The organism is Neomegalonema perideroedes DSM 15528, from assembly GCF_000374145.1.
Taxonomy (GTDB): domain Bacteria; phylum Pseudomonadota; class Alphaproteobacteria; order Rhodobacterales; family Rhodobacteraceae; genus Neomegalonema; species Neomegalonema perideroedes.
In genome coordinates, this window is record NZ_KB893663.1 from 1 (window position 1) to 110,368 (window position 110,368).

General features: G+C 67.3%; 108 protein-coding genes and 1 tRNA gene. 46 read left to right on the forward strand and 63 right to left on the reverse strand.

Annotated features, from left to right (window positions below; genetic code table 11):
- The first annotated feature begins 168 nt into the window (after positions 1-168).
- Entirely contained in the window at positions 169-435 is a 267-nt protein-coding gene (locus tag B161_RS0113680; RefSeq protein WP_018634007.1) for a hypothetical protein, read from the forward strand.
- 98 nt (positions 436-533) lie between these two features.
- Here the strand turns inward: B161_RS0113680 and B161_RS0113685 are convergent, their stop codons facing one another.
- Together B161_RS0113685 and B161_RS0113690 are read right to left on the reverse strand one after the other, a co-directional pair.
- The gene (locus tag B161_RS0113685; RefSeq protein ID WP_018634008.1) at positions 534-986 is read right to left on the reverse strand and encodes an NUDIX hydrolase; all 453 of its coding nucleotides are present in this window, start codon (positions 984-986) and stop codon (positions 534-536) included.
- Positions 983-1,876, reverse strand: a complete 894-nt coding sequence (locus B161_RS0113690; protein ID WP_018634009.1) for a 50S ribosomal protein L11 methyltransferase — start codon at positions 1,874-1,876, stop codon at positions 983-985. The genes B161_RS0113685 and B161_RS0113690 overlap by 4 nt, the downstream gene beginning before the upstream one ends.
- A gap of 205 nt (positions 1,877-2,081) precedes the next feature.
- Here B161_RS0113690 and B161_RS0113695 point away from each other — a divergent pair, with 205 nt between their 5' ends.
- From B161_RS0113695 to B161_RS19010, 4 genes are all read left to right on the forward strand, one after another.
- Complete coding sequence (locus B161_RS0113695) at positions 2,082-3,119, forward strand: ABC transporter substrate-binding protein (protein WP_018634010.1); 1,038 nt, start codon at positions 2,082-2,084, stop codon at positions 3,117-3,119.
- A 160-nt stretch (positions 3,120-3,279) separates the two neighbouring features.
- Positions 3,280-5,538, forward strand: coding sequence for an ABC transporter permease (locus tag B161_RS0113700; protein WP_018634011.1), 2,259 nt, complete (start codon positions 3,280-3,282; stop codon positions 5,536-5,538).
- Positions 5,535-6,626: an ABC transporter ATP-binding protein gene (locus B161_RS0113705; protein ID WP_018634012.1), complete on the forward strand. Its 1,092-nt coding sequence runs from the start codon at positions 5,535-5,537 to the stop codon at positions 6,624-6,626. The genes B161_RS0113700 and B161_RS0113705 overlap by 4 nt, the downstream gene beginning before the upstream one ends.
- A gap of 180 nt (positions 6,627-6,806) precedes the next feature.
- Entirely contained in the window at positions 6,807-7,445 is a 639-nt protein-coding gene (locus tag B161_RS19010) for a GNAT family N-acetyltransferase (RefSeq protein ID WP_018634013.1), read from the forward strand.
- Here the strand turns inward: B161_RS19010 and B161_RS19870 are convergent.
- Together B161_RS19870 and B161_RS19875 are read right to left on the reverse strand one after the other, a co-directional pair.
- Positions 7,429-7,968, reverse strand: coding sequence for an alkaline phosphatase family protein (locus B161_RS19870; protein WP_205619263.1), 540 nt, complete (start codon positions 7,966-7,968; stop codon positions 7,429-7,431). The two genes, B161_RS19010 and B161_RS19870, sit on opposite strands and share 17 nt — an antisense overlap.
- 6 nt (positions 7,969-7,974) lie before the next feature.
- Positions 7,975-8,265 (reverse strand): alkaline phosphatase family protein, encoded by a 291-nt coding sequence (locus B161_RS19875; protein WP_018634015.1) that lies wholly within the window; start codon positions 8,263-8,265, stop codon positions 7,975-7,977.
- Between the two features lie 201 nt (positions 8,266-8,466).
- Here B161_RS19875 and B161_RS0113720 point away from each other — a divergent pair, with 201 nt between their 5' ends.
- Together B161_RS0113720 and B161_RS0113725 are read left to right on the forward strand one after the other, a co-directional pair.
- Positions 8,467-9,150: a Fe2+-dependent dioxygenase gene (locus tag B161_RS0113720; protein WP_018634016.1), complete on the forward strand. Its 684-nt coding sequence runs from the start codon at positions 8,467-8,469 to the stop codon at positions 9,148-9,150.
- Positions 9,147-10,244 carry an alpha-hydroxy acid oxidase gene (locus tag B161_RS0113725; RefSeq protein ID WP_018634017.1) on the forward strand — a complete coding sequence of 366 codons (1,098 nt, stop codon included), beginning with the start codon at positions 9,147-9,149 and terminating at the stop codon, positions 10,242-10,244. Before B161_RS0113720 ends, B161_RS0113725 begins: the two co-directional genes overlap by 4 nt.
- Here B161_RS0113725 and B161_RS0113730 read toward each other — a convergent pair.
- Positions 10,241-10,714: a Fur family transcriptional regulator gene (locus tag B161_RS0113730; RefSeq protein WP_018634018.1), complete on the reverse strand. Its 474-nt coding sequence runs from the start codon at positions 10,712-10,714 to the stop codon at positions 10,241-10,243. The two genes, B161_RS0113725 and B161_RS0113730, sit on opposite strands and share 4 nt — an antisense overlap.
- A gap of 103 nt (positions 10,715-10,817) precedes the next feature.
- Here B161_RS0113730 and aztA point away from each other — a divergent pair, with 103 nt between their 5' ends.
- From aztA to B161_RS0113760, 6 genes are all read left to right on the forward strand, one after another.
- Positions 10,818-11,630, forward strand: a complete 813-nt coding sequence (gene aztA, locus B161_RS0113735; protein WP_018634019.1) for a zinc ABC transporter ATP-binding protein AztA — start codon at positions 10,818-10,820, stop codon at positions 11,628-11,630.
- Complete coding sequence (aztB, locus tag B161_RS0113740; RefSeq protein ID WP_018634020.1) at positions 11,627-12,505, forward strand: zinc ABC transporter permease AztB; 879 nt, start codon at positions 11,627-11,629, stop codon at positions 12,503-12,505. The genes aztA and aztB overlap by 4 nt, the downstream gene beginning before the upstream one ends.
- A gap of 27 nt (positions 12,506-12,532) precedes the next feature.
- A complete protein-coding gene (locus tag B161_RS0113745) occupies positions 12,533-13,486 on the forward strand; it encodes a metal ABC transporter solute-binding protein, Zn/Mn family (RefSeq protein WP_018634021.1) in 954 nt (317 codons plus the stop codon).
- Between the two features lie 83 nt (positions 13,487-13,569).
- Positions 13,570-14,397 carry a cyclase family protein gene (locus tag B161_RS0113750; RefSeq protein ID WP_018634022.1) on the forward strand — a complete coding sequence of 276 codons (828 nt, stop codon included), beginning with the start codon at positions 13,570-13,572 and terminating at the stop codon, positions 14,395-14,397.
- 9 nt (positions 14,398-14,406) lie between these two features.
- Positions 14,407-14,823, forward strand: coding sequence for a carboxymuconolactone decarboxylase family protein (locus B161_RS0113755; protein WP_018634023.1), 417 nt, complete (start codon positions 14,407-14,409; stop codon positions 14,821-14,823).
- On the forward strand, positions 14,816-15,802 hold the full coding sequence (locus B161_RS0113760; protein WP_018634024.1) for a quinone oxidoreductase family protein: 987 nt from the start codon (positions 14,816-14,818) through the stop codon (positions 15,800-15,802). Before B161_RS0113755 ends, B161_RS0113760 begins: the two co-directional genes overlap by 8 nt.
- Positions 15,803-16,014: 212 nt before the next feature.
- Here the strand turns inward: B161_RS0113760 and B161_RS19015 are convergent, their stop codons facing one another.
- Positions 16,015-16,683, reverse strand: coding sequence for a TetR/AcrR family transcriptional regulator (locus B161_RS19015; RefSeq protein WP_018634025.1), 669 nt, complete (start codon positions 16,681-16,683; stop codon positions 16,015-16,017).
- A 200-nt stretch (positions 16,684-16,883) separates the two neighbouring features.
- Positions 16,884-19,766 (reverse strand): excinuclease ABC subunit UvrA, encoded by a 2,883-nt coding sequence (gene uvrA, locus B161_RS0113770; RefSeq protein ID WP_018634026.1) that lies wholly within the window; start codon positions 19,764-19,766, stop codon positions 16,884-16,886.
- A gap of 193 nt (positions 19,767-19,959) precedes the next feature.
- Here uvrA and B161_RS19020 point away from each other — a divergent pair, with 193 nt between their 5' ends.
- Positions 19,960-20,901 (forward strand): CFI-box-CTERM domain-containing protein, encoded by a 942-nt coding sequence (locus tag B161_RS19020; protein WP_157755655.1) that lies wholly within the window; start codon positions 19,960-19,962, stop codon positions 20,899-20,901.
- Here the strand turns inward: B161_RS19020 and B161_RS0113780 are convergent.
- From B161_RS0113780 to B161_RS0113790, 3 genes are all read right to left on the reverse strand, one after another.
- A complete protein-coding gene (locus B161_RS0113780; protein WP_018634028.1) occupies positions 20,885-21,310 on the reverse strand; it encodes a hypothetical protein in 426 nt (141 codons plus the stop codon). The genes B161_RS19020 and B161_RS0113780 overlap by 17 nt on opposite strands.
- Positions 21,311-21,571: 261 nt before the next feature.
- A tRNA-Cys gene (locus B161_RS0113785) sits at positions 21,572-21,645 on the reverse strand.
- Between the two features lie 67 nt (positions 21,646-21,712).
- Positions 21,713-22,219 carry an anthrone oxygenase family protein gene (locus B161_RS0113790; protein WP_018634029.1) on the reverse strand — a complete coding sequence of 169 codons (507 nt, stop codon included), beginning with the start codon at positions 22,217-22,219 and terminating at the stop codon, positions 21,713-21,715.
- Between the two features lie 196 nt (positions 22,220-22,415).
- Here B161_RS0113790 and B161_RS0113795 point away from each other — a divergent pair, with 196 nt between their 5' ends.
- Positions 22,416-23,048, forward strand: coding sequence for a TetR/AcrR family transcriptional regulator (locus B161_RS0113795; RefSeq protein ID WP_018634030.1), 633 nt, complete (start codon positions 22,416-22,418; stop codon positions 23,046-23,048).
- 46 nt (positions 23,049-23,094) lie between these two features.
- On the opposite strand, the gene B161_RS0113800 is transcribed toward B161_RS0113795, so the two are convergent.
- The 4 genes from B161_RS0113800 to B161_RS0113815 all read right to left on the reverse strand — a co-directional run bounded on the left by B161_RS0113800 (position 23,095) and on the right by B161_RS0113815 (position 27,493).
- Complete coding sequence (locus B161_RS0113800) at positions 23,095-23,754, reverse strand: hypothetical protein (RefSeq protein WP_018634031.1); 660 nt, start codon at positions 23,752-23,754, stop codon at positions 23,095-23,097.
- Positions 23,755-23,964: 210 nt separating this feature from the next.
- The gene (locus B161_RS0113805; RefSeq protein ID WP_018634032.1) at positions 23,965-24,408 is read right to left on the reverse strand and encodes a hypothetical protein; all 444 of its coding nucleotides are present in this window, start codon (positions 24,406-24,408) and stop codon (positions 23,965-23,967) included.
- A 207-nt stretch (positions 24,409-24,615) separates the two neighbouring features.
- Positions 24,616-25,578 carry a hypothetical protein gene (locus B161_RS0113810; RefSeq protein WP_157755656.1) on the reverse strand — a complete coding sequence of 321 codons (963 nt, stop codon included), beginning with the start codon at positions 25,576-25,578 and terminating at the stop codon, positions 24,616-24,618.
- Positions 25,579-25,762: 184 nt separating this feature from the next.
- Positions 25,763-27,493: a hypothetical protein gene (locus B161_RS0113815; RefSeq protein ID WP_026310440.1), complete on the reverse strand. Its 1,731-nt coding sequence runs from the start codon at positions 27,491-27,493 to the stop codon at positions 25,763-25,765.
- A gap of 337 nt (positions 27,494-27,830) precedes the next feature.
- On the opposite strand from B161_RS0113815, the gene sdhC reads away from it, so the two are divergent.
- From sdhC to B161_RS0113835, 4 genes are read left to right on the forward strand one after another with little or no spacing between them, the layout of a single operon-like run.
- The gene (gene sdhC / locus B161_RS0113820) at positions 27,831-28,241 is read left to right on the forward strand and encodes a succinate dehydrogenase, cytochrome b556 subunit (RefSeq protein WP_018634033.1); all 411 of its coding nucleotides are present in this window, start codon (positions 27,831-27,833) and stop codon (positions 28,239-28,241) included.
- A gap of 10 nt (positions 28,242-28,251) precedes the next feature.
- The gene (sdhD, locus tag B161_RS0113825) at positions 28,252-28,629 is read left to right on the forward strand and encodes a succinate dehydrogenase, hydrophobic membrane anchor protein (protein ID WP_018634034.1); all 378 of its coding nucleotides are present in this window, start codon (positions 28,252-28,254) and stop codon (positions 28,627-28,629) included.
- 53 nt (positions 28,630-28,682) lie between these two features.
- Complete coding sequence (sdhA, locus tag B161_RS0113830; RefSeq protein ID WP_018634035.1) at positions 28,683-30,479, forward strand: succinate dehydrogenase flavoprotein subunit; 1,797 nt, start codon at positions 28,683-28,685, stop codon at positions 30,477-30,479.
- An 18-nt stretch (positions 30,480-30,497) separates the two neighbouring features.
- A complete protein-coding gene (locus B161_RS0113835) occupies positions 30,498-31,277 on the forward strand; it encodes a succinate dehydrogenase iron-sulfur subunit (protein WP_018634036.1) in 780 nt (259 codons plus the stop codon).
- Positions 31,278-31,354: 77 nt separating this feature from the next.
- Here the strand turns inward: B161_RS0113835 and B161_RS0113840 are convergent, their stop codons facing one another.
- The 10 genes from B161_RS0113840 to B161_RS0113885 form a co-directional block, all read right to left on the reverse strand.
- Positions 31,355-32,101, reverse strand: coding sequence for a YkgJ family cysteine cluster protein (locus B161_RS0113840; protein ID WP_018634037.1), 747 nt, complete (start codon positions 32,099-32,101; stop codon positions 31,355-31,357).
- 106 nt (positions 32,102-32,207) lie between these two features.
- Positions 32,208-33,239: a sn-glycerol-3-phosphate ABC transporter ATP-binding protein UgpC gene (gene ugpC, locus B161_RS0113845; RefSeq protein ID WP_018634038.1), complete on the reverse strand. Its 1,032-nt coding sequence runs from the start codon at positions 33,237-33,239 to the stop codon at positions 32,208-32,210.
- A 3-nt stretch (positions 33,240-33,242) separates the two neighbouring features.
- A complete protein-coding gene (ugpE, locus tag B161_RS0113850) occupies positions 33,243-34,091 on the reverse strand; it encodes a sn-glycerol-3-phosphate ABC transporter permease UgpE (RefSeq protein WP_018634039.1) in 849 nt (282 codons plus the stop codon).
- 9 nt (positions 34,092-34,100) lie between these two features.
- On the reverse strand, positions 34,101-34,985 hold the full coding sequence (gene ugpA / locus B161_RS0113855) for a sn-glycerol-3-phosphate ABC transporter permease UgpA (protein WP_018634040.1): 885 nt from the start codon (positions 34,983-34,985) through the stop codon (positions 34,101-34,103).
- An 87-nt stretch (positions 34,986-35,072) separates the two neighbouring features.
- The gene (gene ugpB / locus B161_RS0113860) at positions 35,073-36,383 is read right to left on the reverse strand and encodes a sn-glycerol-3-phosphate ABC transporter substrate-binding protein UgpB (protein ID WP_018634041.1); all 1,311 of its coding nucleotides are present in this window, start codon (positions 36,381-36,383) and stop codon (positions 35,073-35,075) included.
- 143 nt (positions 36,384-36,526) lie between these two features.
- Positions 36,527-38,143, reverse strand: a complete 1,617-nt coding sequence (locus tag B161_RS18130) for an ABC transporter ATP-binding protein (protein WP_018634042.1) — start codon at positions 38,141-38,143, stop codon at positions 36,527-36,529.
- A gap of 1 nt (position 38,144) precedes the next feature.
- Positions 38,145-39,317: an ABC transporter permease gene (locus tag B161_RS0113870; protein WP_018634043.1), complete on the reverse strand. Its 1,173-nt coding sequence runs from the start codon at positions 39,315-39,317 to the stop codon at positions 38,145-38,147.
- Positions 39,310-40,233, reverse strand: a complete 924-nt coding sequence (locus B161_RS0113875) for an ABC transporter permease subunit (RefSeq protein WP_018634044.1) — start codon at positions 40,231-40,233, stop codon at positions 39,310-39,312. Before B161_RS0113875 ends, B161_RS0113870 begins: the two co-directional genes overlap by 8 nt.
- Positions 40,234-40,591: 358 nt before the next feature.
- Positions 40,592-42,199, reverse strand: a complete 1,608-nt coding sequence (locus B161_RS0113880) for a peptide ABC transporter substrate-binding protein (protein ID WP_018634045.1) — start codon at positions 42,197-42,199, stop codon at positions 40,592-40,594.
- A 122-nt stretch (positions 42,200-42,321) separates the two neighbouring features.
- Positions 42,322-43,098, reverse strand: a complete 777-nt coding sequence (locus tag B161_RS0113885; RefSeq protein ID WP_018634046.1) for an SDR family NAD(P)-dependent oxidoreductase — start codon at positions 43,096-43,098, stop codon at positions 42,322-42,324.
- A 177-nt stretch (positions 43,099-43,275) separates the two neighbouring features.
- On the opposite strand from B161_RS0113885, the gene B161_RS0113890 reads away from it, so the two are divergent.
- A complete protein-coding gene (locus B161_RS0113890) occupies positions 43,276-43,899 on the forward strand; it encodes a rhomboid family intramembrane serine protease (protein ID WP_018634047.1) in 624 nt (207 codons plus the stop codon).
- 23 nt (positions 43,900-43,922) lie between these two features.
- Here the strand turns inward: B161_RS0113890 and B161_RS0113895 are convergent, their stop codons facing one another.
- The 7 genes from B161_RS0113895 to B161_RS0113925 all read right to left on the reverse strand — a co-directional run bounded on the left by B161_RS0113895 (position 43,923) and on the right by B161_RS0113925 (position 49,245).
- Positions 43,923-44,561: a trimeric intracellular cation channel family protein gene (locus B161_RS0113895; protein WP_018634048.1), complete on the reverse strand. Its 639-nt coding sequence runs from the start codon at positions 44,559-44,561 to the stop codon at positions 43,923-43,925.
- Positions 44,562-44,674: 113 nt separating this feature from the next.
- Positions 44,675-45,346: an NUDIX domain-containing protein gene (locus tag B161_RS18135; protein WP_018634049.1), complete on the reverse strand. Its 672-nt coding sequence runs from the start codon at positions 45,344-45,346 to the stop codon at positions 44,675-44,677.
- 135 nt (positions 45,347-45,481) lie between these two features.
- Positions 45,482-45,850, reverse strand: coding sequence for a tRNA-binding protein (locus B161_RS0113905; protein ID WP_018634050.1), 369 nt, complete (start codon positions 45,848-45,850; stop codon positions 45,482-45,484).
- 168 nt (positions 45,851-46,018) lie between these two features.
- Entirely contained in the window at positions 46,019-46,537 is a 519-nt protein-coding gene (gene phaP, locus B161_RS0113910) for a TIGR01841 family phasin (RefSeq protein WP_018634051.1), read from the reverse strand.
- A 143-nt stretch (positions 46,538-46,680) separates the two neighbouring features.
- The gene (proC, locus tag B161_RS0113915) at positions 46,681-47,523 is read right to left on the reverse strand and encodes a pyrroline-5-carboxylate reductase (protein ID WP_018634052.1); all 843 of its coding nucleotides are present in this window, start codon (positions 47,521-47,523) and stop codon (positions 46,681-46,683) included.
- Positions 47,524-47,648: 125 nt separating this feature from the next.
- Positions 47,649-48,458, reverse strand: coding sequence for a TerC family protein (locus tag B161_RS0113920; RefSeq protein ID WP_018634053.1), 810 nt, complete (start codon positions 48,456-48,458; stop codon positions 47,649-47,651).
- Positions 48,459-48,543: 85 nt separating this feature from the next.
- Positions 48,544-49,245: a DUF1013 domain-containing protein gene (locus B161_RS0113925; RefSeq protein WP_018634054.1), complete on the reverse strand. Its 702-nt coding sequence runs from the start codon at positions 49,243-49,245 to the stop codon at positions 48,544-48,546.
- Between the two features lie 147 nt (positions 49,246-49,392).
- Between B161_RS0113925 and B161_RS0113930 the strand changes: the two genes are divergently transcribed.
- Positions 49,393-50,175 carry a ribonuclease T2 family protein gene (locus tag B161_RS0113930; protein WP_018634055.1) on the forward strand — a complete coding sequence of 261 codons (783 nt, stop codon included), beginning with the start codon at positions 49,393-49,395 and terminating at the stop codon, positions 50,173-50,175.
- A gap of 264 nt (positions 50,176-50,439) precedes the next feature.
- Positions 50,440-51,015: a biotin transporter BioY gene (locus B161_RS0113940; protein WP_018634057.1), complete on the forward strand. Its 576-nt coding sequence runs from the start codon at positions 50,440-50,442 to the stop codon at positions 51,013-51,015.
- A 78-nt stretch (positions 51,016-51,093) separates the two neighbouring features.
- Here B161_RS0113940 and era read toward each other — a convergent pair whose 3' ends face one another.
- The 9 genes from era to rpoZ form a co-directional block, all read right to left on the reverse strand.
- Positions 51,094-52,017, reverse strand: a complete 924-nt coding sequence (era, locus tag B161_RS0113945) for a GTPase Era (RefSeq protein WP_018634058.1) — start codon at positions 52,015-52,017, stop codon at positions 51,094-51,096.
- Entirely contained in the window at positions 52,014-52,769 is a 756-nt protein-coding gene (gene rnc, locus B161_RS0113950; protein ID WP_018634059.1) for a ribonuclease III, read from the reverse strand. The genes era and rnc overlap by 4 nt, the downstream gene beginning before the upstream one ends.
- Before the next feature lie 13 nt (positions 52,770-52,782).
- Positions 52,783-53,619 carry a signal peptidase I gene (lepB, locus tag B161_RS18140; protein WP_018634060.1) on the reverse strand — a complete coding sequence of 279 codons (837 nt, stop codon included), beginning with the start codon at positions 53,617-53,619 and terminating at the stop codon, positions 52,783-52,785.
- A 59-nt stretch (positions 53,620-53,678) separates the two neighbouring features.
- On the reverse strand, positions 53,679-54,122 hold the full coding sequence (gene acpS / locus B161_RS0113960) for a holo-ACP synthase (RefSeq protein ID WP_018634061.1): 444 nt from the start codon (positions 54,120-54,122) through the stop codon (positions 53,679-53,681).
- A complete protein-coding gene (locus B161_RS0113965) occupies positions 54,119-54,880 on the reverse strand; it encodes a pyridoxine 5'-phosphate synthase (protein ID WP_018634062.1) in 762 nt (253 codons plus the stop codon). Before B161_RS0113965 ends, acpS begins: the two co-directional genes overlap by 4 nt.
- Positions 54,881-54,916: 36 nt before the next feature.
- Positions 54,917-55,747 carry a DUF2062 domain-containing protein gene (locus tag B161_RS18145; RefSeq protein ID WP_018634063.1) on the reverse strand — a complete coding sequence of 277 codons (831 nt, stop codon included), beginning with the start codon at positions 55,745-55,747 and terminating at the stop codon, positions 54,917-54,919.
- A 19-nt stretch (positions 55,748-55,766) separates the two neighbouring features.
- Positions 55,767-56,369, reverse strand: coding sequence for an orotate phosphoribosyltransferase (pyrE, locus tag B161_RS0113975; RefSeq protein WP_018634064.1), 603 nt, complete (start codon positions 56,367-56,369; stop codon positions 55,767-55,769).
- Between the two features lie 13 nt (positions 56,370-56,382).
- Entirely contained in the window at positions 56,383-58,728 is a 2,346-nt protein-coding gene (locus B161_RS18150; protein WP_018634065.1) for a RelA/SpoT family protein, read from the reverse strand.
- A gap of 61 nt (positions 58,729-58,789) precedes the next feature.
- The gene (gene rpoZ, locus B161_RS0113985) at positions 58,790-59,140 is read right to left on the reverse strand and encodes a DNA-directed RNA polymerase subunit omega (RefSeq protein WP_018634066.1); all 351 of its coding nucleotides are present in this window, start codon (positions 59,138-59,140) and stop codon (positions 58,790-58,792) included.
- A gap of 561 nt (positions 59,141-59,701) precedes the next feature.
- On the opposite strand from rpoZ, the gene B161_RS0113990 reads away from it, so the two are divergent.
- Positions 59,702-60,580: a hypothetical protein gene (locus tag B161_RS0113990; RefSeq protein WP_018634067.1), complete on the forward strand. Its 879-nt coding sequence runs from the start codon at positions 59,702-59,704 to the stop codon at positions 60,578-60,580.
- Positions 60,581-60,806: 226 nt separating this feature from the next.
- A complete protein-coding gene (hpt, locus tag B161_RS0113995) occupies positions 60,807-61,355 on the forward strand; it encodes a hypoxanthine phosphoribosyltransferase (protein ID WP_018634068.1) in 549 nt (182 codons plus the stop codon).
- A 184-nt stretch (positions 61,356-61,539) separates the two neighbouring features.
- Here hpt and ribD read toward each other — a convergent pair whose 3' ends face one another.
- From ribD to B161_RS18160, 7 genes are all read right to left on the reverse strand, one after another.
- Positions 61,540-62,652, reverse strand: a complete 1,113-nt coding sequence (ribD, locus tag B161_RS0114000) for a bifunctional diaminohydroxyphosphoribosylaminopyrimidine deaminase/5-amino-6-(5-phosphoribosylamino)uracil reductase RibD (RefSeq protein WP_026310448.1) — start codon at positions 62,650-62,652, stop codon at positions 61,540-61,542.
- Positions 62,649-63,134 (reverse strand): transcriptional regulator NrdR, encoded by a 486-nt coding sequence (gene nrdR, locus B161_RS0114005; RefSeq protein WP_018634070.1) that lies wholly within the window; start codon positions 63,132-63,134, stop codon positions 62,649-62,651. Before nrdR ends, ribD begins: the two co-directional genes overlap by 4 nt.
- Positions 63,135-63,146: 12 nt before the next feature.
- Positions 63,147-64,646 carry a sigma-54-dependent transcriptional regulator gene (locus B161_RS0114010; RefSeq protein ID WP_018634071.1) on the reverse strand — a complete coding sequence of 500 codons (1,500 nt, stop codon included), beginning with the start codon at positions 64,644-64,646 and terminating at the stop codon, positions 63,147-63,149.
- 62 nt (positions 64,647-64,708) lie between these two features.
- Positions 64,709-65,896: a sensor histidine kinase gene (locus B161_RS19025; RefSeq protein ID WP_157755657.1), complete on the reverse strand. Its 1,188-nt coding sequence runs from the start codon at positions 65,894-65,896 to the stop codon at positions 64,709-64,711.
- Positions 65,897-66,001: 105 nt separating this feature from the next.
- The gene (locus tag B161_RS0114020) at positions 66,002-66,523 is read right to left on the reverse strand and encodes a Rab family GTPase (RefSeq protein WP_018634073.1); all 522 of its coding nucleotides are present in this window, start codon (positions 66,521-66,523) and stop codon (positions 66,002-66,004) included.
- A gap of 249 nt (positions 66,524-66,772) precedes the next feature.
- Positions 66,773-67,534 carry an NAD kinase gene (locus B161_RS0114025; RefSeq protein WP_018634074.1) on the reverse strand — a complete coding sequence of 254 codons (762 nt, stop codon included), beginning with the start codon at positions 67,532-67,534 and terminating at the stop codon, positions 66,773-66,775.
- 155 nt (positions 67,535-67,689) lie between these two features.
- Positions 67,690-70,317 carry a peptidoglycan-binding domain-containing protein gene (locus tag B161_RS18160; RefSeq protein WP_018634075.1) on the reverse strand — a complete coding sequence of 876 codons (2,628 nt, stop codon included), beginning with the start codon at positions 70,315-70,317 and terminating at the stop codon, positions 67,690-67,692.
- A 457-nt stretch (positions 70,318-70,774) separates the two neighbouring features.
- Between B161_RS18160 and glyA the strand changes: the two genes are divergently transcribed.
- The 3 genes from glyA (at position 70,775) to B161_RS0114045 (ending at position 74,039) form a co-directional block, all read left to right on the forward strand.
- Positions 70,775-72,064 (forward strand): serine hydroxymethyltransferase, encoded by a 1,290-nt coding sequence (gene glyA, locus B161_RS0114035; protein ID WP_018634076.1) that lies wholly within the window; start codon positions 70,775-70,777, stop codon positions 72,062-72,064.
- A gap of 173 nt (positions 72,065-72,237) precedes the next feature.
- Positions 72,238-73,041 (forward strand): quinoprotein dehydrogenase-associated SoxYZ-like carrier, encoded by an 804-nt coding sequence (locus B161_RS18165; RefSeq protein WP_018634077.1) that lies wholly within the window; start codon positions 72,238-72,240, stop codon positions 73,039-73,041.
- Between the two features lie 14 nt (positions 73,042-73,055).
- Positions 73,056-74,039: a quinoprotein relay system zinc metallohydrolase 1 gene (locus tag B161_RS0114045; protein WP_240471628.1), complete on the forward strand. Its 984-nt coding sequence runs from the start codon at positions 73,056-73,058 to the stop codon at positions 74,037-74,039.
- Positions 74,040-74,094: 55 nt separating this feature from the next.
- Here the strand turns inward: B161_RS0114045 and B161_RS0114050 are convergent, their stop codons facing one another.
- Positions 74,095-74,289 carry a Flp family type IVb pilin gene (locus tag B161_RS0114050; protein WP_018634079.1) on the reverse strand — a complete coding sequence of 65 codons (195 nt, stop codon included), beginning with the start codon at positions 74,287-74,289 and terminating at the stop codon, positions 74,095-74,097.
- Between the two features lie 217 nt (positions 74,290-74,506).
- Between B161_RS0114050 and B161_RS0114055 the strand changes: the two genes are divergently transcribed.
- Complete coding sequence (locus B161_RS0114055; protein ID WP_018634080.1) at positions 74,507-75,433, forward strand: glycine--tRNA ligase subunit alpha; 927 nt, start codon at positions 74,507-74,509, stop codon at positions 75,431-75,433.
- Between the two features lie 40 nt (positions 75,434-75,473).
- On the forward strand, positions 75,474-77,714 hold the full coding sequence (gene glyS / locus B161_RS0114060; protein WP_018634081.1) for a glycine--tRNA ligase subunit beta: 2,241 nt from the start codon (positions 75,474-75,476) through the stop codon (positions 77,712-77,714).
- A 90-nt stretch (positions 77,715-77,804) separates the two neighbouring features.
- Here the strand turns inward: glyS and ychF are convergent, their stop codons facing one another.
- The 4 genes from ychF to B161_RS18175 all read right to left on the reverse strand — a co-directional run bounded on the left by ychF (position 77,805) and on the right by B161_RS18175 (position 81,635).
- Entirely contained in the window at positions 77,805-78,902 is a 1,098-nt protein-coding gene (ychF, locus tag B161_RS0114065) for a redox-regulated ATPase YchF (protein ID WP_018634082.1), read from the reverse strand.
- An 87-nt stretch (positions 78,903-78,989) separates the two neighbouring features.
- Positions 78,990-79,916, reverse strand: coding sequence for a DMT family transporter (locus B161_RS18170; protein ID WP_018634083.1), 927 nt, complete (start codon positions 79,914-79,916; stop codon positions 78,990-78,992).
- Between the two features lie 93 nt (positions 79,917-80,009).
- Positions 80,010-80,879, reverse strand: a complete 870-nt coding sequence (purU, locus tag B161_RS0114075; protein ID WP_018634084.1) for a formyltetrahydrofolate deformylase — start codon at positions 80,877-80,879, stop codon at positions 80,010-80,012.
- Positions 80,880-81,113: 234 nt separating this feature from the next.
- Positions 81,114-81,635, reverse strand: coding sequence for a CreA family protein (locus tag B161_RS18175; protein ID WP_018634085.1), 522 nt, complete (start codon positions 81,633-81,635; stop codon positions 81,114-81,116).
- A 222-nt stretch (positions 81,636-81,857) separates the two neighbouring features.
- On the opposite strand from B161_RS18175, the gene B161_RS0114085 reads away from it, so the two are divergent.
- Positions 81,858-82,445 carry an ATP-dependent Clp protease proteolytic subunit gene (locus tag B161_RS0114085; protein WP_018634086.1) on the forward strand — a complete coding sequence of 196 codons (588 nt, stop codon included), beginning with the start codon at positions 81,858-81,860 and terminating at the stop codon, positions 82,443-82,445.
- A 59-nt stretch (positions 82,446-82,504) separates the two neighbouring features.
- On the opposite strand, the gene ispH is transcribed toward B161_RS0114085, so the two are convergent.
- Positions 82,505-83,452 carry a 4-hydroxy-3-methylbut-2-enyl diphosphate reductase gene (gene ispH, locus B161_RS0114090; RefSeq protein WP_026310449.1) on the reverse strand — a complete coding sequence of 316 codons (948 nt, stop codon included), beginning with the start codon at positions 83,450-83,452 and terminating at the stop codon, positions 82,505-82,507.
- A gap of 126 nt (positions 83,453-83,578) precedes the next feature.
- Positions 83,579-83,803 carry a hypothetical protein gene (locus B161_RS0114095; protein ID WP_018634088.1) on the reverse strand — a complete coding sequence of 75 codons (225 nt, stop codon included), beginning with the start codon at positions 83,801-83,803 and terminating at the stop codon, positions 83,579-83,581.
- A gap of 99 nt (positions 83,804-83,902) precedes the next feature.
- On the opposite strand from B161_RS0114095, the gene B161_RS0114100 reads away from it, so the two are divergent.
- Positions 83,903-84,160, forward strand: coding sequence for a hypothetical protein (locus tag B161_RS0114100; RefSeq protein WP_018634089.1), 258 nt, complete (start codon positions 83,903-83,905; stop codon positions 84,158-84,160).
- A 54-nt stretch (positions 84,161-84,214) separates the two neighbouring features.
- On the opposite strand, the gene scpA is transcribed toward B161_RS0114100, so the two are convergent.
- A complete protein-coding gene (scpA, locus tag B161_RS0114105; RefSeq protein ID WP_018634090.1) occupies positions 84,215-86,380 on the reverse strand; it encodes a methylmalonyl-CoA mutase in 2,166 nt (721 codons plus the stop codon).
- Between the two features lie 197 nt (positions 86,381-86,577).
- On the opposite strand from scpA, the gene B161_RS19030 reads away from it, so the two are divergent.
- On the forward strand, positions 86,578-87,477 hold the full coding sequence (locus tag B161_RS19030; protein WP_018634091.1) for a ParA family protein: 900 nt from the start codon (positions 86,578-86,580) through the stop codon (positions 87,475-87,477).
- A gap of 195 nt (positions 87,478-87,672) precedes the next feature.
- Positions 87,673-88,554, forward strand: coding sequence for a ParA family protein (locus tag B161_RS0114115; protein WP_018634092.1), 882 nt, complete (start codon positions 87,673-87,675; stop codon positions 88,552-88,554).
- Positions 88,555-88,564: 10 nt separating this feature from the next.
- Here the strand turns inward: B161_RS0114115 and B161_RS0114120 are convergent, their stop codons facing one another.
- Positions 88,565-89,305, reverse strand: coding sequence for a GNAT family N-acetyltransferase (locus B161_RS0114120; protein ID WP_018634093.1), 741 nt, complete (start codon positions 89,303-89,305; stop codon positions 88,565-88,567).
- Positions 89,306-89,454: 149 nt separating this feature from the next.
- Here B161_RS0114120 and rpe point away from each other — a divergent pair, with 149 nt between their 5' ends.
- The 11 genes from rpe (at position 89,455) to B161_RS0114175 (ending at position 102,668) form a co-directional block, all read left to right on the forward strand.
- Positions 89,455-90,126 carry a ribulose-phosphate 3-epimerase gene (gene rpe / locus B161_RS0114125; RefSeq protein ID WP_018634094.1) on the forward strand — a complete coding sequence of 224 codons (672 nt, stop codon included), beginning with the start codon at positions 89,455-89,457 and terminating at the stop codon, positions 90,124-90,126.
- Positions 90,126-90,812: a phosphoglycolate phosphatase gene (gene gph, locus B161_RS18185; protein WP_018634095.1), complete on the forward strand. Its 687-nt coding sequence runs from the start codon at positions 90,126-90,128 to the stop codon at positions 90,810-90,812. The genes rpe and gph overlap by 1 nt, the downstream gene beginning before the upstream one ends.
- 107 nt (positions 90,813-90,919) lie before the next feature.
- Complete coding sequence (locus B161_RS0114135; protein ID WP_018634096.1) at positions 90,920-91,522, forward strand: 50S ribosomal protein L25/general stress protein Ctc; 603 nt, start codon at positions 90,920-90,922, stop codon at positions 91,520-91,522.
- An 84-nt stretch (positions 91,523-91,606) separates the two neighbouring features.
- The gene (pth, locus tag B161_RS0114140; protein WP_018634097.1) at positions 91,607-92,338 is read left to right on the forward strand and encodes an aminoacyl-tRNA hydrolase; all 732 of its coding nucleotides are present in this window, start codon (positions 91,607-91,609) and stop codon (positions 92,336-92,338) included.
- Complete coding sequence (locus B161_RS0114145) at positions 92,335-93,510, forward strand: pyridoxal phosphate-dependent aminotransferase (protein WP_018634098.1); 1,176 nt, start codon at positions 92,335-92,337, stop codon at positions 93,508-93,510. The genes pth and B161_RS0114145 overlap by 4 nt, the downstream gene beginning before the upstream one ends.
- Positions 93,511-93,935: 425 nt before the next feature.
- On the forward strand, positions 93,936-95,393 hold the full coding sequence (locus B161_RS0114150) for an NAD-dependent succinate-semialdehyde dehydrogenase (protein ID WP_018634099.1): 1,458 nt from the start codon (positions 93,936-93,938) through the stop codon (positions 95,391-95,393).
- A gap of 186 nt (positions 95,394-95,579) precedes the next feature.
- Entirely contained in the window at positions 95,580-96,887 is a 1,308-nt protein-coding gene (locus B161_RS18190; RefSeq protein WP_157755658.1) for a capsular polysaccharide export protein, LipB/KpsS family, read from the forward strand.
- 34 nt (positions 96,888-96,921) lie between these two features.
- A complete protein-coding gene (locus B161_RS0114160; RefSeq protein ID WP_018634101.1) occupies positions 96,922-98,130 on the forward strand; it encodes a polysaccharide biosynthesis/export family protein in 1,209 nt (402 codons plus the stop codon).
- A 70-nt stretch (positions 98,131-98,200) separates the two neighbouring features.
- Positions 98,201-100,207 (forward strand): capsular polysaccharide biosynthesis protein, encoded by a 2,007-nt coding sequence (locus tag B161_RS18195; RefSeq protein ID WP_018634102.1) that lies wholly within the window; start codon positions 98,201-98,203, stop codon positions 100,205-100,207.
- 213 nt (positions 100,208-100,420) lie between these two features.
- Positions 100,421-100,750, forward strand: a complete 330-nt coding sequence (locus B161_RS0114170; RefSeq protein ID WP_018634103.1) for a DUF485 domain-containing protein — start codon at positions 100,421-100,423, stop codon at positions 100,748-100,750.
- 10 nt (positions 100,751-100,760) lie between these two features.
- Positions 100,761-102,668: a solute symporter family protein gene (locus B161_RS0114175; protein WP_018634104.1), complete on the forward strand. Its 1,908-nt coding sequence runs from the start codon at positions 100,761-100,763 to the stop codon at positions 102,666-102,668.
- A 125-nt stretch (positions 102,669-102,793) separates the two neighbouring features.
- Here the strand turns inward: B161_RS0114175 and B161_RS0114180 are convergent, their stop codons facing one another.
- From B161_RS0114180 to B161_RS0114200, 5 genes are all read right to left on the reverse strand, one after another.
- A complete protein-coding gene (locus B161_RS0114180) occupies positions 102,794-102,991 on the reverse strand; it encodes a hypothetical protein (protein WP_018634105.1) in 198 nt (65 codons plus the stop codon).
- Between the two features lie 111 nt (positions 102,992-103,102).
- Complete coding sequence (locus tag B161_RS18200) at positions 103,103-103,912, reverse strand: ATP-binding cassette domain-containing protein (RefSeq protein ID WP_018634106.1); 810 nt, start codon at positions 103,910-103,912, stop codon at positions 103,103-103,105.
- Complete coding sequence (locus B161_RS0114190) at positions 103,905-104,969, reverse strand: FecCD family ABC transporter permease (protein WP_018634107.1); 1,065 nt, start codon at positions 104,967-104,969, stop codon at positions 103,905-103,907. Before B161_RS0114190 ends, B161_RS18200 begins: the two co-directional genes overlap by 8 nt.
- A 5-nt stretch (positions 104,970-104,974) precedes the next feature.
- Positions 104,975-105,868 (reverse strand): heme/hemin ABC transporter substrate-binding protein, encoded by an 894-nt coding sequence (locus B161_RS0114195; protein ID WP_018634108.1) that lies wholly within the window; start codon positions 105,866-105,868, stop codon positions 104,975-104,977.
- Positions 105,868-106,947, reverse strand: coding sequence for a hemin-degrading factor (locus B161_RS0114200; protein WP_018634109.1), 1,080 nt, complete (start codon positions 106,945-106,947; stop codon positions 105,868-105,870). The genes B161_RS0114195 and B161_RS0114200 overlap by 1 nt, the downstream gene beginning before the upstream one ends.
- A 345-nt stretch (positions 106,948-107,292) precedes the next feature.
- On the opposite strand from B161_RS0114200, the gene hemP reads away from it, so the two are divergent.
- Both hemP and B161_RS20220 read left to right on the forward strand, forming a co-directional pair.
- A complete protein-coding gene (gene hemP / locus B161_RS18205) occupies positions 107,293-107,490 on the forward strand; it encodes a hemin uptake protein HemP (RefSeq protein ID WP_018634110.1) in 198 nt (65 codons plus the stop codon).
- 90 nt (positions 107,491-107,580) lie between these two features.
- The gene (locus B161_RS20220) at positions 107,581-109,110 is read left to right on the forward strand and encodes an energy transducer TonB family protein (protein ID WP_026310452.1); all 1,530 of its coding nucleotides are present in this window, start codon (positions 107,581-107,583) and stop codon (positions 109,108-109,110) included.
- A gap of 78 nt (positions 109,111-109,188) precedes the next feature.
- On the opposite strand, the gene B161_RS0114215 is transcribed toward B161_RS20220, so the two are convergent.
- Together B161_RS0114215 and B161_RS18215 are read right to left on the reverse strand one after the other, a co-directional pair.
- Positions 109,189-109,605: a c-type cytochrome gene (locus tag B161_RS0114215; RefSeq protein ID WP_018634111.1), complete on the reverse strand. Its 417-nt coding sequence runs from the start codon at positions 109,603-109,605 to the stop codon at positions 109,189-109,191.
- Positions 109,606-109,772: 167 nt separating this feature from the next.
- Positions 109,773-110,339 (reverse strand): rhodanese-like domain-containing protein, encoded by a 567-nt coding sequence (locus B161_RS18215; RefSeq protein ID WP_018634112.1) that lies wholly within the window; start codon positions 110,337-110,339, stop codon positions 109,773-109,775.
- Between the last annotated feature and the right edge of the window lie 29 nt (positions 110,340-110,368).

Here is a 110,368-nt window from a genome sequence, read left to right on the forward strand (position 1 = left end):
GTTTCGAGTTGGTCGCGCGATCCGCCGAAAAGTCGTTCAAACTTTTCGGATCGCGCCGCAGGTTTCGAGTTGGTCGCGCGATCCGCCGAAAAGTCTTTCAAACTTTTCGGATCGCGCTCCGGGTCCGGTTTCGCGCCGCTTTCGCGGCCCTTCCGCAGGAGGCTTCTGATGGCTTCGCAACGCTCCCCTCTGCTTCTTCCCGTCGATTGGGCCGCGCGCATGGCCGAGGCTCAGGCTCTGGCCGCCACGGGCGGAGACCTCAGCCGCAAGATCGGCGTGGCGGCTCTGGCGGGCTTCGCGCGGGCGGCGGCGGCTTCGCCGGCGGTGGCGCCCATGGCGCGCCTCGCGCCGCGTCCGCCGCAAGAGCCCGAAGCTCCGCGCTTCTTCTCGCGCCGCATGGCGGAGCTGGCGCAAAGGCGCGTTCAGGCGGCCTAGAGCGCTTTCCAGCGAAACCGACCAGATTTCGCGTCGCGAAAGCGCGACAGAATAACGAATTAGAGAGTTTGAACGGCCCAATTTGGTCGGAAAACGCTCTAAGGAGCCGGAGGCCGCGCGGCCGCCTCCGCCCTTTCGCGGCGCAAAAGCGGCAGGATGCGGAGCTCCAGCAAAGGCGCCAGCGGAACCCCCGCCTGAGCCGAATCCTCAAGCCAAAGCGCCTCCTCGATCTCGGCGCAGGGCCGGACCTCGACCGCGCCGAGCTTCAGACGAAAAGACTCCGCCTCCAGCGTGAAGCCCGGCTCATTGGCGGCGGGCGCCTCGAAGCGGCCCATGAACTCCGGCGCTTCGGGCGGGATCTCCAGAGCCAATTCCTCCGCCAATTCGCGGATCAGAGCCGCGCGCGGCGTCTCGCCCGGCTCGATCTTCCCGCCCGCCTGCATGAAGATCGCGCTTCCCCTTTTGCGGACCAGCAGAAGCCGACCGTCCTCGCCCTCGATCAGGGCGACGGCGATGCGGAGGACGCGCTTCTTCTCTCGTCCGGGCTTCACAGATCCGCGCCGCGCCGCAGGGTCAGCGTCGTCCAGTCGCCGAGGACCAGCTTGAAGTCGCGGCGGAAGCCGTGGCGCTTATACACCGCCTCCACGCCGTCGGCCTGACGGTTGAGGATGCCCGACAGAATCGCCCGCCCGCCCGGCGCGATATGCGCCCGCATCTCAGGGGCGAGCTTCTTCAGCGGATTGGCCAGAATATTCGCCAGAGCCAGATCGAAAGGCCGCCGCTTGCGCGCCTGAGGATGGCTGAATCCGATGGCCGCCCCGGTGAAGATCCAAGGCTGAAGCCCGTTGGCGACGGCGTTTTCGCGGGCGGTGCGGGCGGCGATGGGGTCGATGTCGGTGGCGAGGGCGCGCTTGCGCCAGAGCTTCGTCGCGCCCATGGCCAGAACCCCCGTGCCCGCGCCGACGTCCACCACGTTGCGCGGCGTGAAGCCCCGCTTCGCCAGACGGCTCATCGCCAGAAGGCAGCCGCGCGTCGTGTCGTGATGCCCGGTGCCGAAGGCCATGGCCGCCTCGATGAGCAGGCCATAGGCGTTGCGCGGAACTTGATCGGCGTCATGGGCGCCGTAGAGGAAGAAGCGGCCCGCCTCCACCGGAGTCAATTCGCGGCGCACCTGCGCGACCCAATCGCGGTCGTCCATGCGCGAGACCACGAAAGGCCGCGCCCCATAGGCCGCCGCCAGAAGATCCAGAGCCACCCCGTCCGGCGCCGAGGTGAAGTAGACCGAAAGCTCCCAGAACTCCTTGGCCTCGTCGACCTCGAAGGTGCCGACGCCCTCCGGCGCGGGATCCAGCTCCTCCAGCGCCAGAGCCAGAGATTCCGCGGCGGCGTTCCCCGTCAGGGTCGTGAAGGCGACGTGGTTGGTCGGGACGGGCTTGAGCATGGCGAGCTTCTCCAGAGGCGGCGCGAGGCCGCCCTTGTGGCGCCGCCCCCTCCCCGGCGCAAGAGGCCGCGCGCGGACAAAGCCTTATCCGGCGTCTGTTCCGACTTCTGTGAATTTTGTTGACAGCCCGGCCCTGCTTCGCGGAGCCTTCATCAAATCGTCATAAAAGGCTCGGCGCGCGAACGTCGGGTTTTGGGAGGAACTTATGGTGTTCGGAATCCGGACCGCGTTTTGCGGCCTTCTTGGCGCGACGGCGCTCGTCGCGGCCTCTTCCTCGGCGCAGGCCGCGGGGAACCTCAACCTCATCTGCTCGGCGGACGTGGTCGTCTGCGAATTGCTGGAGAACGCCTTCGAGCAGGAGACCGGGGTCTCGGTGAACATGGTCCGGCTCTCCTCGGGCGAGACCTACGCCAAACTGCGCGCCGAAGCCCGCAATCCGCGCACCGACGTCTGGTGGGGCGGCACCGGCGACCCCCATTTGCAGGCCGCCGCCGATAATCTGACCCAGCAATATGAATCGCCCCGCCAGAGCGAATTGCGCGATTGGGCGATCCGCCAGTATGAGGCCTCGGGCGGCAAGACGGTCGGCGTCTACGCCGGCGCCCTCGGCTGGGGCTATAACCGCGACCTCCTCGCCGCCAAGGGTCTGGAGCCGCCGCTCTGCTGGGCGGATCTGCTCAAGCCGGGCTTCAAGGGCGAGATTCAGATCGCCAATCCGAATTCTTCGGGCACCGCCTACACCGCCCTCGCCTCGCTCGTGCAGATCATGGGCGAGGACGAAGCCTTCGCCTATCAGAAGGCGCTGAACGACAACGTCTCGCAATACACCAAATCCGGCTCGGCGCCGGTGAAGTCGGCGGGACGCGGCGAAACCATGGTCGGCGTGGTCTTCATGCATGACGCCGTGGCCGTGGCCGCCGAGGGATTCCCCATCGAGGCCGTCGCGCCCTGCGAGGGCACGGGCTATGAAGTGGGCTCGATGTCCATCGTGCGGGGGGCGCGCAATCTGGAGAACGCGAAGCTCTGGTACGACTGGGCTCTGCGCCCCGACGTGCAGTCGCGGCTGAAGGAGGCGAAATCCTTTCAGCTCCCCTCGAACAAGCTGGCCGAGCCCCCGCCCGAGGCCCCCGATTTCGACGCGATCAAGCTGATCGACTACGACTTCGAGAAATACGGCGCCACCGAGACCCGCCGCGCCCTTCTGGAGCGCTGGGACAAGGAGATCGGCGCCAGCGCCCAATAAGCGGCCGCGCCTCCGGCCCCGGAGCCCCCGCCCTGCGCGGAGGCTCCGGCAGCTGTTTCTCCGTTCCGCCGCCCCCTTCTTTCGCCGCAAGGCTTCGGCGCGGTCTCTCGCGCCCGCCTCTTGAGCCGTCGCGGCCCTTCCTCTCCGAGGAGGCCCTGCCATGACCCTCGCCCCCGCTTCGGGCTTCGCCGCTTCCGCGAATCCTCCGCCGCCCCGACGCCTCGACGCCGCCTTGCTCCTTGGGCTGCTCGCTTTTCTGATCCTGCCCTGGCATCGGATCGAGGGCGGCTTCTTCGGCTTTCGCTGGCTTGCGGGCTTTCCCTCCGATCCCGACACGGCGCCCGGCCTGCTCCAGATTCTGCTGCACGGGCGAATCTGGCTGCTGGCGCCTTTGCTGGCTCTGGCGGCGGCGGCTTGGGCGCGCTTCGCGCTCAAGGATCCCGACGCGCGCGGGCGGGCTTGGGTCAGGCTCGGAGCCCTCGGGCTGGCGCTGCTGACCATCCAAGGCTTCCTCATCGGCTTCATGGGCTGGAGCTGGCTCTGGCTGGACGGGCTCTTCGGCGAGCTGTCTCAGGGACAGCCCGCCATGGGCGCGGGCGCCGTGACGGCGGGCGCGGCCTTTCTGCTGATCTTCTCCTTCGGACTGGCGGATCGCGGCGTGCTGCGCGGCGACGCCTTCGTGATCTCCTCCATCGCCTTTCTGGCGGCTCTGGTGGCGATCTTCGTCTTCTACCCCGTGACGCGGATGCTGGTCGGCGCCTTTCAGGATTTCGACGGCTCCTTCACCACGGCGGGCTTCACGCGCAATATGGCCTCCTCCTCGATCTGGAGCCTCGGCTGCGTGATCGGCGAGACGCGCTGCGGCGTGGCCTGGCGCACGCTCTGGCTGGCGCTGATGACCGCGACCGGCGCCACGACCCTCGGCCTCTGCTTCGCCCTGCTCGCGACCCGCACGCGCTTTCCCTTTAAAAAGGGCCTGCGCCTGCTGACCATCCTGCCGATCATCACGCCGCCTTTCGTGGTGGGTCTGGCGCTGGTGCTGCTCTTCGGGCGCTCCGGCGTGATCACGCAGGGGCTCTCCAGCCTTTTCGGGGTGGAGCCGGGGCGCTGGCTCTATGGTCTGACGGGCGTCTGGATCGCGCAGGTGCTGTCCTTCACGCCGGTGGCCTTTCTGATCCTCATCGGGGTGGTGGAGGGCGTCAGCCCCTCCATGGAGGAGGCTTCGCAGACCCTCCGCGCCGACCGCTGGCGCACCTTCGCCCAAGTCTCCCTGCCCCTGATGAAGCCGGGTCTGGCGAACGCCTTCCTCATCAGCTTCATCGAGAGCATGGCCGATTTCGGCAATCCTCTGGTGCTGGGCGGCAGCCATGGGGTGCTCTCCACGGAGATCTTCTTCGCGGTGGTCGGCGCCTCGACGGATCCCTCAAGAGCGGCGGTTCTGGCGATCATCCTGCTCGGCTTCACGCTGACCGCCTTCATGGCGCAAAGGCTTTGGCTGGGGAAAAAGAACTTCGCCACCGTCTCGGGCAAAGGCGATCCCGGCCAGCACGCCGCCTTGCCCGAGGGCGTGCGGCGGCTGGTCTACGCCGTGACGATTCCCTGGCTGCTCTTCACCGTGACCGTCTACGCGATGATCTTCGCGGGCGGCTTCGTGAAGACCTGGGGCCTCGACCATAGCCTGACCTTCGGCCACTATCTGCGGGCTTTCGGAGTCTCCTGGGGCGATCAGGGGATTCTCTGGACCGGCGTGGCCTGGAACAGCTTCTGGACCACCATGAAGATCGCGCTGATCGCCGCGCCTCTGACCGCCGCCGTGGGCATGCTCACCGCCTGGCTGATCGTGCGTCAGAACTTCGTCGGGCGGGGCCTCTTCGAATTCGCCCTGATGATGAGCTTCGCCATTCCCGGCACGGTCATCGGCGTGAGCTACGTCATGGCCTTCAACATGCCGCCGCTGGAGATGACCGGCTCGGCGCTGATCCTGGTCATGTGCTTCGTCTTCCGCAACATGCCGGTGGGCGTGCGCGGCGGCGTGGCGGCCATGAGCCAGATCGACAAGAGCCTCGACGAAGCTTCGCTGACTCTGCGCGCCGACAGCGCCCGGACTCTGCGGCGGGTGGCTCTGCCGCTGCTGCGCCCGGCGATCACGGCGGCGCTGGTCTACGCCTTCGTGCGGGCGATCACTTCGATCAGCGCGGTGATCTTCCTCGTCAGCGCGCAATACAACATGGCCACCGCCTATATCGTCGGGCTGGTCGAGAACGGCGAATATGGCGTGGCCATCGCCTATTCCTCGGCGCTCATCGTGGTGATGGCGGCCATCATCTCCGGATTTCAGCTTTTGGTGGGCGAGCGGCGTCTGCGGCGCGAAAACCGCGTCGCGGCGACCTCCGCCGATGGAAAAGGAGCCGCGGCATGAACGCCGTCCCTCAGGAGAAGCGCGACGACAAACGCGGCTCGGTGAGCTTCGAGGAGGTGACGAAAAGCTTCGGCGCCTTCACCGCCATTCCCGGCCTCTCTCTGGAGATCGCGCCGGGAACGCTGGTCACGCTGCTCGGGCCTTCGGGCTGCGGCAAGACCACCACTTTGCGCATGCTCGCGGGGCTGGAGCATCCGACGAAGGGACGCATCCGCATCGGCGGCAAGGACGTCACCGCCCTGCCCGCCAACGCCCGCGACGTCTCCATGGTGTTTCAGTCCTATGCGCTGTTTCCGCATATGACCTCTCTGGAGAACGTGGCCTATGGGCTGCGCTCCTCGGGGATCAAGGCCAAAGAGGCGCGCGAACGGGCCGAAGAAGGCTTGAAGCTGGTGGGGCTCGGGGGCATGGGCGCGCGGCTTCCGGCCGAGCTCTCCGGCGGACAGCAGCAGCGCGTGGCGGTGGCGCGGGCTCTGGTGCTGGAGCCGCAGGTGCTGCTGCTCGACGAACCCCTCTCGAATCTCGACGCGCGGCTGCGGCGACGGGTGCGTACGGAGATTCGCGAGATTCAGCAAAGGCTCGGCTTCACCGCCGTCTACGTCACCCATGATCAGGACGAGGCCCTCGCGGTTTCGGATCAAATCATCGTGATGAAGGAGGGCCGGATCGCTCAGCAGGGAACGCCCCGCGAGCTTTACGAATCCCCCGCCTCAGCCTTCATCGCCGATTTCATGGGCGAGGCCAACGTCGTGCCCTGCGCGGTGGAGGAGATCGCGGGCGGAACCGCCCAGATGCGGATCGAGGGACTCGTCCGCCGCCTGCCCGCGCCCGCCGGACTCAAACCCGGCGCCGCGCAATTGGCCATTCGCCCCAACGCCATAGCCCTCAGCCCCTCGGCGCCTGAACACGCCGCCTTTCCGGGCCGAATCGAGAGCGCCGCCTATCTCGGCGATCATGTGGAGTATGAGGTGGCCACCTCGGCCGGACGGCTCTTCGCCGTGGATTCCCAAACGGATTCGCCCCTCGCGCCCGGCGAGGCCGTGGCGGTGGATCTGCGGCCGCGCGGGGTGGCGCTCATCCCCGGCTGAGCCGGAGAGGCGAAAGACGACGCGCGAGGCGATCCGTCGCGCGCGGGCTCAACTGATTCGAAACTCTGGCGTCTCTGAGACACGATTCGCCGGAAAGGTCGATCCGTCTTTAGTCGAAGGCTTGGGTTTTGCGCCCAAAGCGCTTATATCCCGCAATGCAACATTACGGGATCGAGGACCATGCTGGCCCATCATGCGCTCTCCGGAGCGGTGCGTCGCCTGCGCCCCTGGGAGGGGCGGCTCTACGCAGAGCATCTGGAGCGCCTGCCTCCGGACGCCCGGCGCCGCCGTTTTCACGGCGAGGTCAAATCCGAAGCCCTGCGCGCGCACGCCTCGCGCGTGGCTAAAGACCCTGACAGACGCGTCTTCGGCTGGTTCGACGAAGGAATCCTGCGCGGCGCCGCCGAGATCTCCCTGCCTCAGGGCGGATCGACGGCGGAATGCGCCTTCGCCGTGGAGCCTCAGGCCCAGAGGCGCGGCGTGGGCTCCGCCCTGATGGAGCGCGCCATCCTCTACGCCCGCAACCACGGCGCCACGCGCTTCATCGTGCTGACCTCCCGCGAGAATCAGCCGATGCTCAAGCTCGGGCGGAAATTCGGCTTCCACTTCGAATCCGACGGCGGCGAGATGGAGGGCGAGATCACGCCGGATCCTTTCAGCGCCTATTCGCTCTTTCTGGAGGCCGCCGAAGAGGAGACGGGGATGCTCGCCTGGCGCGGCGCCCGCAACGCCGCCTGGTGGCGCGAGGCCGGAGGCCGCTTCTGGAAGGCCTGGTCTCAGCAGACGCCGGGATCGGGGCGCTTCAAGCGCGGGGCGTGAGAATCCCCTGAGGCGCCGCAAAGCCGTGATCCCGCAAGCCGAGGATCTCGGCGAGCAGCCCGGCGATCTGAAGCTGAGTCGGCGAGCCATGAGGGTCGGGCAGGAAAAGCGCCTCGCCCGCGGGCCCCCCGACAGGCCCCAGCGTATAGAGCGGAACGCGGGTCTCCGCCGCCTCCGGGCCGGAATGCTCGCCTAAATCGCTCATGCCGTGATCCGCCGTCACGAGAAGCGCATAGCCCGCCGCCCGCCAGCGCGGCGCCCAGCGCGCCAGCAAATCCCCCTGCCTCCGCGCCTTGCGGTCATAGGCTCGCGAAACGCCTCCCGAGCGATGGCCTTCGTCGTCCACGTTCATCGGATGGAGCAGCAGCAGATCCGGCTCATGGCGGCGGATCAGATCCTCCGCATCGGCGAAGAGATGGGAATCGGGATAAGCGTCGTCCCAGTAGAAGACGCCATGCCGGATCCCGCCCGGATGATCCTCGATCCGCCGATCCTCCGGCGTGAAGGGCGCGCGGTTGAACAGCTCGAACTACCAGCTATAAGCCGCCGCCGCCGTGACCAATCCCGCCGCCCGCGCCGCCGCGAAGATGTTCGGATGCGGCGAAAGCCTCACGACCTCGTTGCAGGTCGTCCCATGGACCACAGGCGGCAGCCCCGTCGCGAGGGTCTCGTAGAGCGGCCGCGACAGGGCCGGAAGCGCGCAGCGCAATTCATGGACCTGCGCCTCGCCCGCCGCGACCATCCCCTCAAGCCAGCCGAGACAGCGCCGCGCCGCGTCATAGCGCAGCCCGTCCAGCACCACGAGAATCGCTTTAGCCATGGGCGCCTCCCTCTTCGCGCGGCCATCTTCTCCGAAGCCTGCGGGCGGGGCAATCCGGAGCGCCGAGGCGCGCGCCCGCAAATATCCGAGTGAAAGAATCGGAGTTTTCCCGCGCCCGCCTTTCGGCTAGGAGGAACGGGGCCCGCGCGACTCGCCTGAGATTCGGCGCAGACCGCCGCCCCTGCTCAGGAGACTCCGCCCATGCTCGTCGCCATTCCCGATCTGCTCACGCGCGAGGAGACCGCCTACATCCGCCAGACGCTCGAATCCACGCCTTGGGTCGACGGGCGCGCCACGGCGGGAGATCAGGCGGCGGGGGTGAAGAAGAATCTGCAAGTGCCGCTGGATTCCCCCATAGGTCAGGAATTGGGGCAGATCGTCTTGCGGGCTCTGGCGCGCAGTCCCGAATTCACCACGGCGGCTTTGCCCGCGCGGATTCTGCCGCCCATGTTCAACCGCTATGACGAAGGCATGGCCTTCGGCGCCCATGTCGACGGCTCGATCCGCGCCTTGCCCGGCACCGGCCAGCGCCTGCGCACGGACGTCTCCTCGACGCTCTTCCTCAGCGATCCCGAAGATTACGACGGCGGCGAATTGGTCGTGCACGACACCTACGGCGAGCATCGGGTGAAGCTTCCGGCGGGACATCTGGTGGTCTATCCGGCCACGAGCCTGCATTCCGTCACCCCCGTGACGCGAGGCGCCCGCTGGGCCTCCTTCTTCTGGACCCAATCCATGATCCGCGACGATTGGCGCCGACATATGCTTTACGATCTCGACCGGGCGATCATGCGGGTGCGCAGCCATATGCCGGATCAAGACCCCGCCGTCAGCGGACTGACCTCGCATTATCACAACCTCCTGCGCCAATGGGCCGAGGTGTGAGCGGCTTCCTCATTCCTCCGGACGCGGTTTCGGCGGAGGATTACCGCCGCCACGCCCAAGCGCGGCTTTCGCCCGAGATCTGGGCCTGGCTCGAAGGCGCGGGCGCCGACGGAATCACCCGCCGCTGGAACCGCGAGGCTTTCGAGGCTCAAGCCCTCGCGCCGCGCGTCCTCGCCGAGATGGCGGGCGCGAACACATGGTGCGATCTCTTCGGGCGCAGCCTGCCGCATCCTGTCCTCGTCGCGCCTATGGCGCATCAGAGGCTTCTCCATCCCGAAGGCGAGGCGGCCATGGCGCTCGGGGCGACGGCGGCGGGCGCGGCCATGGTCGTGAGCTGTCAGGCCAGCCGCAGCTTCGCCGAGATCGCTAAAGCGGCGCCGGGGGCGGATCTCTGGCTTCAATTGTATCTCCAGCCGGATCGGCTGGCTTCTCTGGATCTGGCGCGACGCGCGGCGGAGGCGGGATTTCGCGGCGTCCTGCTGACTGTCGACGCCCCCGTCAATGGATTGCGCAATGAAGAGGCCCGGGCGGGTTTCCGTCTCCCGCCAGAAGCCGCTTCGGCCAATCTCATCGGCCCCCTGCATACGCCTTCGCGGGCGGGACCGGGGGAAAGTCCGGTCTTCAAAGGGATGCTCGACGCCGCCCCGACCTGGCGCGACGTCGAGGCGCTGAAATCCCGGATCGGCCTGCCGCTGCTGGTGAAGGGGATCCTCCATCCCGCCGACGCGCGGCGCGCTCTGGAGGCGGGCGCGGACGGGCTCGTGGTCTCGAATCATGGCGGGCGGGTTCTCGACACCGCCCCGGCCAGCCTTGAGGCTCTGCCTTATGTGGCGGCGGAGGTGAAAGGCGCGGTCCCGATCCTGCTCGACGGCGGGATAAGGCGCGGAACCGACGCGCTCAAGGCTCTGGCTCTGGGGGCCACGGCGGTGATGGTCGGACGGCCCCTGCTCCATGCGCTGGCGGTGGGCGGAGCCTCGGGCGTCGCGCATCTGCTGACCATCCTGCGCGCCGAATTGGAGACCGCCATGACGCTCACCGGGCGCCGCAGCCTCGCGGAGATCGACGCCGGAGTCCTCTGGCCGCCGCGGGCTTAAGCTCCGGTCGTTTCGGCCTCGGGCCGGGCCGGGCAGCGCGCGCAGAGTCCGCGCAGCTCCAGCACCGTCTTGGCGGGGCGGAAGCCATGGCTTGAGGCCCAAGTCTTCAAGCCTTGCTCCACCGCCGCCTCGCAAAACTCCTCGACTCCGCCGCAGGATTCGCAGATCGCGAAGGCCATCAGCCGATGCGCCCCGTCATGGGGGCAGGCGTGGCCGCCATGGCCGCCGCGATGGGCGCAGGCCACAAAGGCGTTGAGGCTCTCCAGACGATGCGCCAGCCCGAGCGCCGTCAGCTTCTCCAAAGCCCGATAAATCTGCAAAGGCGCGCGCAGGCCCTCGGCGCGCAGCTGATCCAGCAGCGCATAGGCGCTGAGCGGCGCCTCCGCCTTCTCCAGAGCGCCCAGCACCAGAGCCTGATTTTTCGTCAGATCGGGGGCCCCATGGGCATGGGCGCGGGCGTGAGCGGCCAAGACTGATCCTCCTGATCTCATCCGAAAAGCGGATTTCGGGCTTGCGGCTTCATATGTAATAACATATCAAACTCCTTCAAGCCGATCCAGCCGAGCGCCTCATATGATCCAGACCGCCCCGACCTGCCTCAGCTTCAAGGATTTGACGCTCGGCTACAAGAGCCATCCGGCCGTCCATCATCTTTCGGGCGATCTGCGCAAGGGCTCCCTGACCGCCGTGGTGGGGGCCAACGGCTCGGGAAAATCCACTTTGCTTAAAGGGATCGTCGGGCTGCTCAAGCCGATCTCGGGGCGCGTGGCCCGCGCGCCGGGGCTCAAGATCGCCTATCTGCCGCAGCGCTCCGAGATCGATCCGACCTTTCCGGCGCAATTGCGCGATCTGGTGGGACTCGGGCTCTGGCCGAAGCGCGGATTGCTGGGGCGCCGGCGCCCTGAGGACGAAGCCGCTCTTTCGGAGGCTCTGCGGGCGGTGGGGCTGGCGGGCTTCGAGCGCCGCGCCCTCGACACGCTTTCGGGCGGACAATTGCAGCGCGCGCTCTTCGCCCGGACGATCCTTCAAGAGGCGGATCTGATCCTCCTCGACGAGCCTTTCAACGCCGTGGATTCGCGGACCATCTCGGATTTGATGGGCCAGATCCTCCGCTGGCGCGACGAAGGCCGCACGGTCATGGCGGTGATCCATGATCTGGAGCTGGTCCGGGCGCAATTCCCGGAGGCTCTGCTCATGGCGCGGCGCCCGGTGGCTTGGGGTCCGACGCGCGAGGTCCTGCGGGCGGAGAATCTGCTCAAGGCCCGCCGCTTCTCCGAGGCTTGGGACGACGCCGCGCCTTGGTGCGCCCCGGATTTCGACGCGGAGGCCGCCCATGGCCGCGACCACGACCACGCGCATGACCATGACCATCGGGGGGCGGCGTGATCGCTCTGCTCCATGAGATTCTGATCCAGCCTTTCGCCGAATTCGCCTTCATGCGGCGGGCTTTGCTCGGCTCCCTGCTGCTGGCGCTGAGCGCCTGTCCAGTGGGGGTCTTCCTCATGCTGCGCGGCATGAGTCTGGCGGGCGACGCCATGGCGCACGCCATTTTGCCCGGCGCGGCGGCGGGCTTCCTGCTCTATGGGCTGGAGATCCTGCCGATGACCGTCGGCGGCCTGATCGCGGGGGCTCTGGTGGCTCTGGGCGCGGGCGCGGTCTCGCGGCTGACGATCCAGAAGGAAGACGCCTCCATGGCGGCCTTTTATCTGATTTCGCTGGCTTTAGGCGTCTGCCTGATCTCGCTGCGCGGATCGAGCGTGGACTTGAGCAACGTGCTCTTCGGCGCGGTTCTGGCGCTGAACGACGAGGCCCTGCGGCTGATCTCCGGGATTTGCGCGACGACGCTGATCGCGCTGGCGGTCTTCTGGCGGGCGCTGGCGGCGGATTCCCTCGACCCCTTGTTTCTGCGCTCGGTCTCGAAGATCGGAGCGCCGGCCCATTTCATCTTTCTCGGGCTGGCGGTGCTGAACATGGTCGGCGGATTTCAGGCCCTCGGGACGCTGCTGTCGGTCGGGCTGATGATGCTGCCCGCCGCCGCCGCGAGATTCTGGGCCTCAAGGCTCTTTCCCATGGCCGCTCTGGCGGTGGGGATCGGCATGGTCTCCTCCTATGCGGGGCTTTTGCTCTCCTATCATCTGGAATGGCCTTCCGGCCCGGCCATCGTGCTCTCGGCCGGAGCGGTTTACCTTCTCTCACTGATCGCGGGGCCGCGCGGCCTGATCTCCACGCATCTGCGCGCCCGCAGCCATCGCTCGGCCTGATCTCTCCCCTTTTTCGAGGATTCCCCCATGCCTCCCATGCGTCTGACTCTCGCCTGCGGCTTTTACGTTATAACATCTCTATTCGCCGCGCCTCTGGCCGCTCAGGAGGTCAAGGCCGTGGCGAGCTTCTCCATCCTCGCCGATTTCGTGAAGCAGGTCGGCGGCGAGCGCGTGGGCGTTCAGGCTCTGGTGGGGCCGGACGGCGACGCCCATAATTACGAGCCCCGCCCCGCCGACGCGGCGGCTCTGGCGCGGGCCGACGTGGTTTTCGTCAATGGTCTGGGCTTCGAGGGCTTTCTGGACCGTCTGGTGGCGGCGAGCGAAACCAAGGCGCCGGTGGTCGTCGCCTCGGAGGGCGTGGAGGTCGTCGAGGCCGAAGAGGACCATGATCATGACCACGACCATGATCACGAAAGCCACGCGGAGGACCACGCCCACGACCATCACGATCATGGCCCGCTGGATCCGCATGCTTGGCAATCCGTCGCCGACGCTCGAATTTACGTGGAGAACATCCGCAAGGGGCTCTGCGCCGCCGATCCCGAGGGCTGCCCCGGCTACGAGGCCCGCGCCGCCGCCTATGACGAAAAACTCGCGGCTCTGGACGCCGAATTGCGCGCCGAATTCGCCGCTCTGCCGGAGGCCCGCCGCCGGGTGATCGTCTCGCATGACGCCTTCGCCTATTTCGGCCAAGCCTATGGCCTGACCTTCCTCGCGGCGCAGGGACGCTCCGCCGAGGCGGCGCCCTCCGCGGCGCAGATCGCGGCGCTGATCCGTCAGGCCCGCGCGGAGAAGGCCGCCGCCATCTTCGTCGAAAACATCTCAGATCCCCGGCTCGTGGAGCGGGTGGCCGCCGAAACCGGCCTGAAGGTCGGCGGGCGGCTTTACTCCGACGCCTTGTCCGGGCCTCAGGGCGCGGCGCCGGACTACCTCTCCATGATGCGCGCCAACGCGGAGACTTTGCTCAAGGCCCTGAAATAAGCTTTTGCGCTTTTCACGGCTGACAGCCTTCGATTTCCGGCGCAGGATCGCCCCGAAGCTTAATTTTGGGGAGGCTCTGCGCCATGTGCCACGCCTGCGTGATGGACTCCGTTCAGCGTCAATTGCTCGACCGCCGCCGCCTGCTCAAGGCCGCCGCGGGCTTCGGACTCGGAGGCGCGGCTTTCGCGGCCGGAATCCCGGCGCCCGCCCGCGCCCAGCCTGCGGCGACAGGGCGGGTGGTCGACCTCACCCATACGCTTTTTCCCGATTTCCCCGCCTTCGACGAAGGCCCGCAATTCGCGCTGGAGAAGAAATTCGACCTCGCGAAGGACGGCTATAACCTCCACATCATCCGCGTGAACGAGCATGTGGGCACGCATCTGGACGCGCCTCTGCATTTCTCCGCCGATGGAATCTCGGTCGCCGAGATCCCGGTGGAGCGCCTTGTGGCGCCTCTCGCGGTGCTGGATCTGCGCGCCCGCGCCGCCGAGGATCCGGATGCGCAAGTCACGCCCGACGACGTGAAGGCTTGGATCGCCGAATATGGCGAGCTTCCGGCGGGCGCCTGCGTGGCGCTGCTCTCAGGCTGGGATTCCCGCGTGGCGGAGGGAACCTTCAAAAATCTCGACGCGGAAGGCCGCATGCGCTTCCCCGGCTTCCATCCCGAGGCCGTCGCCTATCTGCTCGAGGAGACCGAGGCGGGCGGAATCGCGGTGGACACCCTCTCGCTGGATCATGGCCTCTCGCCGGATTTCGCGACTCATCGCGATTGGCTCGGCGCGGGACGCTGGGGACTCGAATGCGCGGCCAATCTCGCGGAGCTTCCGGCCTCGGGCGCGACCATCGTCGTCGGGGCGCCGAAATTCCAGGGCGGCACCGGCGGACCCACCCGCGCCATAGCTCTGATCTGAGGAGGCTTCATGTCCACCGTCTCGCCCCCGGCGAATCCGGAATCCGATCCGCGCGTGAAGGCCGTCTTCGACGACATCCGCGCCACGCGCGGCGATGACTTCATCAACAACGTCTGGCGCTATCTGGCCTTTGATCCGCAGCTTCTGGAGGAGATGTGGCGCGACGTGAAAAGCGTCATGGCGACGCCGACGCTGCTCGATCCGAAGACCAAGGAATTGATTTACGCCGCCGTCTCCATCGCCAATAACTGCGAATATTGCGTGCATTCGCATCTGGCGGCGGCCCGCGCCAAAGGCGCCAGCGAGGCCGAAATCGCCGAGCTGATCCGCATCGTCTCCACCGCCGGGCGCACGAATCACATCCTCAACGCGATCCGCCCCCCGGTGGACGCGGCCTTTCTCGCACAGGAGCCCCCTCATGGCTGAGGCCTATCGCATCGTCGCGCGCCATCCCGGCGGTCCCGAAGTCTTCGCGCGCGAGGAGATCACGCCGCCTCAGCCCGGCCCCGGCGAAGTCGCCTTGCGTCAGACGGCGGTGGGGGTGAACTTCATCGACATTTATCTGCGCACCGGGCTTTACCCTTGGCCGCCCAACGAGCAGACGAACCATGTCCTCGGTTCGGAGGGCGCGGGCGTGGTCGAGGCCGTCGGCCCGGGCGTGACCGAGTTCAAACCCGGCGACCGCGTCGCTTACGGAACGGCGCGCGGCGCCTTCGCGAGCCATCGCGTGGTCCCGGCCGCAGCGCTGGTCCCCCTGCCCGCCTCCATTTCGGACGAAGTCGCGGCGGCGATCATGCTCAAGGGCCTGACGGCCTATTATCTCATCCACCAGAGCCACCCGGTTCAGGCGGGCGAGACGGTGCTCGTCCATGCGGCGGCGGGCGGCGTGGGGCAGATTCTCGGGCCTTGGCTGAAGCTGAAGGGCGTCAAGGCCATAGGCACGGCGGGCGGCCCGGAGAAGGTCGCGCTGTTGAGCGGCCTCGGCTACGCCGAAGCCGTCGACTATCGCAGCGAGGATTTCGTCGCCCGCGTGAAGGAGATCACCGGCGGCGCAGGCGTGGCGGCGGTCTACGACAGCGTCGGCAAGGACACCATCCTCGGCTCGGCGGCGGCGCTGAAGCCCTTCGGAACTCTGGTGAGCTTCGGGCAATCCTCCGGCACGCCCGATAATTTCCGCATCGCGCATCTGGCGCCTTCGGGCGGCTCGGTGACGCGCCCGACGCTGTTTCATTTCGCCTCTTCGCGGGACTGGCTGCTCAAGGCCTCGGCGGCGCTGTTCGAGGCGGTGGGCTCTGGCGCGATTCCGGCGCGCATCGACTCGGTGCGGCCGCTGGAGGAGATCGGCGCGGTTCAGACCGACCTCGCCGCGCGGCGCACCGTGGGCGCGACCGTGCTGAAGCCTTAAACGCATACGCGCGCGGCGCCTCCGCCCTTCCGGACGAAGACGCCGCGCTGACGCCCCCCGGCGTCCGCCGCTCCCCCGAGGAGGAGAGAGCGGCGATCCCTTGCGGATCCGCCTTCGCGGCGGATCCGGCTGATGTCATGTTCTGCGCGCGGCCCGCGAAGCCGCTCCGGCTGCGCGAAGACGCTTCAGGCTTTGCAGGTTTCGCGCCAGCCTCACAGCGAGGCGTTGGCCTCCGGGCGGCGACGGGCGGCCTTGGAGCCCGCTTCCTTCTCTTTGGGCGTGACGTTGGTCATCGTCAACTCGCCGCGCAGACCCAGACCCTCGATGTCGGGGCGGCCCTTGGCGGGCCAATATCCGGCCATGGCCAGCATGGCGTAGCCGTGCCAAGCGGACCAAACCGCCGTATGGATCTCGGCGGCGTCGCCTTTCAGCTTCTTGGAGGCCACCAAAGCCGCCACCGCCTCGCGGGAGGGCCCCATGGCGCGGGCGATCTGCTCGCGCAGAGCCTCGGGCGCCTCGGCGCCGAAGCCGCCTTCTCCGCCGCCGAAAGCGAGGCGGAAATCATCGGGGCGCGACTCGGCGTATTGCTGATAGGCCAGCCCCAGAGCCGCCAGACGCTTCGTCGCGTCGGGCGTTTCGGAGGCGATGGTCTCCTGAATATCGGCCAATTCGCCGACGGCCATGGCGCGCATGTAATCGAGCAGAGCCGCCTTATTCTCGAAATAGGTGTAGAGGCTCATGGCGCTCATGCCGATCTCGGCGGCCACGGCGCGGATGGTCAGCCCCGCGGAGCCCTCGGCGTGCAGAAGCTTGCGCGCGGCGCGGCAGGCCTTCCGACGCACAAGAGCCTTCTCCTCTTCGGTCAGCGGCTTTCTCGGCATGTCAGTCCCCCAAATTCCCGGCGGCGACCTCTGGGGACGCCGCGCTCTCTTGGGGCTGAGATTGTCCGCAAGTTCCTATGACATAGTAAAAATCAGAATTTCCGGCCGGCCTGTTTGTCTCGAATTTTATCTATAAGGACTTTATACCCCGTTCATCTTGGTTGATATGGCTTTAATCGAGACAGTCGCGCGACGGATCTTCACGAGGCTTTCCGCGCCTTCCCCCGCTGCAGAAGCGGCTTGAGATAACGCCCCGTATGAGAGGCGGGAATCTTCACGATCTGCTCCGGGGTTCCGACCGCGACGATCTCGCCGCCGCCGTCTCCGCCTTCGGGGCCGAGGTCCACCACCCAGTCGGCGGTCTTCACCACGTCGAGGTTATGCTCGATGACGAGGATGGTGTTGCCCTGCTCCACCAGCTCCTGAAGCACGCCGAGCAAGGTGCGGACGTCCTCGAAATGCAGGCCCGTGGTGGGCTCGTCGAGGATGTAGAGCGTGCGGCCCGTGGCGCGGCGCGAGAGCTCCTTGGAGAGCTTCACGCGCTGGGCCTCGCCGCCGGAGAGCGTGGTGGCGGGCTGGCCGATCTTGATGTAGCCGAGGCCCACGCGCTCCAGAGTCTCCAGCTTGTCGCGGATCACCGGCACCGCCGAGAAGAATTGCGCGCCGTCCTCCACGGTCATCTCCAGCACGTCGGAGACGCTCTTGCCTTTGTACAGCACTTCAAGGGTTTCGCGGTTATAGCGCTTCCCCTTGCAGACGTCGCATTGCACATAGACGTCGGGCAGGAAATGCATCTCGATCTTGATGACGCCGTCGCCTTGGCAAGCCTCGCAGCGCCCGCCCTTGACGTTGAAGCTGAAGCGCCCCGGCTTATAGCCCCGAGCCAGAGATTCCGGCAGACCCGCGAACCAATCGCGGATCGGGCCGAAAGCCCCGGTGTAGGTCGCCGGATTGCTGCGCGGCGTGCGGCCGATGGGAGCCTGGTCGATGTCGATGACCTTGTCGAGATGCTCCAGCCCCTCGATCTTCTCATGAGGCGCGGGCGCGGCGCGGGCGCCGTTCAGAGCGGCGGCGGCGGCCTTATGCAGGGTCTCCAGAATCAGGGTGGATTTCCCGCCGCCTGAAACCCCCGTCACCGCCACGAAGCAGCCCAAGGGAATCTCAAGATCGACGTTTTTCAGGTTGTTGCCGGAAGCCCCGATCACCTTCAGCCGCGCGCCGGAGCCCTTGCGGCGGGTCTCCGGAACCTCGATGCGCCGCGCGCCCGAGAGATATTGTCCGGTGAGCGATTGCGGCGAAGCCTCGATCTCGGCGGGCGTCCCGGCGGCGACCACCTCGCCGCCCCGCACGCCCGCGCCCGGCCCCATGTCCAGGACGTAATCGGCGCTGCGGATGGCGTCCTCGTCATGCTCGACGACGATGACCGTATTGCCCTGATCGCGCAGATTGCGCAGCGTGATCAGCAAGCGGTCGTTGTCGCGCTGATGCAGCCCGATGGAGGGCTCGTCCAGCACGTAGAGCACGCCCGTCAAGCCAGAGCCGATCTGCGAAGCGAGGCGAATCCGCTGGCTCTCGCCGCCCGACAAGGTGCCCGAACCGCGCCCGAGCGTCAGATAATCCAGCCCCACGTTGATGAGGAAGCCCAAGCGCTCGCGGATCTCCTTGACGATCTTCTCGGCGATCTGCGCGCGTTTGGGATCCAGTCCGGCGGCGGCCTCCTCAATCCAGCGCTGGGCCTCGCGGATGGAGCGCGCCGCCACTTGGGAGATATTCTCGCCGGCGATCTTCACCGCCAGAGCCTCCGGCTTGAGCCGCGCCCCATGGCAGACCGCGCAGGGCTTGGAGCCCTGAAAGCGCTCCAGATCCTCGCGGGACCAATTGGATTCGGTCTCTTTATACCGCCGCTCCAGATTGGGGAGCACGCCCTCGAAGGGCCGCCGGGCCTCATAGTTTTTCTTGCCGTCCTCGAAGCGAAAGAGGATCGCCTCTCCCTTGGAGCCGTTGAGGATGAACTCCTTGGCCTCCTCAGGCAGATCCTTCCATGGCGCCTGAGGATCGATCTTCAGATGCTTCGCCACGCTTTCGATGGTCTGGCGATAAAAGGACGAGGGCTCGCCCGCCCGCGACCAAGGCGCAAGGGCGCCCTCCATCAAGGAAAGCTCCGCATTCGGAACCACCAGACGCGGATCGAAGAACAGCTCCACGCCCAAGCCGTCGCAGGCCGGACAGGCGCCCATGGGCGCGTTGAAGGAGAACAACCGCGGCTCGATCTCGGGGATGCTGAAGCCCGAGACCGGACAGGCGAATTTCTCGGAGAAGACGATCTTCTCGGGCTCGCCCTCGCCCTCCGCCGGGACGGTCTCCAGAATCGCCAGACCATCGGCGAGGCGGAGGGCCGTCTCGAAGCTCTCGGCGAGGCGGCGCTCCAGATCAGGCCGGATCACGAGGCGATCCACCAGAATCTCAATGTCATGGCGGAATTTCTTATCGAGGGCGGGCGCCTCTTCGATGTCGTAGATGGCCCCGTCGACGCGCAGGCGCTGAAAGCCCTGTTTGCGCCATTCGGCGATCTCTTTGCGATATTCGCCCTTGCGCTCGCGGACCACCGGAGCCAGCAGATAAACCCGCGTCCCCTCCGGCAGAGATAAAGCGCGGTCGACCATCTGGCTCACCTGCTGGGCCTCGATGGGGAGGCCCGTCGCGGGGGAATAGGGAATTCCCGCCCGCGCGAAGAGCAGACGCAGATAATCGTAAATCTCGGTGACGGTGCCCACCGTCGAGCGCGGATTGCGGCTGGTGGTCTTCTGCTCGATGGAGATGGCCGGAGACAGCCCGTCGATGTGGTCCACATCGGGCTTGGACATCATTTCGAGGAATTGCCGGGCGTAGGCCGAAAGCGATTCGACGTAGCGGCGCTGCCCTTCGGCGTAAATCGTGTCGAAGGCGAGCGAGGATTTCCCCGAACCCGACAACCCCGTCAACACGACGAGTTGATCCCTCGGCAAGTCCACGTCCACGTTTTTCAGATTATGTTCCCGGGCGCCTCTGACGGAGATGGTCTTGCGTTCGGAGATGACGGACATCTGGGCGCCCCCTGATTCGGATGAGGCGGAAGGATTAACCTATCAAGAACGAAAAGAGAAGACGTAGACTCCTCCTCGCCTGATCCTTCTCCCGATGGCGGAAGGCCGCGCTTTCGCCCTAACTTCGCCATAAGGAGAGTTCATGCATATCTTGCACGAAAAACGTGAAAACCGCGCGCCCGCGGAGGCCCCGATGACCGCCCGACCCTCGTTCGCCGCCCCCACCCGGCGCCGCTTGCTGGCTTTGCTCGCCGCCTCCGGCGCGGCGGCGCCCGCCTGGGGCGCTTCGGCTCAGCAGCAGCCTCCGCCCTGCATCGCCGAGCAGCGCATGGGGCCGTGGATCCTCACCACCAACGGCCGGATCTGGGGTCTGGAGGCGCCCGCCGGGCTGGATCTGGGCGCGGGGCTGAGGGCGGCCTCCGGCGCGCCGGGCGCGGCGCGAATCGCTTTCCGGGGCGGGCCGGAGGGCGTCAACGGGCTGATCGCCCGCTTCCCCGACATCGCCGGAGCGCCGGGACTCAGCATGGAGGGCATGCGCGCCGAAATCCGCGTGGACGGCCTTGAAGCCCCGACCGGTCCCGGCTCTGCGCCCGCGCGCTTTCGTCCGCCCTTCTGGGACTACGCCTTCGACGGCGCTCTGGCGCAAAATCTGCTCGGCGGCGGGGCGCGGCGGATCGAGGCCCGGCTGACGCGCAGCATCGGGGGGCGTCTGGAGATTCTGGCCAGCGCCGTCGCCGAGCTGGAGGGAATCGGGCTGGCTCTGGTGCAGGTGCGCGAACTCGCCGCCGGAGAGCGCCAGCGCATGGAGGCCGGGCAATGCCGCGGCTGCTTCCTCACCACGGCCTGCGTGCGGGCGGTCGGGCTGGCTGACGATTGCTGGGAGCTGCGCCAGCTGCGCCGCTTCCGAGACGATTGGCTCGCCCGACGCCCCGAAGGCCCCGCCGAAATCGCGCTGTATTACCGCGAGGCGCCCGCCGTGGCGGCGGATCTGAGCCGCGCAGAGGCTCTGAAGCTTTATCGGCGGGTGATTCTGCCTTGCGCCCTGCTGATTCGGGCGGGCTTCATGGAAGCCGCGCATCGCCGCTATCGGGCGATGATGCGCGGCTTCGGCGTCGCGATCACAGACCCGTGCTGACCACCGTCACCCGCGTCACGCCGCCCTGAGCCAGAGCGGCGGGCGCGTCGGTGCCGTAGAGCGGCAGGCCCGCGGGCCCCTTCACCACCGCGCCCAAAGCCAGCTGACGGCTTCCGTCGAGGAGCTCGCCGGGGGCGTCGACGCGCGCCGTGATCGGGAAGGCCCCGGCGGGGACTTCCTGCTGATGCAGCGCGATGGCCGGATTGGCCGCGTCGAAAAGGCTGATCGTCAGCACGGCGCCCGGCGGAACGGTCCCCGCGCCCTCGACCGCCACGTCCAGCGCTACGGCGGGCAGCAGCGAGACGGGCGCGGCCGTCTGGGCGCCGCGGTCGGCGCCGAGGTTGAAAGAGGCGCAGCCCGTCAAAATCAGGCCGAGCGCCGCGGCCGGCGCAAGAGAACGAAGCGACATGAAGTCTCCCGTCGTTCGGAGGAGGACGAAGGCGCCGCCCTCTGAAGGCTGCGGCGCGGCGGCTCCCGAGCGTCCGTCCGATCCGCCCGGATCGGCCTTAAGCTCCGATGTTTCGCGCCGGGGCGCAATCCCCCCGAATGGGCTCACGCCCGGGCCCCCCGAATGGGCTCGCGCCCGCCCCCCCCCCGAATGGGCCACGCCCAAGGCCCCGAATAGGCTCGCGCCCGGGGCCGACTTCGTTTTGTGGAGTTTGAGGAGATTTGGAGGCGACGACCGGAATTGAACCGGTGTACACGGTTTTGCAGACCGTTGCGTAACCACTCCGCCACGTCGCCCCGAGGCCCTGCCTTTACCAGAGCCGAAGCCTCGCCGCAAGCGCGACTCCGCCGGATCGCGGAATCCTCACAGGGCCTTGTCGAGATTCAGCCGCAAAGCCCCGTAAGCCGCCATCGCCAGAGCCGCGCCGGAAGCGAGCGTCCTAATCTGATTCCACATCTGCCAGCGCTCGGAATAGGCGCGCCAAATCTCTCGCGCCTGCTCGACGTCCTCGGGAACCGCCGTCGCGGCGAGGGCCTCGTTCATCGGCACGTTGATCGTCATGGTCAGAATCATCCCGCCGAAGAGATAGGCCGCCGCGCCCGCGCCGAACCAAAAGCCCGCCGGGCCGAAGCCCTTCAGCCAGAGGACCAGCGCCGTCAGAGCCAGAATCACGGGCGTCAGAAAAAAAGCGGGAAAGAAAACCACGTTCCGCACCGAGGCGTTCATGGCCTGCATGGCCTGAATCGCCACACGCGGATCCGCCTGATCGAGACCCCACATGGTCGAGCAGACCCAGGCGTAGAAGAATCCGAAGATCGCGCCGCAAAACAGAATGGACAGCGTGGAAAGCCCCGCGACGAAGCCTGACATGGCGAATCTCCCAAAACCGTATCTTCATATACGTCTTTACAGAGGCGTATCTGAAGATACGGTGACGGGCAAGACCTTCTGAGGGCGTTTTCCGACCCAGCTGGATCGTGCAAGCGCTCTCAGTTTTTGTTTGGCCGCATTTTCACGACGCGAAGCCCTTTCAGCTTCGCTGGAAGATGCTCGAAGGAGCCGCGACATGCGTCAGGACGCCAAAGCCGAACGTCAGGCCGAAATCGAGGAGACCGCCTTCCGGCTGCTGTTGGAGAAAGGCTACGGCCCCACCTCGATGCTGGCGGTGGCCAAAGCGGCCAAGGCCTCCAATGAAACGCTCTATCGCTGGTACGGCGATAAGACGGGGCTGTTCCGGGCCATGGTCGAGCGCAACGCCGCCGCGACCCGCAAGGCTCTGGAGACGGCCTTGCGCGAGGAGGCCGATCCTCTGGCGGCTTTGGAGTCCGCCGCGCCGATTCTGCTCGGGATGCTGCTGGGAGAGCGCTCGGTGGCGCTGAACCGGGCCGCCGCCGCCGATCCGGGCGGCGAACTCGGCGCGGCCCTCGCCGCCGGAGGACGCGGCGCGATCAAGCCGCTCATCGAGGCGGCTCTGGAGCGGGCCATGGCGGAGGGGCGGCTGGCGGCCTCCTCGCCTGCGGAGGCCGCGGATTGGTTCTTCGGCTTGCTGATCGGAGATCGCCAGATCCGACGGGCGATCCGGGTCGCGCCGCTCCCCGCCCCGGAAGAGGTTTCGGCTCAGGCGGCGGCGGCCATGACGGCTTTTCGCAGGCTCTGCGCGCCTCAGGCCTCGGCGCGCGCCGCGCAATCCCGACCCTGACGGGGCGAGACGAGGATTTCAGAACGGATTTTGCGCGCGGCGCCGCTCAGCGGCATTGATCGCGCACGACCGCGCACATGGTTTCGAATTTCCGCACGTAATCTTGCTGAAGTTCGCTCAGGATCTGGCCGCGCTTCGCTTCATTGGCCTGCCAGTCTTCCTCAGTCTTGGCTAGATCCCGTTTCAGCGCCTGAAGGCCAGCGCTCATCTCCTGAGGAGTCGTCGCATCATAGATGGGCTGAACCGCGCTCAAAGCAACGCTCCCCAAGCATGTGAGGATGCGCAGTTTCTTTCCTGAGGACAGAGTCTTTCTGCACCCAGCGAGCATCAACCCGACCTCTCCAAGGCTCACGAGATCGTCTTTTTTCCGCTCGAACTCTTGCGCGCTCATCCCGGCCTCCACTTCCGAACGCATCTGATCGATCAGAACGGTGAGTTGGGCCCGTCTCGCCTTCCAGTCGTTCCAGTCGGAGAAAGTCTTATTGGATATGGAGGCCAATCGGTCGACATAGAGCGCAGCGCGCTCCCGCTCGACGTCGCCGCAGCTGCGGCCGAGAAGCGGGCTGGCCGGACCGACTCCGGGGCCGATCTGGATCAGGCGATCGGATTTGACGTTGGTGAAGGACTGCATGCACGTCGGCTGCGCTTGCGCGACGGCGGACGCCAAAGCGACGGCGAAGAGCGCCGTCATGAGAATTCGGATCATCCTACTCATCCTATCTTGAGTTGAGAAGAACGCCGAAAGCCTATCATATTTCCTCAAACGCCATATGACTTATCTTTCCCCGCGAGGCGAAGAGGGAAAGCGTCGTTCCCAGAGCGTTTTTCGATCCCGCTGGATCGCGCAAACGCTCTAAGCTTTTGTTCGGTCGCATTTTCACGACGCGAATCCGTTCCGGCTTCTCTGGAGAATGCTCTAGAGATAGGCCTGAGTCACCACGTCGAGCAATTCGACGTCCTTCTCCGCCATCCCGGCCAGCACCCGCGCCCCCGAAGCCAGATGCAGCTCCACGGCGTTGCGGTGGAAGACCTTCACGAGAATCAGATCCGCCGGGAGATCCAGACGCGCCGAACCTTCGTCGGCGAACAGCCGCAGCCCTTGGCCGCTGACCTCGACGCGCCCTTTCAGGGCGCCTTCAAGCTCAGAGGGCTCAGGATAAAGCGGCGCGACGCCGCGTCGGCGCAAAGTGCGGTGCCGCGGACCCGGACCCGGACCGCCCTGCGGCGCGCCCTGAGGATTCCAGATCCAGCGCGCAGGCATGGCGCAGAGCACCTCCTCGCTCAGGGGCGCCCAGGTCCAGACGGGCGCATGCTCGCGCGTCAGGGGCGCGGCGCGCTCTCTTGGGGAGGCCTGGAGCATCGGTCCCTTCTCCTCTCCTGAGCGTCGATCCGATCCGATGGGATCGCCTGAGCGCTCCGCTGCTTCGCTTGGGCTGCGGCGCGAGGCCGCCCGCCCGCCTGAGCCGCGAACGAGATTGTGAAGACTCCGCCTTAAGGAGAGGCGAAAAAACGCGGTTAAGCGGCGTTCGTCATCATCGCCGCCGGGTGAAGAGGAGAAGACCGCGACTCAATATTCGGTGGCGGCCTGCTGGCGCTCCAGATCCTCCAGCAATCTGCGGGCCTGAAGATCGCCGAAGCTGGAGGCCTCGCGGAAATAGGCGGCGGCGGCCGGAAGATCCTGCGCCACGCCGCGCCCGTCGCGCGCCGCCAGACCCATGCGCCGCGCCGCCTCGGGCAGATTCCGCACGCGCCAGAGCGCGTCGTAGACGGCGACCGCCACGTCCGGCGATTCGTTCTCGAAGCTCCCGGCGAGAGTCAGGGCGGCGGGCGCCGTGGCCTCCATGGCGAGGGTCTCGGCGGCGGCGCGCAGATCGTCGCCCGAGCGGGCGTTATGCAGGGCTTCGAGGAAATCCTGAAAGGGGTCGCGCCGCGAAACGCCGAGCGCCGCCACGCCGCCCGAAGAGGCCGCGCCCGGAAATCCGGGGGCCGGATCGGCGGAGCCGCCCAAAACCATGGGCGTCCCGAGAGGCGCCCCCCCCGGAGGAGCCCCGAGAGCGGCGGTTTGGAAAGGCGCAGCTTCGCTGCGGATGAATCCGCCCTCCGGCGCGGCGGGCGCCGCCTCAAGATCGGGCGAGGCGAAGAGCCGCGTGGCGGCCACGCCGCCGGGCGGAGTCGGGAGAGCCTGCGGAGAAAAGCCTCCGGCGCGCAAAGAAGACGGCGGCCATTCCTCCGCCCCCTCCTCCTCCGCGCTCAGGCCCTCAGGCGCGGCGGCCTCGCCTGAGGCGCGGCGCGCGTAATAGCTCGCCGTCTGCGCCGAGGGGGATTCGCGCGGAGCCGCGGCGGACAGAGCCTCCGCGGCGCCCAGACGCGCCAAAACCGCCGCAGGCTCGACGAGCCGCGCCTGAACCTCGGCGCCGGGAGCCGCCCCGGCGTCGCAGCCCGCCAGAAGGGCCGCCGAAAGAACGAGGCTCAGGCCGCGTGAAAGCGCCCGTTCCGCCCCGGTCCGAAAGTGAAGATCATCCTGCCGCATGGCGCGCATTGAACCATAAAGACGCAGATTTTCCCACAGAAAAGAATTTCATGCCCCAATAAAGGAATAAATCACGCCAAAACGCAAAATCCGATGAAGATCGAAGGCCCGCCCCCGGCGTAGGAGCGGGCCTGTTCAGGCTTCGGATCTTCAGGCTTCGGACGCCTGCCGGATCCCGCGCGGATCAGGGCGCGGGGGCGGCCCCGTCGCGCAGGCGCGCGCCCAGACCGCCCATCCAGAGCTTCAGCGCTTCGGCCTCCACCCGCGTGGAGAGCGACTTCCAGACCTCGGCGTTGGTTCCCCCATCCTCGCTGAAGCGGCGACGCAGCCCCTCATGCAGAGAAGCCGCGCCGTAATCTCCGGCGGCGGCGGCCACGCCCGCCCAAGTCAGCGCCTCGGCGTAGTCGCGCGGACGGCCCACGCCCTCGGCGGCGGCCCGCGCCAGACGCGCGACGGCGTCCAGATCGCCCGCCTGAGCCTGAGCCAGCAAAGGATCTTCGGCGAGCTTCGGCGCTTCGCCCTGAATCCGCATGGCCTCGGCGAGGTTCAGACCGGTCTCGGCCCGGTCGAGCAGCGCCTGCGCCCCGCTCAGCCCCTGAGCGCCCGCCCGCAGCGCCTGAGCATAGGCGGCGGCGGAATCGCCCTGCGCGAGGCTCAGCCCGGCGAGGGCCAAAGCCGCCTCGGCGTCTCCGGCCTCGGCCAGAGGCGCGAGCAGGCCGCGGGCGGCCGCGGGCGCAGGCGGCACGCCCTCGCCCGCGAGCAGCGCCTTGGCCAGAATCAGACGACGCGCGGCGGGCAGAGACTCCGGCGCGGAGAGCGCCGTCTCGAACTCCGCCGGGTCGATCAGAGCGGCGAGGCGCGGCGGCGCGGCGGCGAAGACCGGACGCAGAGCCTCCACGGCGGCTTTGGGATCCTGAAGATCGACCAGAGCGCTCAGGCTCGGCGGAGTCTCCGGCGTCAGCGAGACCACCAGCCCGCCGCCCTGAGCCGCGACCCGGCCCAATTCGCGCGCCGCCGAATCGACCAGCCTGCTCTCGGCGGGAGAGAGCTCGCCGCCCCGCGCCAGCTGGCTCTCCAGCCCCTGACGGACCGCGCCCTCGATTCCCGCAGGCCCGCCCGCGAGCCCGGAGAGCGTCTGCGCGAGGCGGGGCGCCAGATTGGCGCGCAGCTCGGCCCGCAGAAGACGCCCTTCGAGACGCGTCTCCGGGCTGTTGAATTCGCTCCAATCCTGATCTTCCTCAGGCCAGCCGGACTCCAGATCGGGCGCGCGCGGAATCTTGACCGAAGGGCGCTCGGCGCCGGTCGCGGGCGGCTCAAGAGTCGGGGGCTCGGGTTCGGGCGCCGGCGCCGGCGCAAGCGCGGGGCTGGGCGGCGTCCACTCCGCCGCATGCAGCCGATCCGCCAGCAGCTCCAGCCCGACCCGCCCGTAAGCGGCGTCGAATTCGGCGGAGAGCCGCCCCAGCGAAGGCCCGATCTCATAAGTCAGAGTGGCCTCGGCGCGGTCGATCTTCAGAGCCTGCGGCCCGAGCATGGCGAGGGCGGCCATCTCCTGCGGCTTGAGGCAGGCGGCCGCGACCTCGATTCCCGAGAGGGTCGCCCGGATCGAGATTTGATCGCGGCCCGCCGCGGCCTCGCCGATTTCGATCCGCGCGGCCGCGACCTCGCAGCCCGGACGCCCCAGAGCGGGCGGCGCGCCCAGAGTCGCGCCGAGATAGGCCAGCTTGTTCTCGCCGACCGCGATCTCGTCATAGCGGAAATCCGTCGCGGCGCGCAGGCTGACGGCGAAGCTCTGGGCGCCGAACCGCAGAACGGCGTCGCGCTCGGGGCCGTCGCCCATCAGGCCCGCCACGAGCGCCAGAGGCGCCGCCGAACTCAGGAAGGCGCTGGCCATCGACATCAGCATGAAGCTTTCCACAGGTCGGATCTCCTTAAAAGCGCGTCGCGGCGCCGGACGGCCCTTCGGGACTCGCCCCGGCGGCGACCCTGCATGACCGCTCTCTCCCGCTGAAGGAGGATGCCTTGCGTCCCGTCCTGACGCAAGGCGCCCTTGCGGATCGGGTCCGAATCCCGTTCAGGGGCGGATGGGGCCTCCTCTGCGTCCTGCGCAAAGGGGCTTTCGCGCCAGCGGCGCCGCGCAAGAAAGTTTCTTGTTCCTTGGTCGCAGGAAAGATTGCTATAGCACTATGGACTGAGATGCGGACCCGGGCCGCGCTTCGGTCGGACTCCCAATGGACAGCGTAGGGGGAGAGCTTATGTCCGGATCCGAACACGGCGCCGCCGTAGGCCGCGGCGCGCGGCCTTTGTCGCCGCATCTGCAAGTCTATCGGCTGCCGCTCACGGCGGTGATGTCTATTCTGCACCGCGTCACGGGCTGCGCGCTCATGGGCGGCGGCGTGGCGCTGATCTGGTGGCTGGTGGCCGCCGCCAGCGGCAAGGGCGCTTTCGACTTCATCAACTGGCTTCTGACCAGCTGGGTCGGGGGCTTGGGGATGCTCGTCTTCGGCGCGGCCCTGATGTACCATCTCTGCAATGGGATCCGGCATCTGATCTGGGACGCCGGATACGGCTATGAAAAGCCCGAGGTCGCCGCCTCCAATAAGGCGGTGCTGATCGGAGCGGGCGTCCTCTCCGCGGTTTTATTCGTTTACGCCTGGCTGGCTTGAGGAGGCTCCCATGGGCATGATCACGCCCCGCGCCCGGGTCGAGGGCTTAGGCTCCGCGAAATCCGGCACCGAACATTGGTGGGGCCAGCGCGTCACGGCGGTGGCGCTCGCCGTGCTGACGCCGATTTTTCTGGTCGGCTTCGCCAAAATGCTCGGACGGCCCTATGAGGAGGTTCTCGCCTTCTACGGCCGCCCGCTGAACGCGATCCTCGCCGGACTCTTCATCGCGGCGGCCTTCGTCCATCTGAAGCAGGGGCTTCAGGTGGTCATCGAGGATTACGTCCATTCGCCTGCGTTGAAGACCACGGCCTTCCTCGCCAACACCCTGCTGACCACCGCTTTCGCGGCGGCCGGAATCTTCTCGCTGGCGATCATCGCCCTGCGCTGACCCGGAAGGCGGCGCGGGGGGCGTCGCCTCAGGCAATCTGATCGAGGATGTTCATGTCTTCTTACACCTATGTCGATCACGCCTATGACGTGGTGGTGGTGGGCGCCGGCGGAGCCGGTCTGCGCGCCACGCTCGGCATGGCCGAACAGGGCTTGCGCACAGCCTGCGTGACCAAGGTGTTTCCGACCCGCTCGCACACCGTGGCGGCGCAAGGCGGCATCGCGGCCTCTCTGCGCAATATGGGGCCGGATTCTTGGCAATGGCATATGTACGACACCATCAAGGGGTCGGACTGGCTCGGCGACAACGACGCCATCGAATATATGGTCCGCGAGGCGCCCAAAGCCGTCTATGAGCTGGAGCATTACGGCGTGCCCTTCAGCCGCACCGAAGAGGGCAAGATCTATCAGCGGCCCTTCGGCGGACATATGCAGAATTACGGCGCCGGTCCTCCGGTTCAGCGCACCTGCGCCGCCGCCGACCGCACCGGCCACGCCATTCTGCATACGCTTTACGGCCAGTCCGTGAAGCATAACGCCGAATTCTTCATCGAATATTTCGCCACCGACCTCCTCATGACCGAGGACGGGCGCTGCGTCGGCGTGACGGCCTGGCGGCTCGACGACGGCACGATCCACCGCTTCCGCGCGAAGCTGGTCGTTCTGGCGACGGGCGGCTACGGCCGCGCCTATTTCTCCGCGACTTCGGCCCATACCTGCACCGGCGACGGCGGCGGCATGGTCGCCCGCGCGGGCCTGCCGCTTCAGGATATGGAGTTCGTGCAGTTCCACCCCACCGGCATTTACGGCGCGGGCTGCCTCATCACCGAGGGCGCGCGCGGAGAAGGCGGCTACCTCGTGAACTCCGAGGGCGAGCGCTTCATGGAGCGTTACGCGCCCTCCGCGAAGGATCTGGCCTCGCGCGACGTGGTTTCGCGCTGCATGACCATCGAGATCCGCGAAGGCCGCGGCGTCGGGCCGAAGAAGGACCATATCTTCCTTCACCTCGACCATCTGCCGCCCGACGTGCTCCATGAGCGCCTCCCCGGCATCTCCGAGAGCGCCAAGATCTTCGCGGGCGTGGATCTCACCAAGGAGCCGATCCCGGTTCTGCCCACCGTCCATTACAATATGGGCGGCGTGCCGACGAATTACTGGGGCGAGGCTCTGAACCCCACCGCCGAGAACCCCGACGCCGTCGTCCCGGGCCTCATGGCCGTGGGCGAGGCCGGATGCGCCAGCGTGCACGGCGGCAATCGTCTGGGCTCCAATTCGCTGATCGACCTCGTGGTCTTCGGCCGCGCCGCCTCGATCCGCGCCAAGGAGGTGGTGGACGCCGCCGCCCCCGTGCCGTCGCTGCCTCAGGCCAGCGCCGAGCAGGCCATGGAGCGTTTCGACCGCATGCGCCACGCCAAGGGCCACGCCCCCACGGCGGAATTGCGCCTCAAGATGCAGAAGGCCATGCAGGAGGACGCCGCCGTCTTCCGGCTTGAGGAATCTCTGCAATCGGGCTGCCGCCGGATCTCCGAGATCTGGAAGGAGAAGGCGGACATCGGCGTGACGGATCGTTCGCTGATCTGGAATTCGGATCTCATGGAGAGCCTCGAATTCGAGAACCTCATGGCCAACGCCATCACGACGGTCTACGGCGCCGAGGCGCGCAAGGAATCCCGCGGCGCCCACGCCCGCGAGGACTACACCGAGCGCGACGACGCCAATTGGCGCAAACACACCGTCTCCCGCCTCAGCGAGGATGGGCAGGTGGATCTGAGCTATCGTCCGGTTCACGCCGATCCGCTCAGCGATGAGATCGACCTCGCCAAAATCGCGCCCAAACCGCGCGTCTATTGATCGGGAGAGCCGAAAGCCATGGTCGCCTTCACCCTGCCCAAGAATTCGCGCATCGTCTCGGGCAAGACTTGGCCGAAACCGGCCGACGCGAAGAATCTCCGCGCCTTCAAGATCTATCGCTACGACCCCGAGTCGGGCGAGAATCCGCGCGTGGACACCTATTACCTCGACCTCGCCGATTGCGGGCCGATGGTCCTCGACGCGATCATCAAGATCAAGAACGAGGTCGATCCGACCCTGACCTTCCGGCGCTCCTGCCGCGAGGGAATCTGCGGCTCCTGCGCGATGAACATCGACGGGCGCAACACCCTCGCCTGCACCAAGGGCCTCGACGAGATCAAGGGCGACGTGAAGATCTATCCGCTGCCGCATATGCCGGTGGTGAAGGATCTGGTGCCGGATCTGACGCATTTCTATGCGCAGCACGCCAGCATCAAGCCGTGGCTGGAGACCAAGTCTCCGCCGCCCGCCGCCGAGTGGAAGCAGTCCATCGAGGACCGCCGCAAGCTCGACGGGCTTTATGAATGCATCCTCTGCTCCTGCTGCTCCACCTCCTGCCCGAGCTATTGGTGGAACGGCGACCGCTATCTGGGTCCGGCGGCGCTGCTTCAGGCCTATCGCTGGATCGCCGACAGCCGCGACGAGGCCCGCGGCGAGCGGCTCGATAATCTGGAGGATCCCTTCCGGCTTTATCGCTGCCACACCATCATGAACTGCGCCAACGCCTGCCCCAAGGGCCTCAACCCGGCCAAGGCCATCGGCGAGATCAAGAAGATGATGGTCGAGCGTCAGGTCTGATTCAGCTCTGATCCGGCCGCTTTCGGTCTGAGAATCCAAACGCCGCCGGGGGCTCCTCGGCGGCGTTTTTCATGACGTCAGTTCGGGGGCGGGGCGTCGCTGCTGGCGATCTCGGAGGTGACGGTGAGGTCGAAGATTCTTTCGCCCGCCAGCCAACGCTCGAAGGCGCGCTCCTGAGTCCAGATGGTCGCGAGGGCCGCGTTCATCTCCAGAGGCGCCATCTCCAGCCCGAGGTCTTCGAGCGTATAGCCGATGGCGTTGTAATAGACCTGCGTATGCTCGAAGAAGCGCCGATGCGAGGGCGCGGGGACATAGGCGTTCCGCTCGTCATAGGCCTTGCGGCAGGCGGTCAGGCTGCCGCTGTGCATGGCCCGGCAGGTCAGAGGCCGCGCCGCATGGACGCGGCAGAATTTCGTCTCCGGATCCAGCGAGGGGCAAGCCGCATGCTCGACGAAGCGCTGGCCGCCGCTCTTGCCGCGATGGCGCGAGTCGTGATCCAGAATCCGCGCGATCAGGGCTTGAGATTCCTCGGGGGGAAAGGCGGTCTCGATATGCTCCGCGAGATAAAAGGCTTCGGGCGGCAGCAGGCTCACCATGGTGTTGCAGCAAAAGGCGCAGCCCGCGCCGCAAGCCGCTCTGAAACGCCCCGTCTCGGCCAGAGCCCCGAGCAGATCATGGAAATAGACGTTGGAGCGCTGATGCGTCAGCCCCACGGCGCGCATCACCGTCTCGCGCGAGAGGCCGTTGCGCCGGAAGAAATCGGCGTAGCGCCGATGTTCGGTCGCGGTTTCGGGCGCTTGAATCCCTAAAGGCGCGAGGACCATGAACGCGTCTCCTCCTCTCCTAAAGGCGTAGGAAACTGCGTCCTCTTCGGCTCTGCGGCAAGAGCGCGGCGCCCCAAGCGCGGATTTGTGAAGAGGCCGGGCGGCTTTAAATCCGGCGTCCCGCCGCGTCGAACCAATGGAGCTTTTCCGCAGGGGCCCGGATTTCAAGCTCCGTTCCCGGCTCCATCCGCGCCCGGCCCGCCGTCCGGACGATCATCCGCGCGCCGCCCGCAGGCGCATGAGCGTGCAGATAGCTTTCCGCGCCCACCGGCTCCACGCCGTCGAGGATCGCCCGGATCTTCAGACCGCCCTCGGAGGCGAAGCCGTCGAGGATCGCGTCCTCGGGGCGGAAGCCGAGCTTCGCCGCTCCGGCGGGGATGGGGCCTGAAAGCTCCGCCGAAGCCGGGTCGATGAGGTTCATCGGCGGCGCCCCGATGAAGCCCGCCACGAAGATCGAAGCGGGCTTTTCGTAAATCTCCAGCGGATCCCCCGCCTGCTCGACTTCTCCGGCGTTCATCACCACCAGCAGATCCGCGAGGGTCATGGCCTCCAACTGGTCATGAGTCACATAAAGCGAGGTCACGCCGAGTTCGCGTTGCAGCCGCTTGATCTCGACGCGCATCTGGCCGCGCAATTTGGCGTCGAGATTGGATAAAGGCTCGTCGAAGAGGAAGACTTTCGGCTGGCGCACGATGGCCCGCCCCATCGCCACGCGCTGACGCTGGCCGCCCGATAATTCGCGCGGGCGGCGGTCGAGCAGGTGGCCAAGCTCTAAAGTGGCGGCGGCCTCGCGCACGCGGCGGTCGATCTCGGCTTTGGGCGTGCCGCGATTGCGCAGGCCATAGGCCATGTTGTCATAGACCTTCATATGCGGATAAAGCGCGTAATTCTGAAAGACCATGGCGATGTCGCGATCGGTGGGGCTCACCTGATTGACCACGCGCCCCTCGATGGAGATTTCCCCCTCGGATATGGTCTCCAGCCCCGCGACCATGCGCAGAAGCGTCGATTTTCCGCAGCCCGAAGGCCCCACCAGCACGCAAAGCGCCTTGTCGGGAATGGCGATGGAGACGCCCTTCACGGCCTCCATCCCATTGGGATAACGCTTGCGGACCGCCTTCAGATCGACCTCGGCCATGGCTTATTTCTCCGTCTCGACGAGGCCGCGCACGAAGGCGCGCTGCATCAGAACCACCACCAGAACCGGCGGCAGAATCGCCAGCACGCAAGTCACCATGACGATATGCCAAGGCGTGCCGTGGTCCACGAAGGAGACCATCTTGCGCAGCGCGATGACGATGGTGTTCATCTCGGCTTGGTTGGTCATGAGCAAAGGCCAGAGATATTGCGTCCAGCCATAGATGAAGAGGATCACGAACAAAGCCGCGATGTTGGATTTCGACAAAGGCAGCAAAATGTCTTTGAAGAATTTGAAGGGCCCCGCCCCGTCGATGCGCGCCGCCTCGACCAATTCGCCGGGGATGGTCAGGAAGAACTGACGAAAGAGCAAGGTCGCGGTGGCCGAGGCGATCAGAGGCAGGATCAGGCCGGTGTAGGTGTCGATCAGCTTAAGGTCGACCATCACCTTATAGGTCGGCAGAATGCGCACCTCGACGGGCAGCATCAGCGTCACGAAGATGATCCAGAAGAAGACCATCCGCCCTGGAAAGCGAAAGAACACGATGGCGTAGGCCGAGGTGATCGAGATCACGATCTTCCCGACCGCGATGCCCAAAGCCATGATCGCCGTGTTCAGCAGGAGCCGCCAGACGGGGACTCCGCCGAGATTGGCCGCGCCCTCGAAGAAGGCGGCGCGGTAATTCTCGATGAAACGGCCGCCCGGCGTCAGAGGCATGGGCGGACGCACGATGTCCGGCCCCGCATGAGTCGAGGCGATGAAGACGTAATAGAGCGGAAAGGCGACGATCAGGATCCCGAGGATCAAAATCGCATGGGCCAGCCGGATTCCCCAGCGCGAATCTCCGATCATGCCGCGGCCTCACCCATAATGCACCTTGCGCTCGACATAGCGGAACTGGATCGCCGTCAGCAGGATCACCACCCCCATCAGGATCACCGACTGCGCCGCCGAAGAGCCCAGCTGCAGATTCACGAAGCCGTCGTTATAGACTTTATAAACAAGGGTTTCGGTGGCCTTGCCCGGCCCGCCCTGAGTCACCGCGTGGATCACGCCGAAGGTGTCGAAGAAGGCGTAGACCGTATTGACGACCAGCAGAAAGAAGGTCGTCGGGGCCAGAAGCGGAAAGACGATGGTCCAGAAGCGCTTAGGCCCGCTCGCGCCGTCGATGGCCGCCGCCTCGATCAAAGAGCGCGGTATGGCCTGAAGGCCCGCCACGAAGAAGAGGAAGTTATAGCTGATCTGCTTCCAGGCCGCCGCCGCGACCACGAGGCCCATGGCCTGCCCGTCTTTGAGCAGAGGATCCCAGGCCACGCCATTGGCGCGCAGCAGATAGGAGAAAGTCCCCATGGCCGGATTGAACAAAAACAGCCAGAGCATCCCCGCGATGGCCGGGGCCACGGCGTAAGGCCAGATGAGCAGGGTGCGATAGATCCCCTTCCCCCGGACCACCTTCTCGGCCATCACCGCCAGAGGCAGCGCCAGAGCCAGAGCCAGAAAGGCCGTGGAGAGCGAAAACACCGCCGTCACCTTCACGGAGTTCAGATAATTCGGATCGGCCAGCACGCGCCGGAAATTGGCGAGGCCGACGAAGGTCGTCTGCAGGCCGAAGGGGTCTTCGCGCTGCATGGATTGCTTCAGCGCCTGACTCGCGGGCCAATAGAAAAACACCGCCGTGATCGCCAATTGCGGCGCCAGCAGCAGATAAGGCAGGAGCTTATTCGGAAAGACGACCCGACCGGACAATGGCGGCCTCCGTTTCAGGCGCGTTCAGCGGAAGGCGAAGGCCTCCGCCCCTGAAGGGGCGAAGGCCGCTTGCGCGCGGGCTCGGGCTTATTTGCCGAGCGCTTCCTGAAGGGCGGCGTTTCCGCGGGTCGCGGCGTTGTCGAGGGCCTGTTGGGCGCTCTGCTGACCAGCGAGCATCCGCTCGAACTCCTCGTTCTGGATGTCGCGCAGCTGCGGCAGATTCACCGCCCGCACGCCCTTGGAGTTCGCCGTGGGCGCCTTGCCCATCATCTGGAGGATCGGCGTCTCGCGGCCGGGGTTCTTCTCATAGAATCCGGAGGCCTTGGTGGCCTCATAGGCTTCGAGCGTCACCGGCAGATAGCCCGAGACCTGATGCAGACGCGATTGGATCTCGACCGTGGAGAGGAATTTGAAGAATTCCGCCACGCCCTTGTAATCGGCGTCTTCATGGCCCGCGAAGACCCAGAGGCTCGCGCCGCCGGGAATGGTGTTCTGAGGCGCGCCCTCGGCCTCGGGGTAATAGGGCAGCGAGCCCAGACCGTAATTCAGGCCCGAATTCACCACGTCGCCCAAGCCGCCCGAGGATTCGGTCAGGATGGAGCATTCGCCCGAAATCAGCAGGGCCTTGGCCTCGGAGGTGCGGCCGCCGTAGCGGAAGACCTCTTCTTTCGCCAGATCGGCGAAGTTCTGGAAATGCTGCACATGGAGCGGCGAATTAAAGGTCAGCTCGAAATCGGTCGAGGCGAGGCCGTTCTCTTCGGTGCCGTATTGCAGATTGTTCCAGGCCGAAAAATTCTCCAGCCCGATCCAGGTCAGCCAGGTGGAGGTCAGGCCGCAATTGGCGGCGCCGCTCGCCTTGATCTGACGGGCGGCCGCGAAGACCTCCGGCCAGGTCTTGGGCGGCTGCTCGGGATCGAGGCCCGCCGCCGCGAAATGATCCTTGTTGTAATAGAGGATCGGCGAGGAGGAGTTATAGGGGAAGGAGAGCATGGTGCCGTCCGGCTTCGAATAATAAGCCGTGATGCCCGAGAGATATTTGCTCTTGTCGAAGGTCTCGCCGCCATAGGCCAGCACCTCGGCCACCGGCTTGACGGCGCCCGCGGCGCCCATCATCACGCCCGTGCCGACGTCGAAGACCTGCATGATATGCGGCGGCTGCTTGGCGCGGAAGGCCGCGATCCCGGCGTTCAGAGTCTCGGGATAGGTTCCCTTATAGCTCGGAACCACGCGATATTCGCTCTGGCCCTCGTTGAACTCCTTGGCGAGGGCCTCAACCACGTCGTTATTGGCGCCCGCCATGGCGTGCCACCAAGAAATCTCCGTGACCGCGAGGGCCGGCGAGGCGGCCGAAAGCGCGGCGACAGCCGCGATCACGGCTGGAATTCCGCGAAACTTCATGGGTTTTCTCCCTGAGGGCCTGGCGGGACATCGCCGCTCGGCGTTTTATGGGCCGATCATGACAAGCGGATTACAGACCTGTCAAGAAAGGCGAGGCGCTTTTCCAAAAACGGGAAAGCGCCTCGCCTCGGCTTTCGCGGGCCTCAGGAGGAGGCCGGGGCGGTCTCCATGCTCCAGGCGAGAGCCGCGCCGATCAGGGTTTTGGTGTAGGGCTCCTGCGGGGCGTCGAAGATTTGATCCGTCGGCCCCTCCTCGACGATCTCGCCCGACTTCATCACCATGACGTAATCCGCGATGGCGCGGATCACCGCCAAATCATGACTGATGAAGATATAGGAGAGGCCGTATTTCGTCTGGAGATCCCGCAGCAGCGCCAGAACCTGCCCCTGCACCGAGCGGTCCAGAGCGGAGGTCGGTTCGTCCAGCACCACCACCTTGGGCTTGAGGATCATCGCCCGCGCGATGGCGATGCGCTGACGCTGGCCGCCGGAGAATTCATGCGGATAACGATTGCGCATGGAGGGATCCAACCCGACCTCGCGCAGAGCCTCCGAGGCGCGGCGGTCGCGTTCGGCTTTCGAGAGGGCGGGCTCATGGATCAACAAGCCCTCGGCGATGGCCTCGCCCACCGTCAGGCGGGGCGAGAGCGAGCCATAGGGATCTTGGAACACCAGCTGAAGCTGACGGCGCAAAGGCCGCATGGCCGCCCGTCCCCGGCCTGAGAGGTCTTGCCCCTCGAAGCTGATCGCCCCCGTCGAGGGCAAGAGCCGCAGCAAGGCCCGCCCCAAGGTCGATTTCCCCGAGCCGGATTCCCCCACCACGCCGATGGTCTGCCCCTGCTTCAGCCGCAAGGAGACCTGATTCACCGCCCGGAAGACCGCCCCTTTGCCGAAGAGCCCGCCTTGCGAACCAAACTCCACCGTGACCTTCTCGCCGTCCAATTCGATGGGGGCTTCAGGCGGCGGCGGCTCTTTGCGGCCGCGCGGCGTCGAATCGAGGAGCATCTTGGTGTAATCCTCGCGGGGGCGGGCGAAGATCTCCTCCGCGCTCCCCTGCTCCACCACGAGGCCCCGCCGCATGACCATCACGCGCTCGGCGAAATGGCGCACCACGCCGAGGTCATGGGTGATGAGCAGAATCGCCATGCCGAAGCGCTTTTGCAGATCCCGCAGCAGATCGAGGATCTGCGCCTGAATCGTCACGTCGAGCGCCGTGGTGGGTTCGTCGGCGATGAGGATCTCGGGTTCGTTGGCGAGGGCCATGGCGATCATCACGCGCTGACGCTGCCCGCCCGACATCTCATGCGGATAGCTGTCGATGCGGCGCTCGGGCTCGGGGATGCCCACCAGCTTCAGCAACTCCAGCACCCGCGCGCGGGCTTGGGATTTGCTCAGGCCCTTATGATGGCGCAGAGGTTCGGCGATCTGCTCGCCCACCCGGTAAAGCGGATCGAGCGAAGTCATGGGCTCCTGAAAGATCATCGAGATCTTCGAGCCCCGGATCTTGTTCAGCGCCTTGATCCCGGCGCCGAGCATCTCCGTTCCGCGATATTTCGCCGAACCCGTCACGCGGCCGTTCTTCGCGAGAAGACCCATGACGGCCATCATGGTCTGGCTCTTGCCGGAGCCCGATTCCCCCACCACGGCGAGGGTCTCGCCGGGGCGGATCTCCAGATCGACGCCCTTCACCGCCTCGACGGCGCCGTCCGGGGTGTCGAAGCTCACGCGCAGATCGCGGATCGTCAACAGAGGTTCGGTCATGTCAGCGATCCTTCGGGTCGAAGGCGTCGCGCAGCCCGTCGCCGATGAAGTTCAGGGCGAAAAGCGTCACGACGAAGAAGATGGAGGGGTAAATCAGCAGCCAAGGCGCCGAGCGCATATTCGCCGCGCCGTCGGAGATCAAAGCGCCCCAGCTCGTCAGCGGCGCCTGAACGCCGAGGCCGAGGAAGGAGAGGAAGCTCTCCAGCAGGATCACCTTGGGCACCACCAGAGTCACGAAGACGATCACCGGCCCGATGACGTTCGGGATGATGTGGCGGCGGATGATCTGCCAATCCGTCAGGCCGAGGGCCTCCGCCGCGCCGACGAACTCCCGGCGCTTCAGCGCGAGGGTCTGGCCGCGCACGATGCGCGCCATGTCCAGCCATTCGATGGCGCCGATGGCGAGGAAGATCAGAATGAAGCTGCGGCCGAAGAAGACCACCAGCACCACCACCAGAAAGACGAAAGGCAGCGAATACAAGATCTCCACGAGGCGCATCATGATGTTGTCGACGCGCCCGCCCATATAGCCCGAGACCGCGCCGTAAAGCACGCCCACCGCCAGAGAGACCAGACTCGCCAAAAGCCCCACCGCCAGAGAAATCTGGCCGCCGAGCATGATCCTCGCCATGAGGTCGCGCCCATTGGAGTCGGTGCCCATCAGGAAGGTCTCTTGAGTCACGCCGCCGGTCAGCGTCATGCGCCGCCCTTCGTCCTCATGAGCCTGAAGCTCCGCGCCGGAGAAGACGTCCGAGCGGTCGAAAAGCCGCGACAGACGCGCGTCCATCGGATTGGGCGAGGTCAGAACCGCCGTGAAGCGCCCATCCTCGACCTCGAAGCTCTCCAGAGCCACCCGCCCGCGCACCGCCAAAGTATTCGCGGCGGCGCGCAAGGTGTCTTCGTCGGGGCGGGGATGGATCGAGGGCGGAGTCTCGACATAGCTGCGATAAACGTCGTCATAGCTATGGCTGATGAGATGCGGCCCGACGAAGGAGAAGAGCGCCACCAGAATCAGCGTCAGGCAGCCGAGCATGGCCGCCTTGTTCTTGCGGAAGCGCAGCCAGGCGAGCTGTCCGAGGCTGCGGCTGACCGCCTCCGGCTCAGGGAGGGGCAGACCTGCGCCGGGGCCGGGATTGGGCGCCGGGGTCGTCTTGGTCGAAAAGGCGTCAGTCATGGCGAACCCTCGGATCCAGCAGGCCGTAGATCACATCCACGATCAGATTGAAGACGATCACGAAGACCGCGACGAGGACCACCGTCCCCATCACCACCGTGTAGTCGCGGGCGAGGGCGCCATGGACGAAGTAGCGTCCGACGCCCGGAATGGCGAAGATGGTCTCCACCACCGCCGAGCCCGTCAGCAGGCCCGCCGCGCAGGGGGCGAGATAGGAGACCACCGGCAGCATCGCGCCGCGCATGGCGTGAGTCCCCACCACGCTGCGGGCCGGAAGCCCATAAGCGCGGGCGGTGCGGATATGGTCGGCGCTCATGGCCTCGATCATGGCGCCGCGCGTCAGGCGCGCGAAGACCGCCAGTTGCGGCAAGGCCAAGGTGATCACCGGCAAGACGAGATCCCGGAAAGAGCCCGTCCCCCAGCCTCCCGCGCTGGCCCATGAGAGCATGATGGCGAAGATCAGCGTCAGCACCGGGCCGATGACGAAGTTCGGAATGGTCACGCCCGCCGTGGCGAAGGACATGACGGCGAAATCCGTCGGCTTATTCTGGCGCAAAGCCGCGAGCAGCCCCGCCGAAACGCCGCCGACCAAAGCCAGAAGCAACGCCAGTCCGCCGAGACGGATGGAGTAGCTCAGGCCCTCGCTCAGCAGATTGGCGACGCTGCGGTCGCGATAGATGTAGCTCGGGCCGAGGTCGCCGCGCGCGACGTTGCCCATATAGATCAGATATTGCCTCCAGATCGGCTGATCGAAGCCGTAGGTCTTATTGAGGTTCTCCATGATCTGCGGCGGCAGGGGGCGTTCGAGGTTGAACGGCCCGCCCGGCGCGAGGCGCATCAGAAAGAACGACAAAGTGACGATGATCAGAAGCGTGGGTATGGCGCTGCCGAGGCGCCTGAGCACGAAGCTCAGCATGGACTCCCCCTAGCGCGCCTCCGGGGGCCGCGGCGCCCTCCTCCGGGCGGGAGTCCGGGCGCGGCGGAAGCGGGAGGCGCCGTCCGGCCGGGAGGACGCCGCGCGTCTCCGGGCCTTGCGCGCGGCCTTCCGGGAGGCTCAGAGCCGCCGGAGGCCCGCAGAAAAGCGGAGCGCGGGAGAAGACGTCCCCCGCCCCGCCCTGAGCGTTCTCCAGCGGAGCCGGACCGGCTTCGCCTCGTGAAAACGCGCAGATCGGGAAGAGGGAGCGCCGGAACGATCCAGCCGGATCGGAAAGCGCTCCAAGCGGAACGCGGCGCGCCGCTCCCCGCGAAAGGGAGGACGCGCCGCGCGGGAGGCTTCAGTCCACGCTCATGAAGCGGCTGGGGTGCTCGTTGTTGACGTTGTCCTCGAAGCCCTTCACGCGGGCCGAAAGGCCCCAGAGCTCGGCCTTATGCAGCAGCGGCGCGATGGGCTGGTCGCGCATCAGCAGAGTCTCGGCCTCATGCAGAATCTCGTAGCGCTTTTCATGGTCGAGTTCGTCATAGGAGGCGGCGATCAGAGCGTCATATTCCGGATTGCTGTATTTGCCGTAGTTGAAGCTCGGATTGCCGGTGATGGTCAGAGTCAGGAAGTTCTCGGGATCGCCGTAATCGGCCACCCAGCCCGCGCGGGCCACCTGAAAGGCGCCGCCCTCCTGAAGATAGGCGTAATGCGAGGTCACGTCCTGATTGGACATGGTGACGTTGAAGCCGAAGACCGTCTTCCACATGTCGGCGATGGCGGTGGCCACGCGCTCATGATTGGGGTTGGTGTTGTAGCGGATGGTGATGTCGAGCGGCTTGGCGCCCTCGCCGTATCCGGCCTCCTTCATCAGCTCGACGGCCTGATCCTCGCGGTCGAATTGCGAAAGCTCGGCGAAATCGGCCTGACCGGGCTTATAGCCCGCCATCGGAGGGCTGAAGGCGTAGGTCGGCAGCGAGGCCCCGAGGAAGATCTCCTGCGCGAGGAAGTCGCGGTCGATGGCCATGGAGAGCGCCCGGCGCACGCGGGCGTCGTTGAAGGGCTCGGCGCGATTGTCGAAGACGTAATATTCGGTGTTCAGCGCGGGCGTGGCGCGGATGCGGTCGCCATGGGCGGCGCGCAGGCGCTCCAGATCATTGGCCGAGAAGTTATAGATCATGTCCAGCTCGCCCGCCTCGAAGCGGCGGACGGCGGCGGCCTGATCCTCGACGGGATAGAAGACCACCTTGTCGAGCTTCACCTCCGCGGCGTCCCAGTAATTGGGATTCTTGGCGGCGGTCAGGCTGTCGTTGGGAACATGGGCCTCCAGCATGAAGGGGCCGTTCGAGATGAAGTTGCCCGGACGATTCCACGCGGCGCCGTCCTTCTCGATATTGCCGCGATGGACCGGAAGGCCGGTCGAATGGGTCAGCAATTCGAGGAAATAAGGCGTCGGGCGCTCCAGCGTGACCTCGAAGCTCTTCTCGCCCGCGGCGCGCACGCCCAGCTCCTCCGGCGGCAGAGAGCCGTCGTTCACCGCTTTGGCGTTTTTGATCACATGCAGGATATTGGCGTATTTCGAGGCCGTGGCCGGATCCTGAAGGCGGCGGAAGCTATAGACGAAATCCTCGGCGGTCACCGGATCGCCGTTGGACCATTTGGCGGAGTCGCGGATCTTGAAGGTGTAGACGGTTCCGTCCTCGGAGATCTCCCAGCTTTCCGCCGCGCCGGGCACGGCCTCGCCCGCCGCGTTGAAGGTGGTCAGGCCCTCGAAGAGATCCTTGAGGATGAAGCTCTCGACGTTGATCGAGATTTGCGCCGGGTCCAGCGAATTGGGCTCGCCCGGATTGCCGCGATGGAGCACGGCCTCCGCCAGCGCGGGCGAGGCGCCCGCCATCAGCGCGCCGAAGATCAGCGCCGTCCGAAAGCTCTTCTGAAAACCGCCCATGCGAAATCCGATCGTCATGTTTCATTCTCCCCGAAGCCTGAGGGCGCGCCGCATCGCTTATGCGCTCCGCCTATATCCCTCCAGAGAGACGCAAATCGCGCAAAGGCGCAAGCCCCTTCACGAACCCGGCGAGGCGCGGCTCAGCCCGTCATGGCGACTCCGCCGTCGACCGCCAGAGCCTGCCCCGTGGTCATCCGGCTGAGCTCCGAGGCGAGGAAAAGCACGGGTCCGGCGACGTCGGCGGGGGCGAGGGTCTCTTTGAGGCATTGGCGCTCGACATGGGACGCCAGCCCCTCGGGCGTGACCCAGAGGCGCTTTTGCTTCTCGGTCAGCACCCAGCCGGGAACCACGGCGTTGACGCGGATTCCCGAGGGGCCGAACTCCCGCGCGAGGCTGCGCGTCAGGGCCACGATGGCCGCGTTGGCCGCCGTATAGGAGGGGAAGGACTCCAGACCCATGAGATAGCTCAGGGAGGAGAAATTGACGATCACGCCCCGCCCCGCCGTCCGCATCCCCGGCAGGACCGCCTGAGCCGCGAAGAAATAGGACTTCAGATTGATCGCCTGATTGGCGTCCCAATAGGCTTCGGTCACCTCAAGGGTCTTATGGCGGTCGTCGTCGGCGGCGTTGTTGACGAGGACGCCGATGGGGCCATGGGCCTCGGCGGCTTGGGCGAAGGCGGCGCGCAGAGACTCCACGTCGGTCAGATCGCAGGGAAGATGCAGAGGCCGCGCGCCCGTGCGGCGCTCCATCTCGTCGCAGAAGGCGGAGGCGTCGGAGCGCTGGACGAAGGCCGTCCTGGCGCCTTGCCGCAAAAAGGCCTCGGTCAGCGCCGCCCCGATCCCCGAGCCGCCGCCGGTGATCATCACGGAAGCGCCCGCGAATTCGGGGAATTTCGGAAAATCCGCGATCTCCATCCTGATCTTCTCCCTGAGCGGCCCTGATCCCCGGGCCTTCCGCCCGCTTGCGGCGCGGGCTCGCGCGGCGGAGTCTCCGCCGCGTCTCCCCGCCCTGTCAATCGTGAAGGGCCGCCGCTTCCGTTCGGCCCCGGCGCGCGCTATCTTTCGCAGGTTGTGAAATCAGGAGGAATCCCCATGTCCGACGGCGTCCGCTCCCGCGCCTCCCTCGCAGGCGAGGGCTCTTTGCGCGAGAAATTCGGCGCTTTGACGCCGGTGATCGTGCTGCTCAGCGCGATTTGGGCGCTTCAGATCCTGAACTGGATGCTCGGCTATCGGCTCAACGACTGGTTCGGGCTGGAGCCGCGCGATTTCGGCGGGCTGCTGGGAATCTTCGGCTCGCCCTTCCTCCACGCCAATTTCACCCACGCCGTCAGCAACACCATTCCGCTGGCGGTTCTGGGCGGGCTGGCCGCCGTCACGGCGCGGCGCGAATTCCCCATCGCCACCTTCATCATCGTGGTTTTGGGCGGATTGCTCACTTGGATCTTCGCCCGAGGCGGAAGCGGCCTGACGGTCTACGTCCATGTCGGGGCGAGCGGGCTGATCTTCGGCTATTTCGGCTTTCTGATCGCCTATGGCTGGTTCGAGCGCCGGGCTTTGCCGGTGGTGGGCGCTCTGGCGGCCATCGTGTTCTACGGCGGCCTGATCTGGGGCGTCCTGCCGACGGATCAGCGGGTGTCGTGGGAGGCCCATCTCTTCGGCTTCCTCGCCGGGATCGCCGCCGCCTACGCCGTGCGGACGAAGCGCCTCCCCGCTTAACCGGGGGGCTTAAACCGGGGGGCTTAGCCGGGAGGCCCCTCGCGGCGCTGATAGGCGGGCAAGGCCAGATTGCGCCGGATCGCTACGCCGCGCAGCAGGAAGGTGATCGCCGCCCCGAGCGGCGCCGCCAGCCAGACCGGCGCGCCCGTCGCCCAGAGCCCCGCCTGAACCGCCGAGCCCGCCGCCGCCGCCGTGGCGTAGATCTCGCCGCGGAAGATGAAGGGCGTCTCCTGACAGAGCACGTCGCGGATGAGGCCGCCGAAGCTGCCGGTCATCACCCCGAGCGCCACCACGCTCACGAAAGGCAGACCCGCCGTCGCGCCGACATGAGTCCCCACCGCCGCCGCCGTCGCCAGCCCCAGAGCGTCGGCCCAGCGCAGAGCCCCCGCCCGCGCCGCGATCCGGTCGCCGAGCAAAAACATCAGAACCGCCGCCGCCGCGATCACCCCCGCCACGAAGGGATCGGTCAGCCAGAAGACCGGCGTGCGCCCGAGCAGCATGTCCCGCAGCGAGCCTCCGCCCACCGCCGCCACGGCGGAGAGCACCAGAAACCCCACCGGATCGAAGCCCTTGCGGGCCGCCGCCACCCCGCCCGAAACCGCGAAGACGAAGACCGCTCCGTAATCCAGCAAACGGATGGTCAGCGCGAGATGCTCCTCCATGGCCCGACTCCTTCAGAGCGTTTTCCAGCGAAGCCGCAGGGCTTCGCGCCGAGAAAACGCGACCAGACAAGAACTCAGAGCGTCTGCGCGATCCGACAGGATCGGAAAACGCTCTAGCGCCAGAGGGCGCGCAGAGCCTCGCGGCGGCGCGCGAGGGTCAGCAGAAGCAGAATCCCCGTGGCCGTGCGCATGCGCCCCGAATCCACCGCCTCCATGGCCTCCGCGAAGGAGAGGGTGAAGGCGCGGATGTTCTCATGCTCCTCCGGCAGGCCGTGAGTCCCCCCCGCTCCCGAGAGATCCGCGCGGGCGACGAAGCCGTGCATATGCTCGATCAGCGCCCCCGGAGACGGATAGCAAGGCGGCAGAGGATCGAGGTCTTCGGGGCGAAGCTTCAAGCCCGCCTCCTCCTCCGCCTCGCGGAGGGCGGCTTGCGCGGGCGTCTCGCCCGGATCGACGCGCCCCGCCACCGGCTCCCAGAGCCAGGGGTGGGCGTCCTCCGACAGCCAGGGCGCGATCCGGAACTGCTCGACCAGCAGCACCCGATCCGCCACCGGATCATAGGGCAGCAGAATGATCACCTCGCCGATGCGCAAAGCCTCGCGCTGAAAGCGGTCGCGGCCGCCGCCGAAGCGGGCGATCTCCACATCCGCCTTTTCAAAGGCGAAATAGCCCTGATGCAGGATCTCGCGGCGGATTTCGCGCGCGTCGGCGCGGGCGAAGCTCTCGGCGAAGGCGTCGGGAGCGGGCGGCGAATGAGGGGGCGAATCGGGGGGCGGCTGAGCCATGACGAATCCGGATCTGGTTGCGGAAAGCGGCGCTTCGAGCGCTTTCCAGCGAAGCCGACCAAGCTTCGCGGCGCGAAAGCGCGACAAAATAAAGACTTAGAGCGTTTGAATGACAAAATTCGGTCGGAAAGCGCTCTAAAACAGGCGGCCGCCGAGCGGCGCGTCTTGCCCCGGCTGGATCAGAATCACCTCGCCCGCCGCGTCGGGCACGCCGAGGGTCAACACTTCGGATTTGAAGCCCGCGATGCGCCGGGGCGGAAAATTCGTCACGCCCATGACGAGGCGCCCGACGAGGGTTTCGGGCGTGTAATGTTTGGTGATCTGGGCGGAGCTTTGCTTCACGCCTATCTCGGGCCCGAAATCGATGGTCAGCTTATAGGCGGGCTTGCGCGCCCCGGCGAGGGGCTCGGCCGCCGTGATCCTGCCGACGCGGACGTCGATCTTGAGGAAATCCTCGAAGCTGGCCTCGGGCGTAGGGGCGGGAGTCTCCGCGCTCATCTTCATCCTCCTCTCGCTCCTCTCGGGAGCCTGCTGCGGGCAGAGAGCTTCCGGAGGCGCAGGAAGTCAAGGGCGGGCTCCTCAGGCGGGGGGCCGAACGCAAAGCGCCGCCCCGGTCGGGGGCGGCGCTGACGTCTCTGGATTCAGCCGAAAGGCTTTTTCTCAAGCCGAAGGTCAGGCGGCGGCGCCGGTGGCCTTCTTCACGTTCTCCTTGACGGCCGCGACGGCCTTCTCGGTCTGGGCCTGAGCGGCGTTGGCGAAGCCCGCGCCGAAGCTCTTGATCTCCTCGACGCCTTCCTGGAAACGCTCCTGGACGACGGCGATGGCGTCTTCGTTGGCCTTGCGGAGAACTTCGGTCAGCTCGTTGATCTGACGGAGGTTCTTGTCGAAGGCGGCCTTGACGGCCTCGGTGTTCAGCGCCGGGTTCACGCCCACGCCGCCGTCGCGGACCGACTCGGTCAGCGATTCGAAGTGGGAGCGGACGATCTCAAGCTGCTTCTTGAAGACCTGCTGATAGCCCTCGGCGGCGATGCGGTTCGCCTCGACGACGGCCTTCAGGTTCTTGCTGTGGGCCTCGGCGAGGGCCTTGGCGTCCACGCCCGGGATCTTCAGAGCTTCGAAGATCTTGCTGATGTCCTGGGGCTTGAACAGATCGGCGTAGGCGCTGGCGTCGAACCAATTCTTGTCGGTCATGGCGAATTCCTCCTGAGACTTCCCTTGGCGGCTTGCTCAACCTGCCCTAAGGGCGTCGTTCATCCTGTTGGGGTATTTGTGCGATGCAGCATCGCTTGTCAAGAGGGGCTTTGTTGCACTGCAACAAAGCTTTTCCGACAAGCTTATGACGAGAGCGCGCGGCTGCGCGCGGCGGCGGCGGAGACGGCCCGCGTCATCAAAGAGGAAAGTCCTGATTCTTCACGCATAAGCTGCTCTAAGGCGGCGGCGGTGGTTCCGCCCTTGCTGGTCACGGCGGCGCGCAGCTCTGCGGCGGTTTGTCCGGGTTCGGCGTCGAGCAGGGCCCCCGCCCCGCTTACGGTGGCGCGGGCCAAACGAAGGGATAGCTCCGCGGGCAGTCCAAGTGATTCGCCCGCCGCCGCCAGAGCCTCCGCCAGATGGAAGACATAGGCCGGACCCGAGCCCGAAACCGCCGTCACGGCGTCCATGAGATCCTCGGAGGGCAGCCAGAGCGTTTCGCCCGCCGCCGCCATCAGAGCCTCGGCGAGGCCGCGCTCCGCCTCGCCCGCCGCCGCGTTGGCGGAGAGCGCCGAGATCCCGCGGCCGATGGCGGCGGGAGTGTTGGGCATGGCCCGCACGAGGGGCGTTCCCTCGGGCAGACGCGCCGCCAGCCACTCCAGCCGCTTGCCCGCCGCGATGGAGAGCGCCAGACGCCCCGGCCCCCCTAAGGCCGCGACTCCCGGCAAGGCCTCGTCGAGGCTCTGCGGCTTGACCGCCAACAGCAGAGCGGCGGGATTCTCCGGCGGCGTCGCGGGATTGACCCGCGCGCCCAGAGCCGCGAAGCGCTCCACGGCGGGCGAGACATGGGCCTCGTAGATCACGGCCTGAGCCGGGTTCAGCCCCGCCTTGATCCAGCCCTCCAGCAAGGCGCCGCCCATCTTGCCGCAGCCCAGCAGCGCCAGAGGGCGCCCCGCCAGACGCTCGTTCAGAGTCTTCTCCGCCGTCATGTTGGAATCTCCCCAATTTCGGAACATCAGGATTCAGAAAAAACGCGCCCGACCCTCCCGGATCGGACGCGCGGCGTTTTCAGTCCGGGGGCGGCCTCCTCAGGAAGCCGCCTTTCGGCGCGAGGTCAATGGCTCTGGCCGACGGGGCTCTGTTCGGCGGCGGCCTGCTCGGCGCGATGCTGGGCGTCGAGTTGGTCGTGCTTGCGCCGACGGAGCAGGTTCAGCACCTCCACCGCCACCGAGAAGACCATGGCCACATACATGATCTTGCGGTCGAAGTGGAACTCCAGACCCTCAAGGATCAGCACCACGCCCACCATCACGAGGAAGGCCAGAGCCAGCATCTTCATGGTCGGGTTGCGGTCGATGAAGTCGGCGATGGGGCCGGCCGAGACCATCATCACCACGATGGCGAGGGTCACGGCGGCGATCATGATCGGCAGGCTCATGCTGCGCTCGAGATGCGAGGTCAGGCCCACGGCCGTGATGATCGAATCCAGAGAAAACACGAGGTCGATCATCATGATCTGGGCGATCACCGCGCCGAAGGCCATGGCCGCCGCGCCGCCGAGGCTGGAGTCGTGCCCCTCGCCGGAGAGCTCGGCTTTGATCTCCTTGACCGCCTTATAGATCAGGAAGGCGCCGCCGAGGATCAGGATCACGCCTTTCCAGGTCAGGTTGAAGTCGCCCGAGCTCCAGAGCGGCGTCGTCAGACCCATGATCCAGGTGATCGAGAAGAGCAGGATGATGCGCATGACCAAAGCGCCGCTCAGGCCGATGTAGCGCGCCCGCGGCCGCAGATGCGGCGGCAGCTTATTGGCGATGATCGAGATGAAGATGACGTTGTCGACGCCGAGCACCACCTCCAGCGCGGCGAGCGCGGCGAAGGTCGCCCAGGCTTCCGGGCTGGTGAGCAAAGCGAGGATGAAGTCCATTGGAGGGCCTCAAAAGGGTGTTGGGGGGGGTGGTCGAATGATCGGCCGCCCCCACCCCCAAACCGGGAACCGAGGCGGTGAAGGCTTAGGGCTCGGAGTCGTCCTCGGCCGCCGGGGTCTTCGGCAGACGGAAGAGATCGTCGGGATTGATCGGCGTCTCCTCAAGGGCGGGGGACTCCTCCTCGGCGGCGGCTTCTCCGGGGAAGGGCGCGAGAGTCTCGGAGAGATCGCGCAAGGCGCCTTCCTCGGGCAGGGCCGCCGGACGGCGGCTCGCGGCTTTGGCCACGGCCTCGTCGAGGTCGATCTGGCTGCAAAGCCCGAGCGCCACCGGATCCACAGGGCGGATGTTCGCCATGTTCCAATGGGTCTTGGCGCGCACCTGCTCGATGGTCGGCTTGGTGGTGCCGACGAGCTTCATGATCTGGGCGTCGGAAAGCTCGGGGTGGTTGCGCAGCAGCCAGGCGATGGCCGCAGGGCGGTCCTGGCGCTTGGACAAGGGCGTGTAGCGCGGGCCTTTGCGTTTGGCGTCGGCGAGCACGGCGCTGACCGGCTTCTTCAGCCGCAGCCGGATCTTGGGATCTTTTTCGGCCCGCTTGATCTCCGCAGCGTCGAGCTGGCCTTTGGCGACGGGGTCCATGCCTTTGATGCCCTGCGCCACCTCGCCGTCGGCGATGCCGGAGATCTCCAGAGCATGCATGCCGACGAAATCGCCGATCTGCTCGAAGGTGAGCGCGGTGTTCTCGACCAGCCAGACGGCGGTGGCCTTGGGCATCAGCACTTGAGACATGGCGAAGCTCCTTCGAACGGCGCGGCCATCGCATTCGCCGCGGAGGGGAAGGAGAAGCGGGCGGACCGGCGCCGTCATGATTGTCGTTAAAACGCCCTGCGGGCTATATAAGCGCGTTCTCGGCGACTGCAAAGAGGAGAAATGCGGATGCGGGCGAGCGGATCGACGCGCGAAAGACTCGGGGCCCTCCTGACGGGGGCTCTTCTGGTTCTGGCCGGAGCGGGAGGCGCGGAGGCTTTCGATTCGCCGCAAAGCGCCGTGGAGCCGCCTGCGGCCCCCGCCGCGACGCCCTCTGCGGCGCGGGCGCCCGCCGGGGATCTTTTGGCCCAAAGCCGCGCGCCGAGTCGTCGCGAAGGCGGCAACGCGCCTTTCGATTATTACGTCCTCGCGTTGTCCTGGTCCCCGACCTATTGCGCCGACGAAGCGCAGAATCCGGATTCGGAGCCGCAATGCGCCCCGCGCCGCCGCTACGGCTTCGTGGTCCATGGGCTCTGGCCGCAATATGAAAAGAGCTGGCCCGAATTCTGCGGCGATCCGGGCTGGGTGCAGGCCGAGACCCTCGCCTCGGTGGACGGGATCGTGCCTTCGCGGCGTCTGGCGGTGCATCAATGGCGCAAGCACGGCACCTGTTCGGGGCTCGACGCCGAGGCTTATTTCGCCACCCTGCGCGAGGCTTGGGGCAAGGTGCGGATCAACGAGATCTTCGGGCGGCTCGATCGAGAGCTGAACGTCGCGCCCAAGGTGGTCGAGGAGGCTTTCCTCGAAGCCAATCCCGCCTTCGTCGCCGACGGCGTGACGGTGGAGTGCCGCGGCGGCATGCTGCGCGAGGTGCGGATCTGCTTCGACCGGAATCTCGAGCCGCGCGCCTGCGCCCCCGACGCCCGCCGCGACTGCTCGGCGCGGAGCATCCGTCTGCCGCCGCTGCGCTGAGAAACGCCGCAAGGTTTCGGGAGGATTTTCGTGGGCGCCTGCGAAAGAACTTTCCGGAAGCCATGGACGAAGGCCGCGTTCGATTCTATCCCTTAGGCGCGGAGCGGAATCCGAAAGCCGGATTCCGCGCCCGGATGACGCTGAAGCTCCCCCAGAATCCGGAGAGATCGTCCGGAGAGATCGCGGGAGCAAGGCCGCCGCCCTTCGTCCACCCCCGACCGTCCGACGGGGCCTCAAGCCCTCCGGCGTCATGGAGAGTCCCGCATGACCAATCTCGCCCCCGCCTATAGCCCGCTGCGTCTGGAGAGCCGTCCGCTGGTTCAGCAAGCCGCCGCCGTGGCCTTCGGCTCGCTCATCCTCGCCGTCGCCTCGCGCCTTGAGGTTCCGCTTTATCCCGTGCCCGTGACCATGCAGACCTTCGCCGTCGGGCTGATCGGCGCGCTTTACGGCTGGCGTCTGGGCGCGATCACGGTCCTCGCCTGGCTGCTTCAAGGCGCGGCGGGCCTGCCGGTGCTGGCGGGCGGCGTGGGCGGTCTGGCGAAATTCGTCGGCCCCACCGCCGGGTATCTCTACGCCTTCCCGCTGCTCGCCATGATCGCCGGATTCCTCGCCGAGCGCGGATGGAACGGCAAGAAGCCCCTGCTCGCCTTCGCGGGTCTGGTCGGCGCCCATCTGATCCATCTCTCGCTCGGCGCGGCCTGGCTGGCCTATTGGCTCGGCGGCGACGTTCAGAAGGCTTTCGTCCTCGGCTTCGCGCCCTTCCTGATCGGCCTCGTGCTGAAGTCGGCGCTGGCCGCCGCGACGCTCAAGGGCGCGGAGACCCTCGGCGCCCGTCGCTGAAACGCGAAAGGCCCCGCGAGGGGGCCTTGTCCAAAAATGAAGGGCGGTCCTGCGGGGCCGCCCTTTTTCGTGAAGCCCTCAGGAGCCGCTTTTGAAGTCCAGCCCCATGGCGCGATAGCGCTCGGGATCGTCGAGCCAGTTCTCTTTGAGCTTCACATGCAGAAAGAGATGGATCGTGCGGCCCGCCAATTCGCCGATCTCCTTGCGGGCGGCCTGCCCCACCTGCTTGAGCGTCTGGCCGCCCTTGCCGAGCACGATGGGCCGATGGCCCTCGCGGGCGACGTAGATCGTCTGCTCGACGCGGGCGGAGCCGTCGGGCTTCTCCTCCCAGCGGTCGGTCTCGACGGTCATCTGATAAGGCAGCTCCTCATGGAGCCGCAGCATGAGCTTCTCGCGGGTGATCTCCGCCGCCAGATGGCGCAAAGGCGCGTCGGCGATCTGATCCTCGGGGTAAAGCCAAGGCCCGAGCGGCATCTCGCCCGCGAGCCAGGTCTTGAGATCCTCCACCCCGTCGCCCTTCAGCGCCGAGATGAGGAAGGTCCGCGCGAAGGGCAGCTTCTCATTGACCGCCGCCGTCAGAGCCAGAAGCTCCTCGCGCTTCACGCGGTCGATCTTATTGATCGCCAGCGCGAGGGTCCGTTTCGAATTCGCCATCTCCTTGAGCCGGGCGAGGATCTCCAGCACGCCCTCGGAGAGCCCGCGCTGGGCCTCGATCAGCAGGACCACGGCGTCGGCCTCGACGGCGCCGCTCCAGGCGGCGGCCCCCATGGCGCGGTCGAGGCGGCGCTTGGGCGCGAAGAGGCCCGGCGTGTCCACGAAGACGATCTGAGATTCTCCCGAGATCGTCACGCCCCGGATCAGGCCGCGGGTCGTCTGGACCTTATGGGTCACGATGGAGACCTTGGCCCCCACCAAAGCGTTGAGCAGGGTGGACTTGCCCGCATTGGGCTCGCCGATCAGGGCGGCGAAGCCCGCGCGGGTGGTGGTCTGATTCTGGGTCATGAGGGCGCGTCTCCTGCGCGCAGGAGGGTCAGAAGGGCGGAGGCGGCGACTTGTTCGGCGGCGCGCTTGCTCGCGCCGCGCCCGCTGGCCGAACGGCCGTCGGAGAGCCGCGCCGAAATGGTGAAATGCGGCGCATGGTCCGGGCCGTCGCGCGCCACGAGGTCATAGGAGGGCGGCGGCAGGGCGCGGGCCTGAGCCCATTCCTGAAGCCGGGTCTTGGAATCCTGCGGCGGAGCGTCCTGAGCCGCGAAGAGCGGCGCCCAGAGATCCAGCACGAAGTCGCGCGCCGCCAGAAGCCCGCGGGCCAGATAAACCGCCGCGATCACCGCCTCCATGGAATCGGCCAGCAGCGTGAGCTTGCGCTTGCCGCCGGTCATCACCTCGGAGCGGGCCATGCGCAGATGCTCGCCGAGATCCAGACGGACGGCGCATTCGGCGCAGGCCTCGCGGCGCACGAGCTGATTCAGGCGCGGCGCCAACAGGCTTTCGGATTCCTCGGGATAAAGCCGCGACAGCTCTTCGGCCACCACCAGACCCAGAACGCGGTCGCCGAGGAACTCCAGACGCTGATTGGAGTCGCCCGGACGCGAAGCCGCGCTTTGATGGGTCAGCGCCTCGGCGAGCAGATCGCGCCCCGCCGGATCCTCCAGCCCGAGGCGATCCGCCAAAGCGGCGAAGCCCGGCCCCCGTCCCTCCGAAGGGCGACGGCGCGCGGCCCGCCCGGCGAAGGGCTCGGGGCTCTGAACGGCCATGGCTTTGCGCCCCTCAGTCAACGAGGGTGAAGAAGCGCTGCAGGCGCCAGGTCCAGAAGAACAGCGGATTGGCGGTCAGGCCGCCGCGGCCGTCGGGTTTGTCCTGCGCCGACAGGAAGATGATCTCGGCGCGGCCGATGAGGTTTTCAGCAGGCACGAAGCCCACATGATCCGTGCGGCTGTCCATGGAGTCGTCGCGGTTGTCGCCCATCATGAAATAATGGCCGGCCGGAACGATGAACTCCTGCGTGTTGTCGGTGGGCGAATGGTCGCTGTAGTTCAGGATCTCATAAGAGCGCCCGTTGGGCATGGTCTCGATGAATCGCGCATGGCTCATCATCCGCCCGTCGGGCAGGAGATCGGAGAAATCCGAGATCCGGCGCTGAGGCAGGGCCTCGCCGTTGATGTAGAGCACGCTGCGGCGCACCTGAATCCGGTCGCCCGGCAGACCCACCAGACGCTTGACGTAATCGGTGGCGTTGTCGGTCGGCAGCTTGAAGACGATCACGTCGCCGCGCTCGGGCTCCTTCGCGAGGATGCGCCCCGAAAAGAGATCCGGGCTGAACGGCAGCGAATAGCGGCTGTAGCCATAGGCGTATTTCGAGACGAAGAGATAATCGCCCACCAGCAGCGTCGACTTCATCGAGCCCGAAGGAATGCTGAAAGGCTGGAAGAACACCACCCGGAACACCAGAGCGATCAGCAAAGCGTAGATGATCGTGCGCACGAATTCGCCCAAGGTCTCGCGACGGCCCTCTTCGCGCGGCGCGGCGAAGGAGACGGGCGTGGCTGAATCGGACGGACGTCCCTCCGAAGGGCGCTGGTCGTTCGGATCGGGCGATGCGGGCATGAAGGGAGCTTTCGCGCGGCGGGCGGTGGGCGTGGACTGGTCCTTCGCGCATAAACGCCTCAGGCGGGCGGTTTGTCAAGCGCAGGGGGCGCCGAGGCGGGGGCGGCGCAGGGCCGCGCCTCGATCACCACGAAGGCCAGAGCATAGGGCGGATCATCGGTGAGGCTCACATGGATCACCGCCTCATGCCCCGCCGGAGTCAGCGCCCGCAGCCGCTCCAGAGCTCCCCCGGAGAGGCGCATGGTCGGTTGGCCGCTGGGCAGATTGGCCACCTCCATCTCGCGCCAGGCGACGCCCATCCGCAGGCCGGTGCCCAGAGCCTTGGAGCAAGCCTCCTTCGCGGCCCAACGCCGGGCGTAGGGCTCCTCAGGCTTCGCCGAGCGCCGGGCGCGGGCGCGCTCGCCTTCGGTGAAGACCCGCTCCTCGAAGCGGGCGCCGAAACGCTCCAAAGTCCCCTGAATCCGGCGGATGTCCGCCAGATCCGAGCCGATCCCGAGGATCACGAGTCCGCAGACGCCCGAGCGCGCCCCTCCGCCATGGCCGCCTTCATGCGCCGGATGGCGGCCTCAAGCCCGACGAAGACCGCATCCGCGATGAGGAAATGGCCGATGTTCAATTCGCGGATCTCCGGGGCGCGGGCGATCTCGCGGGCGAGGTCGTAGGTCAGACCATGGCCTGCATGGACCTCCAGCCCGAGCCCATGGGCCAGACGCGCGCCCTCGCGCAATTCGCGCAGCAGACGGGCGGCCTCCTCGGCCTCGCCCGCGTGATGGGCGTCGCACCAAGCGCCGGTGTGCAGCTCGACCACCGCCGCCCCGATCTCCGCCGAGGCCTCGATCTGGCGCGGATCGGCGCCGATGAAAAGCGAGACCCGCGAACCCGCCTCCCGCAAAGGCGCGATGAAATCCGCCAGACGCGCCTTCTCGCCCGCGACTTCAAGGCCGCCCTCGGTGGTGCGCTCCTCGCGGCGCTCGGGCACGAGGCAGACGGCATGCGGCTTACGCCTCAGCGCCAGAGCCTGCATCTCGGCGGTGGCGGCCATCTCGAAATTCAGCGGCTTCGTCAATTCGACCGCCAGACGCGCCATGTCGGCGTCCGTGATATGGCGGCGGTCCTCGCGCAGATGGGCGGTGATTCCGTCGGCGCCCGCGGCCTCGGCGAGCTTCGCCGCCGCCACGGGATCCGGATAGCTCCCGCCCCGCGCGTTGCGCAGCGTGGCGACGTGATCGACGTTGACCCCCAGACGCAGCGGCGCGTTCATGGCGGATTCCCTTTCCTCTCAGGCCCGCCCTTCCCTTCAGGAGGCGGGCGCCTCCGGCTTCTTCGGCTCGCCGACCGCAGAGGCCCCGCCCGGAGGCGTCCCCTTCTCGCGGTCTTTGCCGCGCTCGCGGCCCTTCAGCTCCTCGCGGACGCTTTGCAGCGCGCGGCGCCCCACCAGAGCGGCGCCCGGCTCGCGCGGCTCGGCGAGGGCCTCCGCGGAGGCCCGCTGCGCCGCGATCTCGGCCAGACGCGCGGCGCGCTTCTCGGCGCGGCGCTTCTGAAAGGCCGCCGTGCCCTTATAGACCAGAGAATAGCACAGCAGCGCGCAGAGAATCCCCGGGATCAGCCCCCCGACGAGATAGGGCCAGAAGATTTCGTCGAAAAGCCGCCAAGCCTGACGCATCACCCGTCCGAAGGTGACGATATGCCCGCCCTCGCCCTCGTCGATCTCGCTGGCGACCCAGCGCAGGAAGGTCGCCCAGAGATCCGAGAAGGATTGCAGGATGGTCTCGCCCTCGGCCTCGCCGTGATGGGAGCGCCCGAGCATCCAGCGCCCGAGCGTCACCGACATCACCGCGATGGGCCCGATGGTGAAGGCGTTGCCGACGAATTGCCCCACCGCCGCCGCCAGCAGATTGCCCCGGAAGACCCAGGCCAAAGCCAGACAGCCGATCATGTGGAAGCCGAACAGCGGCGTGAAGGAGATCAGCGCCCCGAAGGCGAAGCCCAAAGCGATGCTATGGGGCGTGTCGTTCAGACGCTGAACCCGCCGCCCGACATATTGAAAGCCGCGACGCCAGCCCTTGCGCGGCCAGATCATGCTCCGCGCCCAAGCCAGCCAGCTTTGCGGGGTCCGCCGCTTGAACACCGCCGCGCCCTCCTTAAGCCTAGACCAGCCCGCGGCTGCCCGGCTTCATCGCCGGAATCGCCGCAAGCTCGGGAGGCAGCGCGTCCGGCGCATAGGCGGGGGCGGCGATCCCGGTCAGCGCGACCAGAGGGACGCCGATGTCGGCGGCGCCGCCCGAACGATTCACGAGGCAGGCGCCTCCGACGGGATTTCCGCCCGCCGCGCGGATCGCGTCGAGGCATTCGCGCGAGGAGAGCCCGGTCGTCACCACGTCCTCGACCATGAGGATCCGCGCGCCCTCGGGGATGGAGAAGCCGCGCCGGAACTGAAATCTCCCTTCGACGCGCTCGGCGAAGATCGAGGGGACGCCGAGCTGACGCGCCAGCTCATAGCCCACCACCACGCCGCCCATGGCCGGAGAGACGCAAAGGTCGACGGGGCCGATCCCGGAGGCGCGGATCTTCTCCGCCAGAGCCCCGCAGAGCCGCGCGCCGCGCGCAGGATCCATCATCACCCGGGCGCATTGCAGGTAAACGGAGCTGCGCAGTCCGGAGCTGAGAATGAAATGCCCCTCCAGCAGAGCCCCGGCGGCGCGGAATTCGTCGAGAACGGCCTCCGAGGAAAGGGCGGACAGGGCGGACATGGGTCTCAACTCCTCAGCTTTTCGGCTTCTCGGCGTCGCGCGCGGCGACGAATTCGGGAAAGGCCTCGATCTCGATCACGCGCTCGGCCGATTCGACGGGCTCCACGTTCAGCAGCCCCCCGATGATCGCCGAGAGATGACGCGAGCTGCGGACCTCGACATTGACATGGAATTCGTAAAAAGCGGCTTTGCGCACGGCCAGACGCAGATCGTCGATATTGGCGCCCTGATCCGCGAGAACCCGGCAGATCTCCGCCAGAGCGCCCCGCGTGTTGGTCGCCCGGATGCGCAGAGCCGCCACATGATCGTCGAAATGCTCCTCGCCGGGCGCCCATTCGGCTTCGCGCCACTGATCGGCGTTCTCCTCGTCGGCGGCCACCACGGGGCATTCGCGCCGATGGGCGAGGAAGCCGCCCTCGGGATGCGGCAGGGCGAAGATCTTGTCGCCGGGAATCGGCTTGCAGCAATCGGCCGGCTTCATGCCGCCCCGACGCGGGGAATCCTGCGGCGCGTCGGTGAAGCGGATCGGCTCGCTGGCGCGCTCGCCGGCGGCGCTCATGGCCTTGGGCGCATGGCCCGGATGCATCATCGCGATGACGCGCGAGGCGCCGACCAGCTTGGGCGCCGTCTTGGCGTCCCAGCCGGCGACCTCGGCCAGAAGCTCCTGACGGCTCATCTGCAGCCGGACGGCGGCGACGTCCGCGTCGCGGGCGTCATACTCCAGACCCGCCGTGCGATAAGCGTAGCGGAGGATCCTTTCGCCCCGGATGGCGGCCTCGGCGAGCTCCTGCTCGTCCACGGCGCGGCGGATCGCCGAGCGGGCGCGGCCGGTCTTGGCGATCTGCTCCCACCAGCGTTCGGGCCGCTGGTTCTCGGAGCGGCGGATCTCCACCACGTCGCCGTTGCGCAGCTTGGCGCCCAGCGCCGCCCGCAGGCCGTTGATCTCGCCGCCGACGCAGGTGTCGCCGACCTTCGTATGGACGGCGTAGGCGAAATCCAGCAAAGTCGCGCCCTGAGGCAGGCGCTTCACCTCGCCCTTGGGCGTGAAGCAAAAAACGCGGTCGTGGTAGAACTCCAGACGCGCGGTGGCGAGAGCCTCCTCCGGATCTTCGCTTTTGATCTCCTCGGCGACCTCGGCCAGCCAAGCTTGGGGATCCATCTTGAAGCGCTCGGCGTTGGAGACGCCGTCCTTATAGCTCCAATGGGCCGCCACGCCGGTTTCGGCCAGTTCGTGCATGTCCTGCGTGCGGATCTGGATCTCGACGCGCTGGGCGCCGTCGAGGGCCTCGGCGTTGGTCATCATCACCGTGGTGTGCAGCGACCTGTAGCCGTTGGACTTCGGCATCGAGATATAGTCTTTGAACCGCCCGGGAGAGCAATGCCAGCGCTGATGGATCGCGCCCAAGGCCCGATAACAATCATCCACGCTCTGCACGACCACCCGGAAGCCGATCACGTCCGAAAGCTGACGAAAGCCCGCGTCGTCGGGGCTGAGCTTCTTGTCGTCCAGCTTGCGCCAGATGGAGAAGGGCCGCTTCATCCGCCCGCTCACCTTGACGTCCGAGACGTATTTGCGCCCCAGCTCCATCTTCAGCGCCTCGGAGACGCTGTCGATCACCAGATTGCTGCTGGAGCGTCCGCCGCCGCGCTCGCGGCGCATCTGCGCCAGACGCCGGATGACCGATTGATAGCCGCTCGGATTCAACGCCCGGAAGCACATGTCCTCCAGATCGTCGCGCATCTTCTGCATGCCCATGCGGCCCGCGAGCGGCGCGTAGATGTCCAGAGTCTCGCGGGCGATGCGCTCGCGCTTGTCGGGGCGCAGATTCCCGAGCGTGCTCATATTGTGATAGCGGTCGGCCAGCTTCACCAGCAGCACCCGGGCGTCCAGCGCCACGGCGAGGATCAGCTTGCGGAGATTCTCCGCCTGCTCCATCTCCTTGACGCGGCGGCGCGCGAATTCGTCGGGGGCCGCCGGCTGGGCGGCTTCTCCGTCTTTGGCGGCGCTCTCGCGGAGGGCCTTCTTGCGGATGTCGGCCATCTTGCCGACCTTGGTGACGCCCTGCACGATGCGCAGCACGTCCGCGCCGCAAGCGTCGAGGATCTCCGATTCCGGCGTGGGGGTGTCTTCGATCACGTCATGGAGCATGGCCGCCGCGATGGTCGCGTCGTCCAGCTGATAATCCATCAGGATCTTGGCCGCTTCGAGCGGATGGCTGAAATAGGGCGTGACGCCGTCGGCGCGGGTCTGATGGGCGTGGGAGGCCGCGCCGATCGCGTAAGCGCGACGCAGCATCTCCGAATCCGATTTCGGATTATAGGCCCGCACGCGGGCGACCAGCTCATCGGCCGACATCATCAGCGAAGCCTCCTCCCGGCGCCGAAGCCTGCGCCGGGCGCGGGCCGCCGACGCGGGACGATCAGGATTTGCCCATCTCGTTGAGAGCCTGAATCAGATCCGCTTCGGTGAGCGGCTGCTCGTCGGGCCGGTCGTCGGCCTCGCCCATGCGCTCCAGCATCTCGTCGTCGTCGGGCTCGTCCACCTCGACATGCTTCTGGAGGCTCTCGATGGCCGATTCGCGCAGACCCTCGGGCGTGAGCTTCACCTCCGCGATCTCGCGCAGCGCGACCACGGGATTCTTGTCGCCGTCCTGCTCCACGAGCAAAGACGCCCCGGAGGCGATGGCGCGCGCGCGATGAGCGGCCAAGAGAACGATCTCGAAGCGATTCGGGATCTTGTCGATGCAATCCTCGACGGTCACGCGGGCCATGGCGACGTCATCCTCAGCATTGGACGGAATTCGGGTGCGAAGGGGCGATATAGACCGCCGCCCCCGCAGGGTCAAGGCGTCCGCCCCCTCCTCGCCCGGAGATCCTCCCCGATTCGGCCCGGAAGCGGCGCCGAATCGACCTAGGACCGCTTCGGAATCCGCCCGAAATCCACGTCCCCGGAGGGGTTGGAAAGATCGTCCTCTCTCAAGGCTCTGGCGGATTCCAGAAGCGGCGGCGCGACGGCGAATCGTCCGTCTGCGGCCTCACGTTCTAAGGGCTTGTCCGGAGAAGCTTAAGGCGTCAAGGTCCGAGCCTGCTTAAAAAACCTCTTGGAAGCCTCGGAAAAGACTTCTATTTCTTTTCTCTTGCAGGTATAAAAAACCCGCCGTATTCGTTAACGTGACCACACGCTTCGGGATGGGTGGCGATCAAAACCCAACCGCAGCGCGAGACGTCGATTCGCAAGACCCGCTCTTGCGTCGAGGCCTTGCGCGCGCGGCCTTTTGATCCGGAGCCCGCAGAGATCCCGGGGACCGAACCCCTAGTCTAGCGAGGGAATTATGAGTCGTTTCTGGTCCAGTTTCGCCGCCGCCGCCGTCGGCGCGACGCTTTGGGCGGGCTCGGCCGCCGCTGGCGGCTACGGCGCGCCGTCCGCTCCTTGCGGCCCCGCCTCCGCCCCCTGCGGCCCCGCCGCCTTCCAGCCCCCCGTCTTCCAGCCCCCGGTTTTTCAGCAGCCGGTCGGGCCCAATTGCGGCCCCGGCTTCGCGCCGCACGCCGGATATCAGGGCGGCTTCCACGGCTATCGTCCGGCCCCGCCGCCGCCGGTCTGCACCACCGAAGTCCAGTGGCAGACCACCTACCGCACCGAGCAGCGCTGCCATGAGACCTGGCGCGAAGTCTCGATCCCGGTCAGCCGCGCGGCTTCGGTCCCCGGCGCCTGCGGCCCCAATCAGGTTTGCCAGCAGGACGTCTTCCGGATCAAGGTGCCCCATTGCGAGCCCCGCACCGTGACCGTTCCGGTCTCGAACCCGGTCCGCGTCACCATCTGCCGTCAGCCTGACGTCAATTCCTGCGGCGTGGTCGGCCAGCCGCTCGAAGATCGTCGCTGGGGCGACCGCTGGGACCGCAAGGATCGTTGGGACGACCGTCGCCATGGCGGCTTCGACCGCGACGACTGGCGTCGTCCGGCTCCCCCGCCGATCCATAATCCGGGCTCCTACTTCCCCACCGGCTCGATCTCGCACGGCGGCCCGGCCTTCGGCCCCTCCTACGCCGGCCCGACGACCAATTATCGCGCCGCCCGCACCTCGCTGAGCGTCGACCTCAGCGACGCGGCCCCGGCCTCCGCGACGATCGTCGCGGCGGCTCCTGCGGCCCCCGTGGTCGAAGCCGCGCCGGCGCCCGTCGCCAGCGGCTCCACCCAGTGGCTGCCCTACTGATTCGCCGAGAAGCTCCGGCGCGCGGAAGATCCCGCGCCGGAGCCTCCGCGGTCCCTGCTCGCGCGCGGCTTTCGGGAGACAGCCGCGCGCGAAGCGTTTCAAGAGGCCTTGCGCCGTCTTGCGGCCCGCGCCTTTCTTGCGGCACCCTGCCCGCGGCGGCGCTTCCGCTCCCGCTTTCCGGCGCGGAGCCGCGGCGCCGGAGTCGCAGAGCAGGGGGAGGCGCGCGATGATGGATTATGAAGTCGAATCGCTCATCGCCGAGGGCGCCATCGCCCGGCGCACGCAGGATCTCGCGGCGGACATCTCCGCCGCTTTCGCCGACACGGATCAGCTGCTGCTGGTCGGGCTTTTGCGCGGCTCCTTCATCTTCATCGCCGATCTGGCGCGGCAGCTGGATCTGCCCTGCGAAGTCGACTTCATGGTCGTCTCCTCCTATGGCGAGGAGATGGAGTCTTCGGGCAGCGTGCGCATCCTCAAGGATCTCGACACCGAGATCGCCGGGCGCGACGTGCTGATCGTCGAGGACATCGTGGATACGGGCCGCACCCTCGCCAAGGTTCTGGAGTTCATGAAGCTGCGCAATCCGCGGCGCATCGAGGTCTGCGCTCTGCTCAACAAGCCCTCGCGGCGCGAGGCGGATCTCGACGTGCGCTGGATCGGCTTCGACGTGGGCGACGAATTCGTGGTGGGCTACGGCATCGACTACGCCCAGCGCAACCGCACCCTGCCCTATATCGGCGTGGTGAAGCCGATCGCTCCGGCCGCTCCGGACTGAGCGGGCGGTCCGGGACGGACAAGCCCTCCATGCATGACCGCTATGCGCAATTCGGGCGCCTCGCGGCTCCCAAAGCGGTTTATAAAGGGCCTATCAGAGATTTGCGCGGGCGCAGCCCGCATGAGGCTCTGTCCTCCCTAATTGATCTCGCCCGGCTGGCCTTTGCTCAGCCGGGCGTTTTTTTTCACGCCCGCGCCCAGAAGCTGAGCGCGTCGGCGCCGCAAGCCTCCAGAGCCTCCAGCCGCCAGCGCGGCGCCTCCGCGAGCTTCTCCAGCCCGAGCGCCCCCATGGCCGGACGCGATTCGCTCCCGAGCGCCGCCCCCGCCGAGAACCAAGCCAGAGAATCGACCAGATCCGCCCGGATCAATCCCGCCGCCAGACGTCCCCCGCCCTCGCAGAAGACCCGGGTCAGCCCGCGCGCGCCCAATTCGGCGAAGACCGCCCGCAGATCCAGACCGCCCTCCGGCGCCATGGGAACGGGAATCAGCTCCGCCCCCGCCGCCCGCAGAGCCTCGGCGCGCTCCGGCGAAGCCTCGGGACCATGGAGAATCCAGAGCGGAAGCTCCCGCGCCTTGGCGACCAAGCGCGATTCTAAAGGCGCCTCCAGCCGCGAATCGAGCAGAATCCGCAGGGGCGACCGCGCTGCGAGCCCTTCGATGCGCACGTCCAGAGCAGGGTCGTCGGCGCGCAAAGTCGCCAGCCCGAGCAGAATCGCGTCATGTTCGGCGCGCATCAAATGGACGCGCCGCCGCGCCTCCGGCCCGGTGATCCAGCGCGATTCGCCGCTCGCGAGCGCGATCCGCCCATCCAGCGAAGCCGCGAGCTTCAGAGTCAGAAAGGGACGCCCCTCGCGCAGGCGCGTCAGGAATCCGGCGTTGAGCCGCGCCGCCGCCTCGGCCTCGACGCCCTCCGTCACCGCGATTCCCGCCGCCCGCAGAATCGCGAAGCCGCGCCCCGCCACGCGCGGATCCGGGTCGCCCAGAGCCGCGACCACCCGCGCCGGAGCCGCCTCCGCAAGGGCCTCGGCGCAAGGGGGCGTGCGGCCATGATGGGCGCAGGGCTCAAGGGTCACATAGATCGTCGCGCCTTGGGCGCTCCCGCCCGCCCCGGCCAAAGCCGCCAGAGCCGCCCGCTCGGCGTGGGGACGCCCGCCCGCCGCCGTGCGTCCGCGAGCCAGAACGGCCCCGTCCTTCACGATCAGACAGCCCACCGAGGGATTGGGCCAGGTCTCGCCCAGACCCCGCCGCGCCAGAGCCAAAGCCGCCCGCATCCGGCGGGAATCCTCCTCACGGCTCATGAGGGCTTCTTGGCGCTTTTGGATTCCTCCGCGGCGTGACGGATCGCGGCGGCAAAATCCTCGAAATCGGCGGCTTCGTTGAAATCCTTATAGACCGAGGCGAAGCGCACATAGGCCACCGCGTCGAGATCGGACAAAGCCTCCATGGCCATTTCGCCGATCTTGCCGCTGGCGATCTCCGATTCGCCGAGAGTCTCGATTCGCCGCGCCAGCCCGCTCACCAATTGCTCGATCCGCTCCTCGGCGAGAGGCCGCTTGCGCATGGCGATCCGCAAAGCCCGCGCGAGCTTCTCGCGGTCGAAGGGCTCGCGGCCGCCGTCCTTCTTGCGGACCATGACTTCGCGCAATTGCGCCCGCTCATAGGTGGTGAAGCGCGCTCCGCAGGAGGGGCAGACCCGCCGGCGGCGAATCGCCGATTGATCCTCGGCGGGGCGGGAATCCTTCACCTGAGTGTCGGGCTCGGCGCAGAAGGGGCAGCGCATGGCTCAGGCTCCTTAAAACAAGGGCGCTTCTCCGCCTTCGCGCCAGAATTTCTGCTTGCGGTAGATGGTGGCCGGAGACACGCCCAAAAACACCGCCGCCTTGCGCACGTCGCCCTGACAAAGCTCCACCGCCCGCTCGATGGCCTCGCGCTCCAGATCGGAGAGCGGGCGAATCGCCTTGGAGAGCGCCACCAGATCATCGGGATTAGGCGCGGCGGAATGCGGCCGCGCGGATGGAGCGGCGAAGCTGGGGGAGGCGAAGCCTGGAGCGGGGGGAGGCGCAGGCCGCGGCGGCGCGCTGCGCATCAGGGCGGGCAACATGGCGGCGGTCAGCACGGGGCCGTCGTTGAGCACCACGGCGTTGCGCAGGACGTTCTGCAATTGCCGCACGTTGCCCGGCCAGCCGAAGGCCAGAAGGGCCGTTTTGGCGTCCTCCGCCAAGCCCTTGAAGCCGCGGCCCTCCTCGACGGCGTAAAGCTGCACGAAGCGCTCGGCGATGAGAATCAGGTCGTCGCCGCGTTCGCGCAGCGGCGGCAGGCCGATGGGAATCACATGGAGGCGGTAATAGAGATCTTCACGGAAACGCCCCGCGCTCACCTCCTCCAGAGGATCGCGGTTGGTCGCGCAGACGAAGCGCACGTCCACATGCTGCGGCGCCGCCCGCCCCACCGGATTGAAGGCCCCCGTCTGCACGAAACGCAGAAGCTTGGTCTGCAGATGCGGCGACATCTCGCAGATCTCGTCCAGAAAGAGCGTGCCCCCGTCCGCCAGACGTGCCGCGCCCAGCTTATCGGCCACCGCGCCCGTGAAGGCGCCCTTCACATGGCCGAACATCTCGCTCTCCATCAATTCGCCCGGAATGGCCGCGCAGTTGATGGCGACGAAAGGCCGGTCGCGGCGGGGGCTCTGCTGATGGATCGCCTGAGCGCAGACCTCTTTGCCCACCCCGCTTTCGCCTGTGACGAAGACCGTGGCGCTGGAGCGCGCCGCGCTCTCGATGGCCCGGTAGACGCCCTGCATGGAATCGCTGGCCCCCACGAAGCCTTCGAAATTCGCGCGGCGGGCGGGCGCGGGGGCTCCGGGCGCGGGAGGCGCCGCCAGAGCCCGCGCGAAGCGGCGGCGGTCGGCGTGATTGGCGATGGCGGTGATCAGCCGGTCCGGCCCGAAAGGCTTGACGAGGAAATCGGCGGCGCCGGCGCGCATGGCCTCCACCGCCACGCCGATGGAGCCATGGGCCGTGATCACCACCGCCGGAAGCCCCGGATGGCTCTCGCCGAGCTGACGCAGGATCTCCATGCCGTCGCAATCGGGGAGCTTCAGATCGAGCAACACGAGATCGGGCTCTTCGGCCCGCACGGAGTCCAGAGCCGCCGCGCCGGTGTCGACATGCGTGACTTTATAAGGCTCGTCGCGCAGATAGCCCATATAGGTGCGCGCCAAAGCCGCCGCGTCCTCCACGAGGAGAATGCGCAAAGGCCGGTCGGCGGCGGAGGGCGATGCGTTCGGAGTCATGGGCGCGCTGAAGCCTCTGTTATCATTTTGAGACGCAGAATTAGGCGGACGCAAGCGAGGCGTCAAGCCGAATCGCCGGGGGAGAAGCGCGAACCCGGCAAACGAACCTGCGCCCGCAGCCCAAGTCCCGGCGCCGTGACGATCTGCAGGTCGCCGCCATGAAAGCGCGCCAGAGATTTCACGATGGGCAAGCCAAGCCCGGTGCCCTTATGGCGCTTGCCGCTTTCCAATTGGCCGAAGGGCTCTAAAGCCACCTCCAGCTCGCTGGGATCGAGGCCCGGCCCTTCGTCGGCCACCTCCAGCAGCAGACGGCCCTCCGGCTCGCGCTCGACCCGCAGCGTGATCGCCCCGCCCGGCGGCGAGAACTTCGCCGCATTGGAGAGCAGATTCAGCAAAATCTGTTTGAGCCGCCGCTCGTCGCCCCAGAAAGGCGGCAGATGAGGATCCGCCGTCTCGACGAAACGCTTGTCGCGCCCGTCCTCCAGCCGCGTGGCGTAGCGCAGGCTTTGATGGGCGATGAAGCCCAGATCGCACCAGCTTTCCGACAGACGCAGATCGCCCGTCTCGGCCCGCGAGAGGTCGATCAGGTCGTTGATCAGATCCAGCAGCAATTCGCCGCTCGACAGGATGTCCCCCGCATAATCGGCCGCCTCCGCCGAACTCAGCGCCGCGGCGCGCGGACGGCGCAGAATCTCGGCGTTGCCGATCACCACGTTCAGAGGCGTGCGCAATTCATGGCTGATGTTGGCCAGAAACGAGCTTTTCGCCCGGCTCGCCGCCAGAGCCTCGTCGCGGGCGGTCTCCAGAGCCTGACGCGCCAGCGCCAGCTCGTTGCGCTGCTGCACGAGATTGCGCTGAAGCCGGGCGGTCTCGCCCGCGTCCTGCAGCACCAGCGCCAGATGGCCGGAATGCGGATCGAGATAAACGCGCAGATTCACATATTGCGGCGCATAGCCGTCGCTGTGGATGGAGATGTTTTCAAAGCTCAGAGCCTGAGGCTCCGCGCCGGAGCGGATGCGCTCCAGCGTCTCCTCGCAGCCGATCAGAGCGGGAAAGACCTCCAGAGCGTCGTCGCCGACGACGGCCGCGAATTTCTCGCCGCCGAGAATCTGCGCGACCCGCAAATCCGCGTCGAGCAGCGCGATGGCCATGTCGCCGCGCGAAAACAGGCTCCGCGCCGCCCAGAGCAGCGCCTCCTCCTCTCCTAACGCGGCTCCCGCGTGGGGAGCGCCTCTGCTCGCATCCTGCATGCCGCCCGCCGTCATAGCTCGCGCCGTCCGAAAACTTGAGTCCCCTCAGCTTGGGGCAGGATCAAGGCCCCCGCAAGGCGCCCGAAGCGCCAAGGCTCCCGCGTCTCACAGCCCATAAGCCAGCACCTGCTCTCCAAGCTTGCGAAAGGCCTCGCGCACGCCCGCGCCGGTCAGGGCGCTGGTGAGCAGAGGCTCCACGCCGAAGCGCGCATCCAGCTCCTGAAGTCCGAGCTTCGCGTGCGGATCCGGCGCCGCGATGAGATCCGCCTTATTGAAGGCCAGAGCGAAAGGCCGGCCCGGCGCCTGCTCCTCGAACATCTCGGCGTAGGCGGAGACGGTCTGCAGCGCGGTGGCCCGCGTGGCGTCGCCGACGATCAGAGCCGCCGAAGCGCCGACCACGTAGCGCTCGGCGTGAGGGCCGGGCTCGGCCGCGCCCTCGACGTCCCAGATCATGAAGCGGAGCCGCGTCGGCTCCTCCTCGAAGAGGATCTCGTCTTCGTATTTATAGAGATTCACCCCGAGGGTCGCGTGATAATCCTGCGCGAAGGCGTTGAACACATAGCGTCGGATGAGCGAGGTCTTGCCGACCCCGAAATCTCCCAATACGCAAATCTTATGGGTCTTCATCCGGCGTCCTCATGTCCGAGACGCTCCGCGCCCCTGCGCCGGAGAAAATTCGCTCCCGCCTTCGTCGGGGTCATGATGCGAAGCGCGCAAGGCCCTGTCCAGCTTCTTCGCGCCTGCGGAAAGCTTTGACGGGCCAGTGCGGCTTTTCCACCCCGCAGGAATCGCCTTGCAGGCCGCCGAGGCGCGTCGCGAACATGCGGCCCCACCAAAACCGAGAGCGCTTTCCGGGCATTCCGGGCCGTTCACGCTCTAGGGCGCGAATTGCTCGCGCAGAATCCTTTCGTCGAGCCCATGGCCGTCGTCGAAGAGCAGCCGAAGCGTGACCTCCTGCGCGGAACGGATCTCGACCCGCGCCACATCGCGGACCTCCGCCATGTCGGCGACGGCGCTGACCGGGCGCTTCTCGACCTCCAGAACCTCGAAGACCACCTCGGCCCGCTCCGGCAGCACCGCCCCGCGCCAGCGCCGGGGCCGAAAGGCCGAAATGGGCGTCAGCGCCAGAAGCGCCGCGCCGATGGGGAGAATCGGGCCATGGGCCGAGAAATTATAAGCCGTGCTGCCCGCAGGCGTGGAGACGAGGGCTCCGTCGCAGATCAGCTCCGGCAGACGCTCCGCCCCATCCACGAAAATGCGCAGCTTGGCCGCCTGACGGCTCTCGCGCAGCAGCGAGACCTCGTTGACCGCCAGCGCCGTGAAGGGCTCCGCAGAGCCGCGCCGCCAAGCCCGCATGCGCAGAGGATGCAGGACCGAAGCCTGCGCCCGCTCCAGACGCCCCGGCAGATCCTCCTCCTGATATTCGTTCATGAGGAAGCCGACCGAACCGCAATTCATGCCGTAAATGGGTTTGTCGAGCGCCATATGCCGATGCAGCGTGTCGAGCATCGCCCCGTCGCCGCCGAGCGCCACGATGACGTCCGCTTCGTCCAGCGACGTCTCGCCATAGCGCGCGGCCAGACGATCCCGCGCCTGTCGCGCCTGTTCGGTCGCGCTCGCGACGAAAGCCGCCTTCATGCCTCTCCCCCTCACGCCCGACGCTTCGCCTCCGGAAGCCTGCGGAGGCTCCGCTCTTTCGCAGAGAAGCGCAAGCCGCTCCGCGCAAAAAACGACGCCCCGCCGGTGAGGGCGGGGCGTCGCGGAAGATTTCAGCGATCAGATCGCGGATCGGATCAGAGGCGCAGGCCCAGAGCCGACAGCGTGTCGATGGTCAGACCGCCGGTGCCCTCGCCAGCGGACTGCTGGAAGCGGGTGACCGCGGAGGTCGTGGCCGGACCATAGACGCCGTCCAGCGGGCCCTGGTAGAAGCCGCGCTCCTGAAGAGCCTGCTGCAGGCGGCGGATGATCTCAGGCGAGGCGTTGGTCTCGCAGAGAACTTCCTTCCACTGCAGCGACTCTTCCGACACCAACACGTTGCGGGTGATGGTGCGGACGTCGGCCGCGACCGGCACGCGACGGATGTCGGCGGGACGATCGACGACGCGGACCGGCACGGACTGCGTCTGGCCCTGAACCGCCACGCGGCGGACTTCAGCCGGACGATCCACGACGCGGCGGGTGATCGTCGCGGTCTTGGCCGGGATGGCCACGCGACGAACCTCGGCCGGACGATCCAGCACGCGACGGGTGATCGTCGCGGTGCGGGCGCCGCCCTGACCGGCGCCGCCGGTGGAGCGAACCTGACCGCGGACCGGGTTGCCGGCGCTGTCGCGGAAGACCTGACCGTCGGCCGCGAGGGCGAAGCCCTCAGGGCTGACGCCCACGGCGCCCGGGATCACGTTGCCGTTGACGTCCACGACGACGTTGCCGCCGTAGCCGCCGCCGACGCCGAGGCGCTCGACGCTCGCCGGGGCCGCGATCTCGCGGGTGGCGATGGTCTGGGTCTTCGCCGGAACGGTGACGGCGCGGGCGCCGGCCGGGGTCGCGACCTGACGGACCTGGATGGTCTGGGTCTTGGCCGGGACGGCGATGCGCTGCACCTGAGCCGGGGTCTCGACGACGCGGCGGGTGATCGTGGCGGTCTTGGCCGGAACCTGGACGACCTGCTGCGAGGACGGACGGTCCACGACGCGGATCTGCACGGTCTGCGACTTGGCCGGGACCGTCACGCGACGGACTTCAGCCGGACGGTCGACCACGCGGATCTGGATCGTCTGGGTCTTGGCCGGGATGGCCACGCGCTGCACGGAGGCCGGGGTGTCCACCACGCGACGGGTGTAGCCCTGACCGACCGCGCCGCCGCCGGCGCCGCCGCGAGCGAAGCCGCGGACCGGGTTGCCCTGGCTGTCGCGGAAGACCTGGCCGTCGGCCGCGAGGGCGAAGCCCTCAGGGCTGACGCCCACGGCGCCCGGGATCACGTTGCCGTTGACGTCCACGACCACGGTGCCGCCGGTGTAGCCGCCGACGCGCTGCACGGAGGCCGGGGTGTCCACCACGCGACGGGTGATCGTCGTGTACTGGGCCGGGGTGCGCACGACCTGCACGGAGGCCGGGGTGCGGACCACGCGACGGGTGACCGTCTCGTACTGGGCCGGAACTTCGACCAAGCAGAGGATCTCGCCGGTGGAGAGGGTCTTCGTCTCTTTGATCGAGGCGCCCGTGATCTCGCCGCCGACGGCGTCGATGATCGCGATCGGGTTCACGCCGCGCTGCCAGGTGGTGTAGGACTCGCGGACCAGCACGCGGTCGGTCACGGTCTCATACTGAGCCGGAACCACCTGATGCTGCTCGCCCTCGGCCTGAACCAGGACCTGCTCGGTCACGGTGCGGTAGGTGGCCGGGACGACCTGAAGCTGCTCGGCGACTTCCTCGGCGGCGCCGGCGACGGCGACGCTGCGGTAGGTGGCCGGAACGACCTGCAGGGTCTCGGAGGCCTCTTCGACCACGACCGTCTGATCGACGGTGCGGTAGGTGGCCGGGATCACCTCGAGGGTCTCATAAGCGGGCTCGACGACCAGCTCCTGAGCGGCGGTGCGGAAGGTCGGGGGAACGATCTGAACCTGCTCGTAAGCGGGCTCGACCACCACGGTCTCCTGCACGGTGCGGAAGGTCGGCGGAACGACCGTCAGCGTCTCATAAGCGTCCTCGACGACCACTTCCTGCTGAAGGGTCTGGAAGGTCGCCGGAACGGCCTCAAGAACCTCATAGGCGGGCTCGACGACGACCTGCTGCTGGCCGGCGCGGAACTGGGCGGGCACCACGCGGAGCTGCTCGGCGGCTTCCTCGACCACGACGGTCTCGGAGACGGAGCGGTAGGTCGCCGGGATCACTTCGAGCGACTCGGACTCGTCCTCGACCACGACGGTCTCGGAGACGGAGCGATAGGTCGCCGGGATCACTTCGAGGGACTCGGTGGCTTCCTGAACCACGACGGTCTCGGTGACCGTCTTGTAGGTCGCCGGGATCACTTCGATGGTCTCGGAAGCCTCGGAGGCGACCACGTTCTCAGTGACCGTGCGGTACTGGGCCGGGATCACGACGCGAGCGTAGCAACGGCCGGGGGCCGCGTTCGGCGGGTAGGCGCCGCCGAAAGCCGCCGCGGCGGCCGAGGCGCTCAGCGCGCCGGCCGGAGCCGCCGCCGCCGCGTAGCCGGCCTGACCGGACTGGACCGCATAGGCCGCGCCGGGCTGAACCGCATAGGCGCCGCCGGCCTGAGCCGCGTAGGCGGCCTGAGCCGCCGCGTCCGCCGCGTAGATCTGAGCGCCATAGCCGTCGGCCGAAGCCGCCGACACCAGCGCGCTGGTCGCCGCGCCAGCGACCACCAAGCAGCTGCTCGTCAAAAGCAGGCTCTTACGCTTCATTGCAAATCTCCACTTTTATCGCCTTCGCGCTCATCCCGTGTCGAGGGCCCGCCGGTCTGCGCCGACGCGTCCTCTCGGACCGAACCTTAGCAAACCTTGTTCCAGTCGACGTCCTTCTTGCCCGAGGACTGACGTCCTGAGAACAAGCGCCCTACCCGCTCCCCAGCGTCTTGAAAACGCCTATGCGGAAGCGCAAGAGTTGGTTAGCATAGCCGCTTCCCGAATTCATTCAAAAAAGGCACAATCGTCGTTAACGCTCCAAAACTGTGGCGCCCGATCAACGATCCGCCTGAATCCTCCGTGAAGCCGCCGTGTTTTCAACGCGCCGCCGCCTTGAGTCAAGCGTCTCTGGACGCGCGGAGCCTTCGCCTTATAGAGATGGGCCTCGTTCATCGGGGCGCCCTCGGACAGGCGGCGCCCCCCGACGTTCCTAGATACGGAATCCGGGAGGATTTTCATGACGCTAGATCCAATTCGTCCTCAGGGCTTCTTTTCGGCCTCCCTCGCCGAGGGCGACCCGGAGATCGCGCGCTCCGTCTCGGACGAGCTGCGCCGCCAGCGCGAGGAGATCGAGCTGATCGCCTCCGAGAACATCGTCTCTCAGGCGGTGATGGAGGCGCAAGGCTCTGTTCTGACGAATAAATATGCGGAAGGCTATCCCGGCCGCCGCTATTACGGCGGCTGCGAATTCGTGGACGTCGCCGAGAGCCTCGCCATCGAACGCGCCAAGGCCCTCTTCGGGGCGCGATTCGCCAATGTGCAGCCGCATTCCGGGGCTCAGGCGAATCAAGCGGTTTTTCTGGCGCTCCTCAAGCCCGATGACCTGTTTTTGGGCATGGAGCTGCCTTCCGGGGGCCACCTCACCCATGGCGCGCGGGCGAACCAATCGGGAAAGTGGTTCAAACCGATACAATACGGCGTTCGCAAACAGGATTCCCTGATTGATTATGATCAGGTCGCCGCTCTGGCGGCAGAACACAAGCCGAAATTGATTCTCGCGGGCGGCTCGGCGATCCCTCGTCAAATCGACTTTAAGAAATTCCGCGAAATCGCTGATTCGGTTGGCGCGATCCTGCATGTGGACATGGCGCATTTCGCCGGACTGGTCGCGGGCGGGGCCCATCCCAATCCGCTGGACTACGCCGACGTGGTCACAACCACCACCCATAAGACCCTCCGCGGGCCGCGCGGCGGCATGGTGCTGACCAATTCCGAAGAGATCTCCAAGAAGATCAACAGCGCCGTCTTCCCCGGTCTGCAGGGCGGGCCGCTGATGCACGTCATCGCCGCCAAGGCCGTCGCCTTCAGGGAGGCTCTGGACCCGAGCTTCAAAACCTACGCCCGGCAGGTGATCGCCAACGCGCAGGCTCTGGCCGACGAGCTGCTGAAAGGCGGCCTCGCCATCGTCACCGGCGGCACCGACACCCATCTGATGCTCGTCGACCTGCGGCCCAAGGGCGTCAGCGGCGCCGACGCCGAAAAGGCGCTCGGCCGCGCGCACATCACCTGCAACAAGAACGGCGTGCCTTTCGACCCCGCGCCGCCCACCGTGACCTCCGGCGTGCGGCTCGGCTCTCCGGCGGGCACGACCCGCGGATTCCGCGAAGCCGAATTCCGCGAGATCGGCCGGCTCATCACCGAAGTGGTGGACGGGCTCGCCGCCAACGGCGCCGAGGGCAACGGCGAAGTCGAGGCCGCGGTGAAGGAGAAGGTTCTCGCGCTCTGCGCGCGCTTCCCGCTCTATTGATCTCAGAAAACCCCGCGCCGCCCTCTTGATCGGGGGCGGCGTCCTGCGAGGCCCCGCTCAGGACCAAAGGCGGGTTCGACCTCGCCCCCTTCCTCGCTTATCCTCCCGCCTTATGACTTCGGCGCATATGAAGGCGACGATCGCCCGGCGCGCCCGCTTCCGGGAGGAAAGCCATGCTCCGCATCCGCCCCGCCGCGCTCGGCGCGGTCCTCGCGCTCTGCGCCGCGCCCGCTCCGGCGCAGGAGCCCCCGCCTGATCCTCTGAACTCCGGCATGTGGCCTCTGGTCGCCGAGGAGAATTTCCCCGGAGAGATCGTCTTCGATCCGCGCGTGAAGCTGAGTCTGCCCGCCGCCGCCGAAGATCAATTCCATGTCCCCGTCACCATCGACGCCCGCGAACTCGCCGCCGAGATCGGCCCCATCGCGGAGATGGTGGTGGCCGCCGACCTCAATCCGATCATCCATGCGGTCACCTTCCGGCCGGGCGCGAAGGCCGAGCCCTTCCTCGGACTCAGAATCAAGGTGGAGCAGACGACGCCCGTGCGGGTGGGCGTGCGGGGCGCGGATGGAATCTGGCGGGTCGCCGCCGCCGTGATCGACGCCGCAGGCGGAGGCTGCTCGGCGCCCGCCGCCGCCCATGGTCAAAAGGACTGGATGTCCACCCTCGGCGAGGCGCGGGCTCTGGCGGGCCGGGACGAAGCCGGAGAAACCCGCATCTCCCTGCGGATGCGCCATCCGATGGATACGGGCTTCGCCGCCGGAATCCCCATCTTCCACCTCAGCGAGCTGACCCTCACGCTCGATTCCGGCGAGGAGCTGGCCGAGTTGGAGATCTCCGCCCCGATCAGCGAGGATCCCGCCTTCAATCTGCTGGCCCGCCCGACGGCCGGCGGAGCGACGGCGGCCGTCGCGGGGCGCGACAGCGAAGGCAACCGCTTCGCCTTCTCCGTTCCTCTGCCTGAGGAGGCGGTGAATTGAATCGGATGAAACGCATGAGCCGGCGCGCTTGGCTCGGCGGGGCGGCGGCTCTGGCGGCCTCCGCGGGCGCGGGGGCGCTCATCGGGCCGATCCGGGCGCAGACTCACGCCGCGCCCCGGAGCTATCGGCTGGAGGCGGTGGAGATCGCCGCCCGCACATGGTGCGTCTATGGCGCTCAGGAGGATCTGAGTCGCGCGAACGGCGGCGCCATCGCCAATGCGGCCTTCATCCAGACTCCCGACGGCGTGGTGGTGGTCGACACCGGCCCCTCGAAGCGCTACGGCGAGGCTCTGGCCGCGCTCATCGCCGAACAGCTGCCCGGCAAGCGGATTCTGCGCGTCTTCAACACCCATCACCACCCGGACCACGTCTTCGGCAATCAGGCTTTCCCGCGCGAGGCTCTGGCGGCCCCTCAGGCGGTGATCGAGGCCATGACGGCCCAAAGCGAGGCTCTGGCGGCCAATATGTATCGGATCCTGGGGGATTGGATGCGCGGCACCGTCCCGACTCCGCCGGGGCGGGCGCTCAACGCCTCGCGGGAGGAGATCGGCGGAAGGGTCTTCACGCTGACCGAAATGAAGGGGCACACCGCCTGCGACCTCGTCGTCCGCGACGAAGAGACGGGCTTGGTCTTCGCGGGGGATCTGGCCTTCCTCGACCGGGCGCCGACCACGCCCAACGCGGACCTCCCCGCCTGGCGCGCCTCTCTGGCGGCTCTGCGGCGGATGGAGCGGGATTCCCTGCTGCCCGGCCATGGTCCCGTCGATCCGCAAGGGGCCTCTCTGGATCAGACGCTGGACTGGCTGGACTGGCTGGACGGGACTCTGCGCGAGGCCGTGGCGCGCGGCCTCACCATGAACGAGGCCATGGCCGCGCCCATTCCCGCGCGTTTCGCGGCGCTCGGCGTGGCGCGGACGGAGTTCGAGCGCTCGGTCGTGCATCTGCGCGCGCGGATGGAGGAGGAGATCCTAAACGGGATTCCGCCGGACCGCCTGTGATCGGGCCCCCGACCAGACCCGGATCAGGCCCCTGATCAGGCTTCTTCGCGCCTTTTCAGGGCGTTCCCGTGGGCTGACCCTCGGGCCCGAGCACCTTCATCAACACGCCGTTGGTGTACATGTCGTCCATGGCGCCGCTCATCGCATGGCCCGCCGCGATGGTCACCAGAGCCATCATGGAGCCCAGCACGCTATATTCGATGGCGGTCGCGCCCTCTTCGTTCCTGACGAACTCCTTGATCTTCAGCATTCGCTCCTCCTGATCCCGACTCGCACAAGTCCGCCCCGCGAATTTCCCGCAATCCCGTTGATGATGTTTTAAGAAACATTATGAACGATTTGTCATCGGAGCCGATCGGCGCCGCGCGCCCCTGCGCGATTGACCGGACTTCAGCCTGAAGGTAGCTTCCGCCCGCCCGGAGGCTCCCCGATCAGGCCCCTTCGGAGCCGCTTTGGAGAGACGGACCATGCCCAACGCTCAGGTGAACGCGCCGCCGCGCTGCTTTCAGGATCTCATCCTCACGCTGTCGCGCTATTGGGCGAGCCGCGGATGCGCCATCCTCCAGCCCTACGACATGGAGGTCGGGGCGGGCACCTTCCATCCGGCGACCACCTTGCGCTCGCTGGGCGCGAAGCCTTGGGCGGCGGCCTACGTCCAGCCCTCGCGGCGGCCCAAGGACGGCCGTTACGGCGAGAACCCCAACCGTCTCCAGCATTATTATCAATATCAGGTCATTCTGAAGCCGAGCCCGCCCGATCTTCAGGAGCGCTATCTCGGCTCGCTGCGGGCCATCGGGCTGGACCCCTCGGAGCATGACGTGCGCTTCGTCGAAGACGATTGGGAGAGCCCGACGCTCGGCGCCTGGGGCCTCGGCTGGGAGGTCTGGTGCGACGGCATGGAGGTCTCGCAATACACCTATTTTCAACAGGTGGGAGGCCATGACTGTCGGCCCGTCTCGGGAGAGCTGACTTATGGTCTGGAGCGTCTCGCCATGTATGTCTTCGGCGTCGAGAACGTTTACGACCTGCCTTTCAACTCGCCCGATTCGCCCGTTCCGCTGAAATACGGCGACGTCTTCCTGCAGACCGAGCGCGAATATTCCCGCTGGAACTTCGAAGTCGCCGACACCGAGATGCTGTTTCAGCATTTCCTCGACGCCGAAGCCGAATGCGGCCGCATCCTCGCCGCCTCGCTGGAAGAGGGCTCCATCGTCATGGCGCATCCGGCCTACGACCAATGCATCAAGGCCAGCCATGTGTTCAATCTGCTCGACGCGCGCGGCGTGATCTCGGTCACGGAGCGCCAAGCCTATATCGCGCGGGTGCGCGCGCTGGCCAAAGCCTGCGCCGACGCCTATCTGCGCACGCCCCAAGGCGCGGACGAAGCCGTCTGACCGCCCTTCCCCTTAGGCCGGCTTCCCGAGGACGCCCCCCATGCCCGACCTTCTGCTCGAACTGCTCTCCGAAGAGATCCCGGCCCGCATGCAAAAGCGCGCCCGGGAGGATCTGCATCGCCTGATGGAGGCCGAGTTGAAGGCCGCCGGCCTTGAATGGCGCGTGGCGCGGGCTTTCTCCACGCCGCGGCGTCTGGCGCTGGCGGCCTTCGGCCTGCCCGCCGAAACCGCCGCCCAGACCGAAGAACGCAAAGGCCCCCGCGTCGACGCGCCCGAAGCCGCCATCGAGGGCTTCCTGCGCAGCACCGGCCTGACGCTCGACGAATTGGAGGTCCGCCCCGACGACCGCGGCGCCGTCTATTTCGCGGTGAAGCGCAAGCCGGGCCGCGCGACCGCCGAGGCGCTTCAGGAGATCGTCCCGCGGGTGATCCAGAGCTTCCCTTGGCCGAAATCCATGCGCTGGGGCTCGGGAACGCTGCGCTGGGTGCGGCCTTTGCGCTCGATCATCTGCCTCTTCGGCGAGAAGGGCGCGGCGCAGGTCGTGCCGGTGGAGGTCGAGAACGTCCCCTATGGGCGGACGACCTACGGCCATCGCGTCCACGCCCCCGGCCCCATCGAGGTCTCCGGCCCCGAAGATTACGTCGAGAAGCTCGCCCGGGCCTTCGTGGTGCTCGATCAGGACGCGCGGCGCAAATATCTGACCGACCAGATCGCCGCCAAGCTCGCGAGCTCCGGGCTGGAGATGCTCCCCGACGAGGCGCTGACCGAGGAGGTCACGGGCCTCGTGGAATGGCCCAATCCGCTGATCGGCCGCGTCGATCCCGAATTTCAGGAGCTGCCCCCCGAGGTGCTCCAGACCTCCATGCGCGAGCATCAGAAATATTTCTCGCTGCGCAAGCCGGGCGAGGAGAAGATTTCGGGCTTCGTGGCGGCGGCCAATCTGCGTCCGCAGGACGGCGGCGCCAAGATGCTCGCGGGCTATGAGCGCGTGCTGCGCGCCCGGCTCTCGGACGCCCGCTTCTTCTGGGAGAACGACCTCGCCACGCCGCTCGACTCGCGTCTGGACCGGCTGAACCACATCGTCTTCCACGCCCGTCTCGGGGCGCAGGGCGACCGGGTGGCGCGTCTGCGGGCTCTGGCGGGCGAATTGGGCGAGGCCTTCGGCGCCGATCCCGAGATCGTCGACCGCGCCGCGCTGTTGGCCAAGGCCGACCTCGTCAGCGACATGGTCGGCGAATTCCCCGAGCTGCAGGGCCGCATGGGCCGCCGCTACGCCGAAGCCGCCGGAGAGGATCCTCAGGTCGCCGAGGCCATCGAGGAGCATTATCGCCCCGTCGGCGCTCAGGACCGCACGCCCGCCAGCGCCGCCGCCGCCGCCGTGGCCGTGGCGGATCGTCTGGATCTGCTCGTCTGCTTCTGGACCATCGACGAGAAGCCGACCGGCTCGAAGGATCCCTTCGGCCTGCGGCGGGCGGCGGTGGGCATCCTGCGCATCATGATGGAGAACGCCCGCCGCGCCGATCTGGAGGAGCTGGCCGAGCGCCATTACTTCCTCGCCGAGCGCGCGCGTCAGCATGTCGAGCAGAGCGAGCGCGGCGCCGAGGGCGCCGTGCGGCGCAATCTCTCGGTGCGGGTGCTGGATCGGCTCTATGAGGGCGACGAAGCCGCCGCCATGACCGCCGCCGACCTCGACCGCGATAAATCGCTGGGCGTGCTCGCGCGGGGCTGGAAGGAGAAGTCGCTCGCGCTGTCTCACGACCTCATGGGCTTCTTCACCGACCGCCTCACCGCGCTGATGCGCGACGAGATGGGCTTTCGCCACGACGTGGTTTCGGCGGTGCTGAATCAAGGCTCGGCGCGGGATCCGGCTCTGGCGATGATTCAGGCCCGCATGCTGACCGAATTCCTCCTGCAGTCGGAATCGCAGAATCTGCTGGCGGCCTATAAGCGGGCGGCGAACATCCTGCGCGCCGAAGAGCGCAAGGAGAGCGTCGATTTCTCGCGCCATCCGGATCCGGCGCTTTATCAGCACCCCGCCGAAAAGGCGCTGCACGAAGCCGCCAACATCGTCGAGGCCCAAACGCAGCTGGCGCTCAAAGGCGAGGATTTCCAAGGCGCGCTCATGGCCATGACCCGCCTGCGCGAGCCGCTGGACGACTTCTTCCGCGACGTGACGGTGAATTCCGACGACCCGGCGCTGCGGCGCAACCGTCTGCGGCTGCTGAGCCGTCTGCGGGCGCTCATGCTGGAGGCCGCCGACTTCGACGCTCTGGAGGGCTGAAACTCCCTTCAGACGCGCCGCAAAGGTCAAGGGGAGGGCGCGAGCCCTCCCCTTTTTCATGTTCAGCGCCGCGCAAGGCGGCTCGGCCTCTCAGGCGAAGCGGAAATGCATGACGTCGCCGTCCTGCACCACGTATTCCTTGCCTTCGAGCCGCATCTTTCCGGCCTCCTTCGCGCCCGCCTCGCCCTTGCTGGCGATGAAGTCGGCGTAGGCGATGGTTTCGGCCCGGATGAAGCCTTTTTCGAAATCCGTATGGATCACGCCGGCCGCCGCAGGCGCCTTCCAGCCCTTATGGATGGTCCAGGCGCGGGTCTCTTTCGGCCCGACGGTGAAATAGGTCGCCAGCCCGAGCAGCTCGTAGCCCGCGCGGATCAGACGGTCGAGGCCCGGCTCCTCCAGCTTCATCTCGTCGAGGAACATGGCGCGCTCCTCGTCCTCGAGCTGGGAGATCTCCGCCTCGATGGCCGCCGAGATCACCACGCAGGCCGCGCCTTCGGCTTTCGCCCGCTCGAAGACCTTGGCGGAATGGGCGTTGCCGTCCTTCGCGTTGGCCTCCTCGACGTTGCAGACGTAGACCACCGGCTTGGAGGTCAGCAATTGCAGCATCTCGAAGGCTTTGCGCTCCTCATTGGAGATTTCGAGCTTGCGGGCGGGCTTGCCGTCGGCGAGCAGCACGCGCACGCGCTCCAGCAGATCGGCCGCGAGCGCGGCTTCCTTATCGCCGCCCGCCTTGGCCTTTTTCTGGAGCGGCGCGAGGCGCTTCTCGACGCTCTCCAGATCGGCGAGCATCAGCTCCGTCTCGATGATCTCGATGTCGGCGATGGGATCGACGCGGCCCTCGACATGGGTGACGTCGCCGTCCTCGAAGCAGCGGACCACATGGGCCACGGCGTCCACTTCGCGGATGTTGGCGAGGAACTGATTCCCGAGGCCCTCGCCCTTGGAGGCGCCCTTCACCAGACCCGCGATGTCCACGAAGCCGAGCCGCGCGGGCAGAATCTGCTGAGACCCCGCGATCTCCGCCAGAGGCGCGAGCCGGGCGTCCGGCACCGAAACCTCGCCGACGTTGGGCTCGATGGTGCAGAAGGGGTAATTCGCCGCCTGAGCCGCGGCGGTGCGGGTCAAGGCGTTGAACAGCGTGGACTTGCCCACGTTGGGCAGGCCCACGATGCCGGTCTGAAAGCCCATGGGCGGCTCCTCTGACTTGGGAAAAGTTCTGGAAAGGCGGGGGTTCTCTCGCAAGGGGCGGCGCGAAAGTCAATGAGTCGGGGCCATCTAATGCGTGCGGCCGCTGGAATCGACGGCGCCGGCGCGGGCGCGGGCGTTGAGCGCCCCCGCGCTCGCCGCCGCCGCCACGATCACCGCCGCGCCGAGCAGCTTCATCCAGCCGGGGACCTGCCCGAAGACGAAGACGTCGAAGCCCAGAGCCCAGATCATCGCCACATATTCGAAGGCCGCCAGAGCCGAGACCGGCGCCCGCGCCAAAGCCTCGGTCATGGAGATCTGCGCCATGCCGCCGAGGATTCCCGCCGCCATCAGCCACCAGAGCGTCGGGCCGTCGAAGCTCGGCCAGTCGCCCCGCAGAGCGGTCGCGGCGCCCGCCAGAGCGCAAAAGGCCGAGAAGTAAAAGGCGATGGTCGAGGGGCTTTCGGTGCGGGTCAGATCGCGCACCTGAATCATGGCCATCACCGTGAAGCCCGCCCCCGCCAGACCCGCCAGCACCCCGATCAGCACGCCCTGCGGCGTCTCGACGGGCGAGAATCCCGTCTCCGGCGCGGGCGAAAGCAGCATCAGCGCCACGCCGCCGAAGCCCAAGGCCGTCAGCGCCACCACCGAGCTGCGCGGCTTCTCGCCGAGCAGGACCATCGCCGCCGGAACCGACATCAAAGGCGCGAGGAAGCTCAGGGCCGTGGCGAGGGTCAAAGGCAGATGCGCCAGAGCCGTGAAGCCGAGAAACATCGAAAAACAGCCGAAGCCGCTGCGCAGGGCGTGTCCGGCGGGGTTCCTCGTCTTGAGCGCCCGCGGCAGGCTCCGGCGCCAGGCCATGTAGAGCAGAATCGGCGGAATCGCCATGAAGCTGCGCCAGAACACCGTCTGGCCGACCGCCGCCCCGTCCAGAGCCGCCTTGCGGACGCACAGCCCCATCAGAGCGAACAAGACCGTCGCCAAAAGGCGCAGCCAGACGGCGCGGGCGTAATTCATGACCTGAGGAATCCGGAAAATGAAGAGGGGCGCGAAGCCGCGAAACGGACGGCGCGCCCCCTCATGGACCGGAAAGCCGGAGCGGGAAAGAGGTCAGTCGCGGAAGACCACGGTCTTGCGTCCGTTGAGCAACACGCGGCGCTCCAGATGCAGCTTCACCGCCCGCGCCAGAACGCGCGATTCGATGTCGCGCCCGGTGGCCACGAGATCCTCGGGGCTCTGGGCGTGGCCGACGCGCTCGGTCTCCTGCTCGATGATGGGGCCTTCGTCGAGTTCGGCGGTGACGTAATGGGCCGTGGCGCCGATCAGCTTCACGCCGCGCTCATGGGCCTGATGATAGGGCTTGGCGCCTTTGAAGCTCGGCAGGAAGCTGTGATGAATGTTGATGGCCTTGCCGAAATGCCGCGCCGAAAACTCGTTGGACATCACCTGCATATAGCGCGCCAGCACGATGAGGTCGGGATTCTCGGCCTCGATCAGGCCCTCGATCAGACCTTCCTGACGCGCCTTGGTGGCCTTGTTCACCGGCCAGTGATGGAAGGGCAGGCCCGCCCGCACGGCGATGATCGCCGCCTCGTCATGATTGGAGACGATGCCCGCCACCTCGGCTTTCAGCCAGCCCACCCGGATCTGATAGAGCAGATGCTCGAGGCAATGGTCGAATTTCGAGACGAGGATGAGAATCCGCGGCGGCCGCGCCAGATCCGCCACCTGAAGATCCATGCCGAATTCCTCGGCGGCGGGCGCGAGCCGCGCCAGAATCGCGTCGCGGTCCACGCCCCCCGGCGCGATGAAGGCGATGCGCATGAAGAAGCGGTTCGGCCCCCGGTCCCAGAATTGCGCGCTCTCGGCGATGTTGCCGCCGAAAGCCGCGATCTCGCCCGCCACGCGCGCCACGATGCCGGGGCGGTCGGCGCAGGAGAGGGTCAGGATATGCGTGGGCTCCGAAGAGGTCTCAGACATGATGGATCAGGCTTTCCCGGCGCGATTCAAGAGCGTCTCCCGATCCTCCCGGATCGGTCGGACGCTCCAACTTCTTTATGGTCGCGTCTTCGCGACGCGAAGCCGAAGCGGCTTCGCTGGAAAACGCTCAGGGCTCCGCGCGGGTTTACCACCTGTATCTTGTCGAAACATCTCTGAAATGCGCGCGCGCCGCTCCGGATCCCGGTTTTTCCCAGCCGCGCAGGGAGTTCGGCCTCAATCGCGATATTCCGGCGGCTCGGGCTCCAGCCCTTCGGCGCCCCAAGGCTGGACGGCCACCGCCGAAATCGCGTTCTTCGGCGAGCCCTCGATCACCTTGTCCGAATAGACCAGATAGACCAGAGTCTTGCGCTTGGGATCATAGAAGCGCACCACCTGAATCGTCTTGAAGAGGATGGAGCTGCGCGCCTGAAACACCTCCTCGCCCGCGTTCAGCCGCTCCTTATAGCTGATCGGCCCCACCTGACGGCAGGCCACCGAGGCGTCCGAGGTGTCTTCGGCCAGTCCGAGCGAGCCTTTGATCCCGCCCGTCCGCGCGCGGGAGAGGAAGCAGGCCACCCCCTCCACCTTGGGATCGTCGAAAGCCTCGACCACGATGCGGTGATTGGCCCCGAGCAGCTTGAAAACCGTGGTCACCTCGCCGATCTCCTCGGCGGAGGCGGGCGCGGCGAAAAACCCGAGGCTCAGGCCCAAAGCCCCGAGCAGGGCGGCGGAGCGGCGGCGCAGGCAAGACGTCATCGGCGAAGCCTCTCAAAGGATCAGGTCGCCTCAGAGATAGGAAGCTTTGCGCGCAGGCGAAAGGCCTTTTCCTGAAACCGAAAAGCGCGCCTCCTGCGCAAGCGCGCCTTGACGCGGCCGAGATCGGACGCGAGAACCGCTGACGGCCCCTCAGGCCGCCATCCCCCGAGGAGCCGCAGGCCGCCCCTCAGGCCGCCGCCTTCCCGAAGAAAAGGACTCCCCATGGCCGAAGACGAAAAGAAATCCGAAGAGCCCGCCGCGAAAGCCGCCGCCGAGCTTTTATTCAAAAGCCGCAACGTGCTGATCACCGGCCAGATCGACGACAAGCTCGCGCGCGGGGTCGTGGCTCAGCTTCTGGCGCTCTCCGAGGACAACGACAAGCCGATCAACCTCTTCGTCAGCTCGCCGGGCGGGCATGTCGAATCCGGCGACATGATCCATGACGTGATCAAGTTCATCAAACCCGAAGTCCGGACCATCGGCTCGGGCTGGGTGGCGAGCGCGGGCGCGCTGATCTTCGTCGCCGCCGAGAAGAAGAACCGCTTCTGCCTGCCCAACACCCGCTTCCTGCTCCATCAACCGAGCGGCGGCGTGGGCGGCCAAGTTTCGGACATCTATATTCAGGCGCAGCAGATGCTCTACATGCAGGAGCGTCTGGAGAAGGTCTTCGCCGAGGCCACCGGCCAGAGCGTCGAGCGCATCCGCAAGGACACGCAGCGCGATTTCTGGCTGACCACGCAAGAGGCTCTGGATTACGGCCTCGTCGGCTCGGTGATCCGCAGCTCCGACGAGCTGCCCAAGAAAGGCTGAGGCTTCAGGCTTCGGGCCCGGGACAGGAGGGCGCGGCTTCGGCCGCGCCCTTTTCGCGTTCAGATTCTCAGGATTCGGGGCGTCTTGAATTCGACGTCCTCGCGGGCGGTCTCGACCATCTCCACCTCGACCTCATAGCGGGCGCGGAAGGCGTCGATGACCTCGTTCACCAGCTCCTCCGGGGCGCTGGCCCCGGCGGTCACGCCTACGGCGCTCACGCCCTCCAGAGCGCGCCAGTCGATGTCCGAGGCGCGCGGCGCCAGTTGGGCGTAGGCGCAGCCCGCCCGGCGCCCCACCTCCACCAGACGCAGGGAGTTCGAGGAGTTCGGCGCGCCGATCACGATCAGCGCCTGAATCTTCGGCGCCACGGCCTTCACCGCCGCCTGACGATTGGTCGTCGCGTAGCAGACGTCCTCGCGATGGGGGCCGGCGATCTCCGGGAAGCGGGCGCGCAGGGCGTCGATGGTGGCGGCGGCGTCGTCCACGGAAAGGGTCGTCTGAGTGGCGAAGGCCAGCTTCGCGCGGTCGGCGGGCTCGGGCAGAGCCGCCACGTCGGCGGGGCTGTCCACGAGCGTCACGGCGCCGGGCGGAAGCTGCCCCATGGAGCCCACCACCTCGATATGGCCCGCATGGCCGATCAGATAGATGTGGCGGCCCTCGGCGTGATGGCGCGTCATCTCGATATGCACTTTCGAGACCAGCGGACAGGTGGCGTCCACGGCGATCATCTCGCGGCGGGCGGCCTCGGCGGGCACGGATTTCGGCACGCCATGCGCCGAGAAGACCACCGGGCGGTCGTCGGGGCATTCCTCCAGCTCTTCGACGAAGATCGCGCCCTTGGCCCGCAGCCCGTCGACCACGAATTTATTATGGACGATCTCATGGCGCACATAGACCGGAGCGCCCCATTTCTCGATGGCCATCTCGACGATGCGCACGGCGCGGTCCACGCCCGCGCAAAAGCCGCGCGGCGCGGCGAGGTAAAGCTTGAGGGCGGGCTTGGTCATGAGGTTCATGCGGGAACGGGCCTCCGGCTCAGGATCGCGCCTCCGCCTATCAGAAGCCGGGGCCGAGGCCAAGACAAGCCGGATTCTCGCTAAGGAAGCCTTGCCGCCGAGGGATGTGAAGGCGTCTCAATGGGACATCGCCCAATCCAGCAGGATGAGAGCGATCCCCGCGACCACGCAGAACCAGCCCAGACGCCGCAGCAGCCCCCGGACTCCGGCGTCCGCGAGGGCGCGCCATCCCCTCCCCGCCTCGGCGACGCCCTGAAGATCCCGCCGGTCGATCTCCCGCCGGAGCAGCAGAAAGAGGATCGCCGCGCCCATCGCCGAGATCAGGCCGCCCAGAATCGTCATCTTCGCCGCTCTCCGTCAGGCCATGGACGCCCAAAGCTTGCGGAGAAGCGCCGCCGGACGCAATCTGATTCCTTAAACTCGAATCAACGCGAGGAGCCCATGGCCCTGACGAAAGACGACTTCCGCCGAGAAAGAGACCGCAGGCTGGCCGAAGCGGCCGCGCGCCGCGCGCCCTATGTGGATCTGAACGCGGGCGAGCTTCATCGGGCTCTCGGCGATTACCCCGGCCCGGATCATCAGATGTCCGTCTGTTGCGACGTCCTGCAGCAGGAGCAGCGCCTTGGCGATCTGGTCCTCTCGCCTTCGCTCAAGGGCAAGGGCGCCGCTCTGACCATCCGCTTCAAACTGCCGCGCTGAATCGAAAACGGCCCCTCGCGGGGCCGCTCCTTGTGTCTTCGCCTTCGGAAGGGCTCACGCCGCCTTGTCGTGGCGCGCGCGCAGGAGGCGCAGAACTTCGCGGGCGGCGTCGGGAATCGAGGTGCCGGGGCCGAAGATGCCCGCCACGCCCGCCGCGCGGAGGTAATCGTAATCCTGCTGCGGAATCACCCCGCCGCAGACCACCAGAACCTCCCCGGCGCCCTGATCCTTCAGCGCCTTGATCAGCGCCGGAGCGAGAGTCTTATGTCCCGCCGCCAGCGAGGAGACGCCCACGACATGCACGTCGTTGTCGATGGCGTCCTGAGCGGCCTCCTCGGGCGTCTGGAAGAGCGGCCCGACGTCCACGTCGAATCCGATGTCGGCGAAGGCGGTGGCGATGACCTTGGCGCCGCGGTCATGGCCGTCTTGGCCCATCTTGACCACCATCATGCGCGGACGACGGCCCTCGACCTCGGCGAAATCGGCGATCTCCTGCTGAATGGCGGCGTAATCGGCGTCGCCTTCGTAGGCCGCTCCATAGACTCCCGACAAGGTGCGCACCTCCGCCCGATGACGTCCGAAGACCTTCTCCAGATAATAGCTGATTTCGCCGACGCTGGCGCGGGCGCGGGCGGCCTCGACGGCGGCGGCGAGGATGTTGCCCCGCCCCGAGCGCGCGACCTCCTCCAGATCGTCGAGGGCCTTCTGACAGGCGGCCTCGTCGCGGGTGGAGCGGATCTTCTCAAGGCGGGCGATCTGCGCCACGCGGACCTTGGCGTTGTCCACTTCAAGGATCTCGATGGGATCCTCCTTCGGCGGACGGAACTTGTTCACGCCGACGATGACCTCTTCGCCGCGGTCCACGCGGGCCTGACGCCGGGCGGCGGCCTCCTCGATGCGCAGCTTCGGCAATCCCGAGGCCACGGCTTTGGTCATGCCGCCCATGGCCTCGACCTCGGCGATGAGCTTGCGCGCCTCTTTGATCAGCTCGGCGGTCAGGCTCTCGACGTAATAGCTGCCCGCGAGGGGGTCCACCACGTCGCAGACGCCGGTCTCGTTTTGCAGGATGAGCTGCGTGTTGCGGGCGATGCGCGCCGAGAAGTCGGTGGGCAGCGCGATGGCTTCGTCGAGGGCGTTGGTGTGCAGCGACTGCGTGCCGCCGAGCGCCGCCGACATGGCCTCATAGGCGGTGCGGACCACGTTGTTATAGGGATCCTGCTCCTGAAGGCTGACGCCGGAGGTCTGGCAATGGGTGCGCAGCATGAGGCTGCTTTGCTTCTTGGCGCCGAAATCCCTCATGATGTCCGCCCAGATGGTGCGGGCGGCGCGGAGCTTCGCGGCCTCCATGAAGAAATTCATGCCGATGGCGAAGAAGAAGGACAGACGCCCGGCGAATTCGTCGACGTCGAGGCCCTTGGCCATGGCCGCCCGGACGTATTCCATGCCGTCGGCGAGGGTGTAGCCCAATTCCTGCGCCAGCGTCGAACCCGCCTCCTGCATGTGATAGCCGGAGATCGAGATCGAATTGAATTTCGGCATGTTCGCGGCGGTGTAGCCGATGATGTCCGCGATGATCCGCATCGAGGGCTCGGGCGGATAGATGTAGGTGTTGCGGACCATGAACTCCTTGAGGATGTCGTTCTGAATGGTCCCGCTGAGATCGGCGATCTCGGCGCCCTGCTCCTGACCGGCCACGATGAAATTCGCGAGGATGGGAATCACCGCGCCGTTCATGGTCATCGAGACCGACATCTCCTTGAGCGGAATGCCGTCGAAGAGGATCTTCATATCCTCGACCGAATCGATGGCCACGCCCGCCTTGCCGACGTCGCCGACCACGCGCGGATGATCCGAATCATAGCCCCGGTGCGTCGCGAGGTCGAAGGCCACCGAGAGGCCCTTTTGTCCGCCCGCGAGGTTGCGGCGGTAAAAAGCGTTGGATTCCTCGGCGGTCGAGAAGCCGGCGTATTGGCGGATCGTCCAGGGGCGCCCGGCGTACATCGTCGCGCGCACGCCGCGCGTGAAGGGGAAAAAACCCGGCAAGCCGTTCAGATGGTCGATTCCCTCAAGATCCTCCGCCGTGTAAAGCGGCTTGACGGCGATTCCCTCCGGGGTCTCCACCGTGAGGTCGGAGAGGGGGCGATCCCGGAGCTCCTTCTGAGCGAGACGCTCCCAATCCCCGAGTTTCGGGGCCGCGGAATCGGGCGTTTTGGAGGTCATGGCGCGGCGCTCTCCATCGAACGAAGATTACGGATGCAAAAATGTTGCGTCGCACGATAGCTTGACGAAAGGAACGAAGGCAAGCGCCGCCGAACCCCTGAGGCGCCAAACCTGCAAGACCAGACCCGCAAGATCATGTTAAGCTCGCTTAACGGCGTCCCGCGCCGCGAAGGCGTCCCAGAAACGGATGAACCAAGATGCAGATCGTCGCGTTCTTCAACAACAAAGGCGGCGTGGGCAAGACCACGCTCCTCTGCAACATCGCGGCGGCCTGCGCGCAGGATCTCGGCAAGCGCGTGCTGATCGTCGACGCGGACCCCCAGCGCAACGCCAGCTTCTACACGCTGGAGGCCCCCGCCTTCAACGGCGTGGCCAAGACGGGCGGCCTGCACCGGATGCTCAGCAATCCGAAGGCGCCTCCGGCGACTTTGCTCGGCAGCGCGCATTTCGGCTGCCATGTGCTGCCCGGCGAGGCGGCCATGGCCGATCTGGCGCCGCAATTCGACGTGGCTTGGGCCGCGGGAGACGCGCCTTATATTCTGAACCTCAAAAGCGTCCTCGACGCCCAGCGCATGGATTACGATCTGATCCTGCTGGATCTGCCCCCCACGCTGAACGGCCTGACCCGCGCCGGGCTCATCGCCGCCGACGCCTTCGTCGCGCCTTTCGACATGGACATGTTCAGCCTCGAAGGGCTGAAGCTCATCAAGGATTGGGTCCGCCGCTGGGAGCCCGCATGGCGCGCCATGACCGAAACGCCGCCTGAAGCCTCCGTGCGCGCGCGCTTCATCGGCGGAATCGCCAACCGCATGACCAAGGACTCGGGCGAAAGCTCGGAGCAATACGGCGTCATCACCAAGCAGATCGATTCGCTGACCACGGCCATGGCCCGCGATCTCGGCGACCGGGTGCGCGGCGTGGACTACGTCGTGGCCGAGGTGCCGAATTTCGGCGAGGAGGCCGCCCACGCCAACCGCTGGCGCCGCCCGATCTTCGACGCGCGCATTCGTCCTGCGGCGCGTCAGGTCTTCGTGGCCGCCGCCGAGCAGATGCTCTCCAATCTGGAGCGTTTCGCCACCCTCGCCAAGGCGGCCTGAGCCCGACCGCCCTCCTCTAACGTCCTCCTCATCAGTTCTTCACGTCCTTCTGGCGGAATCGCTTCGGGAGGCGCGGCGATTCGTCCTTCCGCAGGCGGCGGATCGGAGCTTCGCGGCTCCGGGCGCGATCATCCCGGCGGACGGCCTCGCGCGTCCGGAGACCGGCCCTGACGACGGAGAGGATGCGGCGAACGGATGCGAATCGTAGCTTTCCTGGCGCATAAAGGAGGCGCGGGCAAAACCACCTTTCTTCTGCATCTGGCGGCTCTCTGCGCGCAGGGAGGCTTGCGCGTGCTGGTGGCCGACGCCGATCCTCAACGCAACGCCAGCTTCCATAGTCTGGAGATCGGCGCCCTGCGCGGCCAGAGCGAAGGAGCCCTGCGGCGGGCTTTGCGCGACGGCGCGGATCTGGATCCGACGCCCTTCGTGATGCGCAGCCCGCATTTCGGCTTCGACATCCTGCCCGGCGACACCAGCCTGCTCGAAGTCCTGCCCCGGCTGGAGGCCGCATGGAGCCGCGGCGACGCGCAGGCCATGCTTCAGATGCGGCGTCTGCTTCTGCGGCTGCATCGCAGCTATGATCTCGCTTTTCTGGATCTCGCGCCCGGCCCGAGCGCCTTGGCCAAGGCGGGTCTGATCGCCGCCGACGGCTTCGTGACTCCTTTCGGCATGTCGATGGCCAGCCTCGACGGGCTGCGCGCCTCCAAGGACTGGATACTGCATTGGGAGCCCCATTGGCGGAAGACTCTGGGCGCGCGGCCGCGCGGCGGCGTGCGGGCGCGGTTTCTGGGAGGGCTGGCGAATCGGGTCTCCGTGGATTCCCAAGCCCACCGGACTTTGATCGAGGGCGCGGGACGCCTGACCCGCAGCATGGCCCGCGAATTGGACGACCACCTTCCCGGCGCGAGCTACATCCTCGGGGCGGCGCCGGATTTCGGACCGCGCACGCTGGCCGCCCAGATCGCCAAACGGCCGATCTTCGCCGAGGTCGCGCCGGAATCGCGCGATATCTTCGTGCGCGCGGCGCGGCGGCTGCTCGACAACCTCAGCGAAGAGCGCGGATTCGCGGCGGCCTGACGGCGCGGCCTCAGGCGGGAATCCCGGCGTAGGCGTAGCGAAAGGCCTCCTGAAAGCCGAGCCGCGCGTAAAGCCGCCGCGCCGGAGCATTGGCCGCCTCCACCTGCACCGCCGCGAGTCCCGCGCCCAAATCCGCCGCCTGAGCCAGAGCCGCCCCCATCAGCGCCCGCCCGAGCCCTCGCCCCTGAGCCTCGGGCCGCACCGAAACCGCCGCGATCAAGGCCAGATCCTCCGCCGCCGCGACATAGGCCGCGCCCAAAGCGGCCTCGCCCTCATACAAGGTGACGAAGCGCCGAAGCTCCGGACGCCGCATCACCGCCAGACGCGCCGGAAAATCCTCCGGGCCATGGGATTCGATCCGCGCCCAAACCTCCGGAGGCTCCGGCGCGGCCGCGACCCGCAGATCCTCCGACGCGCCCCCGGCGGGAAGCGGCAGAACCAGCGCATGAGTCTCGTCGAAGGGCGCCGAGCCCCGCGCCGCCAGCCAATCCCGAACCGCCCGATCCTCAAGACGGATCTGCGCCAAAGGCCGCCGCCCGCGCGCCTCATACCAAGCCCGCGCCTCGGCCATGGCCTGATCCAGAGGCCGATCCGGCGCCCCGAAGACTCCGAGCGCGTTGGCCCGCTTGGTCGTCGAGGAATCGCTCCGCAGCAGCCAAGGCCCCAGAGCCTCCGTCTCGGCGGCGGGCCAGAGCCGGGCGCTCAGGGCGAAAAGACGCGCGGCTTCGTGATCGTCCATCTTTCCGGTCATGCGGCGGCTCCCCATATGAGGCCCGGATCTTACCCCCTGCGCGCTCGCGCCGCATCCGCCGAAAAGCGGGCCTGAGCTTTAAGGAAATCGGTTTTCGTTTCCGGCGACGCCCCTTAGCCTGCGCTGGAAATCTCCAAAGGAGTCCGCTCATGTCCGCGCGCCAGCTTCGTCTCGCCCCCTCCATCCTCTCGGCCGATTTCGCGAAGATCGGCGAGGAGATTCAGGCCATGGAGGCCGCCGGGGCCGACTGGATCCATGTGGACGTCATGGATAATCATTTCGTGCCGAATCTGACCTTCGGTCCGCCGGTCTGCTCGGCCATGCGCCCGCATATCAAAACCTTCATGGACGTCCATCTGATGATCTCGCCGGTGGACGCCTCGCTGGAGGCCTACGCCAAGGCGGGCGCCGACCTCATCACCGTCCACGCCGAGGCCGGGCCGCATCTCGACCGCACGTTGCAGGCGATCAAGAATCTGGGGAAACAGGCGGGCGTGGCGCTGAACCCCTCGACGCCGGAAAGCGCCGTGGCCTATGTCCTCGACCGCATCGACCTGATCTGCGTCATGACCGTGAATCCGGGCTTCGGCGGCCAGAGCTTCATCAAAAGCCAAGTCGAGAAGGTGCGCAATCTGCGCAAGATGATCGGCGAGCGCGACATCCGCATCGAGATCGACGGCGGCGTGACGCCCGAAACCGCGCCTCTGGTGGTCGCGGCGGGCGCCGACGTGCTCGTGGCGGGTTCGGCGGCCTTCAAGGGCGGCCCGACCTTCTATCGCTCCAATCTGGCGGAGATCCGCCGCGCCGGGGAATCCGCGTAATGCAGAAAGCCGTGATCTTCGACCTCGACGGAACGCTGATCGACAGCGCGCCCGACATCGCCCACGCCCTGAACCGGCTGCTCGAAGAGCGCGGGCTGGAGGCCTACGACCTGCCGACCGTCACCAGCTTCGTGGGCCATGGCGCGCCGCGTCTGCTGGAGCAGGCTTGGTCCGGACGCGGGAAAGCCCGCGAGCCGCATCAGGCCGCGACCGATCTCGACCGCTTTCAGGCGCTTTACGCCGAGGAGCCCACCCAGCGCACCCGGCTTTATCCCGGCGCCCGCGAAGCGCTGATCGCTTTGCGCGCCGCAGGCTATGATCTGGGGATCTGCACCAATAAGCCCGAGGCGCTCACCCATCAGGCCCTCAAGCAATTGGGGATCGACGGCTTATTCAAGGTCGTGGTCGGCGGCGACACCCTGCCCGAGCGCAAGCCCTCGCCGGAGCCTCTGGAGCTTTGCGCGCGCCATCTCGGGGCCGAACTGGCCGCCACGGCCTATGTCGGCGACAGCGAGGTGGACGCCGCCACGGCGGACGCCGCGGGCGCGCCCTTCCTGCTCCATACGGAAGGCTATCGCAAAGGCCCGATCAAAACCCAAGCCCTGCGCGCGGAGTTCTCCGATTTCGCCCGCCTGCCCGAACTCGTCGAGCGTCTCGCCCGCGAGGGCGAGGCCCGCCATAAATAAGGCGCGCGGATAAAGCTTCCGCTTCGCGCGCGAAGCGCTTATAAGGCGCGCTTCCCGCCCTTTCCCCCCTGGAGGGGGGCGGGTCGCCTAATTTATGGAGAATTCAGATGTCCGACGTCGTCGTCCTAGTCGCCGAGGCGCGTCCGGGAGTGGGCAAGGGGGCCGCTCGCCAGACCCGCCGCGAGGGCTATGTTCCCGCCGTGATCTATGGGGCTAAAAAAGAGCCCGTCACCATCCGCCTGCAGGGCAACGCGCTGCTGAAGACGCTGCATAAGGGCGGCTTCTTCACCACCATCTTCGAGATTCAGGTCGGCGGCGACTCGCATCACGCGATTCCGAAGGCGATCCAGAAGGACAAGCTCAACGGCCTGCCGACCCATGTGGACTTCCTGCGCGTCGAGCGCGGCGCCCTTATCGAGGTCGAGGTTCCGGTCCACTTCGAGAATCACGAAGCTTCGCCGGGTCTGAAGGCGGGCGGCTCGCTGAACGTGGCGCGCCATGTGGTCGAGCTGCGCGTCCCGAACAACGCCATCCCGGATTCGCTGACGGTCGATCTGACCGGCCTTGAGATCGGCGACACCGTGCACATCAGCAAGGTGGCTCTGCCTCAGGGCGCCTCGACGGTCATCGACCGCGACTTCACCGTCGCCTCCATCGCTCCGCCGGCCGAGGCCGAGGCGGGCGACGCCGAGGGCGAAGCCGAAGCCTGAGGCCTTGCGCCTTCGGTCACAGGTTGAGTTCAGCGCCCTCTCCGCCCCCGGAGAGGGCGTCTTCATGTTCGGGGAGTCCTTTTCATGTTGCTGCTCGTGGGCCTTGGCAATCCGGGGCCGGAATATGAACGCACGCGCCATAACGTCGGTTTTCTCGCGGTGGAGGAGATCGCGCGGGAGGCGGGCTTCGGCCCTTTCGGCAAACGCTTCCAAGGGCTGCTCGCCGAGGGGCGCCTAGGCGGCGAAAAGGCGCTGATCCTCAAGCCGCTGACCTATATGAACCTCTCCGGCCAATCGGTGGCCGAGGCGGCGCGCTTCTTCAAGATCCGCCCCGGACAACTCGTGGTCTTCCACGACGAGATCGACCTCGCGCCGGGCAAATTGCGCGTCAAGACCGGCGGCGGCCATGCGGGCCACAACGGCTTGCGCTCCATCGGCCAGCATCTCGGGCTTGATTTCCACCGGATCCGGATCGGCGTCGGGCATCCGGGCGTGAAGGAGGAGGTGGCGAATCACGTCCTCCACGCCTTCGCCAAAGCGGATGAAGTCTGGCTCGGGCCGATGCTTTCGGCGCTCGGAGCCGAGGCGCCGATTCTGGTCGAAGAGGATCTCGGCAAGGCCCTCGATAAATATCAGCAAAGAATCATGGCGCGGCTTCAGCCGCCCAAAGCCCCGAAGCCGCCCAAACCGCCCGAAGCCAAACCGCCCGAAGCCAAGTCGGCCGAGGCGAAGCTTGGGGCCGAAGACGCGCCCTCCCCCGCTCCGCAAAGCCCTTTAGAGGCTCTGCGGGCCCGTTTCTCCAAGGATGCGCCATGACGCTCTATCCCGCCCCCGCCCGCCGCTCCGAGGTGGATCCCTTCATCGTCATGGACGTGATGCGCGCCGCCGCCGCCGAAGAGGCCAAAGGCCGCCAGATCATCCATATGGAGGTCGGGCAGCCCGCCGCTCCCGCCCCGCGCAAGGCCCGCGAGGCCGTGCTCAAAGCGCTCTCTTCGGGCGATCCCATGGGCTACACCTTGGCCACCGGGCGCGAGGATCTGCGCGAGGCCCTCGCGGCGCGCTATAAGCGGCTTTACGGCGTCGCGCCCGATCCGGAGCAGATCGTGGTCACGACGGGATCTTCGGGGGCCTTTCTGCTGGCCTTCCTCGCGCTCTTCGACGCCGGATCGCGGGTGGCCATGGCCGATCCCTCCTATCCGAGCTACCGCAATATCTTCAGATCGCTGAACATCGAGCCCGTGAGTCTGCCCGCCGAAGCCTCGACGCGGTTTCAGCCGACTCCGGCGATGATCGAGGCGGCCCACGCCCAAGCGCCGCTCGCGGGAATCCTCGCCGCGAGCCCGGCCAATCCCACGGGCACGACTCTCGGCCGCCCCGAGATGGCCGCGCTGATCCAGACCTGCGCAAAGCTCGGAATCCCCTATATCTCCGACGAGATTTACAACGGCATCCTCTTCGAGGGCCGGGCTCCGGTCTCGGCGGTCCAGATTTCGGATCGCGCGCTGATCATCGACAGCTTTTCGAAATATCATTGCATGACCGGATGGCGGGTCGGCTGGATGGTGGTTCCGAAGCATCTGCTGCGCACGGTGGAGCGTCTGACGCAGAATCATCATATCTGCGCGCCCCATGTCAGCCAGATCGCGGCGCTGGGCGCATTGGAGGCCGACGAGGAGCTTTCCGCCCATGTCGCGACCTACGCCCGCAACCGCGAGATCCTGCTCGACGCCCTGCCCGGCCTCGGCTTCGCGGACATCGCTCCGGCGGACGGCGCCTTCTACATCTGGACCGACGTGAGCAAGTTCACGGCGAATTCTCCGGAGTTCTGCGCGCGGATGCTGCGCGAGGCGGGGGTGGCGGCGACTCCGGGCGTGGATTTCGACCCCGCCCGCGGCCTGAGCCGCATGCGCTTCTCCTACGCCCGCTCGACTGAGGACATGATCGAGGGCGCCCGCCGCCTGAAGGACTGGATTCAGGGCGGAATTTAGGGCCTGTCGACATTCAGGTTTCGGGCGCGGCGCGAGGGGATTTCGTTTCTGCACAGGAGAAGGCTCCGCCGTGGAGTTCGCTCCATAAGGAGGCTTCGACGCCTTCAGGAGCGAAATCCCCCGCGTCCCTACAGGATCTGGCGTCAATCGCCCATTTTTTCGTCGCGAAACCTGGATGAAGATCAACTTCACCTGCGATTTCGCTCCTCAAACCGGGAGATTGACGCTCAGACCGCGCTCCAAACCCTGAACGTCAACAGGCCCTAGAGCGCAATCCGAAAAGTTTGAAAGACTTTTCGGGTAAATTGCGCGACCAAACAAAAGCTTGGAGCCTTTAAACGATTCTCTTGATCGGAAAAGGCTCCAAGCTCAAACTCCCAGAGAAGCCGAAACTCGAAGCCGAAACCTCTCCGGGGAGACCTTCCATGTCCTATGCTTTGCGCGATCCTTCCTTGCTGAAACAGGCCGCCTATGTGGCGGGCGAGTGGATCGAGGCGAAGGGGCAAGGGATCGCCGTGCGCAATCCCTCGACGGGCGAGGTCGTGGGCCATGTCCCCAAGCTCGGCGCCGCCGAGACCGAACGCGCGATCAAAGCGGCCCAGCAGGCTCAGAAGGCTTGGGCCGCCCGCACCGCCAAGGATCGCGCGGGCGTGCTGCGCCGCTGGTATGAGCTGACCATGGAGAACCAAGAGGATCTCGGCGCGATCCTCACCATGGAGCAGGGCAAGCCCTTCGCCGAGGCCAAAGGCGAAATCGCTTATGGCGCCAGCTTCCTCGAATGGTTCGCCGAAGAGGGCCGCCGCGCCTATGGCGAGATCATCCCCGGCCATCAGCCCGACAAACGCCTGCTCGTGCTGAAGCAGCCCATCGGCGTGGTGGGCGCGATCACGCCGTGGAACTTCCCCAACGCCATGATCACCCGCAAGGCCGGACCCGCCTTCGCCGCCGGATGCGCCATGGTGCTGAAGCCCGCCTCTCAGACGCCTTTCTCGGCCATGGCCCTCGCGCTTCTGGGCGAGAAGGCGGGCCTGCCGAAAGGACTCTTCTCGGTGCTGACGGGAAGCGCCTCCGAGATCGGCGCGGCTCTGACCTCCAGCCCCGTCGTGCGGAAGATCACCTTCACCGGCTCCACCGAGATCGGCGCGCAGCTCATGGCGCAAAGCGCCCCGACCATCAAGAAGCTCGGGCTTGAGCTGGGCGGCAACGCGCCTTTCCTCGTCTTCGACGACGCGGATCTGGATGCGGCGGTGGAGGGCGCTTTGATCGCCAAATTCCGCAATAACGGTCAAACCTGCGTCTGCGCCAACCGCATCTACGTGCAGAAGGGCGTTTACGACGCCTTCGCGCAGAAGCTCGCGGCGGCGGTGGGCCGCATGAAGACCGGCGACGGCTTCGACGAAGGCGTGAACTTCGGCCCCCTCATCGACGAAAAAGCCGTGGAGAAGGTCGAGGCCCATATCTCCGACGCGGTGTCGAAAGGCGCACAGGTGGCGCTCGGCGGCCGTCGGCATGAGAAAGGCGGCTTCTTCTTCCAGCCGACCCTGCTCACCGGCGTGACGCCCGACATGGCCGTCTCGCGCGAAGAGACCTTCGGCCCGGTGGCCCCGCTCTTCGCCTTCGAGACCGAGGCCGAAGCCGTGGAGCTGGCCAACGACACCGAATTCGGACTCGCCTCTTATTTCTACGCGCGGGACATGGCGCGGGTCTGGCGGGTCTCGGAGGCGCTGGAATACGGCATGGTCGGCGTGAACACCGGCCTGATCTCCACCGCCGAGGCGCCTTTCGGCGGCGTCAAGTCCTCAGGCCTCGGCCGGGAGGGCTCGCGATACGGTCTGGAGGAGTTTCTCGAAATCAAGTATGTTTGTCTCGGCGGAGTCTCCTGATCGCGTAAAATATTCACTCTGGCGCACAGCGCTCTCCTTTCAGGCGAAAACGCCGCATCGACGCCTCACCAATCCGTCATTCATGGGGGGGAGGAATGCGTTTGGGTAAAGTTTCGTTGACGATTTTCGAGGCCCTTCCTAGGTTTCGACCCATGCCGGGGGGCTTCGTTTCAGAAGGGCGTGCGCGTGTCCGATCAGCTTAGGCGTTTTGTGTTTCTTCAGGGTCCGCATGGTCCCTTTTTCGGCGAGCTCGCCGTCGCTCTCCAGCAGGAGGGTGCGCAGGTCTCCCGCATCGGCTTCAATCAGGGCGACCGCTACGAATGGCCGGAGGCCTTTCCTTACGAGGCCTTCAACCAGCCGCTCGAAGATTTGCAGGATTTTCTCCAGTTCTACTTTCAGCGGCGCGGAGCCACCGACCTCGTGCTGTACGGCGACACGCGCCCCGCCCACCGGCTGGCGCTGGAGGCCGCGCGCCGCGCCGGAATCCGCACGCATATCCTCGAAGAGGGGTATCTGCGCCCCCATTGGATCACTTACGAGCGTCAGGGCGCGAACGGCTATTCGCGGCTGATGGACGTCAGCCTGAAGGAGATGCGCGGCGTCTCCGCCGAGGAGAGCGAGGCTGAGGCTCAGGCCTCGCCGCCGCCCGCGCGCTGGGGCTCGACGCGCCAGCACATCGTCCAGAGCCTGCGCTATCACTTCCAGGTCTGGACCCGCAACCGCGCCTATAAGAACTATCAGCGCCATCGCGAGCTGACCCTCACGCAGGAGCTGGGCGTCTGGCTGCGCCGCACCGCCCGCCGGCCTGTGGACCGGACGCGGCTGCGCCTCACGGAGCGGCGGCTCATGGCCGATCCGCGGCCGAACTTCATGGTTCTGCTTCAGCTCGGCTTCGATCCCTCGATGAGCGCGCACAGCAGCTTCCGCAATCTCACCGAGATGGTGGAGTTCTGCCTCAAAGCCTTCGCCGAGGCCGCGCCCGACATGGATCCGGAGACCATGCTCGTCTTCAAAGCCCATCCTCTGGAGGACGGCCGCGAGAAGCTGCATCGCCTGATTCCCGAAACGGCCCGCCGCTACGGGCTGGAGGGCCGCGTCGCCTTCGTGGACGGCGGGATGCTCAGCGATCTGCTCAACCGCCCGACGGTTCGGGGCGTGGTCACCATCAACTCCACCGCCGCCCATCAGGCGATCTGGCGCGGATTGCCGACCATGGCGCTCGGGCGGGCGGTCTACGACAAGCCCGGCCTGACTTCGCGGCGGCCGGATCTGAAAAGCTTCTTCTCCGATCCCGACGCGCCGGATAAACAGACCTATCAGGTCTTCCGGAGATTCCTCGAAGCCACCTCTCAGATCCGCGGCGGCTTCTACGCCGATCACGAACGGGGTCTCGGCATGGGGCGTCTGGTCGGCATGATGCTTGCCAGTGAAGATCCCTATGACGGCTATGTGCGCTCCGACGCCCGCGAAGGCTGGCCGGAGGCGGCGGAATAGACGGACGGGACGCAGCGAATTTGAGGGACGGCATATGATTCTCGGTCGATTCATGGCGGCGGCGCTCCTCGCCGCCATGGCGCTTGCAGGATGCGACAAGACCCCGCGCGGCGGACCCCTCGCTTGGGAGATCTCCGACGCCGCCGTGGAGGGACAGGTCCCCTACGACCTTATCCCCATCGACGCCGACGTGGCCCGTCTGGCCCGCATAGACCGCGTCTACGCCATGCCGCCCGACTATATCCGCACCGCCCCCGAAGATTACGCGAAGATCGCGCCGGGAGAGGAGCTGTCCATCCGGATTTGGGAGAACGTCGACGAAGGCGTCTTCACCGCGGTCGGCTCGCGCAACTCCGAAATCGGCACGGTGACGGTGGACGAGGTCGGCCAGATCTTCCTGCCCTATGTCGGATTCGTGGACGCCGCCGGACGCAGCGTCGCCGATCTGCGCCGCGAGATCCGCGCCAGCCTCGCCGAAAAGACCCTTGATCCCCAGATCGAGATCCGCCGCGCCAAAGAAACGCCCCGCAGCGTCTCGATTCAGGGCGCGGTGGCCACGCCCGGCGTCTATCCGCTCTCCTCCGGCGAGGATTCGCTGATGCGTCTGCTCGCGCGGGCGGGCGGTTCGACCCTTCAGCCGGAGATCACCTTCGTGACTCTGCGCCGCCGCGGCCAGAGCATTCGTCTGCCGCTCTCGACGATCTACGCCACGCCCCGCTACGACGTGACGCTGGTCAGCGGCGACGCCCTGATCCTCGAGCGCGATCCGCGATTCTACACCGCCATGGGCGCCGTGCGCGGCGCCGGACGCCGCGAATTCACCGGCCCCGACATGACCCTCATGGACGCCCTCGGCGCGAGCGGCGGCCTGAACGACGATCAGGCCAATCCGACGGGCGTCTTCGTCTATCGCTTCGAGGAGGCCGACCGGCTGGCGCGCTATCGCTTCAAGCGCATCACGGCCCCCGACGATCCGACTCCGGTGGACGCGGCGGGAATCGAGACTTTATCTCTGCCGAGCGCCGCCATTTCGCCGGGCCTGCATCGGGTGATCTATCAGCTCGACATGCGCCGTCCGGACACGATCTTCTACGCTAAGGCCTTCCAGCTGCGCGAAGACGATCTGATCTTCGTCACCAACGCGCCCATCGTCGAATGGAGGAAGATCATGAGCCTGATCTCCATGGGCACGGGCGCCGTCAGCTCGGCGGGCGGCACCGCCAGCACGTTTGGAGTCCAGTGAGCCCCAAGCCGCCGCCCTGCGGGCGCGGCGGCTGGGGAGCCTCTCGACTTATCTCCTCCGAAACCGGCGCTTGCGCCGGTTTTTGGCTTTGGCGGGCTGGCGTCTGGTCCCGGCCTACGGCTTCGGCGAGGTCGAGGCTCTGGCGGGCTGGGGCTATAACCGCCGCGCCCAAGCCGCCCGCGAGCTGGCCGCCCGGCGCGGAATTCCCTATCTCGCGCTGGAGGATGGGTTTCTCCGCTCTCTGGCTCTGGGCGTGGAGGGCGCGCCGCCTTTCAGCCTGCTGATCGACTCGACGGGCGTTTATTACGATTGCTCCGCGCCTTGCGATCTGGAGGCCGCCATAGGCGCGGGGCTCGCGCCGGGCGAAGAGGCCCGCGCCGCCGCCGGAATCGCCCGACTGAGGGCGCGACGGCTGTCGAAATTCAACCTCGCGCCGCCCGATCTCGCGGATCCGCCCGAGCCGGGCTTCGTCCTCGTCGTGGATCAAACCTTCGGCGACGCCTCCATCCGTTACGGCGGCGCGGAGCCGCGCGGCTTCGCCCGCATGCTGGAGGCCGCCCGCGACGAGAATCCCGGCGCGCGAATCCTGCTCAAGACCCACCCCGACGTCCTCGCAGGGAAGAAGCGCGGGCATTTCGAGGATCCCGCCGCGCTGAAGGGCGTCGAGATCTGGACGCGCGCGGCCTCGCCTTGGGCGCTGATCGAACGGGCCTCTGCGGTCTACGCGGTCACCAGCCAGATGGGCGCCGAGGCGCTCTTCGCCGGGAAGCGCGTCCGCTGCTTCGGCCTGCCCTTTTACGCCGGATGGGGCGCGACGGCGGACGACCTCCCCGCCCCCGCCCGCCGCGCCGCCCATGGTCCGCGCGGGGCCTTGGAGATCTTCGCCGCCGGATGGCTGCGCCGCCCCCTCTATTACGATCCGCGCCTCGACGCCCTGACGGATTTCGAAACCATCGCCGATCTGCTCGCCGAGGCGCGCGACCGCGATCTGGCCAACCGCCGCCCGAGCTTCTGCCTTGGGATGGCTTTCTGGAAGCCGCCGGTGCTGCGGGCCTATTTCGGCTCCAGCCGGACGCGGCCGCGGATCCTCCGCGGCCCGGAGGCCGCTTTGACCGAAGCCCGCGCGGCGCCGGAATCGCGGATTCTCGTCTGGGCGGGCAAGGAGCCCGCGGGCCTCGCCGAGGCGGCGGCGGCGCAGAACACCCCGCTTCTGCGGGTGGAGGACGGATTCCTGCGCTCCATCGGCCTCGGCGCGGATCTTTTGCCGCCCGCCTCCCTCGTGGCCGATTCGCAGGGGATTTATTACGATCCCACCCGCCCGAGCGATCTCGAATCCCTCATCCAGAACGGCGACTTTCCTCCGGAGCTTCTGGAGAGAGCGGCCGCTTTGCGGCGGATGCTCGCGGCGGCGGACGTGAGCAAATACAACCTCGGCCGCAAACCCGAGATCGCGATTCCCGAAGGACGCCGCATGGTCCTCGCGGTGGGGCAGGTCGAGGACGACGCCTCGATTCTCCGGGGCGGCGGCGCGGTGCGGACGAATCTCGGGCTGATCGAGGCGGCGCGGGCGGCGAATCCCGAGGCTTTCCTGATCTTCAAGCCGCATCCCGACGTGGAGGCCCTGCGCCGCAAGGGGGCGGTCCCGGAATCCGCGCTGAAGGGCCTCGCCGACGCGACGGCCCGCGATTCGGCGCCGCATGATCTGATTCTCCGCGCGCAGGAGGTCTGGACCATGACCTCGCTGCTGGGCTTCGAGGCGATCCTGCGCGACCGCCCCGTGACCTGCCTCGGGGCGCCTTTCTACGCGGGCTGGGGCCTGACGCGCGACCTTGGGCCGATCCCCGCGCGCCGGACCCGCCGCGCCACGCTCGACGAGCTGACGGCGGCGGCTTTGATCCTCTATCCGACCTATCTCGACCCTTTGACGGGGCTTCCGGCCTCTCCGGAGCTCATCGCGGCGCGTTTGGCCCGCCGAGACCCCCGACTCGCGCGCCACGCGAATCCGGCGCGGCGGCTCGGCGCCCGGCTCTGGGGCGGCTGGTTGTCTTTACGGGCGCGCGCAAGCGGCGAAATCTAAGTTTCGCCGCAGGATAAAGCCGGAGAGCCTCCGATTCGATCTTGGATGCTCTTATTCTTATCCCGGCTTTTAGAAGAAAATTGCGCATTGATGAAATTTCAGTAAATATGCGCCGGCGGATGGCGTGGGGAGTCGACTCCTGCGCGAATCGCGGTCGACGAGCAAAGACCGCCAAGCGCCGTCAAAGGAAGCATCAGGGAGAGGGAACGCATTATGACGACACCCAACATCGATTGGGCGCAAGCGGCGCGGGACCCGCGCTTCGTGGAGATGGTGGAGAAAAAGCGGAAGTTCCTTTTCTCGCTCATGGCCTTCTCCGTGGTCTTCTACTTCTTGCTGCCTCTGGGCGCGGCCTACGCGCCCGGACTCTGGGCGACCAAGATCTTCGGCGTGGTGAATTTCGGCCTGCTCTTCGCGATTTCGCAATTCATCGTCGCCTGGAGCATCGCCTTCATCTACACGCGCCGCGCCAACCGCGAATTCGACGCCGCCTCCGAAGCCCTCAAGCGCGACATCCTCGCGCAAGCCGGCCAGCGCGCCTAAGGAGCCTTCCATGAAGAAAACTCAAGGCGGCGCTCTCGCGCTTGCGGCCGCGGCCGCCCTCTTCGCCTCCCCCGCCCTCGCTCAGAGCGCCGGCGTGGTCGCGCCGGAATTCCGCTGGCTGACCTTCCTCGTCTTCGCGGCGATCATCGGCCTGACGATGTTCGTGACCTATCGCGCGGCCAGCAAGGTGAAGTCGGCCTCCGACTTCTACACCGCCGGCGGCGGCATCAGCGGCGTCCAGAACGGCTGGGCCATCGCGGGCGACTACCTCTCCGCGGCCTCCTTCCTCGGCATCGCGGGCCTGATCTCGATCTACGGCTATGACGGCTTCATGTATTCGGTGGGTTGGCTCGTGGCCTACATCACCGTGCTGCTGGTCATCGCCGAGCCCTGCCGCAACATCGGCAAATACACGCTCGCCGACATTCTGGCCTATCGCAACAACCCGAAGGCCACGCGCATCGTGGGCGCGATCTCGGTGATCGTCGTCTCGACCTTCTACCTGACGGCGCAGATGGTCGGTGGCGGCGTGCTGGTCAAGACGCTGATCGGCATCGATTATAAGATTTCGGTCGTCACGGTGGGCATGCTCATGCTCGCCTATGTGATCTTCGGCGGCATGGTCGCCACGACCTATGTGCAGATCATCAAGGCGATTCTGCTGGTCATCGCCTCCATCGTGCTGGTTCTGCTGGTCTGGAGCCAATACGGCTTCTTCGGCGGCTTCCTTGAGAACGCCGTCAACGACCCGAAGATTCAGGCCCGCGTCGTGCAGCTGCTCGGCGATAAATCCGCAGGCATGACCGCGACCGAACTCGGCCAGCGCTTCCTTGAGCCCGGCCTCTACTTCACCAGCCCGCTCGACCAGATTTCTCTGGGCCTCGCGCTGGTCTTCGGCACCGCCGGCCTGCCCCACATCCTGATGCGCTTCTTCACCGTGCCTTCGGCGAAGGAAGCCCGCGTCTCGGTGATCTGGGCCATGGCCATCATCGGCGGCTTCTACGTGCTGACCCTCTTCCTCGGCCTCGGCGCCGCGATGAAGGTGGGCGCGCCCAACATCCTGCTCGCCGACCGCGGCGGCAACATGGCGGCTCCGATCCTCGCGCAATATCTGGGCGGCGGCGCGGATTCCATGCTCGGCAACTTCATGCTGGCCTTCGTGGCGGCGGTGGCCTTCGCGACCATCGTGGCGGTCGTGGCCGGTCTGGTGCTGGCTTCGGCCTCGGCCATCGCGCATGACCTTTACGTCGGCGTGATCCGCGGCGGCTCGGCCACGGCTGAAGAGCAGGTCAAGGCGGCCCGCATCGCCAGCTTGGTGGTGGGCGCCATGGCCATCGTCATCGGCATCGCGGCCGAGGGCCAGAACGTGGCCCATCTGGTGGCGCTCGCCTTCGCGGTGGCGGCTTCGGCCAACTTCCCCTGCATTCTGCTGACGCTCTTCTGGAAGCGCTGCAACACGGGCGGCATCGTGCTGGGCATGATCGTGGGCACCTTGTCGGCGATCCTGCTGGTGCTGGCCTCGCCCAACACCGAATATCCGAACACCGTCCGCAACAACGCCAATACGGCGATCGCCACCCAGACCGCCCGCATCGAGACGCTGAACGCCGAGCTTGCGACGGCCGCGGACGCGGCCCGTCAGGCCGAGATCCGCACGGCCATCTCCAGCTCCGAGGCCGCGATCGCCTCCGCCCGCGCCAACATCGCGCGCGTCGAAGGCCGCACCACCAACCTCCTCGGCCTGAGCGAACCGCTGATCGGCCTGCGCAATCCGGGCATCATCTCGATCCCGCTGGGCTTCCTTGCGGTGATTCTGGGCTCGCTGCTCTGGCGCGATCCGCGCTCCGAAGCTCTGTGGGACGAGGTTTACGTCCGTCAGAACACGGGCCTCGGCGCCGCTGCGGCCAGCAAGCACTAAGGAGGCGGCCGGAGCGGTCGAAAGGCCGCTCCGGAGCCCTTCCGCATCCATCGAGGAAACGCCCCGCGTCTTGCGACGCGGGGCGTTTTCATGCGGCCTCGGAGCCTCTCTTCGAAGGCGGGGGATCAGGCTTCAGGTTCGCGCTCGGCCTCGCCGCAGCAGCGGCGCCAGTCGCAGAGCGCCTCCATGGCGCCCTCGCATTCGCAGGGGGGCGCGTCGGGCAAGGACTCCACCAATTCGGAAGCCTGCAAAGCGGCGGAATCCACGAAGCCGGGCGGAGGCGCGGCGCGGCGCCCGAAGACCATTCCGATCAGACGAAACATCGAAGCCTCCCTTCGGATCCTCCGGGCTTCTCCGCGCTCAAGGGGCGCGCAGGCCCGGCTTGCTCCTCATCCTACCATCTTTCGGGGAAATCGCAGAGCGCGGAGCGCCTTTCAGGCGACGGCGCGAATGCGGGCGAAATCCGGCGCGACGCGCAGCCGCCCGCCCTCGCCCTCCGCCACATGGATCGGCGCGCCATAGGCCCGCGTCAGCAGCGCCTCGGTGAAGACCTCGCGCGGCGGCCCCTCGGCCAGCAGGCGGCCTTCGGCCAGCAAAACCACATGATCGGCGAAGGCGGCGGCGAGATTCAGATCATGCAAAGCCGCCACCACCCCCACGCCCTCCGCCGCGAGCGCGCGCAGCGCGGCCATGAGGTCGATCTGACGCGCGAGGTCCAAAGGCGCCGTGGGCTCGTCGAGCAGCAGCCAGCGCCCGCCCGCCTGAGGCCCGAGCCGCTCGCGGCCCGCCCGGATCTGCGCGAAGACCCGCGCCAGATGCGCCCGCGCCCGCTCGCCGCCCGAAAGGTGATTCGCCGGACGCTCCGCAAGCTCCGTCGCGCCCGCCGCCTCCAGAGCCCAATGCAGAATCCGCCGCGCCTCGACCGGAGGCGGCGCCGCCGCCCAAAGCCCGAGCTCGGCCAATTCGCGGCCCGTCAGAGCCGAAGCCAGACGCGGCGATTGCTCCAGAACCGCCCGCCGCAGAGCCAATTGCAGGGCGTCGGCGCGGCTGAGGTCGGCGCCGTCGAGGAAGGCGCCGCCGGAATCGGGCCGCAGTCCGCCGCAAAGCGCCTCCAGCAAGGTGGATTTGCCCGCCCCGTTCGCCCCGCAGAGCGCCACCGCCCGACCGGGCTCCAGACGCAAAGTCACGCCGGACAGGGTCAGCCGCCCGCCGCGCCGAACCGAAAGCTCGCGCGCCTCAAGCAAAGCCGCCTCCCGAATTGCGGCGGCGAATCAGCAGCCAGAGGAAGAAAGGTCCGCCCATCAGCCCCATGGCCAAGCCCACCGGAGGCTCCGAAGGGGGCGCGACCAGACGCACCGCCAGATCCGCCGCGAGCAGCAGCGTCGCGCCGAGCAGCGCCGAGGCGGGCGCCGCCATCCGATGCCCCGGCCCGACGATCATCCGCGCCAGATGCGGCCCCACCAGTCCGATGAAGCCGATGGGCCCCGCCACCGAAACCGCCGCTCCCACCGCCAGAGCGGCCCAAAGCGCGGCGGCGCGCTTGGCGCGCTCCACGTCGAGCCCCGCATGGAAGGCGGCGCCCTCGCCGAGCTGAAGAAGGTCGAGAGGCCGCGCCAGCCGCAGCAGCGCCAGCCCGGAGATCAGCGTCACGACCGCGACCACCGTCGCGGCGCGCATGTCCGCGCCTCCGAGGCCGCCCATGCTCCACAAGGTGAAGTCGCGCAGCTGATTGTCGTTGCTCAGATAGACGGCGACGCCCACCAGAGCCCCCGCGATGGCGTTCACCGCCACGCCCGCCAGAATCAAAGTCGCGGCGGAGGTCATGCCCTCGCGCCGCGCCAATTTCAGGATGAAGCCCACCGTCAAGGCGGCGCCGACGAAGGCCGCGAAGGCCAGGACCCAGGGGCGAAGAGCCGCCGGAGCCGCCGAAACCATGGTCTCGCCGAAGACTATGGTCGCGACGGCCCCGACGCTCGCGCCGCCCGTCACGCCGATCAAGCCGGGATCGGCGAGCGGGTTTCTCAACACGCCCTGCAAAGCGAGGCCGGCGAGGCCCAATCCGGCCCCCGCCGCCAGAGCCAGCAACGCCCGAGGCGCCCGGATCTGGGTGAATATGGTCTGCGCCGCCGCGTCGGCCTCGCCGCGCAGAGCGGCGAAGATGCGGTCCAGCGACAAAGGCGTCGGGCCGAGGCCCAATTCCGCCAGAAGAGCGATCCCGCAGAGCGTCGCCAGCAGGATCAGCCCCAGAGGTCCGCGCAGCCCGGCCCCCTTGCGGATGAAGGGCGCCGATTCGCGCGTCATTTCGGTCACGGCGCGGCCGCCGCCAGCGCCTTGGCGAGTTCGGGATGCAGCGCCGTCGCCAGCTCCTCGACCGCCTCGGGCGTGCGCGGGCCGAAGCCGAGCAGCTTCATGGCGTCCATGACGAGCACCCGGTCCTCGCGCGCCGCCGGAGAGGCCGCGAATTCCGGCCGCGCCTTCACCGCCTCGATCCCGCCCATGGAGGCGAGGACGTGATTCGGCAAAAGCAGGAGATCCGGCGCGACGGCGACCGCCGCCTCGCGCGAGAGCGGCTTATAGCCCTCGTATTCCGTGATGACGTTGCGTCCGCCCGCCAGAGCGATCACCGCGTCCGCCGCCGTGCCGCGCCCCGCCGCCATGGGCGAGCCGCGCTGATCCGACATGACGAAGAGCACGCCGGGGCGCTCCTCCGTCTTCGCCAGCACCGCTTGGACGGCGGCCATATGGCTCGTGGTCTCTTCGATCAGCGCCTCGGCTTCGGCGGGCCGCTTCAGGGCCTCGCCGACGAAGGCGATCTTGGGCGCCACCGAATCCCAGCCTTCGCCGTCCGGCGCGACCTTCACCTCAAGCCCCGCCGAGCGCAGACGCTCCAGAGCCAATTCCGGCCCGGCGTCATGCGCCGCGATGACCAGATCCGGCGTCAGGCCGAGCACGCCCTCGGGGGAGAAGCGGCGCACATAGCCGACTTTCGGCAATTCGGCGGCGGCTTCGGGCCAAGTGGCCGTGTCGTCCGCCGCGATGACGGCTTCGCCCGCGCCGAGGGCGAAAGCGATCTCCGTAAGATCCCCGCCGAGGGAGACGACGCGCGCAGGCGCCGCCTCCTCAGCCCCGGCGGGCGCGAAGCTCGCGCCCAAGGCCAAAGCCGCGGCCCCCGCGAGGAGGCCCATGAGATTGCGCCGCATCACGCGAGTTCTCCCACGGCGGGCGCGAGGCCCGTCGCCAGAGCGCGCCAATCGGCGCGTTCGGCTTCGTCGCCGTGACGCTCGCCGAAGACGCGCGCGAAGCAGAAGCCCGTGTCGTCGTAAAGCTCAAGCGCATGGACGTGATCCGCGCCCGCGGGCTTGCGCGTCACCCAAGCCGAGGCCACGCGATCCTCGCGCAGATGCAGATTGAAGCCCGGATCCAAGATGTTCAGCCAAGGCCCCATGACCTTGACGGTCTTGGGCGCGCCGGTGTGGATCTGGATGCAGCCGCGATTCCCGACGAAGACCATCAGCGGAACCTCGCCCGCCGCCGCGCCTTCGAGAACCCGCCGGATCGCGTCTTTGGCCACGGGCCGAGCGAAATCCTCGCCGACCAGCGCCAACGCCTGAATGCGGGTGACTTCGTGCTTTTTCAGCAGGGTTTCGAAGTCATGCGGGTCGCGCATGGCGGCCCATCCGGCCCGGAGGGCCTCCAGATCGACCTCGGCGTCCGGGCGTCCGGCGCGGCGCGGGGGGAGCGCGGCGTATTCGGGCGCGGCGGGAGCCGGGTCGGTCCAGCGGGAGACGAGGGCCTCCCAAGCCGCCAGATCGGTTTCGGCGACGGCGTAGATCTTATGGACGGCCTCGCCGGAGGCGTCGAAGAAATGCAGGCTGCGGCGCGGACCGCGCTCGGTCTGCTCGGTCAGAGCGTAGCCGAAGCGCCAATTGCTCAGAAACAGCCGCAGGTCGATGGCGCCGAGGGTCATGCCCATCGCGCCGAAAAGCTGAGGCGCGGCGTAGGCGCCGTAGACCTCATGGACGCAATGCTCGTTGCGGGTCAGGGCCATGAGGCGGCCCAGCGGCGGCAGCTCTTTAAGCAGCTCGCCGAAACCCTCCGGACTCGTCGGGCGGCGGAGGGACAGCGCTCCGCCCTCGGAGATCCGGAGGGCCTCGACTAGGGCCGCTTCGCTGACGCCCAAAGCCTCGGCCGCATCGCGCCGACGCAGCCCAGGACGGGCGCCGCGCAATTCGGCCTCGCGTTGGGCGAGTCCGGCGAAATCGATGACGGTGGTGGACATCCCTGCAATTCCTTCGCGTGATGAACGCCGCCGCATCTTCCCGGGCCGCGTCTCGCTCCGCCATATTCTGGCGGAATTCGACGGCGGCGCGAAACGGAAAACTGGAGCCGCCCATCGGGCGGACAGATCCTGATTTCCCGGCTCAAGCCGCTCGCCGCGCTCCTCTCGGAAGCGACCGCCGACCTTGGCTGAGCCCGATTTCTAAATATCCGACCGGGGAAGTCAAGATAATTTCCGAGCGTTTTATTCAGGAATTGATTTTCACGAAACGACGCGTCAATAAGGGGGCGTCGGGTCCGGCCTCAAATCGAGTCGCGGCCCCTAACCCAATCCGGAGAGGTCCCCATGCGCACCCAGTCGCTCGCCAATCCGTCGCCCGTCGCCCCGGCCTCCGTGGTGAGCGCGGTCGTCGCGGCCGCCGTCTCGCCCACGCTGGAGAGCGCGGAGCTTTTCCAGGGCTCCAGCCTGCTGCGCATCGCGCATCGCGGCGAGACCTATCTTTTGCGCGTCACGCGTCAGGGCAAGCTGCTCCTGACGAAGTGACGCCATAGCCGCCGCAAGCCGAATCACCGATTCGCAGGGGAGCCCGCGCGAATCGAGCCAGGGGCGTATGACGATGAAGGAACGAGATTGATGCGGGTGGGCGCTGTTTTCTCAGGGGCCTTGCACTTGGGCTTGTTGTTTTCGGCCCTGCCCGGCCCGACTCCTTTAGAGGAGCCGCCCCCCGAGATCCCTCTTGAGATCGAGACGATCACCGTCGAGGAGTTCGAGGCGCTGACCTCCAAGCCGCCCGAACCCGAGACGGTCGAGCAGCTGCGTCAGGAGATCGCGCCGCCGCCCGCGCCCGAGATGACGGACGACCTGCCGGAGATCGACCTCGCGGAGGAGGAGCCGCCCCCCCCGGCGCCCGAACCCGCGCCGGAGCCGCCCGCGCCTCTGGAGATGGCCGATCTGGCGGATGAGGAGCCTCTGTTCGACGACGCGCCGGAGCCGCCTCCCGCGCCGGAGCCGGAGCCCGAACCTCCTGCGCCCGCGCCGGAGCCCGAGCCGCCCAGCATGGCGCCCGCTTCGGCGCCTCCTCCGCCTGCGCGGCCCATGCCGCCGCCTGCGCCGGAGCCCGTGCAGGTGGCCGAAGCGCCGCCGCCCCCGCCGGAGCCCCCTCCTCCGGAGCCGCCTCCGCCGCCTCCGCCGGTCTATGATCCGCCGCCCCCGCCGGAGCCTCCTCCCCCGGAGCCGCCGCCGCCCCCGCCGCCGGTCTATGATCCGCCGCCCCCGCCGCCCGTTCCTCTGCCGGTCTACGAGCCGCCGCCGATCTATCAGGCCCCGACGCCCGAGCCGGTGATTCTCGCCGCGCCGCCGGAGGCGACGCCGATTCCGCTGGAGCAGGTCTGGACTCCGCCCCCCGTCTATCAAGCGCCGGTCTATCAGCCTCCGGCGCCCGTGGTCGCGCCTGCGGAGCCCTTCACGCTGGTCGCGGCGGCCCGCACGCAGGAGCCGATTCCCGCGCCTGCGCCCATGCCCGCCTATGTCGCGCCGACGCCTTACGTCGCGGCTCCTGCGCCTTATGTTCCGGCGCCTGCGCCCGCCGCCCCGCCTTCTCCCGCTCCGGCGGTCGTGGCCATGGCGGCGCCCTCGCCTTATCCCGCGCCCGCCTCGGCGAGCGCCTACGCTGCGCCTTCGGCTCCGCGCCCCGCGGCGCCGCTCCCCCCCTCGGGCGGAGCGCCGGGCGGAGGCTCGCCCATGGGCTCGGCCGGCGCCTCGGCCGGATCCTCCGCGCCCTCCTCAGGCGGAGGAGTCGCCTGGGGCGGCGCGGGCGGCGTGGCCGGAGGAGTCGCGGGCGGCGTGGCCGGAGGCACCGGCACGGTGGATATGAACAACTACGGCGCTCTGGTGCGCAATGTGATCGAGCAGGCGCTGAACCGCTCGCCGGACATCCGCACGGCGCGCTCGCGGCGTTTTCAAGGCACCGTCGTCCTGACTCTGAGCATCCGGCGCGACGGCCAGCTGACCGGCGCTGAAATCGCGCAGACTTCGGGCAACGGCGCGCTGGATCAGATGGCCGTGCGCGCGGCCCGCGCGGCGCCCCGCTATCCCCCCGTTCCCGCAGGGGCTCAAGGCGAGGTCCACACCTTCGAATTGCCGTTCCACATCAATTTCCGCTGACTCCCCTCCTCTGAACGACGAGACGCCGCCGAAGATCCTCTTCGGCGGCGTCTGCGCGTTTCGGCGGAGAAGGCGCGCTTATTCGGTCGCCTCAAGCTCCTTCTCCTCTTCGCCTTCCGGCGCGAGGCTTTTCAGATAGGCGATGAGATTCGCGATGTCCGCCTCTTTGCGCAGACCCGCGAAGGACATGGTGTTGCCGGGAATGAAGTCCTTGGGCTTGACCATATATTTGGAGAAATTCTCCTCGGTCCAGAAGAGGTCCTCCGCGCCGGCCTTGGTCATGGCGGCGGAATATTTGAAGCCCTCGACGGAAGCGACGTGGCGCCCGATGATTCCGACGAGATGCGGTCCGGCCTTATTGTTTTCCTTCTCCGCCTCGTGACAGGCCTTGCAGCGGTTGAAGACCTTCTGGCCGGCGGCGGCGTCGCCCTCGGCGGCGGCCGGAGCCGCGAAGCTCGCCGCGGCGCAGAGCGCCAGCGCGATCCCTCGAAACATCCCGTTCCTCCCATTGAATCCGTTTCTCACGCCGCTGCGCCCCTTGCGGAGCGTCGCGGCGCCTGTCGGCATCATGCCATTAATGGCTTCATGAACGAATTAAGACCTTCGGCGGAAGACGGTTCGCCGCATCCGCGCGGCGGCGGGCGCCGGAATCCGGGCCGGACTTACGGATCGAAGAAGTTCAGAGGCTCGCCCTCGACCAATTCGCCGCCCGCCTCCAGCCAGCCGTCCGTCCCGAGCGGATACCAGGCCACCTTCTCATAGCCCCAGAGAATCGCCCGACGCGCGGCGTTCCAGCTCTGCCAGCAATCGGACATGCAATAGAACATCAGCCCGCGCGAGGGATCGCCCCCGGTGATTCGCTCCAGAGCGCGGCGGAAATAGGCCTCGGTCGCCGGATCCAGCGCGCCCGCGCCCACCCCCGGCAGCCAGATCGAGCCGGGCAAATGGCGGCGGCTGTTGAAGATCGCCCATTCGCCGCTGTCGGGCACGGGCTTCATGCCCTCGGAATAAACGTCGATGAGCTGATAGACGCCGGTTTCCGAAGCCGCTTCGGCCATCTCCAGATGCGCCACGGCGCCGCCCGGCAAGGCGTTGGGAGTCGGCGCGCGGAAATTCTCCATGCGGAATCCGGTGACGGGATCCACGCCATAGAGGTTTTTCGGCTCCTCGGCGCGGGCCGGAGCGGCCGCGAGACTCACAAACATCAGGGCGAAAGGGGCGAATCGCATGGCCGGAACTCCTTCGCTGCCATCCTGCG

What these genes read in the sequence shown, in the direction of transcription:
- B161_RS0114085 (WP_018634086.1), top strand. Translation starts at nt 81,858, where the DNA reads ATGGCCGAAGACGAAAAGAAATCCGAAGAGCCCGCCGCGAAAGCCGCC.
- lepB (WP_018634060.1), bottom strand. Translation starts at nt 53,619, where the DNA reads ATGCCCGCATCGCCCGATCCGAACGACCAGCGCCCTTCGGAGGGACGT.
- B161_RS0114180 (WP_018634105.1), bottom strand. Translation starts at nt 102,991, where the DNA reads ATGTTTCGTCTGATCGGAATGGTCTTCGGGCGCCGCGCCGCGCCTCCG.
- ugpB (WP_018634041.1), bottom strand. Translation starts at nt 36,383, where the DNA reads ATGAAGTTTCGCGGAATTCCAGCCGTGATCGCGGCTGTCGCCGCGCTT.
- B161_RS18135 (WP_018634049.1), bottom strand. Translation starts at nt 45,346, where the DNA reads ATGGCTCAGCCGCCCCCCGATTCGCCCCCTCATTCGCCGCCCGCTCCC.
- phaP (WP_018634051.1), bottom strand. Translation starts at nt 46,537, where the DNA reads ATGACCGACAAGAATTGGTTCGACGCCAGCGCCTACGCCGATCTGTTC.
- ribD (WP_026310448.1), bottom strand. Translation starts at nt 62,652, where the DNA reads ATGAGCCGTGAGGAGGATTCCCGCCGGATGCGGGCGGCTTTGGCTCTG.
- B161_RS0113800 (WP_018634031.1), bottom strand. Translation starts at nt 23,754, where the DNA reads ATGATCCGAATTCTCATGACGGCGCTCTTCGCCGTCGCTTTGGCGTCC.
- B161_RS0113870 (WP_018634043.1), bottom strand. Translation starts at nt 39,317, where the DNA reads ATGACTGACGCCTTTTCGACCAAGACGACCCCGGCGCCCAATCCCGGC.
- B161_RS18175 (WP_018634085.1), bottom strand. Translation starts at nt 81,635, where the DNA reads ATGACGTCTTGCCTGCGCCGCCGCTCCGCCGCCCTGCTCGGGGCTTTG.
- B161_RS19010 (WP_018634013.1), top strand. Translation starts at nt 6,807, where the DNA reads ATGCTGGCCCATCATGCGCTCTCCGGAGCGGTGCGTCGCCTGCGCCCC.
- B161_RS0114100 (WP_018634089.1), top strand. Translation starts at nt 83,903, where the DNA reads ATGGCCCTGACGAAAGACGACTTCCGCCGAGAAAGAGACCGCAGGCTG.
- B161_RS0114215 (WP_018634111.1), bottom strand. Translation starts at nt 109,605, where the DNA reads ATGTTTCGAGGGATCGCGCTGGCGCTCTGCGCCGCGGCGAGCTTCGCG.
- B161_RS0113795 (WP_018634030.1), top strand. Translation starts at nt 22,416, where the DNA reads ATGCGTCAGGACGCCAAAGCCGAACGTCAGGCCGAAATCGAGGAGACC.
- rpoZ (WP_018634066.1), bottom strand. Translation starts at nt 59,140, where the DNA reads ATGGCCCGCGTGACCGTCGAGGATTGCATCGACAAGATCCCGAATCGC.
- B161_RS19020 (WP_157755655.1), top strand. Translation starts at nt 19,960, where the DNA reads ATGACCGCCCGACCCTCGTTCGCCGCCCCCACCCGGCGCCGCTTGCTG.
- nrdR (WP_018634070.1), bottom strand. Translation starts at nt 63,134, where the DNA reads ATGCGCTGCCCCTTCTGCGCCGAGCCCGACACTCAGGTGAAGGATTCC.
- B161_RS0114145 (WP_018634098.1), top strand. Translation starts at nt 92,335, where the DNA reads ATGACGCTCTATCCCGCCCCCGCCCGCCGCTCCGAGGTGGATCCCTTC.
- B161_RS18160 (WP_018634075.1), bottom strand. Translation starts at nt 70,317, where the DNA reads ATGAAGCGTAAGAGCCTGCTTTTGACGAGCAGCTGCTTGGTGGTCGCT.
- purU (WP_018634084.1), bottom strand. Translation starts at nt 80,879, where the DNA reads ATGTCTGAGACCTCTTCGGAGCCCACGCATATCCTGACCCTCTCCTGC.
- B161_RS0113925 (WP_018634054.1), bottom strand. Translation starts at nt 49,245, where the DNA reads ATGTCTCAAGTGCTGATGCCCAAGGCCACCGCCGTCTGGCTGGTCGAG.
- B161_RS18215 (WP_018634112.1), bottom strand. Translation starts at nt 110,339, where the DNA reads ATGCGATTCGCCCCTTTCGCCCTGATGTTTGTGAGTCTCGCGGCCGCT.
- B161_RS0113705 (WP_018634012.1), top strand. Translation starts at nt 5,535, where the DNA reads ATGAACGCCGTCCCTCAGGAGAAGCGCGACGACAAACGCGGCTCGGTG.
- B161_RS0113880 (WP_018634045.1), bottom strand. Translation starts at nt 42,199, where the DNA reads ATGACGATCGGATTTCGCATGGGCGGTTTTCAGAAGAGCTTTCGGACG.
- glyA (WP_018634076.1), top strand. Translation starts at nt 70,775, where the DNA reads ATGACGCTAGATCCAATTCGTCCTCAGGGCTTCTTTTCGGCCTCCCTC.
- B161_RS0113695 (WP_018634010.1), top strand. Translation starts at nt 2,082, where the DNA reads ATGGTGTTCGGAATCCGGACCGCGTTTTGCGGCCTTCTTGGCGCGACG.
- B161_RS0113890 (WP_018634047.1), top strand. Translation starts at nt 43,276, where the DNA reads ATGTCCGACGGCGTCCGCTCCCGCGCCTCCCTCGCAGGCGAGGGCTCT.
- B161_RS0113895 (WP_018634048.1), bottom strand. Translation starts at nt 44,561, where the DNA reads ATGGAGGAGCATCTCGCGCTGACCATCCGTTTGCTGGATTACGGAGCG.
- B161_RS0113780 (WP_018634028.1), bottom strand. Translation starts at nt 21,310, where the DNA reads ATGTCGCTTCGTTCTCTTGCGCCGGCCGCGGCGCTCGGCCTGATTTTG.
- B161_RS0113990 (WP_018634067.1), top strand. Translation starts at nt 59,702, where the DNA reads ATGAGTCGTTTCTGGTCCAGTTTCGCCGCCGCCGCCGTCGGCGCGACG.
- B161_RS0113930 (WP_018634055.1), top strand. Translation starts at nt 49,393, where the DNA reads ATGCGGGCGAGCGGATCGACGCGCGAAAGACTCGGGGCCCTCCTGACG.
- B161_RS0114020 (WP_018634073.1), bottom strand. Translation starts at nt 66,523, where the DNA reads ATGAAGACCCATAAGATTTGCGTATTGGGAGATTTCGGGGTCGGCAAG.
- B161_RS0113905 (WP_018634050.1), bottom strand. Translation starts at nt 45,850, where the DNA reads ATGAAGATGAGCGCGGAGACTCCCGCCCCTACGCCCGAGGCCAGCTTC.
- B161_RS0113745 (WP_018634021.1), top strand. Translation starts at nt 12,533, where the DNA reads ATGCCTCCCATGCGTCTGACTCTCGCCTGCGGCTTTTACGTTATAACA.
- B161_RS0114025 (WP_018634074.1), bottom strand. Translation starts at nt 67,534, where the DNA reads ATGAAGGCGGCTTTCGTCGCGAGCGCGACCGAACAGGCGCGACAGGCG.
- B161_RS0114050 (WP_018634079.1), bottom strand. Translation starts at nt 74,289, where the DNA reads ATGCTGAAGATCAAGGAGTTCGTCAGGAACGAAGAGGGCGCGACCGCC.
- ychF (WP_018634082.1), bottom strand. Translation starts at nt 78,902, where the DNA reads ATGGGCTTTCAGACCGGCATCGTGGGCCTGCCCAACGTGGGCAAGTCC.
- B161_RS0113835 (WP_018634036.1), top strand. Translation starts at nt 30,498, where the DNA reads ATGGTCGCCTTCACCCTGCCCAAGAATTCGCGCATCGTCTCGGGCAAG.
- B161_RS0113965 (WP_018634062.1), bottom strand. Translation starts at nt 54,880, where the DNA reads ATGAACGCGCCGCTGCGTCTGGGGGTCAACGTCGATCACGTCGCCACG.
- rpe (WP_018634094.1), top strand. Translation starts at nt 89,455, where the DNA reads ATGTCCGCGCGCCAGCTTCGTCTCGCCCCCTCCATCCTCTCGGCCGAT.
- B161_RS20220 (WP_026310452.1), top strand. Translation starts at nt 107,581, where the DNA reads ATGCGGGTGGGCGCTGTTTTCTCAGGGGCCTTGCACTTGGGCTTGTTG.
- B161_RS0114170 (WP_018634103.1), top strand. Translation starts at nt 100,421, where the DNA reads ATGACGACACCCAACATCGATTGGGCGCAAGCGGCGCGGGACCCGCGC.
- B161_RS0114120 (WP_018634093.1), bottom strand. Translation starts at nt 89,305, where the DNA reads ATGACCGGAAAGATGGACGATCACGAAGCCGCGCGTCTTTTCGCCCTG.
- hpt (WP_018634068.1), top strand. Translation starts at nt 60,807, where the DNA reads ATGATGGATTATGAAGTCGAATCGCTCATCGCCGAGGGCGCCATCGCC.
- B161_RS18150 (WP_018634065.1), bottom strand. Translation starts at nt 58,728, where the DNA reads ATGATGTCGGCCGATGAGCTGGTCGCCCGCGTGCGGGCCTATAATCCG.
- B161_RS19875 (WP_018634015.1), bottom strand. Translation starts at nt 8,265, where the DNA reads ATGGCTAAAGCGATTCTCGTGGTGCTGGACGGGCTGCGCTATGACGCG.
- B161_RS0113755 (WP_018634023.1), top strand. Translation starts at nt 14,407, where the DNA reads ATGTCCACCGTCTCGCCCCCGGCGAATCCGGAATCCGATCCGCGCGTG.
- proC (WP_018634052.1), bottom strand. Translation starts at nt 47,523, where the DNA reads ATGACGGCGGAGAAGACTCTGAACGAGCGTCTGGCGGGGCGCCCTCTG.
- sdhC (WP_018634033.1), top strand. Translation starts at nt 27,831, where the DNA reads ATGTCCGGATCCGAACACGGCGCCGCCGTAGGCCGCGGCGCGCGGCCT.
- era (WP_018634058.1), bottom strand. Translation starts at nt 52,017, where the DNA reads ATGACCCAGAATCAGACCACCACCCGCGCGGGCTTCGCCGCCCTGATC.
- B161_RS0113680 (WP_018634007.1), top strand. Translation starts at nt 169, where the DNA reads ATGGCTTCGCAACGCTCCCCTCTGCTTCTTCCCGTCGATTGGGCCGCG.
- pyrE (WP_018634064.1), bottom strand. Translation starts at nt 56,369, where the DNA reads ATGTCCGCCCTGTCCGCCCTTTCCTCGGAGGCCGTTCTCGACGAATTC.
- B161_RS0114190 (WP_018634107.1), bottom strand. Translation starts at nt 104,969, where the DNA reads ATGACGCGCGAATCGGCGCCCTTCATCCGCAAGGGGGCCGGGCTGCGC.
- uvrA (WP_018634026.1), bottom strand. Translation starts at nt 19,766, where the DNA reads ATGTCCGTCATCTCCGAACGCAAGACCATCTCCGTCAGAGGCGCCCGG.
- B161_RS0113750 (WP_018634022.1), top strand. Translation starts at nt 13,570, where the DNA reads ATGTGCCACGCCTGCGTGATGGACTCCGTTCAGCGTCAATTGCTCGAC.
- aztA (WP_018634019.1), top strand. Translation starts at nt 10,818, where the DNA reads ATGATCCAGACCGCCCCGACCTGCCTCAGCTTCAAGGATTTGACGCTC.
- B161_RS19025 (WP_157755657.1), bottom strand. Translation starts at nt 65,896, where the DNA reads ATGCAGGATGCGAGCAGAGGCGCTCCCCACGCGGGAGCCGCGTTAGGA.
- B161_RS0113690 (WP_018634009.1), bottom strand. Translation starts at nt 1,876, where the DNA reads ATGCTCAAGCCCGTCCCGACCAACCACGTCGCCTTCACGACCCTGACG.
- B161_RS0114055 (WP_018634080.1), top strand. Translation starts at nt 74,507, where the DNA reads ATGCCCAACGCTCAGGTGAACGCGCCGCCGCGCTGCTTTCAGGATCTC.
- B161_RS0113810 (WP_157755656.1), bottom strand. Translation starts at nt 25,578, where the DNA reads ATGCGGCAGGATGATCTTCACTTTCGGACCGGGGCGGAACGGGCGCTT.
- B161_RS0113790 (WP_018634029.1), bottom strand. Translation starts at nt 22,219, where the DNA reads ATGTCAGGCTTCGTCGCGGGGCTTTCCACGCTGTCCATTCTGTTTTGC.
- B161_RS0113885 (WP_018634046.1), bottom strand. Translation starts at nt 43,098, where the DNA reads ATGGAGATCGCGGATTTTCCGAAATTCCCCGAATTCGCGGGCGCTTCC.
- B161_RS0114135 (WP_018634096.1), top strand. Translation starts at nt 90,920, where the DNA reads ATGTCCGACGTCGTCGTCCTAGTCGCCGAGGCGCGTCCGGGAGTGGGC.
- B161_RS0114115 (WP_018634092.1), top strand. Translation starts at nt 87,673, where the DNA reads ATGCGAATCGTAGCTTTCCTGGCGCATAAAGGAGGCGCGGGCAAAACC.
- hemP (WP_018634110.1), top strand. Translation starts at nt 107,293, where the DNA reads ATGCGCACCCAGTCGCTCGCCAATCCGTCGCCCGTCGCCCCGGCCTCC.
- B161_RS0113920 (WP_018634053.1), bottom strand. Translation starts at nt 48,458, where the DNA reads ATGGACTTCATCCTCGCTTTGCTCACCAGCCCGGAAGCCTGGGCGACC.
- rnc (WP_018634059.1), bottom strand. Translation starts at nt 52,769, where the DNA reads ATGGCCGTTCAGAGCCCCGAGCCCTTCGCCGGGCGGGCCGCGCGCCGT.
- B161_RS0113840 (WP_018634037.1), bottom strand. Translation starts at nt 32,101, where the DNA reads ATGGTCCTCGCGCCTTTAGGGATTCAAGCGCCCGAAACCGCGACCGAA.
- B161_RS0114200 (WP_018634109.1), bottom strand. Translation starts at nt 106,947, where the DNA reads ATGTCCACCACCGTCATCGATTTCGCCGGACTCGCCCAACGCGAGGCC.
- pth (WP_018634097.1), top strand. Translation starts at nt 91,607, where the DNA reads ATGTTGCTGCTCGTGGGCCTTGGCAATCCGGGGCCGGAATATGAACGC.
- B161_RS0114150 (WP_018634099.1), top strand. Translation starts at nt 93,936, where the DNA reads ATGTCCTATGCTTTGCGCGATCCTTCCTTGCTGAAACAGGCCGCCTAT.
- B161_RS0113700 (WP_018634011.1), top strand. Translation starts at nt 3,280, where the DNA reads ATGACCCTCGCCCCCGCTTCGGGCTTCGCCGCTTCCGCGAATCCTCCG.
- B161_RS0114045 (WP_240471628.1), top strand. Translation starts at nt 73,056, where the DNA reads ATGAGCCGGCGCGCTTGGCTCGGCGGGGCGGCGGCTCTGGCGGCCTCC.
- B161_RS19015 (WP_018634025.1), bottom strand. Translation starts at nt 16,683, where the DNA reads ATGCCGAGAAAGCCGCTGACCGAAGAGGAGAAGGCTCTTGTGCGTCGG.
- B161_RS0113805 (WP_018634032.1), bottom strand. Translation starts at nt 24,408, where the DNA reads ATGCTCCAGGCCTCCCCAAGAGAGCGCGCCGCGCCCCTGACGCGCGAG.
- gph (WP_018634095.1), top strand. Translation starts at nt 90,126, where the DNA reads ATGCAGAAAGCCGTGATCTTCGACCTCGACGGAACGCTGATCGACAGC.
- sdhA (WP_018634035.1), top strand. Translation starts at nt 28,683, where the DNA reads ATGTCTTCTTACACCTATGTCGATCACGCCTATGACGTGGTGGTGGTG.
- B161_RS18130 (WP_018634042.1), bottom strand. Translation starts at nt 38,143, where the DNA reads ATGACCGAACCTCTGTTGACGATCCGCGATCTGCGCGTGAGCTTCGAC.
- B161_RS18165 (WP_018634077.1), top strand. Translation starts at nt 72,238, where the DNA reads ATGCTCCGCATCCGCCCCGCCGCGCTCGGCGCGGTCCTCGCGCTCTGC.
- B161_RS0113760 (WP_018634024.1), top strand. Translation starts at nt 14,816, where the DNA reads ATGGCTGAGGCCTATCGCATCGTCGCGCGCCATCCCGGCGGTCCCGAA.
- ispH (WP_026310449.1), bottom strand. Translation starts at nt 83,452, where the DNA reads ATGACCAAGCCCGCCCTCAAGCTTTACCTCGCCGCGCCGCGCGGCTTT.
- B161_RS0114010 (WP_018634071.1), bottom strand. Translation starts at nt 64,646, where the DNA reads ATGACTCCGAACGCATCGCCCTCCGCCGCCGACCGGCCTTTGCGCATT.
- ugpC (WP_018634038.1), bottom strand. Translation starts at nt 33,239, where the DNA reads ATGGCCGAGGTCGATCTGAAGGCGGTCCGCAAGCGTTATCCCAATGGG.
- B161_RS0113720 (WP_018634016.1), top strand. Translation starts at nt 8,467, where the DNA reads ATGCTCGTCGCCATTCCCGATCTGCTCACGCGCGAGGAGACCGCCTAC.
- scpA (WP_018634090.1), bottom strand. Translation starts at nt 86,380, where the DNA reads ATGACCTCCAAAACGCCCGATTCCGCGGCCCCGAAACTCGGGGATTGG.
- B161_RS19030 (WP_018634091.1), top strand. Translation starts at nt 86,578, where the DNA reads ATGCAGATCGTCGCGTTCTTCAACAACAAAGGCGGCGTGGGCAAGACC.
- ugpE (WP_018634039.1), bottom strand. Translation starts at nt 34,091, where the DNA reads ATGATCGGAGATTCGCGCTGGGGAATCCGGCTGGCCCATGCGATTTTG.
- B161_RS0114195 (WP_018634108.1), bottom strand. Translation starts at nt 105,868, where the DNA reads ATGCGGCGCAATCTCATGGGCCTCCTCGCGGGGGCCGCGGCTTTGGCC.
- B161_RS0113940 (WP_018634057.1), top strand. Translation starts at nt 50,440, where the DNA reads ATGACCAATCTCGCCCCCGCCTATAGCCCGCTGCGTCTGGAGAGCCGT.
- B161_RS0114175 (WP_018634104.1), top strand. Translation starts at nt 100,761, where the DNA reads ATGAAGAAAACTCAAGGCGGCGCTCTCGCGCTTGCGGCCGCGGCCGCC.
- B161_RS0113875 (WP_018634044.1), bottom strand. Translation starts at nt 40,233, where the DNA reads ATGCTGAGCTTCGTGCTCAGGCGCCTCGGCAGCGCCATACCCACGCTT.
- glyS (WP_018634081.1), top strand. Translation starts at nt 75,474, where the DNA reads ATGCCCGACCTTCTGCTCGAACTGCTCTCCGAAGAGATCCCGGCCCGC.
- B161_RS0114160 (WP_018634101.1), top strand. Translation starts at nt 96,922, where the DNA reads ATGATTCTCGGTCGATTCATGGCGGCGGCGCTCCTCGCCGCCATGGCG.
- B161_RS0114095 (WP_018634088.1), bottom strand. Translation starts at nt 83,803, where the DNA reads ATGACGATTCTGGGCGGCCTGATCTCGGCGATGGGCGCGGCGATCCTC.
- B161_RS18170 (WP_018634083.1), bottom strand. Translation starts at nt 79,916, where the DNA reads ATGAATTACGCCCGCGCCGTCTGGCTGCGCCTTTTGGCGACGGTCTTG.
- sdhD (WP_018634034.1), top strand. Translation starts at nt 28,252, where the DNA reads ATGGGCATGATCACGCCCCGCGCCCGGGTCGAGGGCTTAGGCTCCGCG.